Annotated in this window: 80 protein-coding genes and 1 pseudogene (2 of these 81 running past the window's edge); 26 read left to right on the top strand and 55 right to left on the bottom strand. The window is 74.0% G+C overall.

The features are described 5' to 3' along the window. From AC3CHW_RS21145 to purN, 6 genes are all read right to left on the bottom strand, one after another. Positions 1–717 carry the 5' portion of a malate dehydrogenase gene (locus AC3CHW_RS21145; RefSeq protein ID WP_176162112.1) on the bottom strand. 273 nt of this gene lie to the left of the window's left edge, so 717 of the gene's 990 nt are visible here — the first part of the coding sequence; the start codon lies at positions 715–717; the stop codon falls past the left edge of the window. A gap of 866 nt (positions 718–1,583) precedes the next feature. After that, entirely contained in the window at positions 1,584–3,881 is a 2,298-nt protein-coding gene (locus AC3CHW_RS21140) for a helix-turn-helix domain-containing protein (RefSeq protein WP_488467507.1), read from the bottom strand. Positions 3,882–4,577: 696 nt separating this feature from the next. After that, a complete protein-coding gene (locus AC3CHW_RS21135) occupies positions 4,578–5,075 on the bottom strand; it encodes a DUF3017 domain-containing protein (RefSeq protein WP_187060860.1) in 498 nt (165 codons plus the stop codon). A gap of 85 nt (positions 5,076–5,160) precedes the next feature. After that, positions 5,161–6,024: a bifunctional methylenetetrahydrofolate dehydrogenase/methenyltetrahydrofolate cyclohydrolase gene (locus AC3CHW_RS21130; RefSeq protein ID WP_398612127.1), complete on the bottom strand. Its 864-nt coding sequence runs from the start codon at positions 6,022–6,024 to the stop codon at positions 5,161–5,163. A 160-nt stretch (positions 6,025–6,184) separates the two neighbouring features. Further along, positions 6,185–7,750, bottom strand: a complete 1,566-nt coding sequence (gene purH, locus AC3CHW_RS21125; protein WP_488467506.1) for a bifunctional phosphoribosylaminoimidazolecarboxamide formyltransferase/IMP cyclohydrolase — start codon at positions 7,748–7,750, stop codon at positions 6,185–6,187. Beyond that, positions 7,747–8,397: a phosphoribosylglycinamide formyltransferase gene (gene purN, locus AC3CHW_RS21120; protein WP_488471125.1), complete on the bottom strand. Its 651-nt coding sequence runs from the start codon at positions 8,395–8,397 to the stop codon at positions 7,747–7,749. The genes purH and purN overlap by 4 nt, the downstream gene beginning before the upstream one ends. A gap of 880 nt (positions 8,398–9,277) precedes the next feature. On the opposite strand from purN, the gene AC3CHW_RS21115 reads away from it, so the two are divergent. Beyond that, positions 9,278–10,675, top strand: coding sequence for a hypothetical protein (locus AC3CHW_RS21115; RefSeq protein WP_488467505.1), 1,398 nt, complete (start codon positions 9,278–9,280; stop codon positions 10,673–10,675). Between the two features lie 150 nt (positions 10,676–10,825). Here AC3CHW_RS21115 and AC3CHW_RS21110 read toward each other — a convergent pair whose 3' ends face one another. Further along, positions 10,826–12,955 (bottom strand): cell division protein PerM, encoded by a 2,130-nt coding sequence (locus AC3CHW_RS21110; protein ID WP_488467504.1) that lies wholly within the window; start codon positions 12,953–12,955, stop codon positions 10,826–10,828. A 1,088-nt stretch (positions 12,956–14,043) separates the two neighbouring features. Between AC3CHW_RS21110 and AC3CHW_RS21105 the strand changes: the two genes are divergently transcribed. Then, positions 14,044–15,333, top strand: a complete 1,290-nt coding sequence (locus AC3CHW_RS21105) for a hypothetical protein (RefSeq protein WP_488467503.1) — start codon at positions 14,044–14,046, stop codon at positions 15,331–15,333. 181 nt (positions 15,334–15,514) lie between these two features. Here the strand turns inward: AC3CHW_RS21105 and sucD are convergent, their stop codons facing one another. From sucD to AC3CHW_RS21080, 5 genes and pseudogenes are all read right to left on the bottom strand, one after another. Beyond that, positions 15,515–16,399, bottom strand: coding sequence for a succinate--CoA ligase subunit alpha (sucD, locus tag AC3CHW_RS21100; RefSeq protein WP_176162120.1), 885 nt, complete (start codon positions 16,397–16,399; stop codon positions 15,515–15,517). Positions 16,400–16,420: 21 nt separating this feature from the next. Beyond that, positions 16,421–17,593: an ADP-forming succinate--CoA ligase subunit beta gene (sucC, locus tag AC3CHW_RS21095; protein ID WP_176162121.1), complete on the bottom strand. Its 1,173-nt coding sequence runs from the start codon at positions 17,591–17,593 to the stop codon at positions 16,421–16,423. A gap of 1,115 nt (positions 17,594–18,708) precedes the next feature. Beyond that, positions 18,709–19,497, bottom strand: coding sequence for a VWA domain-containing protein (locus AC3CHW_RS21090; protein ID WP_466307381.1), 789 nt, complete (start codon positions 19,495–19,497; stop codon positions 18,709–18,711). A gap of 729 nt (positions 19,498–20,226) precedes the next feature. After that, positions 20,227–23,022, bottom strand: a pseudogene (locus tag AC3CHW_RS21085) (DUF5682 family protein); the annotation flags it as partial. Positions 23,023–23,498: 476 nt separating this feature from the next. Beyond that, positions 23,499–24,593: an ATP-binding protein gene (locus AC3CHW_RS21080; RefSeq protein WP_488471124.1), complete on the bottom strand. Its 1,095-nt coding sequence runs from the start codon at positions 24,591–24,593 to the stop codon at positions 23,499–23,501. Between the two features lie 225 nt (positions 24,594–24,818). Between AC3CHW_RS21080 and AC3CHW_RS21075 the strand changes: the two genes are divergently transcribed. Together AC3CHW_RS21075 and AC3CHW_RS21070 are read left to right on the top strand one after the other, a co-directional pair. Beyond that, positions 24,819–26,444 (top strand): SWIM zinc finger family protein, encoded by a 1,626-nt coding sequence (locus AC3CHW_RS21075; RefSeq protein ID WP_488467502.1) that lies wholly within the window; start codon positions 24,819–24,821, stop codon positions 26,442–26,444. A 278-nt stretch (positions 26,445–26,722) separates the two neighbouring features. Then, complete coding sequence (locus AC3CHW_RS21070; RefSeq protein WP_488471123.1) at positions 26,723–28,585, top strand: DUF5691 domain-containing protein; 1,863 nt, start codon at positions 26,723–26,725, stop codon at positions 28,583–28,585. A gap of 244 nt (positions 28,586–28,829) precedes the next feature. Here the strand turns inward: AC3CHW_RS21070 and icmB are convergent, their stop codons facing one another. After that, positions 28,830–29,243 carry a coenzyme B12-dependent isobutyryl CoA mutase small subunit gene (gene icmB / locus AC3CHW_RS21065; protein ID WP_176162124.1) on the bottom strand — a complete coding sequence of 138 codons (414 nt, stop codon included), beginning with the start codon at positions 29,241–29,243 and terminating at the stop codon, positions 28,830–28,832. 974 nt (positions 29,244–30,217) lie between these two features. Between icmB and AC3CHW_RS21060 the strand changes: the two genes are divergently transcribed. Then, positions 30,218–32,254, top strand: a complete 2,037-nt coding sequence (locus AC3CHW_RS21060; RefSeq protein ID WP_488471122.1) for a M23 family metallopeptidase — start codon at positions 30,218–30,220, stop codon at positions 32,252–32,254. Between the two features lie 267 nt (positions 32,255–32,521). Here the strand turns inward: AC3CHW_RS21060 and AC3CHW_RS21055 are convergent, their stop codons facing one another. After that, positions 32,522–35,386 carry an ATP-dependent DNA helicase gene (locus AC3CHW_RS21055; RefSeq protein ID WP_488467501.1) on the bottom strand — a complete coding sequence of 955 codons (2,865 nt, stop codon included), beginning with the start codon at positions 35,384–35,386 and terminating at the stop codon, positions 32,522–32,524. A gap of 408 nt (positions 35,387–35,794) precedes the next feature. Here AC3CHW_RS21055 and AC3CHW_RS21050 point away from each other — a divergent pair, with 408 nt between their 5' ends. The 4 genes from AC3CHW_RS21050 to AC3CHW_RS21035 all read left to right on the top strand — a co-directional run bounded on the left by AC3CHW_RS21050 (position 35,795) and on the right by AC3CHW_RS21035 (position 40,314). Continuing rightward, entirely contained in the window at positions 35,795–37,045 is a 1,251-nt protein-coding gene (locus AC3CHW_RS21050) for a C40 family peptidase (RefSeq protein ID WP_488467500.1), read from the top strand. A gap of 291 nt (positions 37,046–37,336) precedes the next feature. Next, the gene (locus AC3CHW_RS21045; RefSeq protein ID WP_359330257.1) at positions 37,337–37,777 is read left to right on the top strand and encodes an RrF2 family transcriptional regulator; all 441 of its coding nucleotides are present in this window, start codon (positions 37,337–37,339) and stop codon (positions 37,775–37,777) included. Between the two features lie 211 nt (positions 37,778–37,988). After that, positions 37,989–39,197 (top strand): globin domain-containing protein, encoded by a 1,209-nt coding sequence (locus AC3CHW_RS21040; protein WP_488467499.1) that lies wholly within the window; start codon positions 37,989–37,991, stop codon positions 39,195–39,197. Positions 39,198–39,426: 229 nt separating this feature from the next. After that, entirely contained in the window at positions 39,427–40,314 is an 888-nt protein-coding gene (locus tag AC3CHW_RS21035; protein ID WP_488467498.1) for a polysaccharide deacetylase family protein, read from the top strand. A gap of 278 nt (positions 40,315–40,592) precedes the next feature. Here AC3CHW_RS21035 and AC3CHW_RS21030 read toward each other — a convergent pair whose 3' ends face one another. The 3 genes from AC3CHW_RS21030 to AC3CHW_RS21020 all read right to left on the bottom strand — a co-directional run bounded on the left by AC3CHW_RS21030 (position 40,593) and on the right by AC3CHW_RS21020 (position 45,131). After that, entirely contained in the window at positions 40,593–41,315 is a 723-nt protein-coding gene (locus AC3CHW_RS21030; protein WP_398612116.1) for a LuxR C-terminal-related transcriptional regulator, read from the bottom strand. Next, positions 41,312–42,574 carry a PspC domain-containing protein gene (locus AC3CHW_RS21025; RefSeq protein WP_488467497.1) on the bottom strand — a complete coding sequence of 421 codons (1,263 nt, stop codon included), beginning with the start codon at positions 42,572–42,574 and terminating at the stop codon, positions 41,312–41,314. Before AC3CHW_RS21025 ends, AC3CHW_RS21030 begins: the two co-directional genes overlap by 4 nt. Before the next feature lie 244 nt (positions 42,575–42,818). After that, the gene (locus AC3CHW_RS21020; RefSeq protein ID WP_488471121.1) at positions 42,819–45,131 is read right to left on the bottom strand and encodes a serine/threonine-protein kinase; all 2,313 of its coding nucleotides are present in this window, start codon (positions 45,129–45,131) and stop codon (positions 42,819–42,821) included. Positions 45,132–45,431: 300 nt separating this feature from the next. Here AC3CHW_RS21020 and AC3CHW_RS21015 point away from each other — a divergent pair, with 300 nt between their 5' ends. Both AC3CHW_RS21015 and AC3CHW_RS21010 read left to right on the top strand, forming a co-directional pair. Beyond that, the gene (locus AC3CHW_RS21015) at positions 45,432–46,781 is read left to right on the top strand and encodes a PspC domain-containing protein (RefSeq protein ID WP_488467496.1); all 1,350 of its coding nucleotides are present in this window, start codon (positions 45,432–45,434) and stop codon (positions 46,779–46,781) included. Beyond that, positions 46,778–47,383, top strand: coding sequence for a hypothetical protein (locus AC3CHW_RS21010; protein WP_488467495.1), 606 nt, complete (start codon positions 46,778–46,780; stop codon positions 47,381–47,383). Before AC3CHW_RS21015 ends, AC3CHW_RS21010 begins: the two co-directional genes overlap by 4 nt. A gap of 401 nt (positions 47,384–47,784) precedes the next feature. On the opposite strand, the gene AC3CHW_RS21005 is transcribed toward AC3CHW_RS21010, so the two are convergent. The 5 genes from AC3CHW_RS21005 to guaA form a co-directional block, all read right to left on the bottom strand. Further along, on the bottom strand, positions 47,785–48,498 hold the full coding sequence (locus tag AC3CHW_RS21005; protein ID WP_488467494.1) for a L,D-transpeptidase: 714 nt from the start codon (positions 48,496–48,498) through the stop codon (positions 47,785–47,787). Between the two features lie 93 nt (positions 48,499–48,591). Further along, positions 48,592–53,103 (bottom strand): SpaA isopeptide-forming pilin-related protein, encoded by a 4,512-nt coding sequence (locus tag AC3CHW_RS21000; RefSeq protein ID WP_488467493.1) that lies wholly within the window; start codon positions 53,101–53,103, stop codon positions 48,592–48,594. 774 nt (positions 53,104–53,877) lie between these two features. Beyond that, entirely contained in the window at positions 53,878–54,489 is a 612-nt protein-coding gene (locus AC3CHW_RS20995; protein WP_488467492.1) for a DoxX family protein, read from the bottom strand. 249 nt (positions 54,490–54,738) lie between these two features. Then, complete coding sequence (locus tag AC3CHW_RS20990) at positions 54,739–55,191, bottom strand: MarR family winged helix-turn-helix transcriptional regulator (protein WP_488467491.1); 453 nt, start codon at positions 55,189–55,191, stop codon at positions 54,739–54,741. A gap of 405 nt (positions 55,192–55,596) precedes the next feature. Continuing rightward, positions 55,597–57,195 carry a glutamine-hydrolyzing GMP synthase gene (guaA, locus tag AC3CHW_RS20985; protein ID WP_488467490.1) on the bottom strand — a complete coding sequence of 533 codons (1,599 nt, stop codon included), beginning with the start codon at positions 57,193–57,195 and terminating at the stop codon, positions 55,597–55,599. Between the two features lie 254 nt (positions 57,196–57,449). Between guaA and AC3CHW_RS20980 the strand changes: the two genes are divergently transcribed. Beyond that, on the top strand, positions 57,450–57,902 hold the full coding sequence (locus tag AC3CHW_RS20980; protein WP_488467489.1) for a chorismate mutase: 453 nt from the start codon (positions 57,450–57,452) through the stop codon (positions 57,900–57,902). Between the two features lie 1,516 nt (positions 57,903–59,418). Continuing rightward, entirely contained in the window at positions 59,419–60,537 is a 1,119-nt protein-coding gene (locus tag AC3CHW_RS20975) for an LAETG motif-containing sortase-dependent surface protein (protein ID WP_488467488.1), read from the top strand. A gap of 147 nt (positions 60,538–60,684) precedes the next feature. Here the strand turns inward: AC3CHW_RS20975 and AC3CHW_RS20970 are convergent, their stop codons facing one another. The 10 genes from AC3CHW_RS20970 to AC3CHW_RS20925 form a co-directional block, all read right to left on the bottom strand. Continuing rightward, positions 60,685–62,601: a GMC oxidoreductase gene (locus tag AC3CHW_RS20970; protein ID WP_488467487.1), complete on the bottom strand. Its 1,917-nt coding sequence runs from the start codon at positions 62,599–62,601 to the stop codon at positions 60,685–60,687. Positions 62,602–62,628: 27 nt separating this feature from the next. Next, the gene (locus AC3CHW_RS20965) at positions 62,629–64,266 is read right to left on the bottom strand and encodes a succinic semialdehyde dehydrogenase (protein ID WP_488467486.1); all 1,638 of its coding nucleotides are present in this window, start codon (positions 64,264–64,266) and stop codon (positions 62,629–62,631) included. Positions 64,267–64,547: 281 nt separating this feature from the next. Continuing rightward, complete coding sequence (locus AC3CHW_RS20960) at positions 64,548–66,452, bottom strand: serine/threonine-protein kinase (protein WP_488467485.1); 1,905 nt, start codon at positions 66,450–66,452, stop codon at positions 64,548–64,550. Between the two features lie 87 nt (positions 66,453–66,539). Further along, on the bottom strand, positions 66,540–68,192 hold the full coding sequence (locus tag AC3CHW_RS20955) for a serine/threonine-protein kinase (RefSeq protein ID WP_488467484.1): 1,653 nt from the start codon (positions 68,190–68,192) through the stop codon (positions 66,540–66,542). 51 nt (positions 68,193–68,243) lie between these two features. Further along, entirely contained in the window at positions 68,244–69,317 is a 1,074-nt protein-coding gene (locus AC3CHW_RS20950) for a serine hydrolase domain-containing protein (RefSeq protein ID WP_488467483.1), read from the bottom strand. Between the two features lie 125 nt (positions 69,318–69,442). Continuing rightward, positions 69,443–70,384, bottom strand: a complete 942-nt coding sequence (locus AC3CHW_RS20945; protein ID WP_488467482.1) for a DUF6895 family protein — start codon at positions 70,382–70,384, stop codon at positions 69,443–69,445. Then, positions 70,381–71,337 carry a hypothetical protein gene (locus AC3CHW_RS20940; protein WP_488467481.1) on the bottom strand — a complete coding sequence of 319 codons (957 nt, stop codon included), beginning with the start codon at positions 71,335–71,337 and terminating at the stop codon, positions 70,381–70,383. The genes AC3CHW_RS20945 and AC3CHW_RS20940 overlap by 4 nt, the downstream gene beginning before the upstream one ends. Further along, a complete protein-coding gene (locus tag AC3CHW_RS20935; protein WP_468062119.1) occupies positions 71,334–71,510 on the bottom strand; it encodes a hypothetical protein in 177 nt (58 codons plus the stop codon). Before AC3CHW_RS20935 ends, AC3CHW_RS20940 begins: the two co-directional genes overlap by 4 nt. A gap of 442 nt (positions 71,511–71,952) precedes the next feature. Further along, positions 71,953–73,293 carry a M64 family metallopeptidase gene (locus AC3CHW_RS20930; protein WP_488467480.1) on the bottom strand — a complete coding sequence of 447 codons (1,341 nt, stop codon included), beginning with the start codon at positions 73,291–73,293 and terminating at the stop codon, positions 71,953–71,955. A 224-nt stretch (positions 73,294–73,517) separates the two neighbouring features. Further along, a complete protein-coding gene (locus tag AC3CHW_RS20925; RefSeq protein ID WP_488467479.1) occupies positions 73,518–74,837 on the bottom strand; it encodes an alpha/beta fold hydrolase in 1,320 nt (439 codons plus the stop codon). A gap of 210 nt (positions 74,838–75,047) precedes the next feature. On the opposite strand from AC3CHW_RS20925, the gene AC3CHW_RS20920 reads away from it, so the two are divergent. Then, positions 75,048–76,439 (top strand): helix-turn-helix domain-containing protein, encoded by a 1,392-nt coding sequence (locus tag AC3CHW_RS20920; RefSeq protein ID WP_488471120.1) that lies wholly within the window; start codon positions 75,048–75,050, stop codon positions 76,437–76,439. Between the two features lie 323 nt (positions 76,440–76,762). Here the strand turns inward: AC3CHW_RS20920 and AC3CHW_RS20915 are convergent, their stop codons facing one another. Continuing rightward, positions 76,763–77,137 carry an STAS domain-containing protein gene (locus AC3CHW_RS20915; RefSeq protein ID WP_176166141.1) on the bottom strand — a complete coding sequence of 125 codons (375 nt, stop codon included), beginning with the start codon at positions 77,135–77,137 and terminating at the stop codon, positions 76,763–76,765. A gap of 395 nt (positions 77,138–77,532) precedes the next feature. Between AC3CHW_RS20915 and AC3CHW_RS20910 the strand changes: the two genes are divergently transcribed. Further along, positions 77,533–78,117 (top strand): sigma-70 family RNA polymerase sigma factor, encoded by a 585-nt coding sequence (locus tag AC3CHW_RS20910; protein WP_488467478.1) that lies wholly within the window; start codon positions 77,533–77,535, stop codon positions 78,115–78,117. Next, on the top strand, positions 78,114–79,658 hold the full coding sequence (locus AC3CHW_RS20905; RefSeq protein ID WP_488467477.1) for an immediate early protein: 1,545 nt from the start codon (positions 78,114–78,116) through the stop codon (positions 79,656–79,658). Before AC3CHW_RS20910 ends, AC3CHW_RS20905 begins: the two co-directional genes overlap by 4 nt. Positions 79,659–79,732: 74 nt before the next feature. Here AC3CHW_RS20905 and purU read toward each other — a convergent pair whose 3' ends face one another. After that, entirely contained in the window at positions 79,733–80,677 is a 945-nt protein-coding gene (purU, locus tag AC3CHW_RS20900; protein ID WP_398607453.1) for a formyltetrahydrofolate deformylase, read from the bottom strand. A 32-nt stretch (positions 80,678–80,709) separates the two neighbouring features. Further along, positions 80,710–81,210, bottom strand: a complete 501-nt coding sequence (locus AC3CHW_RS20895) for an SCO4402 family protein (protein ID WP_176166143.1) — start codon at positions 81,208–81,210, stop codon at positions 80,710–80,712. A gap of 117 nt (positions 81,211–81,327) precedes the next feature. Here AC3CHW_RS20895 and AC3CHW_RS20890 point away from each other — a divergent pair, with 117 nt between their 5' ends. Then, complete coding sequence (locus tag AC3CHW_RS20890) at positions 81,328–82,701, top strand: ABC transporter substrate-binding protein (protein WP_488467476.1); 1,374 nt, start codon at positions 81,328–81,330, stop codon at positions 82,699–82,701. Positions 82,702–82,858: 157 nt separating this feature from the next. On the opposite strand, the gene AC3CHW_RS20885 is transcribed toward AC3CHW_RS20890, so the two are convergent. Both AC3CHW_RS20885 and AC3CHW_RS20880 read right to left on the bottom strand, forming a co-directional pair. Further along, entirely contained in the window at positions 82,859–85,051 is a 2,193-nt protein-coding gene (locus AC3CHW_RS20885) for a hypothetical protein (protein WP_488467475.1), read from the bottom strand. Positions 85,052–85,633: 582 nt separating this feature from the next. Next, positions 85,634–87,022: an NsdA family TPR-like regulatory protein gene (locus tag AC3CHW_RS20880; protein ID WP_398607456.1), complete on the bottom strand. Its 1,389-nt coding sequence runs from the start codon at positions 87,020–87,022 to the stop codon at positions 85,634–85,636. Between the two features lie 313 nt (positions 87,023–87,335). On the opposite strand from AC3CHW_RS20880, the gene AC3CHW_RS20875 reads away from it, so the two are divergent. The 3 genes from AC3CHW_RS20875 (at position 87,336) to AC3CHW_RS20865 (ending at position 90,837) form a co-directional block, all read left to right on the top strand. Beyond that, entirely contained in the window at positions 87,336–88,013 is a 678-nt protein-coding gene (locus AC3CHW_RS20875) for a bifunctional DNA primase/polymerase (protein WP_372454589.1), read from the top strand. Between the two features lie 206 nt (positions 88,014–88,219). Further along, a complete protein-coding gene (locus tag AC3CHW_RS20870) occupies positions 88,220–89,074 on the top strand; it encodes an ABC transporter ATP-binding protein (RefSeq protein ID WP_372456051.1) in 855 nt (284 codons plus the stop codon). 179 nt (positions 89,075–89,253) lie between these two features. Continuing rightward, a complete protein-coding gene (locus tag AC3CHW_RS20865; protein WP_488467474.1) occupies positions 89,254–90,837 on the top strand; it encodes a transporter in 1,584 nt (527 codons plus the stop codon). Between the two features lie 149 nt (positions 90,838–90,986). Here the strand turns inward: AC3CHW_RS20865 and AC3CHW_RS20860 are convergent, their stop codons facing one another. From AC3CHW_RS20860 to AC3CHW_RS20790, 15 genes are all read right to left on the bottom strand, one after another. Further along, the gene (locus tag AC3CHW_RS20860; protein ID WP_488467473.1) at positions 90,987–91,715 is read right to left on the bottom strand and encodes a hypothetical protein; all 729 of its coding nucleotides are present in this window, start codon (positions 91,713–91,715) and stop codon (positions 90,987–90,989) included. 111 nt (positions 91,716–91,826) lie between these two features. Next, positions 91,827–92,087 carry a hypothetical protein gene (locus AC3CHW_RS20855; RefSeq protein ID WP_398607461.1) on the bottom strand — a complete coding sequence of 87 codons (261 nt, stop codon included), beginning with the start codon at positions 92,085–92,087 and terminating at the stop codon, positions 91,827–91,829. A 30-nt stretch (positions 92,088–92,117) separates the two neighbouring features. After that, the gene (locus AC3CHW_RS20850; RefSeq protein WP_488467472.1) at positions 92,118–92,999 is read right to left on the bottom strand and encodes a hypothetical protein; all 882 of its coding nucleotides are present in this window, start codon (positions 92,997–92,999) and stop codon (positions 92,118–92,120) included. 80 nt (positions 93,000–93,079) lie between these two features. Next, on the bottom strand, positions 93,080–93,796 hold the full coding sequence (locus AC3CHW_RS20845) for a hypothetical protein (protein ID WP_488467471.1): 717 nt from the start codon (positions 93,794–93,796) through the stop codon (positions 93,080–93,082). A 75-nt stretch (positions 93,797–93,871) separates the two neighbouring features. Then, positions 93,872–94,864 (bottom strand): hypothetical protein, encoded by a 993-nt coding sequence (locus AC3CHW_RS20840; protein WP_398607464.1) that lies wholly within the window; start codon positions 94,862–94,864, stop codon positions 93,872–93,874. 213 nt (positions 94,865–95,077) lie between these two features. Then, positions 95,078–98,095 carry a LysM peptidoglycan-binding domain-containing protein gene (locus AC3CHW_RS20835; protein WP_488467470.1) on the bottom strand — a complete coding sequence of 1,006 codons (3,018 nt, stop codon included), beginning with the start codon at positions 98,093–98,095 and terminating at the stop codon, positions 95,078–95,080. A gap of 469 nt (positions 98,096–98,564) precedes the next feature. Next, the gene (locus tag AC3CHW_RS20830; RefSeq protein WP_459247200.1) at positions 98,565–99,089 is read right to left on the bottom strand and encodes a pilus assembly protein TadG-related protein; all 525 of its coding nucleotides are present in this window, start codon (positions 99,087–99,089) and stop codon (positions 98,565–98,567) included. Beyond that, positions 99,086–99,499 (bottom strand): TadE/TadG family type IV pilus assembly protein, encoded by a 414-nt coding sequence (locus AC3CHW_RS20825; RefSeq protein ID WP_308117903.1) that lies wholly within the window; start codon positions 99,497–99,499, stop codon positions 99,086–99,088. Before AC3CHW_RS20825 ends, AC3CHW_RS20830 begins: the two co-directional genes overlap by 4 nt. A gap of 95 nt (positions 99,500–99,594) precedes the next feature. After that, complete coding sequence (locus AC3CHW_RS20820; RefSeq protein WP_488467469.1) at positions 99,595–100,110, bottom strand: TadE family protein; 516 nt, start codon at positions 100,108–100,110, stop codon at positions 99,595–99,597. A 329-nt stretch (positions 100,111–100,439) separates the two neighbouring features. Continuing rightward, positions 100,440–100,688, bottom strand: coding sequence for a hypothetical protein (locus tag AC3CHW_RS20815; RefSeq protein ID WP_176162165.1), 249 nt, complete (start codon positions 100,686–100,688; stop codon positions 100,440–100,442). 88 nt (positions 100,689–100,776) lie between these two features. Next, positions 100,777–101,727: a type II secretion system F family protein gene (locus tag AC3CHW_RS20810; RefSeq protein ID WP_488467468.1), complete on the bottom strand. Its 951-nt coding sequence runs from the start codon at positions 101,725–101,727 to the stop codon at positions 100,777–100,779. Next, complete coding sequence (locus AC3CHW_RS20805) at positions 101,724–102,716, bottom strand: type II secretion system F family protein (RefSeq protein ID WP_398607469.1); 993 nt, start codon at positions 102,714–102,716, stop codon at positions 101,724–101,726. Before AC3CHW_RS20805 ends, AC3CHW_RS20810 begins: the two co-directional genes overlap by 4 nt. 6 nt (positions 102,717–102,722) lie before the next feature. Beyond that, entirely contained in the window at positions 102,723–104,030 is a 1,308-nt protein-coding gene (locus AC3CHW_RS20800; RefSeq protein WP_176162167.1) for a TadA family conjugal transfer-associated ATPase, read from the bottom strand. Next, positions 104,027–105,664, bottom strand: coding sequence for a hypothetical protein (locus AC3CHW_RS20795; RefSeq protein WP_488467467.1), 1,638 nt, complete (start codon positions 105,662–105,664; stop codon positions 104,027–104,029). Before AC3CHW_RS20795 ends, AC3CHW_RS20800 begins: the two co-directional genes overlap by 4 nt. A 34-nt stretch (positions 105,665–105,698) precedes the next feature. Next, positions 105,699–106,421: a hypothetical protein gene (locus AC3CHW_RS20790; protein WP_488467466.1), complete on the bottom strand. Its 723-nt coding sequence runs from the start codon at positions 106,419–106,421 to the stop codon at positions 105,699–105,701. A gap of 220 nt (positions 106,422–106,641) precedes the next feature. Here AC3CHW_RS20790 and AC3CHW_RS20785 point away from each other — a divergent pair, with 220 nt between their 5' ends. Both AC3CHW_RS20785 and AC3CHW_RS20780 read left to right on the top strand, forming a co-directional pair. After that, positions 106,642–107,352: a hypothetical protein gene (locus tag AC3CHW_RS20785; protein ID WP_488467465.1), complete on the top strand. Its 711-nt coding sequence runs from the start codon at positions 106,642–106,644 to the stop codon at positions 107,350–107,352. Beyond that, positions 107,340–108,383, top strand: a complete 1,044-nt coding sequence (locus AC3CHW_RS20780) for a hypothetical protein (RefSeq protein WP_488467464.1) — start codon at positions 107,340–107,342, stop codon at positions 108,381–108,383. The genes AC3CHW_RS20785 and AC3CHW_RS20780 overlap by 13 nt, the downstream gene beginning before the upstream one ends. A gap of 101 nt (positions 108,384–108,484) precedes the next feature. Here AC3CHW_RS20780 and AC3CHW_RS20775 read toward each other — a convergent pair whose 3' ends face one another. Further along, positions 108,485–109,321: a hypothetical protein gene (locus AC3CHW_RS20775; protein ID WP_459247193.1), complete on the bottom strand. Its 837-nt coding sequence runs from the start codon at positions 109,319–109,321 to the stop codon at positions 108,485–108,487. 197 nt (positions 109,322–109,518) lie between these two features. Next, complete coding sequence (locus AC3CHW_RS20770; protein ID WP_176162170.1) at positions 109,519–109,818, bottom strand: hypothetical protein; 300 nt, start codon at positions 109,816–109,818, stop codon at positions 109,519–109,521. A 115-nt stretch (positions 109,819–109,933) separates the two neighbouring features. Between AC3CHW_RS20770 and AC3CHW_RS20765 the strand changes: the two genes are divergently transcribed. The 4 genes from AC3CHW_RS20765 (at position 109,934) to AC3CHW_RS20750 (ending at position 113,509) form a co-directional block, all read left to right on the top strand. Further along, positions 109,934–110,263, top strand: coding sequence for an SAV_915 family protein (locus AC3CHW_RS20765; RefSeq protein WP_488467463.1), 330 nt, complete (start codon positions 109,934–109,936; stop codon positions 110,261–110,263). Continuing rightward, positions 110,256–111,740: a hypothetical protein gene (locus AC3CHW_RS20760; protein WP_488467462.1), complete on the top strand. Its 1,485-nt coding sequence runs from the start codon at positions 110,256–110,258 to the stop codon at positions 111,738–111,740. Before AC3CHW_RS20765 ends, AC3CHW_RS20760 begins: the two co-directional genes overlap by 8 nt. Before the next feature lie 54 nt (positions 111,741–111,794). After that, complete coding sequence (locus AC3CHW_RS20755) at positions 111,795–112,376, top strand: DUF3592 domain-containing protein (protein ID WP_488467461.1); 582 nt, start codon at positions 111,795–111,797, stop codon at positions 112,374–112,376. 869 nt (positions 112,377–113,245) lie between these two features. Beyond that, complete coding sequence (locus AC3CHW_RS20750; RefSeq protein WP_232109983.1) at positions 113,246–113,509, top strand: WXG100 family type VII secretion target; 264 nt, start codon at positions 113,246–113,248, stop codon at positions 113,507–113,509. A 232-nt stretch (positions 113,510–113,741) separates the two neighbouring features. On the opposite strand, the gene AC3CHW_RS20745 is transcribed toward AC3CHW_RS20750, so the two are convergent. Further along, positions 113,742–115,343, bottom strand: the 3' portion of a protein-coding gene (locus AC3CHW_RS20745) for a type VII secretion EssC family protein (protein WP_488467460.1). 2,859 nt of this gene lie beyond the right edge of the window; 1,602 of the gene's 4,461 nt are visible here — the last part of the coding sequence; its start codon lies off the right edge, out of view — the gene reads right to left on this strand; its stop codon occupies positions 113,742–113,744.

The following is a 115,343-nucleotide window of genomic DNA, read 5'->3' as shown; positions in this document are numbered from 1 at the left end:
CGAGGACGCGCCGCGGGCCTCGATGATCGCGGCGCCGCGCTTGGCGACGGTCGGGATGAAGGTGTCCGCCAGCCACTTCTCGTCGTTGACGACCTCGGCGGCGTTCTTGCCCGCGATCTCGGCGTGGAAGATGTCGGGGTACTGGGTGGCCGAGTGGTTGCCCCAGATCGTGAGCTTGCGGATCTCGCTGACCGGGGTGCCGGTCTTCTGCGCGAGCTGCGAGACGGCGCGGTTGTGGTCCAGGCGGGTCATCGCGGTGAAGCGCTCGCGGGGCACGTCCGGCGCCGCGGCCTGCGCGATGAGCGCGTTGGTGTTGGCCGGGTTGCCCACGACCAGGACCTTGATGTCGTCCGCGGCGTGCGCGTTGATCGCCGCGCCCTGCGGCTTGAAGATGCCGCCGTTGGCCTCCAGCAGGTCGCCACGCTCCATGCCCTTGGTCCGCGGGCGGGCGCCCACGAGCAGGGCGACGTTGGCGCCGTCGAAGGCCACGTTCGGGTCGTCCGTGATGTCGATGCCGCGCAGCAGCGGGAACGCGCAGTCGTCGAGCTCCATGGCCGTGCCCTCGGCGGCCTTGAGGCCCTGCGGGATCTCCAGGAGGCGGAGCTTGACCGGCACGTCCGCGCCGAGGAGGTGGCCGGAGGCGATGCGGAAGAGCAGCGCGTAGCCGATCTGGCCGGCCGCGCCGGTAACGGTGACATTGACGGGAGTGCGGGTCATGGCGATCTCCTGCTGCGAGCTAGCGGTGGGTGTCCCTGCCCATTTTCCGAGGTCTCTTGGTATCGAGAGACGCGGCGTCAGGCTATCCGACGCGGCGAACGCCCACTCCGCTGCCCGGTGTGTCCCACCTCACCGGCCGTGCGACGGCGACTGAGCCCGCTGTGCGGCAGCGGCTGAGCCTGCTGTATCGCGGCGGCCATGCCGGCCGTGGCCACTCCGCTACGCGCGGCGTTACGAGCCTGCCGGCGCGGTGGCCTGCGGGTCGTCGTGCGGGGCGCCGCGCCCTGTCCCGCCCCCCCCCCCCGCCACACGCCGTGCGCCTTCGCCGCACGGGGTGGGGTGCGGGTCGACGGACGATTCGGCCACGCGTCCCGAAGGGTCGGGCGCGGGGCGGCCCGCGCGGCTCCGGGAGTAGCGCCGGCGGGCCGGGCGGGGCCGGCCCGGACAAGCCAGCGGCGGCCGTTCGCGCTCAGGAGGAAACGCGAACGACCGCCAGCGGCCTTGCCGTACCCGTGGGGGGTTACTAGTCGCTTGCCCCGCATTGGCGTGCGCATGCCCCCGGAATGCGTACCATCACCGAAAGGTCACGCCCCCTACGCAATTCACCAACAGAACAGGGCAAAGCAGGCCACCCCGCGTGACGCTCCGTCAAGAGCGCCGCCGACTCCCCTCGCGCCGGGCGACTGGCCCGCTGCCGCACCGCCGCCGCCACCCCCGCCTCACCGCCGGCGCGCGCGCCGTGCCGGCGGCGTCCTCGCACCGCTTGGGCGCGCCCCGCGTACGGCCGGCCGCTTCTCGACCACCCGGCCGACGAAGCCGCAATGCCCGCACCGGCACCAGCACCGGCACCGGCCGCTCACGGCCCATCACGAACTGGTGCACCCGGTCTCGCCCGTCGTCCGCGTGACGCACGCCGTGGCCAGCTTCGCCGACCGCACGGGCACCATGGCGGTGTACGCGTCGCCGTCGGCGTCCGCCGTCCGGCGCCGTTCCTGGCCCCGTTCCGCGCCGGCGGCCCCGCCCCGTACGCGCACCTCGTCGCCGGGTGCCGCCTGGGCGATGCGGGCCCAGGCGGCGCCGCACACCTTGCTGTAGCGGACCTCCACGTACACGCCGCCCACCATGGCGTCGGTGGTGGTCTTCGCGTGCGTCCCGCCGCAGCCCATCGCCTCGGGGTCCTTGCCGCCGCAGGCCGCGCCGGTGCACCGGACCCCGTCCGGCAGGGGCGCGCTGGGCGTCGTCGTCGGGGCGGACCGGTTCGACTCGTCGTCACCGAACCGGACGTCGAAGACGAGCATCGCCGCCGCGACCACGAGCAGGGTGCCCACGACGCCCGCCGCGAACATGCCCAGCCGGTGCCAGCGCCCGCCCGGCGCGCCGGGCGCGGCCGGTTCGCCGTCCACGGCAGGCTTCGGCGGCGCGTCGGACCCGCCCCGTGGCGCGGGCTCCGCACCGGTGCGGGCGCCGGTGCCGGTGCCGCCGGTGGCGCCGGTGGCGGCGGCCGGGATCGGGACCGGGGCCGCCGGCACCAGGCTCCGCGCCGGCGCCCCGGGCTCGTCGGCCTCCGCCGGCCCGTGCGCCCACGACTGGCGCGCCGGGCGCGCGCCGGCGGCGGCCCGGGGTGCGGGGCCCGTGGGCGTGCGCGGCGGCGCGCCCTGACCCGGCGTCGGCGTCGGCGTCGCGAGCGCCCGTGGCCAGGCCAACCGGGGCGCGGGGCGCGCGGCATCGTCCGCCGCGTCCCCCGGCTCGGTCGCCTCGGTCGCCTCGGCCGCATCGGTCGCCGGCCGTGCCTCGGCGGAGCCCTTCGCCCGCCCCGCGTCGGCGCCGGCCTTCGGCTTCACCGCGCCAGCCCGAGCGGCGGGCTCTGGTGGTGGCGCCGTTTCAGTGGCCGCCCCTGACGGCGACGCGTCGTCAGGCTCGGCCGCCGGCCCCGACTCCGCCGCGTCCGACTCCTGCGAAGCCGTCGCCGGCTCCGCCTCCGCCTGGCCCGCCTCCGCCTGGTCCGCCACCTCCTGGTTCGTCGCCGCCGTCTCGTCAGGCGTGGCAGCGGACGGTCCGGCCTCCTCGTCGGCCGTGCTCTTCGCGCGCGCCGCGTCCCGTGCCTTGAGCATCGCCGCGAGGAGGTCGGCCGCCCGCCGCGCCTCAAGCGTGTCCGCCGGCAGCGCCGGCTCGTTCGCGCCCGCGCCCGGGCGCCGCGTCGCCTTCGGCGCGGCGGCTGCGGGGGCCGGGTTGGCCGGGATGGCCGTGGCGTCCGCGTCGGCCGCGAACGGCGCTGCGGGCAGGTCCGGTCCCTCGGGCGTCGGTCCGCTCGCGGTGGGGTCCGCGTTCGACGCCGCCTTGCGGGTCAGCGCCTTGCGGGCCGTCAGGAGCGAACGCTTGGCGGCCGGTCGGCGGGGCTCGGAGCGCGGCGCCCGCGGCTGTGGCAGGGCCCGCTGGCCCCGGTCGGGCAGCGGTCGGCCGGTGGTCTGCTGGCCGGCCGCCGGCCTGGCGTCGGCCGTGGCCTCGTCGCCGGTGGCCGCCTGCCGACCCGCGACGGCCCGTTCCCCCGCCGGCGCACGCCGCGCCGTGGGGCGGCGGACCAACGCGGCGGTGGGACCACTGCCGAGCGCACGCTCCCGGTCAAGGACCGGCCAAGACCGTGGCGGGGTGCGCCCGTTCGACGCGGCCGGTGCCGCCGCCGTACGCCGCCCGGCGCCCGGGCCGCCGTCGGCCATGGCGGCCGGTTCGCTCGCGTCCGTACGCGCCGAGCCGCCCGCCTCTCCGACGTCGCGCACCCCCGACTCGGCCCGCGCCGGGGCCGTGGCGCTCGCGCCGTCGCGCCGTGCGGCCTGCGCGAGCGCGGGGCGCACGGGGGCGCCACGGGGTGGTGTCGTCGCGCGGTCGTGCCGCGCCTCCGCGCCGCGCGACGCGCGCTCCGCCGCGTCCCGCAGCGCGTCCAACTCGTCCGCGTCGGCTCCGGTCGCCTCGGCCAGCGCCGCCACGGCGTCGCGCGGCGGCAGCGCCCTGCCGCCGAGGAAGCGCCCCCACGCGGCGCGCTCGTAGCCGGTGCGTTCCGCGACCGCGCTCGCGCTCAGCCCGGCGCGTTCGACCAGTTCGCGCAGCCGCTCGGTGAAGTCCCGCACGCGCGGATCGAGTTCCACCGGAAGCTCTCTCCAGCGAGGCATCGTCCCCCGCCCCCCTACTTCCTCATTCGCTTCGTACGACGTCGTCATCGGGCCCGCCCCGTACGCCCGGCTCCGGCGAGCGCCCAACGCCCGCGGCCCGGCCGACACCACACCGACCGTGCGACCTGCCGACCGTGCGTCCATCCGACCGTCAGATCCGCTGACCGCAGGCCGTACCCAAGGATGACAGTTTCCCGCATACGGGACGCACCACGGGACCCCGTTCCGCCGCGCCGTCCGCTGCCGGTGCCGGCGGCGACCGTCTCGCCCGCCGCGCCGCACCGTCGATCCGCTCGCCACCGGCCGGGCGGGCGCGGCGCAGGTCAGAGGGGACGCGTTCGCAGCGGTCCCGTTGCGTAACTGCGACGCGGTACCGGAACAGTCACTTCCGCGCCACAGGCCACACCCTGCGCTTGATCCGCAGCGGCCCCCGCGGCGATGCTCGTACACAGTTCGAAACGCGAGCCGGGAAACAATCCGCGCTCCAGTGCGACACCAGCGTGATACCACGACACCAGCGCGACACTGCAATACCGCGCGACAGTGGCCGTCACTTCTGCAGCACCGGATGCACCGGAGGACGTGCCCCGGACGCAGCGAGCGGCGGCTCGTCCTCCCACGGGGGTGGAGGACGAGCCGCCGTCATGTCGTACCCGCCCCGCCGCCAAGCCGACCGGCCGGCGCGCGGAACCCGGCTCAGCGGACCGTGAACTCCATCAGGTCCTCCAGGAACGGGATCTCCAGCCACGGGTCCGGCTGCGTCATCATCGACAGCACCACGATCAGGGACCCGAGCAGCCCGTACGTCACCATGTCGGTGAAGCGCGAGCGGACCGCCAGCATCCCCACGGACGGCAACAACCAGCGCAGCAGCGCCCCGAGGAGCAGCGAGAAGCCGATCACCAGGGTGCCGGCGCGGTGCGCGTCGAGGGCGACGACCAGCAGCCCGGCGGCGACGCCGCTCATCACCGTGAGCAGCGGCCACTGGCGCGCCGGCGCGGGCGCCTGTCCGCTCGCCGCCCGGCCGCCGCCCTCCGGGCGCGCCGTGTCCCGGGTGATCCGCGGGAATCTGCGCGAGCCGCGGCCGGGTCCGGAGTGGCGCTGGGCCCGCGTTCCCGGTCGCGGCCCGTGCTGTGCCGCGGCTCCGGCCGCTGCGGCGGCCAGGCCGCCCTCGCCGCTCGCGTGCGCACTCATGGCTGGCTCATGGCTGGTCGCCCCCTTGCTCTGGTTTCTCGTGACCCGCTGGCCGCGCGGGTGCCGGCGGCACCCGGGCCCAGGGTCAGTCCTGCGCCCGCGCCGCGCGCTCGGCGGCCTCGACGACGTTGACGAGGAGTTGCGCCCGGGTCATCGGGCCGACGCCGCCGGGGTTGGGCGAGAGCCAGCCGGCGACCTCGGCGACGCCGGGGTCCACATCGCCGACGATCTTGCCTTCGCCGTCCCTGCTGACGCCCACGTCGAGCACCGCGGCGCCCGGCTTGACGTACTCCGGCTTGATCAGGTGCCCCACGCCCGCGGCGGCCACGATGATGTCGGCCTGGCGCAGGGCCGCGGGCAGGTCGCGGGTGCCGGTGTGGCACAGGGTGACGGTCGCGTTCTCCGACTTGCGGGTCAGCAGCAGGCCGATCGAGCGGCCGACGGTGATGCCGCGGCCCACGACGACGACGTGCGCCCCGTCGATGGCCACGTCGTGGTGGCGCAGGAGCTGGATGATGCCGTACGGGGTGCACGGCAGCGGCCCCGGCTCGCCGAGGACGAGGCGGCCCAGGCTCATCGGGTGCAGCCCGTCGGCGTCCTTGGCCGGGTCCATCAGCTCCAGGACCCGGTTGGTGTCGATGCCCTTGGGGAGCGGCAACTGCACGATGTACCCCGTGCACTCGGGGTCCTCGTTCAGCTCGCGGACGACCGCCTCGATCTCCTCCTGCGTCGCGGTGTCCGGCAGTTCGCGCCGGATGGAGGCGATGCCCACCTGCGCGCAGTCGCGGTGCTTGCCCGCCACGTACCACGTGCTGCCCGGGTCGTCGCCCACCAACAGGGTGCCGAGACCGGGCTGCACGCCCTTGGCCTGGAGCGCCTCCACGCGGGTTTTGAGAGCGGACTTGATCGCGGCGGCGGTGGCCTTGCCATCGAGAATCTGGGCGGTCATGGACCCATCCTCCTGGATAAGCGGAGATCGGCGCGCCCCCGGGCCGGTCGGCGCTGACCTGGCCCCGGGGTGCGGCCCCGTACGGGCTGGGGGAACGGCTGGGCCACCGGCCCCGCCGGGATGGCGGGGCCGGTGGACTCAGGGTGAGCTCAGAGTGGGCTCAGTGGAAGAAGTGGCGCGTGCCCGTGAAGTACATGGTCACGCCGGCCGCCTTCGCGGCCTCGACGACCTGCTCGTCGCGGACCGAACCGCCGGGCTGCACCACGGCCCTGACGCCGGCCTCGGTCAGCACCTCAAGGCCGTCGGGGAAGGGGAAGAACGCGTCGGAGGCGGCGTACGCGCCCCGCGCCCGCTCCTCGCCCGCGCGCCGCACCGCGAGGCGCGCCGAGTCGACCCGGTTGACCTGGCCCATGCCGACGCCGACCGTGGCGCCGTCCTTGGCCAGCAGGATCGCGTTGGACTTGACCGCGCGGCAGGCGCGCCAGGCGAACGCCAACTCGGCGATCCCGGCAGCGTCCAGCGCCTCGCCGGTGGCCAGGGTCCAGTTCGCCGGGTCGTCGCCGTCGGCCTGGAAGGCGTCCTTGGCCTGGGCCAGGCCGCCGCCGTCGATCGGGCGGAACTCCACCTGGGCGGCGGGGGCCTGCGGGCAGCGCAGCACCCGGATGTTCTTCTTCTTGGCGAGCGCCTCGACGGCGCCCTCCTCGTAGTCCGGGGCCACGATGACCTCGGTGAAGATGTCGGCGACCTGCTCGGCCATGGCGCGCGAGACCGGCTGGTTGACCGCGATGACGCCGCCGAAGGCGGACAGCGGGTCGCAGGCGTGCGCCTTGCGGTGCGCCTCGGCGACGTCCGCGCCAACCGCGATGCCGCACGGGTTGGCGTGCTTGATGATGGCCACGCACGCCTGGTCAGCGCCGTGGTCGTAGGCGGCGCGGCGGGCCGCGTCGGTGTCCACGTAGTTGTTGTACGACATGTCCTTGCCGTGCAACTGCTCGGCCTCGGCCAGGCCGCCGCGGCCGGCGGTGTAGAGGGCGGCGCCCTGGTGCGGGTTCTCGCCGTAGCGCAGCACGTTCTTGCGCTCGTAGGTGGCGCCGACGAAGCCGGGGAACTCCTCGCCGCCCCCGACGTAGTCGGCGGCGAACCAGGAGGCGACGGCCGTGTCGTACGCGGCGGTGTGGTGGAACGCCTCGGCGGCCAGCCGCTTGCGGTGGTCGAGGTCGAAACCACCGTCAGCCACGGCGGTGAGCACCTGCGGGTAGCGGTCGGGGTTGACGACCACGGCCACCGACGGGTGGTTCTTGGCGGCGGCCCGGACCATGGACGGCCCGCCGATGTCGATCTGCTCCACGCACGCGTCCGGGTCCGCGCCGGAGGCCACGGTCTCCTCGAACGGGTACAGGTTCACGATCACCAGCTCGAACGGCTCCACGCCCAGCTCGGTGAGCTGCTCGCGGTGGTCGGCCAAGCGCTGGTCGGCGAGGATGCCCGCGTGCACACGCGGGTGCAGCGTCTTGACCCGGCCGTCCAGGCACTCCGGGAACCCGGTCAGCTCCTCGACCCTGGTCACCGGCACCCCGGCCGCGGCGATCTTCCCGGCCGTCGAGCCGGTCGAGACGAGCTGGACGCCCGCGGCGTGCAGGCCGAGCGCCAGCTCCTCCAGCCCACTCTTGTCGTAGACGCTGACCAGCGCGCGGCGAATGGGCCGCTTCGTACCTTCGACGGTCACGGGATTCTTACCTTTCGTCCCTCAATGCGGTAGCCGTGTCGGGCCAGACGCCCCACGACATCGACGAGCAGCCTGCGCTCGACTTCCTTGATCCGCTCGTGCAGAGCGGTCCCCCCGTCTTCCTCGTCCTCGTCCCGGACCTCGACCACGCCCTGGGCGATGATCGGACCGGTGTCGACCCCGTCGTCGACGAAGTGGACGGTGCAGCCGGTGACCTTCGCGCCGTACGCGAGCGCGTCCCGCACGCCGTGGGCGCCCGGGAAGCTCGGCAGCAGCGCGGGGTGCGTGTTGACGATCCGCCCCCCGAAGCGGGCCAGGAACTCCGGGCCCACGATCTTCATGAACCCTGCCGAGACGACGAGGTCGGGCTCGTACGCGGCGGTCGCCTCGGTCAGCGCCCGGTCCCACTCGGCGCGCGTCCCGTACGCCCCGACCCGGCACACGAACGTCTCGATCCCGGCCCGCTCGGCCCGCTCCAGGCCGACGATGCCGGTGCGGTCGGCGCCGACGGCGACCACGGTGGCCCCGTACCCGTCCGGGTCGGCGGCGATGGCGTCGAGCAGGGCCTGCAGGTTCGTCCCCGACCCCGAGACCAGCACGACCAGCCGGGCGGGGGGCTCACCGGGCCCGCGCGGGGCGACGGCCATGGCGGCGGGGCGCTCGCCGGGAGCTGCGGTGCCGCCCGCCCGGGGCGGGTCGGCGGGAGCGGGCGCGCGCTCGGCACCCGCCGATGCGGAGGGGGGCGCGGAGGGGGGCGGGGAGGCCACGGCGGTCTCTTTCTCGTGGTGCGCGCACGGGCGCCGCACGCGCATGCGGGGTTCCTCACGCGGGTGGTGCGGGTGGTGCGGGACGTGCGGGGTGGTGCGCTGGTCGTACGGGTGGTGCGGTCCGACGCCACGGCGAGCGGCGCGCTCCCCCGGCCCGGGTCGGGCGGTGGGATCGAACGGTGTCGGCGGGTGACGGACGGGGCGAGGGGAGGGGCGGGACGGACGGGGCGGCCGGAGCGGGCGCGCCGGACGCGGTGGAGCGATATGCGGTTGCCTGGTGCCGGCACGGCGGTTGACCTGGACATTCCGCCGCGGCCGGGCTTTGTACGGTCGTACGAGATCGCGGAACGCGGAATTCCAGGGAACTCTACGAAGCGGCCGACCGTCGGCAACGATACCGGCACACGCAACGGCCCCCACGGGACGGGGGCGCGCACGGGAGGTAGCGTCTGGACTGCGAATCCGCTGGGAAAGCCGGAGAAACCGCCCCGGAGGCCCGGGAAACCACCGGGACTCCACCGGGGGACCGCCAGGAAGAAGGGTCGCCAGGGGGCGGGGTCGAGCGGACCGACCCGGAGGATTTGCTGATGACGTGGGAACCACAGTCCCGTCTGCGCCCAGGCCGGACGGCGCCAGCCGGGCCACCAGGCCCGGCCCGCGGGACGACGACACAAGGGGAAGACACACTCCACATGCCGGACCCATACCGCCGCGCGGCGCTCCACTTCCCACCGTCTTCCCTCCGTGCCGGGGGGTCGCGATGAGGTACGCCGACACGCCACGCGTGCTGCCGCTGCTGCGCGACGGGCGGCCCTCGTCGCCCGCTTCCCCCGGTGACGGCCCCAGCGACCCCACCACCCCGCCCGCGTCGGGCCCGCAGGGCGACCCGTCGGGCCCGCAGGGCACGCCCGACCCACAGGGCTCACGGGAGCCGCGGGAGTCTCAGGACACACAAGGCTCGCAGGAGCCTCGGGACGCGCAGGGGTCGCAGGACGCGCACGGCTCGCAGGGGACCCAGGACTCACCGGGTGCGCGGGAGTCGGGCGCCGGCGACGCGCGCCCCGGCACCGACGGGGAGCGTGGCGGCGGCTCCGGCGCGGCCGACGCGCCCGCGGCCCCGAACGCCGCGCCCACCACGCCGGGCGCACCCGCCAACGGGCAGAGCGCGGCCGGCGAGCCACACGCCCCGGCGCAGCCGCCCGCGCAGCCGGGCCAGCAGCCGCCGGCCTGGCCCGCCGCGCCCAGCGGCCCGCCCGCGCCGGGCGGGGCGAGCGCCGGCGCGGGACAGCGCGGCAAGCGCGACCGCTGGGCCCGCTGGGGACCGGCGGCCAGCGACCAGCCCACCGGCCAGGGGCAGCAGGGCGGCGGCCAGCAGCCCCCCGCCGGCCCGGGCGCGACCCAGGGTTGGGGCCCGCGCCCCGGCGACCAGGGCGGCGCGCCGCCCCAGGGGCAGGGGCAGGGCCACGGTCAGGGTCACGGCCAGCAGTCCGGCCAGAGCCAGGGGTCCCAGCAGGGGCAGGGCCAGGGCCAGGGGCAGGACGAGGAGGAGCAGCCGCCGGCGTGGGGCAGCCAGTGGAGCAGCCGGCAGCCGGGCCGCAGCAGCGGTGGCGGCTTCGGCGCGAGTCCGAGCGGCGGCCGACCCAACGCCCAGCGTGGACAGAGCGACCAGGGCAACCAGAACGGCCAGAAGGGCAAGGGCGGCTCCCGCTGGGATCCCACCGACCCGGCCCAGCGGCGTGCCCGCTACTCGCTGCTGTCCGGCATGTGGGCGTTCTTCTTCGCCTTGTTCAGCCTGCCGGAGATCGCCCTGCTGCTCGGCGCGCTCGCGCTGTACTGGGGGATCAGCGCGCTGCGGGCCAAGCAGCGCCGGCCGGAGCCCGCGGCGGCGGCCGTGGACGCCCCGCCGCCCGCGCCCGACGCCACCTCGGCGCCGCTGCCCGCCCCGAAGAACGGCAACGGTTCGCGGCAGCAGTCGACGGCGGCCATCAGCGGCGTGGTGACCGGCGGCATCGCGCTGGCCATCGTCATCGCGACGTACACCTTCCAGCTCGTGTACAGCGACTACTACACGTGCACGGACGACGCGCTGACCAAGTCCTCGCGCCAGACGTGCGACCGGCACCTGCCGGAGCCGCTCCGGCCGATCCTGGACGACTGAGGACGGCTGGGGACGTCTGAGCGGACCATCGGGCTTCCCGTAGCGGCCCGACGCGAGCGACCCGTGGGGGCCGGCCGATCGACGGCCGGCCCCCACGGCCATGTGCCGAGCCGCGCGGCGGCCAGCCCGCGCCGTCGCTCCGCGCCGTGGTCACGGGCCCTCGACCGGACCCCGGGCCTCCGAGCCCGGCTGGCTCTCCGGGCCGGGCCGGCTCGGGTCGAGGTTGGGGTCGGGCGACCGGCGCGGGTCGCGGGCGGGGGCGCGCGGCTCGGTGTCTGCCCCGCCGGTGCCCGCCTGATCCGGCTCGTCCGGTTCGCCGTCGCCCGTGGCCGGGGCGGTGCCGGCGGTGGCCGCGAGCGACGGGGCGTGCCGCTCGACAACGGGGTGTGGCTGCGGGGCGTAGGAGGGCGGTGGGGTGGAGGCGGCCAGCGAGGTGGGTGAGACAGGCGGCGCGTACGAGGTCGGCGCGTCAGGTGAAGTCCGGGGGGCGGGCGAGTCCGGTGGCGCGGGCTCAGTCGATAGCGCGGGCTCGGTGGTGTCGTCGCTCGGCGGGATGGTGGGCTCGAAGTCGGCCATCAGCCCGCCCGATGACTTTCGCAGCGCCGCCCAGCGCGCCCGCCGGGCGCCCGTCGCGTGCCACGCGTCCTGCGCGGGGTCGGCGCCCGCGACGCCGCTGACCTCGTAGGCCCGTTCCACCGCGGCCTCGTACGCGCTCCACTGCGCCGCGTACGCCCGCGCGCTGCGCCACCGGTCGTACCACGCCGGTCGCAGGCGCCACACTCGCCGGTGCCACGTAGGCCGACGCCACGTAAGCCGGCGCCACCAGCGCACGAGCAGCGCGCTCGGTACGCCGAACACCACCGTCCAGACCAGCGCGGCCAGCCCGGCCCACCACGGGTCGGGGCCGAACTCCGCCAGCGTGCCCGTGCCGAGCGGGCCGCCCGCGGCCCAGGCGAGCAGGGCCGTCGCGGCGCCACAGACCAGGCCGGCCAGCGCGGTCGCGCGGGCGGTGCGCGCCCAGCCCCACCCCCGGGCCCGGCCGGCGCGCCCGCGCTCCGGGCTCGCGGCCACGGCGACCGCGCGCCCCAGCGCGAGCCCGGCGACCGCCGGCACCACCCCGACGAGCCCCCACAGCACGAGATCGCCCCGCCCGGTCTCGGGCAACGCGGCGAACAGCGGGAAGTGCGGCAACACGGGGTACGCCGTCGTCTCCACCGGCCCCACGAGGCTGCCCGCGCCCACCGTGAAGCCGCTTCCGAGGCCGTAGGAGGCGCCCCACACCATCGCGTTGGGAAACAGCGCCAGGCAGAGCGCGAGGACCGCGAACCGTCCCGACCAGTCGCGCGCCAGGTACGGAAAGGCGCCCTCCACCGCCCCGGCGTTGGTCACCAGCGACACGGTCGTCAGCACCGCGCCCCCGGCGACCAGCACGAGCGTGGCCCAGCCGCCGGCGCGCAGCGCGGCCACCACCACGGGTGGCGGCAGGTTGCGGCGTACAGCCGACGGGACGAGGTCGAGCGCGAGGCGGGCGGGGGCGGGCAGCGGCCAGGCGGGGCGCCCACTGGCCAACCAGGCGCCGGCGGTCACCGCCACCAGGGCCAGGGCCGCCATCCGCAACAGGGCGCCGCCGGGTTCGACGGGCAGCGCGCCGGAGTCGGCGTACACCAGCGCCGCGACGCCGACCAGCAGGTACCCGCCGACCACCAGACCGATCACGGAGCGCGCCATCTGTCCGGGGTGGTCCGCGCGGTCCGAACCGAGCAGCGACGGCCGGGCGGTGGGCTGGGCGGCCGGGGCTGCCTCGCGGTGATCGTCGGCACCGGCGTCGGCTTCCGACGGGGCCGCGCGCTCGGCGGGTCCCGTGAGGGGCACGCTCTCCCACCGCCCGGGCCGGCGCCCCGACCGCGCACCGGCGGCCTCGGCCGCCGCCTCGGCCTCCTCGACGGCGTGTCGCCCGGCGCGGTAGAGGAGCCAGCACGGCAGCGCGGTGAGCAGCAGCGGGGTGAGGCCCATCGTGGTCTGGCCGCCGGTCACCGTGTGCGTGCGGACGAGCTCGGCGCCGTGGGCCAGCAGCCACAGGCCCGCGGCGACCCGCAGGGTGCCGTCGGGGCTGCCGTCGGGGAACGGCGAGGTGATCCACAGCAGCAGGACGACGACGGCGAGCGCGCCGAGCCCCAGCCCGGCGGCCACCGCGCCGCTCAGCAACGCCTGCCCGGCGGCAGGCGAGCGCCGGGCGGCAACGAGGCCCCGCGAGGACGACGAAAGGCTCAGATCGGTCATGTGGGTCACCCGGCCATGCTCCCAATAACACCCGTTTTGTCCCCGTAGCAGGCACATGGTCGCCGTGTCGCTCAACATATTCATATGCGAGCTTTGATCCGTTTTGCCCGTACCGACTCGCCCACCACGGCCGCCCCCACGGCCGAGCCCCCCGCATGAGACGCCGCAAGGCCGCGCCGCCTGACGCCGCGCCGCCTGACGCCACGTCGAACGCGGCCTCTCCCCGCGCGCATTCGCCGTCACCGTCGCCGTCGCCATCGCCGTCGCGGGGCGGGGGTGCTGGCCGACGGCGGGAGGCGGGGGCGCGTACGAGCGGTTCGTCAGCCCGCGAGGGCGGCCCCGCGCCGAGCGGGGGCGCGGCGGCCGAACCGGGTTCGGCCCCCGCCGACACGCAACCGGCCCCGACGGGTGAGGGCGGCGCCACGGCGGGCGGGAACGCCACTACGGGTGACGCACGAGCGAAGATATCCGGCCACCGTCGACGCTCGGCCGGGGCGGACCCATCGGGGCGTACGCCGCAGCCGCCGGCCCGTACGGCTTCCCAGAACCACTCGGATCGGCCAGTTCGACGGGACCGGTTGGGGCAACCGAAGCCGTCGCGGCGACCGCCACGGGGCCAGCGCAACCGCGGCGCCCCGCCGGGCCGCTCGCGCGGGTGGGAGCGGCCGGGCGGGCCGGTCCGCTGGAAGCACCCGGAACGAGGGGTTCAGCCGAACGCCGTCGGCCCGACCCACCAGCCGGCCGACCCGGACAGCAAGCCGAATCTCAGGAACGAGCCAGACCCCGGCGGCCGACCTGACTCCAGGCAGGAGCCGGGCTCCAGCACGGAGCCGAACCCCCGGCGGGAACGGGGCTCCCGGCAGGAACCGGGCCGAGCGCGCGGGTCGCGGCCGAGGAAGTCCGCGAAGTCCGCGGGCCGTGGTGGCGCGAAGCCCCGGCCGAAGGCCGCGAACGGCCACGGCGTACGGAGCCGCGGAACCTCCGATTCCGCGCCGCGCCGCACCGCGGCCGACGCACCGCCACGCCCCACGGACAGCGACGCGCGGCCGACGGCAGCGCCGGCCACCGCCGCCCTGCCGGCTGCTGCGGTGGCCGGGCCCGGCGGCGGCCCCGCGCCCGGCGAGCCGGAGTCGGCTGCCGGCGAGGCCCCTGGGCACGGCGTCCCGGCCAGCCCCGCCGCCGCGTTCGACGCCCTGTACGCCCGGCACGCGCCGGCGCTCACCCGACAGGCGTACCTACTCACCGGGCGGTCCCAGCTCGCCGAGGAGGCCGTGGAGTACGCGTTCCGACTCGCCTGGCAGCAGTGGCCGAAAGTCGCCGTCGACCGCGATCCGGCCGGCTGGGTGCGGGCAGCGGTGTACGAGTTCGCGCTCTCCCCGTGGCACCAGTTGCGCCCGGAACGCAAGAAGCCGCCCCGCGCCCCCGTCGACTCCCCCACCACCAACTCGACGCCCCCCGCCCCGGCGGAGGGGGAGCCCGAGAAGCGCGGGCGGCTGCTCGCCCCGCGCCGGCTCCGCCCGCGCCTGCCCCGGCGCAGGCCGGTCGCCGTCGCGCCCGCAACCAAGGACGCACCGGTCCGCGCCACCAACCAGACCAGCGCTCACACCACCACCGAGGCCACCGAGGCCACCGAGGCCCGCCCCCACGCGGCCGAGCCGCGCACCGACGCGGGCGCCCACGCCGACGAGCCGCCCGTTCGTGCCATCCGGCGCCGCCGCTGGGCCCGTGGCCGGGGGCTGGCCGCGCTGCGGCGGGCGGTGCGGCGGGCCGCCATCGAGGCGGGCCCCGGCACCGTACCGCCCAGCGACCCGGCACTGCTCGACGCGCTGCTGAGCCTGCCGCGCTCGTACCGCCGCACCCTGCTCCTCTACGACGGCGTGGGGCTCGACCTGCCCGAAACGGCGGCCGAGACCGAGGCCAGCACCCCCGCGACCGCCGGTCGGCTCATGCACGCCCGGCAGGCGCTGGTCGAGCGGCTGCCGGAGTTGCGCCGGGTCCCCCGGGACCGGCTGGGCGCGGCCCTGCACCAGCGCCTGGGCGCGCTGGCCGTGGCGCAGCCGGTACGCGTGCGCGCGGCGGAGGCCGTCCGTACCGGCAGCGAGCACACGACGACCCTCATGGTCCGCGCGTCCGTGGGGCTCACCGCGCTGATCGCCGCCGCCACGGCGCTGACCCTGGTGACCAGTGCGGAGTCCGACGCGCCCACCACCGGCCCGACCCGCCCCGCCGCGACGTCCCCGGGCCCCGCCTCCTCAGCGCCCCCGTCCTCCTCGACCTCGCCCTCTCCCGACGCCACGTCCCCCACGGACGTGACGGCCACGGGAGAGACCGCCACCACCGGGCCCACCGCGCCCAGCGGCCCCAGCGGCCACCCCTGACAGTCAGAACCGCGACCGGCCGGCGGGCAGGGGCCACGTGGGCGCCGCATACGACAACGGGCGCGGGTCCACGCCCCCTGGGGGAGTGGACCCGCGCCCGTCGCGCGGTTCAGTCAGCCCACGCGGTCGTCCCGGCGGCCTGGTCGGCCGGTCCGGCGGGACCGCGTGCGGAGCGACCGTGTCAGCCGGCGAGGACCTCGCGGGCCAGGCGGGCCGTCTCGGACGGCGTCTTGCCGACCTTCACGCCCGCGGCCTCCAGGGCCTCCTGCTTGGCCTGCGCCGTGCCGGAGGAGCCGGAGACGATGGCGCCGGCGTGGCCCATGGTCTTGCCCTCGGGCGCGGTGAAGCCCGCCACGTAGCCGACGACCGGCTTGGTGACGTTGGCCTTGATGAAGTCCGCGGCCCGCTCCTCGGCGTCGCCACCGATCTCGCCGATCATGACGATCAGGTCGGTGTCGGGGTCGGCCTCGAACGCGGCGAGCGCGTCGATGTGCGTGGTGCCGATGATCGGGTCACCGCCGATGCCGACGCAGGACGAGAAGCCGATGTCGCGCAGCTCGTACATCATCTGGTACGTCAGCGTGCCGGACTTGGACACGAGGCCGATGCGGCCCGGCTTGGTGATGTCGGCCGGGATGATGCCGGCGTTCGACTGACCGGGGGTGATCAGGCCGGGGCAGTTCGGGCCGATGATGCGCGTCTTGTTGCCCTTGCTGCCCGCGTACGCCCAGAAGTTGGCGGTGTCGTGGACGGCGATGCCCTCGGTGATCACGACGGCCAGCGGGATCTCGGCGTCGATCGCCTCGATGACCGCGTCCTTGGTGAACTTCTCCGGGACGAAGATGACCGTGACGTCGGCGCCGGTGGCCTCGATGGCCTCCTTCACGCCGCCGAACACCGGTACCTCGGTGCCGTCGAAGTCAACGGTGGTGCCGGCCTTGCGCGGGTTCACGCCGCCGACGATGTTCGTGCCCGAGGCAAGCATCCGCTTGGTGTGCTTCTGGCCCTCGGAGCCGGTCATCCCCTGGACGATGACCTTGCTTTCCTTGGTGAGAAAGATAGCCATGGTTACTGGTGACCTCGTCCCTTACTTCGCAGCCAGCTCGGCGGCCCGCTCCGCGGCACCGTCCATCGTGTCCACCTGCTGCACCAGCGGGTGGTTCGCGTCGGTCAGGATCTTGCGACCCAGCTCCGCGTTGTTGCCGTCGAGGCGCACGACCAGCGGCTTCGTGACGTCCTCGCCCTTGGTCTTGAGGAGCTCCAGCGCCTGCACGATGCCGTTGGCCACCGCGTCACAGGCGGTGATGCCGCCGAAGACGTTGACGAAGACGGACTTCACGTCCGGGTCGCCGAGGATGATCTCCAGGCCGTTGGCCATGACCTCGGCGGACGCGCCACCACCGATGTCGAGGAAGTTGGCGGGCTTCACGTTGCCGTGGTTCTCACCCGCGTACGCGACGACGTCCAGCGTGCTCATGACGAGGCCCGCGCCGTTGCCGATGATGCCGACCTGGCCGTCGAGCTTGACGTAGTTCAGGCCCTTGGCCTTGGCCGCCGCCTCCAGCGGGTTGGCCGCGGCCTTGTCCTCAAGGGCGGCGTGGTCGGGCTGGCGGAACTCGGCGTTGGCGTCGAGCGACACCTTGCCGTCCAGCGCGATGACCTTGCCGTCACCCGTCTTGACCAGCGGGTTCACCTCGACGAGGAGCGCGTCCTCCTCGATGAAGACCTTCCACAGCGTCTTCAGGACCTCGACCACCTGGTCGGCGATCTCGGCCGGGAACTTCGCCGCGGCGACGATCTCGCGGGCCTTCTCGTCGGTCACACCCTCGATGGCGTCCACCGCGATCTTGGCGAGCGCCTCGGGGTTCTGCTCCGCGACGACCTCGATCTCCACGCCGCCCTCGACGGAGGCCATGGCGAGGAAGGTGCGGTTGGTGCGGTCGAGAAGGAAGGAGACGTAGTACTCCTCCGCGATGTCCGCGGTCTCCGCCAGCATGACCTTGTGGACCGTGTGGCCCTTGATGTCCATGCCCAGGATCTGGTTGGCCTTCTCGACCGCGTCGGCCGGGTCGGCGGCGAGCTTCACGCCACCGGCCTTACCGCGGCCACCCACCTTCACCTGCGCCTTGACGACCGCCCGGCCGCCGAGACGCTCGGTCACCTCGCGCGCCGCCTCAGGCGTGTCGATGACTTCACCGGCCAGCACCGGTACACCGTGCTTGGCGAAGAGGTCCCTCGCCTGGTACTCGAACAGGTCCACGCGCGTCCGTCCCTTTGCTTCTCAACTACACCGGCGGTCTGAGTGATCGCGGTTCTTGTCTGCGCGGGCGTGCCGCGAAGGGCAGCGTGACGACGCGGTCACCAAGGTCGCTACAGGGTGGCTTCGAGGTTGTACGCGTCAGCCGGGTACGCGGCATGTCCGCCTGGCAGGTTATCCCCGCATGCCGGGGCTCCCTAAATCACAGATCACACTTGGGCGGTGATAACAGTCACAGATCGCTACGCAAGGGTGGCTGACCACCACAGGGATCACCCGCTCGGCCGATGTGGGCCTTGAGTCGCCCGATGACCTTCCTATGCCAGGCGCGGGCCGTTCATGCCGTCGAAACCCTTCCCTCCCCGCGTCTCCATCTCCGGGTCTCCGTCCCCGACGACTCGCGCCGCCCGGAACGCCCCGCGACGCCGTTCCGTAGTCCCCTCTCGCTCGCGCCTCCTCCGTGGTGCCGCCTCCGTGGTGCCGCCTCCGGTCGGTGGCGGGGTGCGTCCGCCGGCGGCGGACCGCCGTGGCGGAGGGCTCGTGCGCCGGGAGGGCGTGCGCCCGGGCTCGGGGTCGGACTCGGGTGGCGGGCGGTGCCGCGCGGCACCCGGGCCCGCGCGGCGAGGGCGGGGCGGGCGCGGGCCTGGCTCGCGGTGGGCGTCCGGTACGGCGCCCGCCGGGGCTCCCCGCGGCGGGCGGTGAGGTGCCGGAGAGCCGGGCCTGGCGGAGCCCGGCTCTCCGGCGGCTTGGGAGCGGTGCGCCCGGCGGGCCGGAGCCGCCCGGCCGGCGCGACCGCCGCGCTCCGCCGTGGGAGTGCCACACCGTGGGAGTGCCACCACCGCGTACGAACCCGCTCGCCGCCGTGCCCGGGCCCACCGCCCACCGACCCCGACTGTCGCGCCCCCGGGCCCCGCCTCCCCGAGGCGGACGAGCGGCACGAGGAGAGCTGATGGGAGCCGAGACGAGCGAGGCGTGCGGGAGGGGCGTGCGGAGGGAGCGGAGAAGAGAACAGCGGACTACGGGATACGGACCATGCGGCGGACGAGGCGGTGAACGTCTCGGTGCGGGGCGATCCTTGCACGCTGCACAGGGGGCCGCGCAAGCCCTCGGTCGTCGGCTTATCGATGTGACTCCCCATCTGGTATGGGGAGTTGGCGTCGCTCGATAGCCGCCGCCATCACGTCGGGAAACAGATCGGGCGTGCAGGCGAAGGCCGGCGCGCCCAGCGCCGCGAGCGCCCCCGCGTGCTCCCGGTCATACGACGGCGCGCCCTCGTCGGACAGCGCCAGCAGCGTCACGAACTGCACGCCCGACGCCTTCATCGCGGCCACCCGCCCGAGCATCTCGTCACGTATGCCGCCCTCGTACAGGTCGCTGATCAACACGACGACGGTGTCGGCTGGCCGGGTGATCTGGGACTGGCAGTAGGCCAGCGCGCGGTTGATGTCCGTGCCGCCGCCCAGTTGGGTGCCGAAGAGCACGTCCACCGGGTCGTCGAGTTCGTCCGTGAGGTCCACGACCGCCGTGTCGAAGACGACCAGGCGGGTGGCGAGCGAGCGCATCGAGGCCAGCACGGCGCCGAACACCGAGGCGTAGACGACGGAGGCCGCCATCGACCCCGACTGGTCGATGCAGAGGATGACGTCCTTCTTCACCCCGCGCGCGGCCCGCCCGTACCCGATCAGCCGCTCGGGTATCACCGTGCGGTACTCGGGCAGGTAGTTCTTGAGGTTGGCACGGATGGTGCGGTTCCAGTCGATGTCCTGGTGGCGGGGGCGGCTCACGCGCGCGGAGCGGTCGAGCGCGCCGTTGAGCGTGGCGCGCGTGCGGCTGGACAGCCGCTTCTCGAGGTCCTCCACCACCTTGCGCACCACGGCCCGCGCAGTTTCCTTGGTCGTCTCCGGCATCGCCTTGTTGAGCGAGAGCAGCGTGCCCACCAGGTGCACGTCGGCCTCCACCGCCGCCAGCATCTCCGGCTCCAGGAGCAGCGTGGAAAGGCCGAGCCGGTCGATCGCGTCGCGCTGCATGACCTGCACGACGGAGGTGGGGAAGTACGTACGGATGTCGCCGAGCCAACGGGCCACGCGCGGCGCCGAGTCGCCGAGCCCCGCGGAGCGCTGGCCCGCCGCCGACCCGCCCTTGCCGCGCCCGGCCGCCCCGCCCGCGCCGCTCCCCCCGTACAGCGCCTCCAACGTCCGGTCCATCGCGGCGTCCCGTCCGTCGAGCGCGCAGCCCGTACCGTCGGCGCCGTCCCCGCCGCCGAGCACCAGGCGCCACCGGCGCAGCCGTTCCGCGTCCGGTACGCGCGGCGCCGGCGCGGCGGCATCGCCGTCCTCCTCGGGCGCCTTGGCCCGGCCGGTCCCGCCGTCGGTGGTCGTCGTGGTCGCGGCGGCCCCGGCCGGCCCGGCGGCGGGCCGACCCGCCGCCGGGGCCCCGGCCGACTCCCCGGTCCCGGCCGACTCACCGGCCCCGGCCGCGGCCCGCTGCCCGGTCGTGACCCGCTGCTCGGTCGTGGCCTGTCCCCCGGGCGTGGCCTGTTCGCCCGTCGTGACCTGGTCCCCGGGCGTGGCCCGCGGCTTGGCCGCTGCCTCCGCCACCGGCGCGGGCTGTGGCCCCGCCGGGGCCGGGCCCTCGAATCCGAGGAGGGCCCACAGCGTCGGCAGCACGGCGCGCGCCCGCTCGGGGTCGGTCTCCGGGCCGAAGCCCGCCGCCGGGCCGGCGGCGGTGGCACCGGCGCGGGCGCCACCGCCGGGTCCGCGCCGCACGAGTTCGCCGAGCGTGCGGCGCACCCCCTCCTCGTACGCGGAGAAGGTGCGCCGCAGCAGCGGCAGGACGTCGGTGAACGCCTCGGGTGCCACGCCGCACAACCAGTCGTCCACCAGGGCGAGCAGCCGTTCGTCGTGAACGAGAAGCATGCCGCCGCCCGCTCCTCCGCCGACGAACCCCTCGATCCAGGCGGCTGCCGCGACCGGCGGCGTGCCGGGCGACAGGGCGAGCCCCATCAGACGGGCGGCCTCGTCGTCGGCCAACTGCCCGTCGTCGAGCAGGAGTCGGGCGGCCCGGCCCCGGATGAGGCCGGGCGTGCCGTCCCGTTCCGCCAGCACGCGCAGCACGGCGGTCCAGCGGGCGCGCAGGCCCGGCTCGCTGGGGGTGGCGGGGATGGCTGGGGCGACGGCTGCTCGTGGGCAGTCGTCCCCGGCGGAGCCGGGGGCGGCGTCGGGGTGGTTGTCGTCGTCGGTGACGGCGACGCGGTCGGTGGACCGCCCCGGAGCCGCGGGGCCGGCGGAGTCGGCGGTTGCCCGCGGGCTCTCGTCGCCGGCCGGCCCGGGGGCGGCGTCGGCGTGGTTGTCGTCGTCGGTGGCGGCGACGGGGTCGGTGGACCGTGGGGTGTTCGGAGCCGCCGGGGCCGCGGGCCCGGCTTCGGTGGCCGGGCGGCGGGTCTCGGCCAGCAGGCCGATGGCCCGGTGGGCCGCGTCCAAGTGGCCACGCATCTCCTCGGCGCCGTCCGCGTCCAGGCCCACGCAGGCGGGCGGCAGGCCGACGCAGACCCGCTCGGCGAGGCCGACGGCGACCTCGCCGAGCGCCGCCGCGTCCGTGCCCCGCACGTCGCCGTAGCGCACGGAGCGCACCAGCGCGGGCAGCGCCTGGGCGAGGTGGCCCACGTCGGCGGCGAGCGCGGCCCTGTCCGCGAGCACCCGCATCACGACCGGGAGCGCGTCGGGCAGCCCGGCGAGCAGGCAGCGCTCGGCCAGTTCGGTGACGTCGGCCAGCCCCTCCGCGTCGACGGCCAGGGCCGCCGCCCGCGCGGTCGCGGCCGAGCGCACCGTGGTCCCCCAGACGCCGGCCTCGGCGACCCGCACCGCCAGCTCGGGCTCCCACCGCAGCCGCCATGTCTCGCGGAACGTGCCGGCGTTGGCGCGGGCGTTGCGCGACGGCACGCCCCACGCGATGCCGAGCAGCCCCAGCCGGTGCAGCAGCGCGCTGCGCTCCGCGTCGGTCTCCTTCCGCAGGTCCAGCTCCATCTCGCGGTCGGTCGCCGTCGGCTTCAGGCGCAGGGCGCGCTGGGCCCGGGCCAGGTCGCGCTGCAACGGCGTGGCGGGCGCCGCGTCGGGGACCTCGCCGATGTCGTCGCCGACCACCAGCCGCTCGCGGACCAGGGACAGCGGCACGTCCGATCCCTCACAGAGCACGGACCGGATGGCGTCGGTGGTCTCGGTGAGCCCCGCCAACGGGCGGCCCCGCAGGATGGCGAGGGTGTCCGCGAGCCGTACGGCCTCGATGACGTGCGCCGTCGACACGGGGTAGTCCTCCTCCCGCAGCAGCCCCGCGACCTTCGTCAGCCAGCGCTCCACGGGGCGGTCGGGCGCCCCGAACAGGTGCCCGTACCAGCCCGGCGAGGTGATGCCCGCGCCGTACCCACTGGCCCGGGACAGCCTGCGGTGGGTCCACGGCACCCAGCTCAGCTCCACCTTGGCCTTCGGCAGGCCGCGCAGCAGCCCGCGGTCGGCGGCCACCGTCGTCTTGGTGGTCAGCGCCGGTACGTGCCAGGCGCCGCAGACGACCGCGACGTCGTCGCCGAACTCGCGCCGCGCCTCGCGCAGCCGCAGCCGCATGTGCGCCTCGCGCACCGCGTCCCGGTCCCGGTCGTCCGCGCCGCCCTGGTCGCCGGGCTCGCCTCGGCCGGCGGGCTCGCCTCGGCCGGCGGGCTCGGCCCGCGCGGCGGATCCGTCCGACTCGGTGGGCTCGTGCTCGGCGCGCAGGGCGGCCATGGCCTCGCCGATGGCCGCGAACGGGGCCAGCGCCCGGGCCCGGGCCGTCGCGTGCCCGTCGCGCCCGTCGTCCTGGGCGAGCGCGCGCGCCGGCCCGACGACGCGGTCGGCGTCGTCCCGGTCGGTGTCGTCGCCTGGCGCGGCCTCGCCGCGGTGCTCGACGACGTCCTCCCACCACCGCTCGGGGTCGTCGTACCCCGCCGCTGCCGCGAGCGCCGCCAGCGGGTCGACCCGCACCGGCGCGCCCCCGGCCCGCGGCGCGTCGCCCTCGCCGTCCGGGGCGTCGCCGTCGCCCCCCGCGTCGGGACCCCCGCGCCCCGGCGCGTCGGCGGCGGCCTCGTCGGCCGCGCCGGTGAGCGCCAGCGTGTGCGCCGCCGGCAGGTCGATGAAGCGCACCGGAACGCCGTGCCGCAGGGCCCAGCGGATCGCCACCCACTCCGGCGAGAACTCCGCGAGCGGCCAGAACGCCGCCCGGCCCGGCTCGTTCGCGACGTGCGCGAGCAGCGCGACCGGGGGCCGCATCTGCGGGTCGGCGGCCAGCGGCAGCAGCGCGTCCCCCTCCGGCGGGCCCTCGATCAGCACGGCCTTCGGCGCGCACCGCTCCAGCGCGGCCAGTACGGCGCGGGCCGAGCCCGGCCCGTGGTGCCGGACGCCGAGGAGCAGCGGCCCCGCGCCGCCGTCGGTCGCGGCGGTGGGCCCGGCCGGCCGCGCGGCCCGCTCGCCGATCGCCCTGGCCGCCCGCGCCAGGGCCCGTGCCTCCCCCGTGGACGGTCCGCCGTCGGCGTCGTCCGCTACGGCGACGACTCCCGCCTCGGCGGGACCGTCCGCCGCACTCCCCCACGAAGCGTCCACCGCGTTCTCCTCGCACGTAACCGATCCCTGCCGGAACATCGCCACCCCCGCGGCCGTGAACGGCGCCCCGGGAGCGACCACGGCTCGCGCCGCGTCCGCGCCCGACGGCGCACTCGAACCTGCATCCGTGCCGGCACGCGCGCTGCACCGCGTGCCTCGTGCTGGGTCGCCGGCCCCCGTATCGGCCCCGGCGCCCGGGCCGGTGCGCGCGCCCCCACGCGCACCGGCCGCCTCGGGGAGCGCCCGCGCCGCGTCGGCCACGGGCGCTTCCCGTTCGTGCGCGTGCGTCACGCGCTCACCTCGCGGCAGGCGCGGTAGAAGTCCTTCCAGCCGTCGCGTTCGCGGACGACGGTTTCCACGTACTCCTGCCAGATCACCCGGTCGGCGGCCGGATCGCGGACGACGGCGCCCTGGATGCCCGCCGCCACGTCGTCCGCGCGCAGCACGCCGTCGCCGAAGTGCGCGGCCAGCGCCAGGCCCCCGGTGACGACCGAGATCGCCTCGGCCGTGGACAACGTGCCCGACGGCGACTTGAGCTTGGTCCGGCCGTCGCTGGTCATCCCGGAGCGCAGCTCGCGGAAGACCGTGACCACGCGCCTGATCTCCGCTATGGCCTCGGGCGTGGACGGCAGGTCCAGTGACGTGCCGAGCTGGTCGACGCGGCGCGCGACGATCTCGACCTCCGCCTCGGGCGTGGCGGGCAGCGGCAGCACCACGGTGTTGAACCGGCGGCGCAGCGCGCTGGACAGCTCGTTGACGCCCCGGTCCCGGTCGTTGGCCGTGGCGATCAGGTTGAACCCGCGCACCGCCTGCACCTCGGCGCCCAGCTCCGGGATGGGCAGCGTCTTCTCCGACAGGACGGTGATCAGCGTGTCCTGCACGTCGGCCGGGATGCGGGTCAGCTCCTCCACGCGCGCGGTCATGCCGTCGGCCATGGCCCGCATCACCGGGCTGGGCACGAGGGCGTCCCGACTCGGCCCGTGGGCCAGGAGTTGGGCGTAGTTCCAGCCGTACCTGATGGCCTCCTCCGAGGTGCCCGCCGTGCCCTGCACCAGCAGGGTCGAGTCGCCGCTCACCGCCGCCGCCAGGTGCTCCGACACCCAGGTCTTGGCGGTGCCCGGCACGCCGAGCAGCAGCAGTGCCCGGTCCGTGGCCAGCGTCGTCACGGCGACCTCGACGATGCGGCGCGGTCCCACGTACTTCGGGGTGATCACGGTGCCGTCCGGCAGGGTGCCGCCCAGCAGGTACGTGGCCGCGGCCCAGGGTGAGAGCCGCCAGTTGGTCGGTCGCGGCCGGTCGTCGGCCGCGGCGAGGGCGGCCAGCTCCTCGGCGAACGCGTCCTCGGCGTGCGGTCGGAGCGCCTCCGGGCGCTCCTCGCTCAGCGGTGCGGCATCGGCGGTCGCGGTGGCTTCCGACGCGGCCCGCGCGGTGTCCGACACGGTGTTCGTGGTTCCAGACACGGTCACAAATCCCCCTCTTCACCTGCCCGTCCGGCTGCCTCAGCCGGGGACGTCAACCACCATGCACCACCCCTCTGACAATCCCGCTCGGGCTGGGGAAACAGCAGGTCAGGGCGATTGTCAGTGGGGTGGCCTAGCGTCGTGGACATGAATTGGCAGGGGGAACGATGGACGGCGGAACAGGTGCTCGCGCTGGCTCCTGACGCCGCGTCACAGAAGGCGGGCGGCAAGCTGTCGTCGCCCGCGCCGTGGTCGGGCACCGGCGTGCGCGACGGGGCGTTGTGGGGGCTGTGCTCGGGCAGCGGCAGCAAGCCGTACCAGACCGTGATCGACCTCTCGGGCCCGGCGTACCGGTGCAGTTGCCCGAGCCGCAAGTTTCCGTGCAAGCACGCGCTGGGCCTGCTGTTGCTCTGGGCCACGGGGGAGCCGATGCCCGACGCCGAGGCGCCGCCGTGGGCCGCGGAGTGGCTGACCGGCCGACGCGAGCGCGCGGAGCGCGAGGCGGCCTCGTACGCCGGCGCGCAGGGGGCGGACGCCGGCGAGGGGGCGGCCGGGGCCGGCGACGGTGACGACGGGGCCGCGGCGCGCCGCCGCGCGGACCGGATCGAGCAGCGTGAGCGTCGCATCGCCGCGGGCGCGACGGAGTTGGAGCAGCGGCTGACCGACCTCGTCCGGGACGGCCTGGCCGGCGCCGACCGGTCCGGGTACGCGCAGTGGGACGAGACGGCCGCCCGCATGGTCGACGCCCAGGCCCCGGGCCTTGCGGCGCGGGTGCGGGAGCTGGGGGCGATCACCACGTCGGGGGCCGGCTGGCCGTCCCGCCTGCTGGAGGAGTGCGCCCTCCTGCACCTGCTCAGCGAGGGTTTCCAGCGCGTGGCCGACCTCCCCGCCCCGCTGGCCGCCACGGCCCGCACGCGGGTCGGGCTGACCACGGACACGGCGGAGCTGCTGGCCACGGCGGAGCCGGTCCGCGACGACTGGTTGGTGCTCGGCCGGCAGGACAGCGACGACGGCAAGCTGACCACCCGGCGGGTGTGGCTGCGCGGCGAGCGCACGGGCCGGATGGCCCTGCTGCTCTCCTTCGGCGCCGCCGGCCGCGCCCCCGAACTGGCCCTCCCGGTCGGCCTGGTGCTCGACGCGGACCTCGCGTACTACCCGGCCGCCCGCCCCCTGCGCGCCGCCCTCGGCCGGCGTTACGGGACGACAAACGGCGGTGCCACGCCCGCCCCCGCCGTCGCCTCGGCACCCGAACCGGCGGCTGCCGTCGCCCCGGCCCGGTCAGCCGGCGCGGACGCGGCCTCCTCGGCGCACGCCGGCGCCACGCGTGCGGCCGGCGCGGACGCGCAGGCCCCGCCCGGCGTGGACGTTTCCTCCGCCCTGGCCGCGTACGGCACCGCGCTGCGGGACGATCCCTGGCTCGACGCCTGGCCCGTGGTCCTCTCCCGGGTCGTCCCCGTGCCGGACGCGGCGGCCCTGGAGGCGCTCGCCGGCGCGGGCGCCCCACGCGGCGGACAGCAGGGCGGCGGTCCGGGCGCCACCGGATCAGCACCCCAGGCCGGCGGCGACGGCTGGCAACTGGCCGACGCGGGCGGTGAGTTCGCCCTGCCCATCGACCCGCGCTGTACGAGCAACCTGTGGCAGCTCACCGCGATATCCGGCGGCGCCCCCCTCACGGTCTTCGGCGAGTGCGGGCACCGCGGCTTCGTACCACTGACCGCCTGGAACGGCGCGCCGGTCGCGCTCACCTACGGCACCCACCGCACCGGACCGTGACGCCACGGGCCGCGCCGCACCCTCGGCACGCGCGCCTCGTTACGCGCGCACGCGCACCGGTACGCGGCCAGGCCACACCGCCATCACCCCATCCACACGCCCGCCGTGGCCGACGCGCCCGGGCGGTGCCACACCAGGGCGACGCCGTACGCCGACGCCCGGCCCACCGACAGACGGCCGGGCCCCCGGACGGACGCACGGCCAGCACCTCGCCCCGCCGAGCCCCTGCCGCACCCGCCGACCCGCCGCCCCACCTTTCCTGGAGGCACACCGTGACGTTGACCGACACTTCGGCTGCCCCACCGGCGCCCGACGGCGTACGCCCCGTGGCCGACTGGGGCGACCTGCTGGCCGCCGCGCTCCTCGGCACCGACCGGCGCACGCCGCCGGTGGCCACGCGGCCGGGCCAGGACCCCGCGGCGGCGCTCCTGGAGGCCGCCGCGATCAGTACCGTGCAGCGCCGGGCGGGACTGCGCCCCGCCGCCGCGCGGCGCGGCCCCGCCCGCGCGCCCGCCGACCCACGGCCGGACCTGCCGCCCGCGGCCCGCGTACGGCTCGCCATGCTGCTCACCGAGCGCGCCGGTTCCGGGGGCGGCGGCTCGCGCACCGCCCCCGACCTGGCGGAACTGCTGCCACAGTGGCTGTCCGCCGCCAACCGGCACGGCTACCGAGCACCCTCGGCCCTGCTCCCCGCCCTGCTCGACGCGGCCCGCGCGCGCACCGACCTGCGCCCGGCCGCGCTCACCCTGGCGGGCCCGCGCGCGCTGTGGCTGGCGCGGCTCAACCCGGACTGGAAGTTCGCCCTGCGCGGCGGCCCGCCGGCCGGCGCGTCCGACCCCGCCGCCCCCGGCGCCGCGCTGGACGCGGCGGCGACACAGCGCGTCTGGGAGGAGGGGTTGTTCGCGGAGCGAGTGGCCCTGCTGGCCTCGCTGCGCCGCCGGGACCCGGCCGCGGCGCTGGCCCTCCTCGCCCGCACGTGGAGCACGGAGCGGGCCGAGGACCGACTGATGTTCCTCGACTCGTTGCGCGAGGGCCTCTCGCAGGCCGACGAGCCCTTCGTGGAGCAGGCCCTGTCCGACCGCAGCCGCAACGTGCGCTCCACCGCGGCCGAGCTGCTCTCGGCCCTGCCCGGCTCAGCGCTCGCCGCGCGGATGGCCGCCCGCTCGACAGCTTGCGTCACCCTGCGCGCGGACGCCGGCCGCCCCGTGCTGACCGTGGCGCCGCCCGCGAGTTGCGACAGCGAGATGGAGCGCGACGGCGTCATCGCCAAGCCGCCGTCGGGGCGCGGGGAACGGGCCTGGTGGCTGGGCCAGTTGGTGGAGGCGACCCCGCTCGACGCCTGGGTCGAACGGTTCGGCGGGCGCACGCCCGCGCAGATCCTCGCCCTGCCCGTCACCGACGACTGGCAGGCCGAGTTGCACGCGGCATGGGGCCGCGCCGCCGTGCGACAGCGGAACGCCGACTGGGCGCGCGCCCTGCTCAACACCCCGGAGGGCGACCCGTCGGCGCCGCTCACCGACCCGCCCGCCACCGCGCCCCAGGGCGTCGGGCACCCGGGCGGCGGACAGGGGGGCGCCGGCGCGCATCCGGGAGGCGCGCCCGCAGGTGGCGCGTCCGCGGCGCGGGCGGCGCTGGGCGGACACCTGTCCCCGACGGCCGCCGGCCCGTCCTGGCGCGATCCGGCCAAGTTGCTCGCGGTGTTGCCGGCGGCGGAGCGGGCCGCGTGGGTGGCGGAGTTCATCGCGACGCACGGTTTGTCCGACGCGTTCCGGCTGCTCGGCGTCTGTACGGTGCCGTGGGCCGAGCCGCTGGGTCGCGCGGTGGTGGACGCCCTCGACATCGCCCGCGACGCGGGCAGTTACCCCTGGAGCTTCAGCGGGGTGATGGGCCTGGCCGAGCGGTGCCTCGACCCGGCGCTCGCCGATCGGCTCGAGGTGCTGACCGCGATAGCGGAGGAGCCCCGCGACGGTGCGCCGGGAGCGGTCGGCTACTGGTCGGAGGCGTTCCAACGGCTGGTCGGCACGTTGCGACTGCGCGCCACCATGCAGGCGGAACTGGCCGCCGCACCGGACCAGCCGGCCGGCGCACCAGACCCAGGAGAGACGGAGGAGACGGGAGGGGCGGAGGCCAGCGGGGGCTAGGCGGGAGCGGGGCGCTGAGTCCGCGACATCCGCGCCCCACCGAGCCCCCCGCGGGCGGTCGCGGGCGGCTGCGTACCGCGCCGGCGGACCGGCCCTCGCGGCACCGTACGGACGGACGCCGGGGCCTCCGCCACCACCGCCGCCTACGGCGATGCCCCGTGCGCCCCCGCCCCCGTGCCGCACGCCGCGGACGGGCGGCTGCCGGCCACCGGCCGCCGCGGGGGGCGGGGCCGGTGGGCGGGGGTTACGCCTCTGCGGGGTGCCGCACGTTGGCGCGCACCCATGCCACGACGTCCGTGGTCGGGGCGCCGGGGGTGAAGATCGCGGCCACGCCCTGTTCCTTCAGCGGGGCGATGTCTGCCTCGGGGATGATGCCGCCGCCGAACACCTTGATGTCCTCGGCCTCGCGCTCGCGCAGCAGTTCAAGAACCTTGGCGAAGAGCGTCATGTGCGCGCCGGAGAGGATGGACAGGCCGATGGCGTCGGCGTCCTCCTGGATCGCGGTGTCCACGACCTGCTCCGGAGTCTGGTGCAGCCCGGTGTAGATGACCTCCATACCGGCGTCCCGCAGCGCACGCGCGATGACCTTCGCCCCGCGATCATGGCCGTCGAGCCCCGGCTTGGCCACCACCACGCGGATCGGACCGGTCACTCCCATCACTGCCTCCATGCCTTTATGGATTCCTGGCCGTCTGCTCCCGCAGGCGGCCAGCACGTGCCACGCACGACTGCCGTTACTGGCCATAGGTGTGAACGAACGTTATCGCCAGCATCCCGCACCCGGTCGTTTCCCGGTGAAGAGGGAGGGGGAAATCACACGTGGACACCACGTACGCTACGCGCCGCCTCCGCGGCCAGCTCGCGGGACGACCGGGAAAGCCATCGTGAAGTCGCCGTACCCTGCGCCGTCAGCCGCCCGGCGCAGGGTACGGCCCACACCGGCCACACCCGCCTCCCCGGCCCTCGCCTCCCCGCACGCGACCGCGCAGCCGACCCCGCCACCACCCAGCGCACCCGGCACCCGCCACGGCCACCACCCAGCGCACCACGCACTGCACACCCGGCACCCGGCACCCGGCACCCGGCACCCGGCACCCGGCACCCGGCACAAGAGTGGCCCCATACGCGGCAATTGCGACTTACGCGACACCAGCCACTCGCCCGCCACGCCCCGCCACCCCACCCGACCGCCCAGCAAGCGGCACGCCACACGCGGCACGCGGCAGCCCAGCGCAACCGGCGCGACCCGGCGCGACACCAGAGGCGACAACGCAACACACCGCGCCACCTCGCGACCCACCGCCGACACCGGCGCCGCCGCCATCACCACGACCACTCGACGGGCGCCTCGACGGGTGCCACCCCTCAGAGTCGGCACACACAGCACTCCCCCAGAGCCCCCTCACAAAGGGGCCGTAGACGCTCGGGAAGGGGATTCGGTTGCGCGATCATGGCGAAATTTATCGAACAGATATCGAACACACGGCCAAGTAATGCCACTCGACGCGCCGAAAGGCGACCAAATGCCCGTTCTCGGCGAGCCAGAAACCTGTGGAAGATTGTCGGCGTCGCATACCGCCGGGTACAGTCGCCGCTAATTCTCCTGCTGTCGAGGCGAAAGAGAAGTTGGTGGTGAACAACCGTCACCCGTCGGGGAACCCAGACCCGGCGGCCCATATTCCCGATGCCTCATCAGCGCATTACGGGTCGTATGACCAGCAGAGCGCACAGCACGGCTATTCCGGGTACGACGGTTACGCCACCGGTACCTTCGACCAGTTCGCCACCGGTTACGGCGAAGCCGACGGAGCCAGCGACCCCTCGTACGGCGCGCTCCCCGACGGCTCGGACGGCGGACGCCAGCAGCACGCCGCGCACGACTCCTACGACGCCGGCTACGACGGGCAGTCGTCCGGCTCCTACGACGCCGGGCAGTGGAACGCCGCGTACGACGATCAGTCGAACGGCTATGACACCGGCAGCTACGACACCACGGCCAACTGGGCCGCCGCAACGGGTTATCCGCAGCCTGCCGCAGCGCCGTTCACCGGCGCGGACGCCGACTCCTCCGGTCAGTGGGACGCCAGCGCCTGGGGGGGCGCGGGGCAGTCCGACGCGGGGCAGGTGGACACCGGCCAGTTCGAGGCTGGTGCGTACGACACCGGACAGTTCGCGACCGGGCCGTTCGTCGCCGGGCCCGCGGATACCGGTCAGTTGGACGGCGGGCCCTTCGCCACCGGCACTTTCGACGTCGGTCCCTTCGCGGACCAGCCGTACGACACCGGACAGTTCGACTCCGGGCAGTTCGACTCCGGGCAGTTCGACGCCGCGCAGTGGAACACCGGCACCCTGGACGGTGTCCCGCGCCAGGCCGGGCAGCACGAGAGCGGCCAGTGGGACACCGGGCAGTGGGAGACCGGAGGGCCCGAGTCCGGCCCGTACGGCAGCATCCAGTGGGACACCGGCTCCTTCCAGGTTCCGGACACCGCCGGCGACGTGACCCGTGGCGCGGCGACGGACCTGCCGGGCGAGGCGCACGCCGGCGCGCCGGGGCGGTACGACGAGAACGGCGGCTGGGACACCGGCTCCTTCGCGACGGCCCCCGCCGGGGGGCCCGGCTACGAGCAGCCCTACTCGCAAGCGGAGTCGGGCGACGAGGAGCACACCAGGGCGCGCGAGCGGGCGTACGACCCGGCGCCCGAGGCGGAACCTGAACGTACGGCCGCCTTCCCAGCCTTGTCCGAGGCCGATCTCGACGCCCCGTACGACCTCGACGCCGCCTCCGGCGACGCGTCTTCCCCCCACCTCTCCGGCCCCTCGGCCCCCTCCCTCGCAGAGCCCGGCACCCGCGCCGCACGACGTCGGCAGCAGCCCGAGGCCGCGGTCGCCACCGCCCCGCCCGCGCGTCGGGACGGCGGCCGTGGCCGGCGTCGGCCGGCCTCGCGCCCGCGACGTTCCGCGCTGCTGACCGTCGCCGTACCGTCCGTCGCCGTCATGGGCGTCGCGGCGGTGGCCGCCGCGTCCGTCAGCGGCGTGGGCAGCGACGGCGACAAGAAGGACGAGTCGACCACACAGGCCGCGCCCGACCGCCCGACGGTGCAGCCCACCGCGGCCAACAGCAAGCTGGACACCCAGCTCGCCGGGCTCACCGAGAAGGCCGACAACTTCGCCAACCGCGCCAGCCGCACCCAGGAGCGCATCGACCTCAAGGCGCGGCAGGCCGCCGAGAAGAGGCGCAAGGCGGAGGAGGCCGCGCGCAAGGAGGCCATGCGCCCCAAGTACGCGCTCCCGGTGCAGCAGCACGGACTGAGCGCGCAGTACGGGCAGGCGGGCATCAACTGGATGTCGGTGCACACCGGCATCGACTTCCCGGTCGACTACGGCACGCCCGTCATGGCCGCCACCGACGGCACGGTGCGGACGCAGTTCAACGTCGCCTACGGGAACATGGCGATAGTGACGTCGCCCGATGGCACCGAGACCTGGTACTGCCACCTGGGCAGCACGAAGGTGCGTACCGGATCGGTGCAGGCAGGCGACACCATTGGTTACTCGGGCGACTCCGGCAACTCCACCGGCCCGCACCTGCACTTCGAGGTGCGCCCCGGCGGCGGTTCGGCCATCGACCCGCTGCCCTGGCTGCGCGGGCACGGACTCGACCCCACCTGACAGCGCACCGCCGGCCGCGCCTCGCTCGCGCGCCGGCCGGCGGTGACACAGCGGACCACGACAGGCCAGCGGCCGACCCCGGGCGCGCCCTATTCCTAGCGCACGCCCCTTGCGCCCGCCGCGCCGGGCGCTCGCCTCGCGGCGCGAGCGCCCCACGTCCGCGCGAACACCCCGCCCCGCCCGCCCATCGGGCCAGCCGCGCCGGCCGCACCGGCCGTGCAAGCGTCGAGCCCGGCGCACGGTGGGCCCGCGCGCCGGGGCGTACGGCTAGAGCTTTTCCACCGGCGCGTACCGCAACAGCAGCCGCTTGGGCTTCTCCTCGCCGAAGTCGATCGTCGCCTCGGCCGCGTCGCCGCTGCCCTTGACCCCCACGACCGTGCCCAGGCCGAACGAGTCGTGCGTGACCCGGTCACCCACGGTCAGCGAGACCACGGGGCGGTCCTTGACCCGGCGGGTGGCGAAGGCATTGCTGGTGCCCCGGCCGCCGCCGGAGCGTGACGAGGCGGACAGCGACGAGGAGAGCGAGGAGGCCACCGAACCCATCGAGGCGGACGGCGTCGCGGAGCCCGTGCGCTTCCAGGTCAGGTACTGGTCGGGGATCTCGTCGAGGAAGCGGGACGGCGGGTTGTACGCCGGCTGGCCCCAGGCGCTGCGCATGGTGGAGCGGGTGAGGTAGAGCCGCTCGCGGGCGCGCGTGATGCCCACGTACGCCAGGCGGCGCTCCTCCTCCAACTCCTTGACCTGACCGAGCGCCCGCATGTGCGGGAAGACCCCGTCCTCCAGGCCGGTCAGGAAGACCACCGGGAACTCCAGGCCCTTCGCGGTGTGCAGGGTCATCAGCGTGATCACGCCGGAGCCCTCCGCGTCCTCGTCGGGGATCTGGTCGGAGTCGGCGACCAGCGCCACCTTCTCCAGGAAGTCGGCCAGCGTGCCAGTCGTGGCCCCGGCGCCGGCAGCCGCCGCGTCCTCAGGCCCCGCGACAGCGGGCCGCGTCGCGCCCGGCACCGCCACGGCGTCCCGCTCGGCCGGTCCGCCACCGGCCCCGGCGTTCGCGCCCGCCCCGGCCTCGGCGCCCTGGGCCACCACGCCCTGGGCCACCGCGGCGGCAGCCGCCTCCTCGACCGCGGCCACGGTCGCCGCGGCCTCGCCCGCGCCGGCGCCGCCCGCGTCCGCGGCCGGCTGCGCCTCGGCGTCCACCGGCTCGCCCGGGGTCACGCCGCGCTCCTGCTCGAACTCCAGCGCCACCGCCGCGAGTTCCTGGAGGTTCTCCACCCGGGTCTCGTCCTGCGGGTCGGTGGACGCCTGGAGCTCGGCGAGGTAGCCCGTGCGCTCGAGGACCGCCTCCAGGACCGTGGCCGGCCCGACGCCGGACTCCACGATGGTCCGCAGGTCCTCAAGGAGCACGTTGAAGCGCTTGACCGCGTTGACGGAGCGCGCGGCCATGCCGTACGCCTCGTCGACCCGGCGCAGCGCCTGCGCGAAGGAGATGCGCTCGCGCTGCGCCAGCGCGTCGATCATCGCCTCGGCGCGCTCACCGATGCCGCGCTTGGGGACGTTGAGGATGCGCCGCAGCGGCACCGTGTCCTCGGGGTTCGCGAGCACGCGCAGGTACGCGAGGATGTCGCGGACCTCCTTGCGCTCGTAGAAGCGGACGCCGCCGACGACCTTGTACGGCAGGCCGACGCGGATGAAGACCTCTTCGAAGACGCGGGACTGGGCGTTGGTCCGGTAGAAGACGGCCACGTCGCCGGCGCGGGCGTCGCCCGCGTCGGTGAGCCGGTCGATCTCGTCCGCGACGAACTGCGCCTCGTCGTGCTCGGTGTCGGCCACGTACCCGGTGATGGTGGCGCCGGCGCCGGCGTCCGTCCACAGGTTCTTCGGGCGGCGGTTCTCGTTGCGCTCGATGACGGCGTTGGCGGCGCTGAGGATGGTCTGCGTGGAGCGGTAGTTCTGCTCCAGCAGGATCGTCGTCGCGTTCGGGTAGTCCTCCTCGAACTGGAGGATGTTGCGGATGGTCGCGCCGCGGAACGCGTAGATCGACTGGTCCGCGTCGCCCACCACACACAGTTCGGCGGCGGACTCGGCCGGCCCGACCAGCTCGCGCACCAGCGTGTACTGCGCGTGGTTGGTGTCCTGGTACTCGTCCACCAGCACGTGCCGGAACCGGCGGCGGTAGTGCTCCGAGACGTCCGGGAACGCCTGGAGCAGGTGCACCGTGGTCATGATGATGTCGTCGAAGTCGAGGGCGTTGGCCTCGCGCAGCCGGGCCTGGTACATCGTGTACGCCTCGGCCAGCGTCTTCTCGAAGCCGCCGCCGGAGCCCGCGCTGTCGCCGCCGACCTGCGCGGCGTAGGTCTCCTCGTCGATGAGCTCGTTCTTGAGGTTGGAGATCTTGGCGCTGAAGGACTTGGGCGGGAACCGCTTCGGGTCCAGGTCCAGGTCGCGGCAGACGAGGGCCATCAACCGCTTCGAGTCGGCCGCGTCGTAGATCGAGAACGAGGACGTGAAGCCGAGCTTCTTGGACTCGCGGCGCAGGATGCGCACGCAGGCGCTGTGGAAGGTGGACACCCACATGGCGTTCGCGCGCTGGCCCACCAGGTCCGTGACGCGCTCCTTCATCTCGCCCGCGGCCTTGTTCGTGAACGTGATCGCCAGGATCTCGCCGGGGTGCGCGCGGCGGGCGCCCAGCAGGTGCGCGATGCGGTGGGTGAGCACCCGGGTCTTGCCCGAGCCGGCGCCGGCGACGATGAGCAGCGGCGATCCGGCGTGCACGACGGCGGCCCGCTGCTGCTCGTTCATCCCCTCAAGCAGCGCGGCCGGGTCCACGGCCGGGCGCGGCGCGCCGTTGCGGTAGTACGCCTCGCGCTCGCCGTACGGCTCCGGCTCCTCGCCGTACGCCTCGGGCCCCGCGCGGCCGGCGCGCTCGCCGAAGCCGGCGGCCGGCCCCGGGCCCGCGCTCGGGGCGAGGTCCCAGCCCTCGAACAGGTCGTGCGGGACCTGCTCCGGGGCCTGGCCCGCGGGCACCGTCGGGTCGCCCGGGGCGTCCTCGGGGATCTCCTGCTCCTCGGGCGGGGGCTCGCCGCCCGCCCGAGCAAGATCCGCCAGGAAGTCGTCGTCAAAGAGGCTGCTCATCGCGAACCGAGTCTAGGCGGCACCACTGACAACCCGCACCGCCCTTCCCCGGACCCCTTGCCGACATGCCGAACACCAGCCTTCCCAGCCACCCGCGCCATTGGCTACGGTGCCTGGTCATGGCGGCCCGTACCCTCGTCGGCGACAGCGTCGGCAACGGGCGGCCTGCGCCGAGTTCGGCCCCGACAGGTGGCCGGAGCCGGGGACCCACCGTCCCCCGCGCCCTACGGGAGTTCCCCAGGGGCGGGGGAAGCACCACCGGGGTGAATCGGACCGCATCCCCACGTGCGGACCGTAGGGCAATCCCTTCCCTCCCCGTGCGCTCGGCGACGCCCGTCCCCGAGCCGCGCGGAGCGCCCGAACCCGACAGCTAACCCGGTAGGCGGTCCACGGAAGGAGTCGCCTCCCTTGGCGTCACACCGCAGGTCGCGGCCCCGGCTGGGCGTGCCGTCCGGTCGTCGCACCGCCGCCGGCCTCACCACGGCCGCGCTCACCTCCCTCGCCCTCCTCGTCCAGGTCGCGCCGTCGGCCACCGCCGTACCGCGCGAGCCGCGCCCCTCGATCGAGGAGGTGCGGCAGCGGGTCGACACGCTGTACCGCGAGGCCGGCAGCGCCACCCAGGCGTACAACGGGGCCAAGGAGCGCACGGACGCGCAACAGGCCCGGGTGGACGAACTGCTCGGGGACGTCGCCGAGCACACCGAGCGGGTCAACGAGGCACGCCGCAAGCTGGGGTCCTTCGCCGCGGCCCAGTACCGCAGCGGCAGCGCCCACTCGACCGCGACGCTCCTCCTGGCCGCCAACTCCAAGAGCCTCTTCGACCAGTCGCACCTGCTGGCCCGGCTGACCAGTCGGCAGCAACGGGCGCTGACGGAGTACGAGGCCCGGCGGTCGGCGGCGGCCACCCAGCGCGGCAAGGCGACGCAGAGCCTGGCCTCCCTCACGGCCGCGCAGGAGGACCTGCGGGCCAAGAAGAAGTCCGTGCGGGCCAAGCTGGCCGAGGCCCGCACGGTGCTGTCCAGGCTGACCGCCGAGGAGAAGGCCAGGCTGGCGGAGCTGGAGCGCAAGAAGCAGGCCGAGGCCGAACGCAAGGCCAAGGAGTTGGCCCGCGAACAGGCCGCGAAGGAGCGCGAGGAACGGGAGCAGCGCGAGCGGGAACAGCGCGAGCGGGAGCGGGAGGAGCGCGAGAACGACGGCGACACGAGCGACGGCGGTGGTACCGGCGACGGGAGTGGCCAGGGCGAGGACGCGGGCCGCGGCGACGGCTCGGGGGACACCCTCCCGAGCGACCCCGCTCTCCCGGCCGACACGGCGAAGGCGCAGCAGGCGATCGACTTCGCGCGGGCACAGCTCGGCAAGCCGTACGTGTGGGGCGCCACCGGCCCGGACTCGTACGACTGCTCGGGACTCACGCAGGGCGCGTGGAAGGCCGCCGGGGTGACCCTGCCGCGCACCACCTGGGACCAGGTCAAGGTGGGCAAGCGCATAGCCACCACCGACCTCGCCCCCGGTGACCTGGTCTTCTTCTACGACGACAGCAGCCATGTGGGCCTCTACATCGGCCAGGGCCAGATGATCCACGCGCCGAAGCCCGGTGCCAACGTGCGGATCGAGTCGATCTTCACGATGCCGCTGTACGGGAACGTGCGGCCGGCCTGAACCGCCGGATCTCCGTCCACGGAGCGGGCCCGTCTCCCACGCGGGGGCGGGCCCGCTCACCCGTGGGGGCGGGCCCGCTCACCCGTAGGAGGGCAGGGTGTGGCGCCCGTCGTCGGGCTGCTGGGTGGGGAGGCCGCCGAGGCGCTGGGCGGGGTGGCCGCTGGGGCCGCTGGGCGGGGTTGGCCACCAGGCTGCTTGAAGGGGAGGCGCCGGGCCGCTGAGCGAGCGGGGACGAGGCGAGGGGGCACCCCCAAAGACGAATCCAAAATACGTATTCCATAGAATCGCGGCGTGCGACTGACCAAGGCCACCGATCTGGCGCTCCGCGTCGCCATGCGCCTCGCTGTGCTCGACGCGGAGAGCGCGCCGACCACCCGCGAGGTGGCCGACGCCGTCGCCGTGCCGTACAGCCATGCCGCGAAGGTCGTCACCCGACTGCGTCACCTCGGCGTGGTCGAGGCCCGGCGCGGCCGGGGCGGCGGGCTGGCGCTGACCTCGACCGGGCGGGCCGCGTCGCTCGGCTGGCTGGTGCGCGAGCTTGAGGGGGCGGGCGACGTGGTGGGGTGCGAGGACGACCCGCCGTGCCCGCTGCGCACGGCGTGCCGGCTGCGCAGCGCGCTACGCCAGGCGCAGGAGTCCTTCTACGCCACACTCGACCCGATTACCATCGCCGACCTCGTCTCCGCCCCGACCGGCCCCGTCCTCCTTGGCCTCTCCCCCCGCCCCACGTAGCACCCGACCACACCAGCGTCACCCGCCACTCGACCACCACCCGCCGCGTCCACCGCGCGTCGCGTGGGCCACTACTGGGCTCGCCCATGCCCACGTCGCCCCACTTCCCCCGCCCTCACCAACCGGCCCCCACGCCGGACTCCCCGCAAGCCTCTTCCGTGAAAAACCCCCGACACAAAAGACGAATCCCAGAATCCGATTTGGAGTAGCCATGCTGTCCGAGAAGTCGGCCGTCGCGGTCCGTGCCACGCTGCCCGCCGTGCACGGCGCGCTCGACGAGATCGCCGCACGCTTCTACGACCGGCTGTTCGCGGCCCACCCCGCGCTGTTGCGCGACCTGTTCAACCGTGGCAACCAGGCCAACGGGACGCAGCGGCAGGCGCTCGCCGGCGCGCTCGCGGCGTTCGCGACGACGCTGGTCGGACCCTCGCCCACCGCGCCCGACGAACTGCTCGGCCGGATCGCCCACAAGCACGCCTCACTCGGCGTCACCCGCGACCAGTACGACGTCGTGCACACCCACCTGTTCGCGGCCATCGCCGAGGTGCTCGGCGACGCCGTCACGGAGGAGGTGGCCGCGGCCTGGGACGAGGTCTACTGGCTGCTCGCCGACTCGCTGATCGCCGCGGAGGGCCGGTTGTACGCGGCGGCCGGCGTGGCCGAGGGCGACGTGTGGCGGGAGTACCGGGTGGTGGAGCGCACGCCGGAGGCGGACGGCGTGGTGAGCTTCCTGGTCCGGCCCGCCGACGGCACGCCGCCCCCGCCGTCCCGGCCCGGCCAGTACGTCTCCGTCCAGGTCGAACTGGACGACGGGGCCCGCCAGATACGCCAGTACAGCGTGAGCGCGGCGCGCCCCGAGGGTCTGCGCCTCACGGTCAAGGCCGCCGCCGGCGAGGGCGAAGGCGCGCCGGACGGCGCGGTCTCCACACATCTGCACGCCCGCGTACGCGCCGGCGGCACGCTGCGCGTCAGCCTGCCGTTCGGTGACGTCACGCTCGACACGTGCGACGACGGCCCTCTCCTGCTGGTCTCCGCCGGCATCGGCTGCACGCCGCTGATCGGCATGCTCGACCACCTGCTGACCACCGGCGCGGCGCGGCCCGTGGTCGCCGTGCACGGCGACCGGACCGAACACACCCACGCCTTCCGCGGGGAACTCGACGCCCTGGTACGGAAGTTGCCGGACGCCGTCGCCCACGTCTGGTACGAGGAGCCGATCGGCCCCTGGCCGCCCGACCGCACCGGACGCGTCGACCTGTCCGCTCTCCCGCTGCCCGGCCTCCCCCACACCACCGCCTACCTGTGCGGCCCCGTCCCCTTCCTCCGCGCGACCCGCGCCCAACTCCGCACCCTCGGCCTGCCCGCGAACCGCATCCACTACGAGGTCTTCGGCCCCGACCTGTGGCGGGGCGAGGAGTAGGGGGGAGGAGGGAGGAGCGGAGTCGGGTGCGGCGGAAGGGAGCGGGGCGGGGCACGTGGGGTGCGGGCCGGCGCGCGGGGTGCATCCGTTGGGGCGGGCGTGCCGCCACGGCCGCACGTACCCGTAGCGACCCGCCGGCCCACCGCCCGCGAGCCACGCTCCCCGGACGCATAACGCCAGGAGGGGGGTGTATGAACTTCGTGTATACACGGCTTGTACAGTGCTCGGCATGCTCTCTGAACCTCCCATATCCGGCACGCCCGACATCGTTGCCTCCGCCTCCCCCCAGGACTCCGTCGCGCCGGCCTCCGACGCGTCAGCCGCCGGCGGACAGCGCTCGCGGAGCCGGCTGCGGCTGCGGGCCTCGGGCACGGCCGTGGCTGCGGCCGGCGCGCTGTCGCTCGCGCTCGTGCTGAGCGGCTGCTCGTCGGAGCAGACCGATACGACATCGCCGGCTTCCGCGCGGTCCAAGACCGGCGACGACGCCAAGGGGAAGCAGGGCACGGTGGACTGCGCGAAGGCCAAGTGCATCGCGCTGACCTTCGACGCCGGCCCCGGCAAGGACACCGGGCAACTCCTGGACACGCTCAAGGACAAGAAGGTTCCCGCGACCTTCTTCCTGCTCGGCAAGAACCACGTGAAGAAGCACCCCGACCTCGTACGCCGGATCGCGGCGGAGGGTCACGAGGTGGCCAACCACACCTGGTCGCACCCCCGGCTGACCGACCTCGAACCCGACGAGGCCCGCAAGGAACTGGCCCTCACCCAGGACGCGATAGAGGAGATAACGGGGCGCAAGCCGACCCTCATGCGCCCGCCGCAGGGCCGCACCAACAAGGACGTCTCCAAGGTCAGCAAGGAACTCGGCCTCTCCCAGGTGCTGTGGAGCGTGACCGCCAAGGACTACTCCACGACGGACTCCGCGCTGATCAAGAAGCGGGTCCTGGACCAGGCCGACCGGGACGGCATCATCCTGCTGCACGACATCTACGACGGCACGGTGCCCGCCGTACCCGGCATCATCGACGCCCTGCACAAGCGCGGCTTCACCTTCGTGACGGTGCCCCAACTCATGGCCCCGGCCGTGCCCGAGCCCGGCGAGGTCTACCGCCCCTGAGCGGAGTTCAGCGCTCCTGAGAGCACCCGTGAGGGCACCCGCCCACGCCGGCCCCGGGTCTGACCTCGGGCGCCTCACCGCCGGGCCGCACCCCGGGCCCCGCTGCGGCGGACTCCCGCGCCGGGCGCACCCGGCGCGGGGTCCCCGGGTGCTGTTCCCCGGGCGGAGCCCCGCAGACGGGTTGCGTCCGTGGTGGGCCGACGACCGGGCCGACGTCTCGGCGGTGGGGCCGAGGCCGGAGGAGTCGGGGCAGAGCCCGACGAGCGGGGCCGGCTCGCTCAGACCAGTCGGCGCGCGGTGGCCCAGCGGGTCAGCTCGTGCCGGTTGGAGAGCTGGAGCTTGCGCAGCACCGCGGAGACGTGGGACTCGACCGTCTTCACGGAGATGAACAACTGCTTGGCTATCTCCTTGTACGCGTAACCGCGCGCGATCAGCCGCAGCACCTCGCGCTCGCGCTGGGTCAGCCGGTCCAGGTCCTCGTCCACCGGCGGCGCGTCCGTGGAGGCGAAGGCGTCGAGGACGAAGCCCGCGAGGCGCGGCGAGAACACCGCGTCGCCGTCCCGCACCCGGAAGATCGCGGCGACCAGGTCGGTGCCGGTGATGGTCTTGGTGACGTACCCGCGGGCGCCGCCCCTGATGACGCCGATGACGTCGTCGGCCGCGTCGGAGACCGACAGGGCCAGGAAGCGCACCGGGTTCGCCGCGTCGCCCATCAGCGCGGCGCTGCGGCGCAGCACCTCGACGCCGCCGCCCCCGGGCAGGTGCACGTCGAGCAGCACCACCTCGGGGCGGGTGGCGGCGATGACGCTGACGGCCTGGTCCACGTCGGCCGCCTCGCCCACCACCTCCACGCCCGTACGCTCGGTCGCGCCGATCTCGGCCTGCACGCCCGTACGGAACATCCGGTGGTCGTCCACCAGCACGACCCGGACGTGCCGCTCGGCCCCCGCCGTGCCTTCCGCGCCGCCACTGCCTCCGGTGCCCGTCACGCCTTCGGTCATGTCGCGACCCTCTCCATCTCAAGTTCCACTTCGGTGCCCCCGTCCGGCGCGGAGCGCAGCCGCGCCGTGCCGCCGTTGCGCTGCATTCTGCCGATGATCGACTCGCGTACGCCCATCCGGTCGTCCGGCACCGCGTCCAGATCGAAGCCCGGGCCCCGGTCCCGCACGGACACGAAGACCGTACGCCCCTCCACTTCGGCGAAGACCTGCACGGCACCGCCCTCGCCACCGTACTTGGCCGCGTTGACCATCGCCTCGCGCGCGGCCTGCATCTGCGCGGCCAGTCGGTCGTCCAGCGGGCAGTCGCCGACGCACACCACCTCGACGGGCACGCCGTGGTAGTCCTCGACCTCCGCCGCCGTGCTCTTCACCGCGTCCGCGAGCGTCGCCGGCTCGTCGTCCTCCTCCTTCCCCCGGCCCTCGGGCCGGTTCAGCCAGGCGCGTAGCTCGCGCTCCTGGGCCCGGGCCAGCCGGGTGACCTCGCGCGCGTCCTCGGCGTTGCGCTGGATCAGGGTGAGCGTGTGCAGCACCGAGTCGTGCACGTGGGCGGCGACCTCGGCGCGCTCCTGGGCCCGGATGCGCATCAGCCGCTCCTCGGACAGGTCCTGGGCCATGCGCACCAGGTAGGGCCCCGCGAGCAGGGCTATGCCCACGAGGACGGCCAGCGCCGCCTGGAGCACGGCACCCAGGTGGCGGGCCGAGCCCTGCATCACGACGATGCCCGTCACCCCGGCACTGACCAGCACGACACCGGCCGCGCCGCGCGCGATCGGCAGCAACCGCTTGCGGCGGCTCAGCTCCACCCACTGCGCTCGCCGCGCGTTGTCCGCCTGCCGCCACACCAGCGCCACACCCGCGCCGATCAGCAGCAGCGGCCAGACGTAGGCGTTGGCCCGGCCGAGTTGGAAGCTGCTGACGAAGATGGCCATCCCCGCCACGACCGCGACCAGGGCGAATATCTGGCCCTTGTCCGGCTTGCGGGCCAGCAACCTGCGCTTGCCGTCCCGGCCCGTGACGGCCGCGGGCCGCGGGGCCTCCACGCCGCCGACGCCGAGCGGCACGACGAACCAGAACAGGGCGTAGAGCAGGACGCCGAACCCCTCGGCCATGAGGAGCGCGAGAAACACGATGCGGACCCAGGAGACCGGCAGCCCGAGGTGGCCCGCCAGTCCCCGGGCGACGCCACCCAGCATCCGCCCCTCGGCGCTGCGGTACAGCTTGCGCAGGGGTGGCTCGGTGGGGGGTGCTGCGGCGGTCATGCCCCGATCGTCACACGAGGGCCGCTGCCCGGACATCAGGGCTGACCCTGATCCCGTACGCCGGAACCCGGAGGCTCACCTAGGGGCGCTCGTCAGGGCCTCCCGCACGCCCCCTCTGACCTGCCCCGAAAGGGGCCCGCTCAGGCCGCCGCCGACCGCCACGGCCCCGCCCACCGCCGGCCAGCGGCCAGCCAGCAGCCAGCAGCCAGCAGAACGGTGATGGCGGTAGCGGTGGCGGTGATGGTCAGGAGCCGGTGCCGGCCGCCGCGCCCTCCGCCTTCTTGACGTCGTCGGCCGTGTGGAAGCTGTCCTTGATGACGTCGAAGATGGGCCGGTACTCCGACCACTGGTCGCTCGGCCCCGACACGTAGATGGCGTACTCCTCCTTGCCCACCTCGCCGAAGCCGAGGTCGATGCCGCGGAACTCCCTGGCCTTACCACGGAAGGAGAACTCCCAGATGGCGGCGGGGTCGCCGCGGAACGTCGTGCGCTGCATGCGCAGCCGCTTGAGCGTGGGCTCGCGCTCGCGCCACTGCGCCTCGATGTCCTCGAAGTGCTCCAGGTGGTCGGAGCTGGCGAAGTCCAGCACGTTGATCTTTATGCCGACCTTGCCGGTGGGGTCCACGTAGTCGACCTGCTCGCCGGTGCCCGACTTGCGCGTCCAGCCGTCCGGAACCGGGAACGAGACGCCCAGGTCCTTCTCGTGCACCAGGTGGTAACCAGCCGGCACCGGGGACGGCTTGGGCTTCGGCGCGCCGGGCTTCGCCGGGCCCGCTCCGTCGCTGCCGGGCAGCTGCGACGCGCTCTGCCGCGCGCTGGGCCGCGCCCCGCCGTCGTCCTTGTCGCTCGACGCCAGGTAGACGACCACGGCGCCGGCGCCGGCCGCGATCACTCCCACGGCCACCGCCCCCCACAGCGTCGCCCGCCCGCGCCGCCGCCCGCCCGCCCCGCCCGTCCCGTCCGGCACACCGATCGAGGTGGGTGCGGTGAGCGAGGACGAGCGGCCCGCCGACGCGTGACCTGCCTGGGGGCGCGCCACCGACGCCTGCCCCACGGACGCGTGCCCCAGGGGCGTGGAACGGCTCTGCGCGTGGGGGTGGGGCTGCTGCGGGGACGGCGCGTGCTGGAGGGATTGCGCGGGCTGCTGCGGCTGAACAGTTTGGTGCGACTGATTCGGCTGATGCGGCTGGTGGGACTGAGGCGACCGGCTGGACTGCTGCGGTTGCTGTGCGTGCGGTGGCTGTTGGGACTGGTTCGGCTGCTGCGGTGAGTGAGTCTGGTGACGGTCGGCCCGCAAGCGGGTGGGAACGGTACCGACGTCCGAGTGCGGCCCGCCCGGGGTGGGCGTGTGGGGGTGGGCCGGGTCGGGAGTGTCGCGTGCGGCGTGTGGGACGGTGCCCGGCGTCGTCCCGGAGGCCGCGTTCCCGGTGGCGGCCGGCGTGGCCTCGGGGGGCGGAGCCGTCCCGGCGGCCACCACGCCATCGTTGATACGCGTCGGCGCCGTGACCGGCGCGAGGTTCGCGGTGGCCTCTGGGGCGGCCGGTGCCACGGCGTCGGGTGCGGTACGCGCTGCTGCCGCGTCAGGTGTGGCGCGTGCGGCGTCCCGCTCCGGCAGCAGCGATGACCGCATCAGCTCCGTCTCGGCCTCGGCGGCGGCGGCCCGTAGCGTCCACTCCACCGTCTCCGCCGACGGCCGCGCGTCCGGGTCCTTGTCGAGTAGAGCCTCCACGAGCGGGGCGAGGACGCCGGCGTGGCGCAGCGGCGGCAGCTCGTCCACGGCGATCGCGTACGCCGTCTCGAACGCGGTGTCCTTGCGGAACGGAGGCCGCCCCTCCACCGCCTGGTACAGCGTCGCGCCCAGCGCCCACAGGTCGGACGCGGGGCCGGGCTTGCCGCCCTTGACGCGCTCGGGGGCCACGTAGTCGATGGAGCCGACGAGTTCGCCGGTCTTGGTCAGGGTGGAGGTGCCGGAGGCGACGGCTATGCCGAAGTCGGTGAGCACCACCCGGCCGTCGCCGAGCGGCCCGTGGCCCACGGCGCGGTGCCCGCCGCTGGTCGCGCGGTCGCCGGGGTCACCGTCGGTGTGGTGGCCGGGGCCGTGGCTGCCGCCGGTGCCCAGGAGGACGTTGCCCGGCTTGACGTCCCGGTGCAGCACGCCCGCCGCGTGCGCGGCCCGCAGGGCGGCGATCATGCCGCGGCCGATCCTGGCGGCCTCCTCGGGCTCGATGCGGCCCTTGCGCTTGAGCACGTCGGCGAGGGTCGTGGAGGGCACGTACTCCATCACGATGCACGGCACGCCGCGGTCGTCCACGACGTCGTGCACCACGACCACGTTGGGGTGGGCGATGCGCGCGGCGCTCTGCGCCTCGCGCCGCGTCCGCTCGTACAGCGTGGCCAGTTCGTCGTCGGCCAGGTGCGGCGAGATGTGCAACTGCTTGATGGCGACCTGACGGCCCAGCAGTTCGTCGGCGGCTCTCCACACGGTGCCCATACCGCCCCGGCCGATCCGCTCCACCAGCCGGTACCGCTCGGCGACCAACCGCCCCTCGTCCGACACCGCACACCCCTCTACTTCCCCCGGCACCGTTCGAACGGCCACGATAGCCGCCTCCTTGCCGTATCCCCGCCTTGCGTTGCACGTCGTGCCCCCTGGGAGTGCTCCCCAGGCTGCGGGAAACAACGCGGAATCGAGCCCTCCGCCTCGCCCGGGCCGCCTCCCGGCTTCGCGTCCCCATCGATCGACGGGGGGGCGCGCGGTGCGCACGAGCGCCCCTTGGGGGTGGGTCGGGGGGATCTCAGGGAACGGCCAGGGTCATGGCGGCTGCCATCTGGCGAGCCGGGTTGACACCATGGACGCATGACCGACGCACCCACCGCCGAGGACGGCGCCGCGGGTACCCCGGCGACGCCCGGCGGCGCCACGGCCACCGAGCCAGGGCCGCCCGCGCGCGAGCCCCTGCGGCGCAGCCGTGAGCACAAGGTGATCGCGGGCGTGTGCGGGGGCCTCGGCCGGTACTGCGACCTGGACCCGGTCATCTTCCGCGTGGTGCTCGCCGTGCTCGGCGCGGCGGGCGGCCTCGGCCTGGTCGCGTACGGCTTCGCCTGGCTGCTCATCCCGAGCTACGGGGAGGATGAGAACGAGGGCAGGCGGCTGCTGTCCGGCCGCGTCGAGGGGCCGGCGCTGACCGCTGTGCTGGCCGCCCTGGTCGGCTGCGGCCTGTTCCTCTCGATGCTCAACAACGGCAGCGTCGTGGGCTTCGCGATGATGGTCTCGCTGGCCGCGGTCGGCGCGGGGTACTGGTCGCGGCACCGGCGCCACGCGGAGGGCGACGGCCCGGTGGACCCGGCGACGGCGCAGGCGGTCGCCGACGCCCCACCCGAGACGCGGGCACCGCCCGTGCCCGGCTCCCCGTCCTGGTGGCGCGACCCGATCGTCAAGGACGGCACGACGGGGCTGCCGGGCGCCATCCGCCCCGTGGCGGTCACGGCCTACCTGTGGGGCCCCGACGACACCCCGTACGAGCGGCGCACGGGCTCCTCCGCCAGCCCGCCGCCCGCCCCGCGCGGCGAGGGGATCGGCGGCCGGACGTTCCTGCTGGCCACGTGCGCCGCCGTGATCGGCGTCAGCACCACGTGGAGCACCCAGCCGCTCGGCACCAGCCTGGAGATAGGGCTGGCGTGCGCGCTGGCGGTGTTCGGCGTCGGGCTCGCTGTCAGCAGTCTGTACGGGCGCACCAGCGGCGGCACGATGGTCTCCGTGGTGCTGACGGCCGCGCTGCTCGCGGGCGCCGCGGCGCTGCCGAAGTCGGTGACCGCCGACTGGCGCGAGCGCACCTGGCAGGCCACCGAGCCGGCCGAGCTGCGCGATCGGTACGAGCTGGGCACCGGGTACGCCACGCTCGACCTGACCACACTGCGCCCGGGCCGCGGCCGCACGCTCGGCACACATGCCTCGGTCGGCGCGGGCAAGTTGCGGGTCGCGGTGCCCGCCGACGTGAAGCTACGGCTCACGGTGGCGGTGGGCTTCGGCGACATCCAACTCCCGGGTGAGCGCGGGGACGACGTGGACGTGGCGCCCCGACGCTCGCGCGAGGTGACGGTCCAGCCGCAGGCCGGTGGCAAGCCGCTGCCGGCAGCGAAGACGCGCGGCACGCTGGTGCTCGACCTCGACGTGGGCGTGGGACAGGTGGCGGTGGTACGGCAATGAAACGGCACACCTTCGAACCAGGCCGACTCATCGCCGGCGCCGCGGCGCTCGCGGTCGGCGTCGGGTACGCGTTGGACGCGGCCGGCACCTGGGACCCACCGCCCTTCGCGCTGCTGCCGGCGCTCGGGGTCGGGCTGGTGCTCGCGGCGTTGATCACAGCGGTGACCCACGCGATGCGCCGCCGCCGTAACCGCGCCCGGCGCATCGAGGCCGCGGCGAGCCCGCCGTCGCCCGAGGAACTCGCCATGGCCTGGCACCGCAGGGCACACGCCGCTGCCTACGCGCCCCGGGCGGACGGGGCGGAACGCAGCCCGCACAGTACGGGGAGCACGGCGGAGGCGGTGAGCACGGCGAGGCCAGCGAGCACCGCGCAGCCGAAGCCGACCCTCCGAGCCGACGATACGGACCCCACAACCACGGATCGCCCGGTCACCGGCCCCGCGAACACCCGCTCCACGGACACGGGCCCCACCGGCACAGGCCCCACCGTCGCAGACTCCACCAGTCCCGACCTCACCACCAGCCGTACCGACATACGCCCGGACCGGGACCTGGACCGGGACCCGGACCCGGATTCAGGCCAGGGCTCCGACGGCGGGTAGGGCGCCACGGGCGGGCGGCACCTGACAGGCCGCCCAACGTCCCAGCACCCGGTCCGCCCGACGCCCGCCCCAGCCGCCGACGGCCCGACACGATCCCAACCACCCCACACCCAGCGGCGGGAGACCCCGCGCCTACCACCCGCACCCGCCGCCCCCGCGCCGGCACGCGCACCCGTGAAGCGGTCATCCCGCGTGGGTGACGCGGGCCTCCGATCCGAGCGAAGCAGGCACTCGAAGGAGGCGAAACAGGCACCTGCTGGACGCGAATCGGGCACCGCGCGGAAGGTGAGCGGCCGACCCGAGCGGGGCCGGGGGGAGCCGGCGTGTGGCGGGTCGACGCGTGGCAGCCCGGCGCGAGGGGCGGCGCGGGGGCGGCCGAGAGCTGGCCGGGCCGGGGCGGGTCAGCCGGCGGTGCCGGGCTTGGTGCCCCAGACGTAGACGCGGTCCTTGAGATGGAGGAGGTCCCAGAGCGTCGCCGCGTCCTTGACGGTCAGGTTCACGCAGCCGGCTGAGCCGCCGCCGTCGAAGAGGTCGCCGGGCCTGCCGTGCAGCGCCTGGCCTCCGTCGAAGAACTGGGCGTACGGCATGGGGGCGTTGGCGTAGAGGGTGGAGACGTGGTCCTTGCTGCGGGAGTAGATCGCGTGCCAGCCGGGCCGGGTCTCCTGGGCGTCCCGGCCGGTGCGGATCGGCACGGGGCCGAAGTCCAGCCGGTCGCCGGTCTGCACCCACAGCAACTGTCGGTCCATGTCAACGCAGGTGACTCGGAAGGAGCGAACCGGGCAGTGGCCAGCGGCATTCGGGCGGTGCGCGGCCTGCACCGCGACCAGCGTGCGATACGTGCCGAGGTCGGCATAGCCGTCCGTGCGGGCGGTGCCGTGCTCGGCCTGGAAGGCGCGGATGGCCCGGCAGTCCGCAGCGGACTGCCGGCCGTCGACGGGCCGACCCAGATGCTTCTCCAGCGGGCGCTGGTAGGGCCCGGTGGGGGCGGTGCACGCGGCGCCGGCTGAGGCTGAGACAGCGGAGGCGGGTGCGGCGCCGGCCAGTGCCGTCGCCGCACCGAGAAGTGCCGTGGCCGCGACAGCGGCCACGGCACGGGGAAGACGGACAGGGCGCACGTCACAACCTCCTGGGAGAACGTTCCGGGGCCCTGTCAGTGCACCACCGGGCCGGTTCGGCCGCCCAGTCATGGACGGCCGAACCGGTGAGCGTCAGGAGCGCGAGTCGGCGTGCGGCTGGTGCTCGCCGCCCTTGCCGTGCTCGCCGCCCTTGCGGTGCTCGTCGGCCTTGCGGTGCTCGTCGGCCTTGCGGTGCTCGTCGGCCTTGTGGTGGTCGCCGTTCTTGTGGTTCTTGTCGTGCTTCTTGTTCTTGTTGGGGGTGCTGTGGTGGTCGTGACCGTGGTTGTTGTCGCCGTTGCGGCGGCCGTCCTCGCCGTGCTGGCCGTTCTTGTCGTGCTGGCCGTTCTTGCCGTGGTGGCCGTTCTTGTCGTGGTGGTGACCGTTGTTGTGGTGGTGGCAGTTCTTGCCGTGGTCACCGTGGTTGCCGTGCTCGCCGTGGCGGCAGTCGCGGCCGTGCTCGCCGTCGCGGCCGTGGTCACAGCACTTGCAGTGGTCGCAGCACTCGCACGGCGGCTGGGGCTTGCAGTCCTTGCCCTTGCACGGCTCGCCGCGCTTGTTGGCCAGTTCCACGGTGACGCCCTCGGAGCTGTTCTCCTTCGTCACCTCGTACGGGCCGGAGACGGGGTTGTCCGGCAGTTCGTACCCCTCGGGGACGGCCGTCTCGCGGAGGTAGTACTCCCCGACCGGAAGGCCGTCGAAGGTGCACACGCCGGCCTCGTCGGTCGAGCAGCCCCGGTCCTGACGGGTGTCGGGGTTGTCGCCCCTGGTCTGCAAGCCCGCGACGCCGTTGGTCTCCCGCCACAGTTCGAAGACGGCGCCAGCGAGCGGCTGCCCGTGCTTGGCGTCCTTCTTCAGCAGCTTGATCGAGCCCTTGCCGGGAGGCGTGGCCTTGCGCGTGTTCTTCGCTTCGACCCGTACGCCGGCCTCGGCGTTCTCCTCGGTCAGCGTGAGCGGACCGAAGGTGGTGTCGTCCGGCAGCTCGTAGCCGTCGGGGGCCTCGTTCTCGACCCAGTAGTACGTACCGAGGCTGGTGGCGTCGGCGCACACACCGCTGGCCGGGGTGGTGCAGGTGGAGACCCTGGTGTCCGGGTCGCCGCCCGTGGTCTGCAAGCCCTCGGTGCCGTTGCTCTCCCGCCACAGCGTGAACTCCGCACCCGCCAGCGCGTCGCCGGTCTCGGCGTCGGTCTTGAGCACGCTCACCTCGCCGGTGGTGGGCTCCGGCTCGGACGAGCGGTGGTTCGCCGCCTCGATGCGGACCCCGGTGTCGGCGTTGTCCTCGGTCAGCGTCAGCGGTCCGAAGACGTTCGGGTCGGGCAGGTCGTACCCGTCGGGTGCGGCCGTCTCCTCCCAGTAGTACGTACCGAGTTCGCTCGTGTCGGCACACACGCCGCTGGCAGGCGTCGTGCACGCCGAGACCCGGGTGTCCGGGTCGGCGCCCGTGGTCTGGAGCCCGGGCGTGCCGTTGCTCTCCCGCCACAGCACGAACTCGGCGCCGGCGAGCGGGTCGCCCGAGTCCGAGTCCGCCTTCAGCACGCTGACCTCACCGGTACCGGGGGGCACGGTCGAAGCGGTGTTCGCCGCCTCGACCCGCACGCCGGCCTCGGCGTTCTCCTCGGTCAGCGTCAGCGGACCGAACACGTTCGGGTCGGGCAGCTCGTACCCGTCGGGAGCGTCGGTCTCCTCCCAGTAGTACGTACCGAGGCCCGTCGTGTCGGCGCAGACGCCGCTAGCGGGGGTGGTGCAGGTGGAGACCCGGGTGTCCGGGTCGGCGCCCGTGGTCTGCAACCCCTCGGTGCCGTTGCTCTCCCGCCACAGCGTGAACCCGGCGCCGGCGAGCGGGTCACCGGTCTCGGCGTCGGTCTTGAGCACGCTCACCTCACCGGTGGTCGGCTCCGGTTCGGACGAGGAACTGTTCGCCGCCTCGATCCGCACGCCGGTGTCGGCGTTGTCCTCGGTCAGCGTGAGCGGACCGAAGACGTTCGGGTCGGGCAGGTCGTACCCGTCGGGAGCAGCGGTCTCCTCCCAGTAGTACGTACCGAGTTCGCTCGTGTCGGCGCAGACGCCGCTGGCGGGGGTGGTGCAGGTGGAGACCCGGGTGTCCGGGTCGGCGCCCGTGGTCTGGAGCCCGGGCGTGCCATTGCTCTCGCGCCACAGCGTGAACTCGGCACCCGTCAACGGGTCACCCGTCGCCGCGTCCGTCTTCAACACGCTGACCTCACCGGTGCCGGGCGGCACGGTCGTCGCGGTGTTCGACGCCTCGACGCGTACGCCGGCGCCGGCGTTCTCCTCGGTCAGCGTCAGCGGACCGAAGACGTTCGGGTCGGGCAGGTCGTACCCGTCGGGAGCGGCCGTCTCCTCCCAGTAGTACGTGCCAAGGCCGGTCGTCTCGGTGCATTCGCCGCTGGCCGGAGTGGTACACGCCGAAACCCGGGTGTCCGGGTCGGCGCCGGTGGTCTGGAGCCCAGCCACGCCGTTGCTCTCGCGCCACAGCACGAACTCAGCACCCGCCAACGGGTCACCCGAGCCCGCATCCGTCTTGAGCACGCTCACGTCACCGGTCACCGGCGGCTCAGGCGAATCCGTGTTCTCCGCCACAACCCGCACACCCGTATCAGCGTTCTCCTCCGTCAACGTCACCGGACCAAACACCGGATCAGCGGGCAGCTCGTAACCATCCGGAGCCGCCGTCTCCTCCCAGTAGTACGTACCGAGACTGGTGGTGTCCGCGCACACACCACTGGCAGGAGTCGTACACGTGGAAACCCGGGTGTCCGGGTCGTCACCCGTGGTCTGCAACCCCTCGGTGCCGTTCGTCTCACGCCACAACGTGAACTCCGCACCCGCCAACGCGTCACCCGACGCCGCGTCCGTCTTCAGGACGCTGACCTCACCGGTCGTCGGCGGCACCGGGGTGGAGCTGTTCGCCGCCTCGACGCGTACGCCTTCGGCGGCGTTCTCCTCGGTCAGCGTGAGCGGGCCGAAGATGTTCGGGGTGGGCAGGTCGTACCCCGGAGGTGCCGCGGTCTCTTCCCAGTAGTAGGTGCCGAGTTCGGCGGTGTCGGTGCATTCGCCGCTGGCCGGGGTCGTGCATTCCGAAACCCGGGTGTCCGGGTCATCGCCGGTGGTCTGGAGCCCAGCCACGCCGTTGCTCTCGCGCCACAGCACGAACTCAGCACCCGCCAACGGGTCACCCGAGCCCGCGTCCGTCTTGAGCACGCTCACATCACCGGTCACCGGCGGCTCAGGCGAATCCGTGTTCTCCGCCACAACCCGCACACCCGTATCAGCGTTCTCCTCCGTCAACGTCAACGGACCAAACACCGGATCGGCAGGCAGCTCGTAACCATCCGGAGCCGCCGTCTCCTCCCAGTAGTACGTACCGAGACTGGTGATGTCCGCGCACACACCACTGGCAGGAGTCGTACACGTGGAAACCCGGGTGTCCGGGTCATCGCCCGTGGTCTGCAACCCCTCGGTACCGTTCGTCTCACGCCACAACGTGAACTCCGCACCCGCCAACGCGTCACCCGACGCCGCGTCCGTCTTCAGGACGCTGACCTCACCGGTCGTCGGGCCGGGGCCGGTACCGCAGTCCGGCAGGTCACCGTTGAACGGGTACGCGTGGAACTCCTGGCCGCCGCCACCGGTCGCCGAGCTCGTGTGGGTCAGCGAGCCGGTGGTGAACATGCGGCCGTTGACGCCGGGGAGCGTCACCGTGGTCGTCGACGTCTGCTCGCCCACCAGGACGCTGCCCTGGAACTGGCCGCTGCCGACCAGGTCCACCGACGTGGCGTCGGGGAAGTTCCACAGCAACCGCTCGCGGTAGGCGTTCAGCGGGTCGTCGTCGGTGATGCCACCGCTGTAGGTGTTGATGGTGCGGTCCGCGCCGACGATGTTGACGAGGATCGTGGCGTCGGCCGGGATGCCCGCGAAGGCGATGCCCTGCGCGCCACCGCCCGCCCCCACCATGTCGAAGTCCACGTTGAACACCTGGAGCGAGGAGGTGCCGTCGCCGGTGAACAGCGTCTGGTAGCCCTGGTTGACCGCGGTGCCCGTGGCGGGTCGCGGCGCGCCGTCCACCCGCGCGTAGCAGCGGCTGGCCGCCGTGAGCTCGTCCCGCAGGGCGGTGTACGGCGCGACCGCGTCACTGTCCTGGATGGTCGTGCCCCGGACGGTGCCGGTGAGCGTCCCGGCGTGCCGGACGATGCCCTGCTCGCCGACGACGCCGCCGGTCGTGTCCAGGACCTGCCCGGGCGCGATGGTCACGTCGCCACCGGTGCTCAGGAAGTCCGAGCCGTCCGGCGGCGGGACGCGCGAGCCGACCCCGACGATGCCGAGGTTGTAGAGGCCGCCGGTGACGGCGTCCTTGTTCTGGTCGAAGTTGTCGAGCACGACCACGCGGCCCTCGGCCTCGGCCGCCCGGCCGCGCACCAGGAAGTCGTCGCCGACGAAGATGTTGATCGCGTCGTCCCGGCCGTGGAAGGCGTCGTTGTTGACCGGCGGGAACGGGTCGGGGCATGACCCCGGCACACACGGGCCGAGGCCGCCCGGCAGGGGCGCCGCCGCCGCTGGCGGTGCGCTCAGGCCGAACGTCAGGATAGGCACGGCCGTGGCGACCACGGCACATGCGACGCCGGCGGCGCCGGCGCGTGATCGGAGCGCGGCTAGGCGCTCGGAGATGGGTCTCATGCGCGGCATCGTGCGTAGCCGCACGGGGTGCGGCGGCCAGTGACACGGGCGCTTGCGCCGGTCACCTGGACGATCCCACCCATACGGGCTGATTAACGCCAGCCGCGCTTAGGCCGTTCGTGCCCCGCTGGCCGCGCTTGTGCGCCCCGGAGCGCACGAGTGCGCGCGAGGCCGGTCACGGGCGGCCGGCCACCGCTCCGATGCGCCGTCGGCCCGGCCCACCAGCGCCCCGGCCCGTCCCGGGCCGGCCCCGCCGTACCGGTGCCGGCCACCACGCCGCCCGCCCCATCGCGCCGCGCCACGAGGGGCCCGCGATGGTACGAGCGGATCGCGGCGCCCGCGCGGCGAAGCTCCGCCGCTGCCGGGTCCGCGTGGTGCGTTCTGGCGGGCCGTGGTAGGGCCTCGGCCGGGGCCCGGAGCGGGACCGGCCGAAGGCGCGACGGCCCCCAGCCCGCCGGGGCGCGTAACGGCCGACGCCTGGCAGCACGTACCAGCGACACGCCTCAGCGGCAGAGACAGCGGCGGGACGCGGCGACAGCAACCCACCAGCGCACGAGCCGGCCACCGGGGCACGGCCGGGACCGCGACCGGGGCCACGCCCGGAGGACCGCAAGCGGCCCACGCTCGGAAGGGCGGCGGACGAAGCTCGCCCGGAAGGTCAGGACGAGCGGCGCCCCCCGGACGCGTCGCTCAGCCGAAGACGCGGCCACCGCGACGCCCGCGACCGAGACCGCCACCGCCACCGCCACCGCCACCGCGACGCCAACGTCCAGCCCCACGACGCCAGTGGTTGCGGGCGAGCGCGGCGTCCACGGACAGGTACGGGGCGCCCGCCAGGACGAGCGGCAGCCAGGCCATCAGATAGGCCAGGTCATTGCCGTAGTAGTACGGCTCCGTCGACCAGCTCACCGTCAGCCACAGACTCAGCGAGATCAGCACCCCACCGAGCGCCGCCAGCCGGGCCAGCAGGCCGAACAGCGTGCCGAGGCCGACCGCGAGTTCGCCGCAGGCGATGGCGTAACCGAAGCCGGTGGGCGCCTTCAGTGCCAGGTCGACCAGGTCGGGGAAGGCCGCCGACGGGCGCGCGAAGCGCATCGTCTCGCCGATCGAGTCCGGCCCGCTGTCGGACAGGAACGACGCGTCGGTCAGCTTGTCGAGGCCGGCGTAGACGAAGGTCACGCCCAGGAAGACGCGCAGCGGCAGCAGGGCGTACGGGGCGAGCGCGGAGCGCCAGCCGCGCTGTCGCCCGCCGGGCGGACCGCCGGTCGCGCCGCCGCCCGCCGTCCACCGTCCCTGGGTCATGGCCTCGCCTCTCGGTCGCCGGGCCCCCAGTGTCCCCGCGGGGCCGGCCGCGCGCCTGTGCTGGAGCCCCCTCCGGCACACCGGCCGCGGCCGGTTCGCAGCCGCACCCGCCCGGACCTGCCGGCCCCACTCAAGCGACCGGCGGTCAGCCCGGATCAGCCCCCGGTCAGCACCGGTCAATACAGGCCAGCCCCGGACAGGCCGGGCCAGGTCAGGGCCAGGTCAGGGCCAGGTCAGGGCCGGCGCTGGTCAGTCAAGGTCGCTGTGGCCGTCGAGGTTGTCCACGACCCGCCGCAGCAGGTTGATGAGCTGGACGTATTCGGCGTCCGAGAAGCCGGCGCGAATCCGGGCCAGCGTCTGCGGCACGCGTTCCCACAGCGTGGCGAGCGCGGCGGACCCCTCCTCCGTCAGCCGCAGCCGCTGGTCCCGCCCCTCGGCGAGCCAGCCGCGCCCGGTGAGGTCGTCGGCGACCGAGTCCGTGACGGACGAGTCCACGTGGTGCCGCAGCCCCGCGGGCAGCTCCGCGCGCGTCAGCCCGTCGTCGGAGCGGTTGATCAGGTTGAGCACCCACCACTGCGGCTGCCGGATACCCATGGTGCTCAGGGTGTCGTTGATGCTGCCAACGACCAGTTCCTGGGCGACGCCGGTCCAGTAGCCGACCGGCTGCTTCAGCAGTTCCTCGTCCGAGTACGTCTTGAGCACGGTCCCTCTCCTCACGGTCGGGGCCACCTCGCACGGACCGCCGCGAAGGCGGTCGCCCCGCGACAGCGGGTTCGGGAACGCGTGGTGACTTGCGCTGATGTACGCATCCGCGGAGCGGTGCGGCCTCCCGACAACGAGATCACCGTAAAAGTTGAACCATTATTCAAGTCAACCGCTCGCGGCCGGCCCACCCCAGCCCCGCCGACCGGCCCGCGCACCAGCCCGACCCGACCGACCCACCCCGCCCACCACCACGAACGACCGTCCCGCCCCACGCGCCAGCCCGACCCGACCGGCCCGCCCCACACACCACCACGACCCGCCCACCACCACGAACGGCCGCGCCGCCCCCGGGGGATCGGGGGCGGCGCGGCCGTTACGCGGGGCACGGTGAGGCGGGAGGGGTCACTCCCACTCGATGGTGCCGGGGGGCTTGCTGGTGACGTCCAGGACCACCCGGTTGACCTCGTCGACCTCGTTGGTGATGCGGGTGGAGATGCGCGAGAGCACGTCGTACGGGAGGCGCGACCAGTCGGCCGTCATCGCGTCCTCGGAGGAGACCGGGCGCAGCACGATCGGGTGGCCGTAGGTGCGGCCGTCGCCCTGCACGCCGACCGAGCGAACGTCGGCGAGCAGCACCACCGGGCACTGCCAGATGTCGCGGTCGAGGCCGGCCGCGGTCAGCTCCTCGCGGGCGATGGCGTCGGCCTCGCGGAGCAGGTCGAGCCGCTCCTTGGTGACCTCGCCGACGATGCGGATGCCGAGCCCCGGGCCCGGGAAGGGCTGCCGCTGGACGATCTCCTCGGGCAGGCCCAGCTCCTGGCCGACCATCCGGACCTCGTCCTTGAACAGCTTGCGCAGCGGCTCCACCAGCTCGAACTCGATGTCCTCGGGGAGGCCGCCGACGTTGTGGTGCGACTTGATGTTGGCGGTGCCGGTGCCGCCGCCGGACTCGACGACGTCGGGGTAGAGGGTGCCCTGTACGAGGAAGGCGACGTCCTCGCCGGCCTCGCCCGCCTCGGCGACCAGTTCGGCCTGGGCCTGCTCGAAGACCCGGATGAACTCCCGGCCGATGATCTTGCGCTTCTGCTCCGGGTCGGACACGCCGGCCAGCGCGGTCAGGAACCGCTCCTCTGCGTCGACCACCTTGAGCTGCACGCCGGTGGCGGCCACGAAGTCCTTCTCGACCTGCTCGGACTCGCCCTTGCGCATCAGGCCGTGGTCCACGTAGACGCAGGTGAGCTGCGAGCCGATGGCCTTCTGCACCAGGGCCGCGGCCACGGCCGAGTCCACGCCGCCGGAGAGCCCGCAGATCGCGCGCTTGCTGCCGACCTGCTGACGGATGGCCGCGACGGCCTCCTCGACCACGTTGCTCGTGGTCCAGGTGGGCTCGATGCCGGCGCCGCGGTACAGGAAGTGCTCCAGGACCTGCTGGCCGTGCGTGGTGTGCATGACCTCGGGGTGGTACTGCACGCCGTAGAGCTTCTGCTCGTCGTTCTCGAAGGCGGCGACCGGGACCACGTCGGTGGAGGCGGTGACGGTGAAGCCCTCGGGCGCGGCGGAGCACGCGTCACCGTGCGACATCCACACGGTCTGCTGGTCCGGGGTGCCCTCGAAGAGCGTGGAGCCGGACTTGGCGACCGCCAGCGGCGTCCGCCCGTACTCCCTGGCACCGTTGTCGTCGACGGTGCCGCCCAGCGACTCGGCCATCAACTGGAACCCGTAGCACATGCCGAAGACGGGGACCCCGGCTTCGAACAGGGCGCGGTCGACGCGCGGTGCGCCCTCCTCGTACACCGACGAGGGGCCGCCGGAGAGGATTATCGCCCGCGGGTTCTTGGCGAGCATCTCGGCCACCGGCATGGTGGACGGCACGATCTCGCTGTACACCCGCGCCTCGCGCACGCGACGGGCGATGAGCTGTGCGTACTGCGCGCCGAAGTCGACGACGAGGACGGGGTCCGGCTCGTGCGCTTCGGTGGCGGAGGGAGTCGCTGATGGCACTGGGGCGGCCTTCCGGCGGTGGTACGGGGGGTTGGACTTTCTATCCTAACGGGCCCATACTCTGCTCCATGTCCACGCACATGACCTTCGTCTTTACCTATGGCACCGGCCCGTCCGGCTGCCATGGTCGTGCTGCTTGATCACTTAAGCGACTTCCCAGGCGCCCCGGGCCAGCCAAGGCCCGGGGCGTCCTGCGTTGTGCCGGGTCTGTGGTCGACCCGGGGGCCGGTGAACCCCCGGACCAGGAGAGACCCATGAACACCGCCAACACCGCGACCCCCGCCCCCCTCGCCCCCTCGGCCACCCCGCCCGCCGATCCGGCCCGCCCGACCCGCCCGGCCGCCACGACCGATCCCGCCACCACCGGCACGCCCCGGCCCGCGGCGACCTCCACCGCTCGGCCCGCCGCCCCGCGACCCGCCCGGCCATCGGACGCCGAGGCCACCGGGGCCCGTACGGAGGCCGCGGCGGGCGCCATCCACGACGCCCGGCAGCGCATCGACGACCTCGACGGCCGGATCATCGGCCTCGTCCAGGAGCGCGCCGCCGTCTCGGCCGCGATCCAGCGCGAGCGGATCGCGTCGGGCGGGCGCCGCGTGAACCTCGCCCGCGAGCTGGAGATCCTGAACCACTACCGCGACCAGCTCGGCAAGCCCGGCACGGCCCTGGCCATGACCCTCCTCGAACTGTGCCGGGGCCGCGCCTGAGCGGACCACGGCCGGAGCCGTCGACGCCCGGCCCCGAGGACCGGCCCCCGACGGCCGGGGCAACCCGCGGCCTGACCCACCCAACCCACCCGGTCAGCCCGACCCGCCCAACCCGACTCGTCCAACCCACCCGGTCAGCCCGACCCGCCCAACCCGACTCGTCCTACCCACCCGGTCAGCCCGACCCACCCAACCCGACCCGGCCGGCCGGGGTCGGGCTGACCGGCGTACCCGGACGGCGGGCGGCTGGCGCGGGCGGGCGCGCCCGGGCGCGGCGTACGAGGCGTACGGAGCGGGGCGCGGACGGGGCGGCCGGGCGGGGGTGGGGGCGTACGCCAATGCCCCGGCGGGCCGGTACGGCGCGCTCGGGTCCCGGTCGTACGCCGGAGCGCCGGCGGGGGCGCGGTGGGGCGGGCCGAGTGTCGGGAAGGGCATTCGGCGGGCGATTTGCGGCGTGTGCGGAATCGTTTAGTCGCCCGGCACGTCGAGCCGTCACCCGTACGGCGCGTGACCGGCTCGCGCGGCCTGTCGTTGGGCCACGTGTCCGCGCCAGCCAGGAGCGGCCCCATTCCACGCGTGGCTTCCGTACCTGTTCATCGGGCGCCCAGCAGCGGCAGGACGGATACCCGAAGCGATGAGACGCGCTCCCCGTGGTGACGCAAGCGGAGCACGTCGTGGGACCTCGCTTCGGTCAGGCGACCGGACGGCAGGGGACAGCAGCCCGGTCGCCACACCAACGGTCGGTCCCGGGGACGCCTGGGGCCGACCGCATCCGGTCGAAACGGTTGCGCCGGATGTGGCATATCCACCACGATGCAGAGCGAGGCCCCCCGCACCGCACCACCCTCCTTCCGGGTGGCGCTCCCGCCGTCGACGGCCCGACCAGCCGCGATGGGCAGACCCGCGACCGGTGCGCGCGGGCCGCGACACCGAGACCTTCCCGGCCAGCGGCGCGACCCCCCGGCGCCGCCTCTCAGCACCGGCGCTGCCCTGACGCCGATGCTGACCGCCGAGAGCCCCGTGGACGCCATCCCCCCGCGGCGTCCGCGGGGCTCTCGCACATCGGCGCCCGCCCGCACCTCCCCCGGCCCGGGCGGGCGCCCCCCAACTTCGCGTAAGGCAGCGGCAGTTGGACTCACCCGGGCCACCCACGGCACCGCCGGAGGCCACGCCCGGGGCCCGTGGCCGCACCCCGAGCCCGCGCCCCAGAGCCGTACCCACGGGCCGTACGCAAGCCGTACGCCAGCCATCCGCCGCCGAGCGGAGGGCGGCGCTCCGTCACACCGAAGGCACCGACCGGGCCGGGCCCGTGAGCGGATTCCCCAGGTCACCACGGACGGTCCAGAGCACACGTGAGCTAGATCACCGCGAGTTGTGATCATTCTGTGTGCAACCTTTGGCCAGGACTGCTGGTCATGTACGTGCAAACGCACGGCCATGACGCGCCCCGCCGCGACGGCCAACCCCGCGGACGCCGCTCCCCTTGGCGGCTCCTTTGGACCCCGAAGAGGTCTTCATGAAGCTTCGCCGCACCCTCACGGCCGCCGCGGCCACGGCGGCCCTCCTGCCCGCGACGCTGCTCGCCGCGCCCGGTGCGTACGCCGAGGAGCCGTCACCGACGCAGACGCCGACGGGTACGCCGGACCCGACACCGACGGGCGACCCGACCGGGAACCCCACCGGCACGCCGACGGGCACGCCGACCGGGGACCCGACCGGCAACCCCACGGGCACGCCGACCGGCGACCCCACCGGGAACCCGACGGGCAACCCGACCGGGAACCCCACCGGCAACCCGACCGGCGAGCCCACGGGCAAGCCGACCGGGAAGCCCACGGGCGAGCCCACCGGGAAGCCGACCAGCACCCCCACCGACGGGCCGAGCCCGACGCCCACCGACTCCGAGCCGCCCGCGCTCTGCGAGGACAGCGACGAGTACGCCGAGGACCCCGACCTGAGCACCACGCTGGTCGGGCTGCCGTCCAAGGTCGTGGCCGGCAGCGGCTACCACGGCTTCACGTTCCGCGTGAAGAACACCTCGGACCGCTCCTTCCAGCGCGTCGACCTCGGCATCCTGGCGGGCACCGCGCACGCCGAACACCCGGAGGGCACCGGCAAGTACCTGACCCTCCAGTTCAAGAACCCCGACACCGGGGCCTGGGAGAGCATCTCCACCGACCAGGACGACGACGCCCACGGCTACGTCGGCTACACCTCGGTACGGGCGCACGAGACGATCCGCCTCGACCTGCGGCTGAGCGTCGCCAAGGGCGCCCCCGACGGCTTCGGGTACGCCATCTCCATCGGCGCCTTCGCCGACGAGGAGGGCAACTGCGTCTACTCCAGCGGTGACTACTACGACTTCGAGGTCGTGAAGTCGGCCGCGCAGCTCCCGGGCGGCGACGAGTCCCAGGTGCCGGACGCCAAGCCGCAGGGGGGCAAGAAGCCGCTGCCGGCGCCGATCCAGAAGCGGCCCGTCGGCAACAAGGCGATCCACCCCGTCGGCGAACTCGCCAACACCGGTTCGGACTCGAACCTGCCGACGATCGCGATGATCGGCGGCGTGGCGATGGTCGCCGGTGCCGGCGCCATCCTCGTCGTGCGCCGCCGCAAGGCCGGGGCGACGCCCGCGTAACGCGGACACCTCACCGGGTACCACCGGCCGCGCCGCCGGAGCGAGAGCGGCGGGCGGTCGAGCGGGGGCCGGGTCGGCTGGACCACCAACCAGTCGACCCGGCCCCCGCGTCGTGGGCCCCGGCGCGGGGCGCGACCCGGCGCGCGGTTACGCCTCGGCCATGGGTTCCGGCGCCCCGTCCGGGACGGGTCGTGGCGGGATGGTCGGCATCGGCAGGAACGGCAGGTTCAGGGCGCCGAACGCGCCCTCGGGCACCGCGGGACGGCGCGGAGCCACGGGTGCGAGGCGCCGGTAGGGCTCACCCTGCGCGGGCCGCGGGTCGGGCTCGCCCTTGTTGGGCCACAGCGACATCGCCCGCTCGGCCTGCGCCGTGATGGTCAGCGACGGGTTGACGCCCAGGTTGGCGGTGATGGCCGCGCCGTCCACGACGTGGATGCCGGGGTGGCCGAAGAGCCGGTGGTACGGGTCGATCACGCCGTGCTCGGCGTTGGTGCCGATCGGGCAGCCACCGAGGAAGTGCGCCGTGAGCGGGGTGCCCATGAGTTCGCCGACGTTGGTGCCGGCGAAGCCGTTGATGGACTCCGCGACCAGGCGTGCCGCCTCCTCGCCCTCCGGGATGCGGTCCGGGTTGGGCGCGCCGTGCCCCTGCCGCGCGGTGAGCAGGCCCTTGCCGAGCCCCTTGGCCTTGCGGTAGGTGGTCAGCGAGTTGTCGTGGGTCTGCATGACGAGGCCGATGATGGTCTTCTCGGACCAGCGCCAGTTGGACAGCGCGCGCCCGGCGAGCACCGGGTGGCGCAGGTTGGTCGCGAGGAAGCTGATCCAGTTGGGCACCCGCTCGCGGTGGGTGAACTGGAGGATGGACAGCGAGCCCATGGCGTTGGAGCCCTTGCCGTAGCGCACCGGCTCGATGTGCGTGGTGGCGTTGGGGTGGATGGACGAGGTGATGGCCACGCCCTTGGTGAAGTCGGCCCGCCGCTCGCCGCTGATCTTCCGGTAGCGCCGGTCGGTGGTCTGCGAGCCGAGGATGGCCTCGGAGTTGGTGCGGGTCAGCGAGCCGAGCCGAGGCGAGAGGCGCGGCAACTCGCCCCGGTCGCGCATCGCGTGCAGCAGGGTCTGGCTGCCGTACGTGCCGGCGGCGACCACCACCTGGCGGGCGCGCAGCGTCCTCGGCCGGGCGCCGCGGCGCCGGTCGGTGGGGACGGTGGCGACCCGGTAGCCGCCGTCGGGGTGTTCGCCCAGGCCCACGACGGTGGTCATGGGGTGGATGGTGGCCCCGGCGCGCTCGGCGAGGTGGAGGTAGTTCTCGTTCAGGGTGTTCTTGGCGCCGTGCCGGCAACCGGTCATGCACTCGCCGCACTCGGTGCAGGCCCGCCGCGCGGGGCCGACACCGCCGAAGTACGGGTCGGGCACGGTCTCGCCGGGCGCGGCCCGTACGCCCTCCCCGGTGCCCTCCGGCGCGGCGTCGTCGCCGTCGCCGAAGAAGACGCCGACGGGGGCCATGTGGAAGGAGTCCCCCACGCCCATCTTCTCGGCCGCGTCCCTGAGGTGGACGTCGGAGGGGGTGAGCGTCTTGTTCAGGCGTACGCCGAGCATGCGCCTGGCCTGGTCGTAGTAGGGGCGCAACTCCTCCTGCCAGTCGGTGATGTGTCCCCACTGCGCGTCCTGGAAGAAGGCGGGCGGCGGCACGTACAGCGTGTTGGCGTAGTTGAGCGAGCCGCCGCCGACGCCGGCGCCGGCCAGCACCATGACCTTGCCCAGGACGTGGATGCGCTGGATGCCGTAGAGGCCGAGCGCGGGCGCCCACAGGTAGTTGCGCACGTCCCAGGAGTTCTTCGGCAGTTCGGCGCGGGTGAAGCGGCGGCCGGCCTCCAGGACGCCGACCCGGTAGCCCTTCTCGCTCAGTCGCAGCGCGCTGACCGAGCCGCCGAAGCCGGAGCCGATGACGAGGACGTCGTAGTCGTACGCGGCGTCGTCGTGCTCGGAGGTGGGGTCGGCGGCGGGGCCGGGCGAGGCGTGGGCGGAACCGGGGGCGGAGCCGTTGTGGACAGAGTTGTCCCGTGACACTGGGGTACCTCCGTAGGAACGGGCGGGTCAGCGGAGCCGGAGGGCCTTCATGGCGCGCAGGCCGCGGGTCATGAGCTGGGCGTACTGCTCGTGCGAGAGGCCGAAGGAGGGGGCGAGCGGGACCAGCCGCTGCTGGGCGACGGTCTGCGCCTCGGTGTACTTGAGGATGCCCTCGCTGCCGTGCCGGCGTCCGAGCCCGGAGTCGCCCATGCCGCCCATCGGCGCCTGGGCGCTGCCGTAGGCGGCGGCGTAGCTCTCGTTGACGTTGACGGTGCCGGCGCGCAGCCTGGCGGCGACGGACCGGCCGCGGGCCCCGTCACGCGTCCAGACGCTGGCGTTGAGGCCGTACGGGGTGGCGTTGGCCCGCGCGACGGCGTCGTCCTCGTCGGTGAACCGGTAGATCGACACGACCGGCCCGAAGGTCTCCTCCTCGCAGACGGCCATCGCGGGCCGCACGCCGTCCAGGATGGTCGGCTCGTAGAAGTACGGGCCGATGTCGGGCCGCGCCCGCCCGCCCGTGACGACCTTGGCGCCCCGCTCGACGGCCTCGTCCACGTGCCGCCGTACGGTGGCCAGTTGGCGCTCGGAGACCAGTGAGCCCATGTCGGCGCCGTAGGCGAGGTCGCCGCCGAGCCGCATGGCGCGGGTGCGGGCCGCGAAGCGCTCCACGAACGCGTCGGCGACCGACTCGTGCACGAACAGCCGCTCGATGGAGATGCAGAGCTGGCCGGCCGACGAGAACGAGCCGCGCACCGCGCCGGCGGCGGCCTTGTCGAGGTCGGCGTCGCGCAGCACGAGCATGGCGTTCTTGCCGCCGAGTTCGAGCGAGCAGCCCACCAGGCGGGCCGCCGCGCCCTGGGCGACCTCGCGGCCGGTGCGGGTGGAGCCGGTGAAGGAGACGAAGTCGGCGTGTTGGACGACGGCGGGCCCGATCACCGGCCCGTCGCCGAGCACCACCTGCCACACGCCCGCCGGCAGCCCGGCCTCGATCAGCAGCTCGCGCGCCCACAGCGCGGTCAGCGCGGTCTCCGTGTCCGGCTTCATCACCACGGCGTTGCCCGCGACCAGGGCGGGCAGCGCGTCGCCGACCGACAGCTCGAAGGGGTAGTTCCACGGCGAGATCTGGCCGACGACGCCGCGCGGCTGGCGCAGCTCGGTGACCCTGGTGAGGGTCGGTGTCACGCCGGTGTGCCGCCTGGGGGCGAGGTAGCTGGGCGCCTTGCGGCCGTAGTGCCGGGCCGCGACGCTGACGGCCTGCACCTCCTCGTGCGCGTGCAGCCGGGCCTTGCCGGTCTCCGCCTGGATGAGGTCGAGCACCTCGGCCTGGCGGCGGAGCACCAGGTCGTGGAAGCGCAGCAGGACGGCGGCCCGCTGGCGCACCGGGGTCCGCGCCCACAGGTACTGCGCCTGGCGGGCCCGGTCGAAGGCGGTGGCCACGTCCTCGGGCGTGGACTCGGGCAGGTCGGCGAGCTTGGCGCCGGTGGCGGGCGCGTGGTTGCGGGTCTTGCCGCTGCCGACGACGTCCCGGGTGAGCCGGGCCACGAGCTCGGGGGTCACCACGTCGGCCGCCGTACGGGTGCCCGCCGGGGCGGCGAAGACCGGGTTGTCCGCGGCGGCGGGGAGCGTGCTGACAGTGGCCTGCGTGGTGCCCTTCGAGTCCGTCATGCGGGTGAGCGTATTCCCGCCGGAGCCGTTTGGGTACCCGACGGTAACCCCTTTTCACCGCATGGACACGACCGCGCTCCCCGCCCGCTTCACCGCGCCAGTAAACGCTGGCGACATCTGCCCTGGTCAGGGGCGTTGCACCCGGCGGCGGGACGGTCGAGTCGGGTCGGCGACCGGTTTCGGCGCCGGCCGCGAACCCGGCCGCCGCGTCCCGCCCCCGGGGCCGCGGAGCGCGCGGGCCGGACACCTCCGCGCCCGCTCCCGCGCGTCTCCCGCTGCGGCTACAGGTCCTTGATCCGCAGGTGCTTGACCAGGTCCTTGAAGAGTCGCTCGCCCTCGGCGCGCGGCTTGCCCTTGGCGGGCATCTCCACGACGAGCTGCCACTGCACCTTGGAGTCGTTCATGTAGTGGAACTCGCGGCGGCGCAGGTCCTCCGGGTTGTCGGAGTCGTTGGTGGTGTACGTGGCGGTCAGCTCCGCGGCCTTCTTGCCGTGGTACGTCGTCGCCCGCACCGAACCCTCCACGGAGTCCTCGGTCCAGCCGTACTCGTAGTAGTCCTCCTGGTAGTCGTCCAGGTAGGAGTTGGCCTCCTGGAGCGCGCTGGGCGCGTCGGACTCGTCGGTGACCGGGTCCCGGTTCAGGGTGATCCAGAAGACCTTGCCCGGGTCGAGCAGCGTGATCTCGTCGTCGTCCTCGCTGAGCGTGTAGTCCTCGGGCGCGGCGAGTTCGGCGCGTACGCGCTGCTCGGCGTCGACCGTCTTCCAGCCGGCCGGCGCGTCGTCACCGCCGCCACCGAACGGGTTGACCACCACCATGACCACCGCGACCGCGACCGCCAACACCCCGCCAGCGAGGCCGAGTTGACCCTTGCGGCCACGCAGCCAACCGGGGAGCCGGGACGGGCCGGCGGCCGGCGAGCCGGCGCCGGCGGCGGCGAGCATCGTCGGGAGCTGTGGCGCCGGGCGGGCCACCGACTCCAGCACCTGCCGGGCCTCGGCCGCCGTGGGCCGCGCCCCCGGCTCCTTGCGCAGCAACTGCATGATCAGGGTGCCCAGCGCGCCGGAGCCACGGGCGGGCGTCTGCGGCTCGGCCGACAGGACCGCCTGCAGGGTGGCGGGGTGGTTGGTGCGGCGGAACGGGGACATGCCCTCGACCGCCGCGTACAGCACGACGCCCAGCGACCACAGGTCGGACTCGGGCCCCGGCCGCTGGCCGAGCACCCGCTCGGGGGCGATGAACTCGGGCGAGCCGATGAACGCGCCGGTCTCGGTGAGCCCCTGCTCGCCCTCGACCTGGGCGATGCCGAAGTCGGTCAGCACCACCCGGCCACCGCCTGGCCCCTCGCCCTGGCCGGCGCCGACGCGGCCGAGCAGCACGTTGTCGGGCTTGACGTCACGGTGCAACACGCCCGCCTCGTGCGCGGCGGCCAGCGCGCCGAGCACCTCGACGCCGATCCGGGCCGCCTCGCGCGGGTCGAGGGTGCCGTCGGCGAGCACGTCGCCCAGCGACCGGCCGCGCACCAGCTCCATCACGATCCACGGGCGGCCGTCCTCGACCACCACGTCGTGCACGGTGACCACCGCCGGGTGGTCGATCCGGGCGGCGGCGCGCGCCTCGCGCTGCATCCGCTGGTAGACGGTCTGCCGCTCGCGCTCGGGCAGGCTGTCGGGGACGCGCGGCTCCTTGACGGCCACGTCGCGGTCCACGATCTGGTCGTGTGCCTTCCACACGGTGCCCATGCCGCCGTGCCCGAGCCGGGACACCAGCCGGTAGCGGCCACCGATCAGCCGGCCCGCGTCCGGATCGGCCGCCGCGGCCCAGGCCGCGTCCGCCCCGGCGGTGGTCGGCGAGCCGCCGCCCGCCGCGCCGGCGGGCCCGGCGAACTGGGTCGGCTCGTACGCCCGCTGCCGCCCCGCCGACGGCTGGTACTGATCGCGCTGTTGGCCCTGTCCCTGGTGCTGGCCCTGGTGCTGACCCTGCTGCTGCCCGGCGGCCGGTCCGTACGCCGGCTGGCCCTGGCCGTGGGGCCGCGCCGGGTCCTCGTGTGGCGGGTGCTGGCCCTGGCTCGCGACCGCCCCGGCACCCTGCCCGGGGGCCGGCTCCGGGGCGACCGGGGGCTGCGCGCCGCGCGGTGGCTGGAGCCCGTAACTCGTGGGCTCGTTCGCCCGTCCCCCATGGTTATTCATGGGTTAATCATTACCTCGCGCCAGTGGCGCGTTTCCACCGGCCTCGGGCGGGCGCGGCCGATGGTGACCAAGCCGTTGCCACCCGCGTCAGTTACCGCCGCCGGGGCGATCGAAGGTATCCACAGCGGTATCGAAATGTCGCCTACCTTCGTCTTTTTCCGCTACAGGGGCCGATACCCACACGTCGTACATCCGGCCCCCCTCGTCCCAACTGAGGTCGTACGTCCGCCGCGCCCCGCCGTCGTCCCGCGCCCCGTTCCAGGTGAACTCCCACAGCGCGGCCGGCCGGCCGTTGTGCGTGGTCTCGGTGACCCGCCCGTCGCGGTAGCCCTCGTAGCGCCGCGGGCCCTCGGCGTGCGCCTCGCGCATCACGCGCACCGCGCCGCGCGGGTCCAGGGTCTGCGGGTGGATGCCGATCCGGAACGCCTTGCCCGGCGAGTAGTAGTACACGCGCGGCGCCTCGTACGAGCGGGTGTACCCCTTGGGCACCGCGACCCGGAACCCGGCCGGGTCGGTGATCAGTTCGTACCCGTCGGGCGCGGCCGTGGGCACCGTGGTGGGACCGGTCGGCGGCTGGTCGGTGGGCGCGTCGTCCCGTTCCCCGGTTCGGTCGTCCGCACCGCCCGGAGTCTTGGTCCGCTCGCCCCGGTCGCCATTGTCGCCGTCCTTGTCGCCGTCCTGGGCGCTGTGTGACGCGCCGTCGTCGCCCCGCTCCAGCAGCACCACGGTGCCGGCGGCGAGCCCGGCCAGCGCGACGGCGGCGGCGACGGCCAGGGCCACGGTGCGCCCGCGCGACCGGCGCGCCGGTCGCCCCGGGCCGGCGCCACCGGGCGGTGCCCCGTCGGGCGCGGCCGGGCCCGGGGGCGGGGCGTGCGCGGCGGGGGCCAGTGGGAGGCCGTCGTCGGAGGTGGGGTGCGCGCCGTACGCGCCGAGCAGCGAGATCGCGCTGGCCGCGGTGAGCCGGCGCGCCGGGTCGCGCTCCAGCAGCCCGAGGACGATCGGCGTGAGGGGGCCGGCCTGCGCCGGCGCGCGGATCTCGTCGAAGACGACGGCGTGCAGCACCCCGCCCAACGAGTCGCGCCGGAACGGGGACTCGCCGCTGACCAGCGTGCACAGCAGCACGCCCAGCGACCACAGGTCGGACTCGGGTCCGGTCCTGCGGCCCGACATGCGCTCGGGCGCGGTGTACTCGGGCGAGCCGACGAAGGTGCCGGTCTCGGTGATGGTGGTGGCCCCGGCGACCTGGGCGATGCCGAAGTCGGTCAGCACGACGCGGCCGGTGTCCGCCTCCATCAGCACGTTGGCCGGCTTGATGTCGCGGTGCAGCACGCCGCGCGCGTGCGCCGCGCCCAGCGCGTCGAGCAGGGCGAGCACGATGCGGGCCGCCTCGCGCTGGCCGACCGGGCCGCTCTCGGCGATCTGGTCGGCCAGGGAGCGGCCGTCGACCAACTCCATGACGATCCACGGGCGTTCGTCCTGCTCCACCACGTCGTGCAGGACGATGACGTGCGGGTGCTTGAGCTGGGCCACGGTGCGCGCCTCGCGGAGCGTGCGCTCGCGCTGCACCGGGGCGTCGAGCGCGGACAGGCCCTCGTCCAGGTGCAGTTCCTTCACCGCGACCTGGCGGCCGAGCAGTTCGTCCTGGGCCCGCCACACGGTGCCCATGCCGCCGCGCCCCAACTGCCCCACCAACCGATAACGCCCGGCGATCAGCCGGGCGTTGCCCCCGTTACGTGCCATGCGGCCATCTTGCATCACGCGCCACGGCGGGCCCGTGGCCGGGGGCCGCCGCTACGCGCCCTCCACACACCCCGTCGCCAACCCCCGCAACGCGCTGTACGCCCGCTGGATGAAGGCCCCGTTCGGGGCCGGCGCCCGGTTGGCCAGGGCGACCAGCGAGACGCCCGCCTGGGGGCTGAAGCCGGCGAACGCCGTGAAGCCCCGGGTTCCGCCCGAGTGGTGGTAGAGGTCGAAACCGGGGCGCGGGCGGATGTTCCAGACCAGCGCCAGCCGGGCGGTGCCGCGCGGCACCACGAGCCGGGGCCGGGTCACGTCCGCGAGGGCCTCGGTCAGCCGCGCCGGCGCGGTGTCCGGTGTCGTGGTCGGGTCGGCGAGCGCGTCGAGCAGGTCGAGCAGGTCGCGGGTGCTGGACCGCAGGGCCCCGGCCCCGGGCAGCCCGGGGATCTCCCACGGGGGGCGGGCCCTGCCGTGCCAGTAGCCGGTGGCCTGCGGTAGCTCGGGCGTGCACGTCGTGCGGCGCAGTCCGAGCGGGCGCAGCACCCGGGCGGCCAGGAGTTCCCCGTAGTCGCCGTACGCGCCGCGCCCCGGCGACGCGGCGCGGGCCAGCAGGTGGCCGAGGAGCCCGACGCCGAAGTTGGAGTAGCGGAACCGGTGGCCGGGGCGGGCCCGGGTGCGGGTGTGGCCGAGGGCGGCGAGCAGGTCCTCGGTGCGGAAGGTGGCGTACGGGTTGGTGAACCACTCCGGGGCGGCGCGGGTGAGGAAGCCGGGGGGCAACCGGGGCAGCCCGGAGGTGTGGGTGGCCAGGTGCAGCAGCGTGATCGGGCCGCCGGGCACCCGGGGGGCCGCGACGCGCGGCAGGAAGCGGGTGATCGGGTCCTCGTACCGCACCTCGCCGCGCGCCACCGACTCGGCCAGCAGCAGCGCGGTGAACGTCTTGGTCAGCGAGCCGAGTTCGAAGCGCGTGTCGGCGTCCACGGGGCGGCCGTCGCCCCAGGCGGTGCGCCCGTCGGCGAGGAAGACCCGGTCCGTGCCGCGCCGGGCGGCGACCGCGACGCCGCTGGCGCCGGGCGCCGCGCGCAACAGCGGCACCAGCGCCTCGGTGGCCCACGCCGGCTCGGCCCCCATCGGCGCCGGCCGCGCGCCCCCGCGCGCTCCCCGGCCGGTACGCCGACCCCCGTCCGCCTGGCCCGTGTCCGCCTGTCCCGTGTCCGCGCGGCCGGCGACCGCCGGCTCCGCGTCCTTCCGGCCGCTCACCGGTCCGCCGGCGCGTGCTGGCCGCCGCCGAGCGTGCGGGAGACCGCGAGGGTGCCCGCGACGGCGGCGACCACGGCGGTGTGCTGGTGGTGCGCGAAGCGCTCGTCGGGGTCGTCGGAGACCGGATCGCCGTCGCGCGGCATCAGGCCGTCCGCGTGCTGCACCCGGGCCAGCAACTCCCAGTCGGCCGCGTCACAGTACGGGCGCTCCAGGCAGCACCCGACGATCATCAACTCGGCGACCAGGTCCCACTGTTCGATCTCGGCCCAGATGTCGATCCACACCGGCAGCCAGGTCGAGACGTACTCGGTCAGCTCGTGCGAGAGCTCGGTGGGGCGGGCACCCCAGTCGGTGAGGTGGAAGACCGCGTGGGTCAGCGAGTAGCCGGTCATCCAGTCGATGAGCCAGGGTTCGGGGGTGCCGCCGAGCCAGGTGGCGCGGACGAGTTCGTCCCAGTCGTAGGCGTGCGGACCCTGGTCGAGGCCGATGAGCCGAGCGGCGTTGGCTACCGCGATCTTCCGGTTGGGTTGCTGCTCCAGGCCGCGCACGGTCCGCAGCGCGGTCGTGTGCGCGAGCAGCCGCTCCAGCGGTTCGTGCCGGTAGCCGCCCACCGTGAAGTGGGCGTACGTCTCCAGTGGGTCGCTCATCATCGGGTAGCGCAGCAGCCGCTCGTAGAGCATGTCGCCCTCGCCGAACTGCCGCCAGCAGTAGTCGAGCAGGGCACGGGCGACTCGGAGTTCGCTGGTGCCGGCCGCGGCCTCGCGCAGAACGAGGGTGGCCGCCAGGGCGGTCTCGCCCAGCGGCTTGTACACGCTGTTCGGGTCGCCGAGGTCGGCCGTGGTGTCGTCGGGCAGCGCTCCGCGCTGGTGGTGGGTGTGCAGCCAGGCCAGCGCCTTGGAGCTGACCTGGTGGGCGGTCTGGGTGACGGACGCCGTCATGCGGGGGGCTCCAGTGCGAGCAGTCGGCGGGCGATGGCCAGGTCGAGAGCGAGTCGAGGTCCACCGCCGCCGAACAGTTCGAGGTGCTCGATCAGCGGGGGCAGCTCCAGCGGCAGCGGCACCCCGTCGGACCCGAGGAGGGCGAGCCAGCGCACGATGCGCGCGGCGGTGGGGTGGTCGCGGCGGAGCAGGGCGCGGCTGGCGCCACGGGCCAGGGCCAGTGGGGCGCCGCGCGCCGCGCGGTGCACGGGTCCGTCGAGGCCGGGCAGCGCCAGCGGCGAGAGCTGTCCCATCCGCACCGACCAGCGCTGCCAGTCCAGGCCCGCGGCTTCGGTGGCGGACGCGGGGGGGTCGGCCGTGTACCCGGCGTCGGTGGCGTGCAGCCGGTCGGCGGCGTACGACCCCTCGGGGACGCGGACCGCCTCGCGCGCGCGGGGTCCGCCCGCGCCGTACGCGGCCCGCAGCCGGTCGTCGGCCAGCAGCGGCGCGCCCTGCGGCTGCGGCGCCCGCACCCCGGTCACCTCGGCGGTGTCGATGCCGGTCAGCTCGGCCAGGCCGGCCGCGGCGGAGCCGGCCGCCGCGGGCCCTTCGGGCGCGGTGAACCGGCCGAGCAACTCGGCCATCGCCCAGTCGCGCCAGGCCACGACCCAGGGTTCGGCGGGGCCCGCCGGGGGCGGGGTGGGGGAGGTGACGGGGGGCGGGAAGATCGTGAAGGAGGTGGCGAAGGCCGCCGCGTCCTGGGGGTGGAAGACGCTGTCGCCCCACAGGAACGGGGCGAAGGTGTCCGCTCCCACGACCCGCAGGGCGGCCAGCGCGGCCTTGGGATCGTCCGCACGCTCCACGTGCTCGGCGACCAGGGCCGTGCCCCCGGCGCCCCGGAGGGCGCCGAGGACACGACGAGCCAGGTCGGCCGCCGATTCGGCGTAGGCCGTCTGCGACCGATCGGGGCTCACTTGTCCTTCGGCTCCTTCGGCGACAGGAGCAGCAGGAGCAGCAGCTTGCCCGCCGCCTGCGGCGTGTACATCGGGGCGTCGCTCAGCGGCGCCTCGGGCTCGGTCATCAGGTGACCGACGGCCGCTTGGTCGGTGGGAGTGGCGAGTAGGGATGCGGTGTTCTGAGCAAGCATCGATGCCTCCTCAATAGACGTAGCCATCGCTGTCGATGGCCGCTCACGATGTCCCAATTTACACCTATTCATCCTTATCCGTAGGGCCGTGCGGTCACCCCAGGCGCACCGGGCATACATCCACACCATCGGATCTACGCCAGAGCCAGCCGGAAGAGATGAGCCGTCAATTACTGACCCTTAAATAGAACGTCGTAAGAAATAGGCCGTACGAAGGGACTCCGACCGACCGAACGGACCGGGCCGCCGACAGCCCGACCGGCCCTCACCGATCCCCGCCCCACCCGCGCCCGACACGCCAGCGGCGGCCGGCACCGCCGGGCTCCCACCCGACGCACACCGACCGCCGCCGCACCTACCTCAACTCACCTGGCCAGTCGCCCACTTGATGCCACGCACGGCAACCTGCGGTGAGGGGGCGATCACCGCCCCGGGGCGCGGATCAGCCGCGCACGCGCCAACTGCGGGTGTCCGTCAGGAGCTTGCGCAGCTCCGGGTCGCGCACCGCGGTCGTGCCGTCGGTGGCCCGAACCGAGATCCGCTGGCCGTGGCCGCCCGGCCGGACGCCGAGCGAGGCGGGCGTGACCGTCTGCTTGTCGCGCGCCCGGCGCACCTCGCGCCCGTCCACGTACCAGCGCACCGACGCCGACGCCGGCACCCGCACGCTCACCCGCTGGCCTCGGGTCAGCGGCCGGTCCGTGGGGACGTCGCTGGCCAGCACGCTCGCGTGGCGGTAGAAGCCCGCGATCATCGCCTCGCGCCCGGGCAGGTTGAACGCCCGGCCGAGGGTGCGCATGATCGAGTTCTCGGTGGGGCGGTTCAGGCCGCGCGGGTAGTAGCCGCCGCCCTCGTACGCGCCGACCACGCCGCCGTCCGGGGACTGCTGACCCAGCCAGCGGTACCACTTGGTGCGCTGAGTGGCCATGGCGGACGCGCCGAGCGTGCTGATGTTGGCGTCGGTCGGCTCGGGGCCTGTATAGGTGCCGTACTCGTCGTAGACGTACTCGTCGGCGAGCTTGCCCAGCGAATGGCCCGTCTCGTGCACGGCGACCTGCGCGGAGTCGGGGTGGTCGGAGGAGACGGTGGCGATGCCGTCGTAACCGGGCCCCGACGACACGTCGTTGTAGCCGGCGCCACCGTACTTCGCGGCGTTGCTGACGACGATGACCAGGTCGGCGGCGGGCGCCTTGGCGGCGTACGACTCGACCTTGTCGGTGTCCACGCACAGCAGTCGCTCCAGGCCGTCGCACCAGAAGTACGAGCCGAGCGCGGTGTCCTTGACGACGGACTGCGTGGGGTCGCCGGAGACGCCGGAGTCGTTCGAGACGGCGTCCACGGCCCACACGTTGAACAGCCCCCGGTACGCGTCGTACGGGGCGACCGCCGAGACCTGCTGCCACTTGGCCCGGGCGTCGGCGTGGAAGTCGGCCTGCTCGGCCGCGGTGTAGCCGTCGCCGACGACGACCACGTCGAGCTTGTCGGCGGTCGACCCGTTCTCCACGATCGGCGTGACGTCGCCGTCCCCGGCGCGTTCCGCCGCGGCCAGCGGCTGTTGGGCGCGCGCGATGCGTTCGGGCGGCTCGGCCGACACCCGCACGTGCCGGCCGTGGCCGCCAGGGCCGGAGAAGTACTCGACCTCGTGCGTCCGCTCGCCGCCCGCGGCCCCCGGCCGCTGGCCCGCCGCGCCGCCGGCCGCGCTCGCGGTGCCGGTCAGCACCGCGACGGCGGTGACCCCCGCGGCTATCGCGGTGGTGCGGATGCGGGCTCGTGCGCGTCTGGGCATGGCAACTCTCCCGGGGGCCGGTTACATAAGTGGCTGATTAAGCCGAGTTAAGTTGCCGCTCAACGTAGGGGCGTGGGCGGCCCCGGGCAATGGGTCGGACGCGGGTTCGTGCGAAGACGCGGGTGGACGGGGCGTACGAAAAGGGGCCGGGAGGCACGAAACGGGGCGGGCCACCTCGGGCCCGCCCCGCTCCCGTCACCTTCCCGCCGCCGGGGCCGGTTCGGCTAGGCGTCGCGGGCCAGGCGCAGCAGGCGGTCGAGCACCACGCCGCCCGCGCGCACCCCGTCGTGCTCGTACTCGTTGGTGACCCAGGTGCGCAGGCCGCGGATCGCGCGGGCGGTGGCCAGCGAGTGGTCGGTGTCCACGAACAGGTCGTCGTGGTAGATCGCGGCGGCCACCGGCACCGTGTTGCGGGCCAGCCGCTCGGCGTCGTACAGCGGGCCCCAACCGGTGCGCGCGGCCAGGGCGTCGGCCGTCTCGCGCAGCGGGCGCAGCGCGGGCTGGGTCTCCAGCATCCACGGGTGCACGCTCTCGCCGGTGAGCAGCACGGGCGCGCCGGCGGCGACCGCGGCCGGCGCGTCGAAGCCGGGGAACTCGTCGCGCACCCGGTGCGCCGACCAGTTGGTGGCGCGGCCGTCCTGCGCGTAGATGGACTCGTGCAGCAGCGTGTAGAGCGGGCTGCCGGCGCGGCTGAGCACGGCGGCCACGCGCTCGCCGAACGCGTCGCTGAGCCGCGGCCCGTCGACGGTGTCCACGAAGGCGTCCTCCAGCAGGTAGTGCAGCCGGTGCGAGCCGTCGCCGGAGCCGAGCAGGATGCCGAGTTGCTGGAAGGCGGCGGGGGTGAGCGTGGAGCCGTCCGGCAGCACCTCCTCGTGCGCGTCCAGGTGCGCCACGACGCGCGCGGCGATCTCGGCGTCGCCGGGGTAACGGGCGTAGTGGGCGAGCGTCTTGCGCTCCATGCGCGGGTAGGCGGCGCGGTAGACCGCGTCGGCGTCCGCGTCCAGGCCCGGCAGCCCGCCGGTGATCAGGGCGGTGGCGATCCCCTCGGGCGCGTACGAGAGGTAGGTGACCGTGCAGAAGCCGCCGAAGCTCTGGCCCAGCACGGTCCACGGCCGGCCGCCGGTCAACTGGGCGCGGACCAGCTCGCAGTCGCGCACGATCGCGTCGGCCCGGAAGTGGCTGAGGTACGCGGCCTGTTCGGCGGGGGTGCCGCGGAGCGGGAGGGTCTGCCGGGTGGCGGGCGTGGAGCGCCCGGTGCCGCGCTGGTCGAGGAGGAGCACCCGGAACTCGTCCAGGGCCCGGCCGAGCCAGCCGCCGCGCCCGACCGGCCGGTCGGCGCCGAAGCCGGGTCCCCCCTGCAGGTACAGCAGCCAGGGCAGCCCGTCCCGGTCGGCGTGCCGGTCGGCGGCGACGACCTCGCGGGCGTAGAGGCGGATCCGCTCCCCGCCCGGCGCCGCGTGGTCCAGGGGGACGTCGAAGACGTGATCGGTCAGGACGAGACCGGGCTGGCGTACGGTCGCAGGGGGGTCGACCACGTTCGACATCTGTCCATCCTCCAGTAAATCGACTAGTTAAGTGAATTTATCGCCGAGATAAATCCCTCCGCGATAAACCTACCTGCGGGAGACGAGGGCACGGTGGCTGACAAGGGCACCCGGGCGGCGGCCCGAGCGGACGACTCGACGGGCACGGCCGGGCACGCGGCCGGCCCGGCGCCGGACGACCCGACGGGGCCGCGCGCCATCGGGCGCCGCGTGCTGCGGCTGCGCACCGAGCGCGGGCTCACCCAGCGCCAGCTCGCCGAGCCCGCGTACACCGCCGCCTACGTCTCCACCCTGGAGGCGGGCCGGGTGCGCCCGTCGGACGCGGCGCTGCGGCACCTCGCCGAGCGGCTCGGCACCAGCCCCGACGAGCTGGCCACCGGCCGCTCCCCACGGGCCGCGACCGAGCTGCGGATGGGGCTGACCGACGCCCGGCGCACACTGGCGACCGGCGCCGCCCGCGACGCGGCCGACGCGTTCGCCGCCCTGCTCGACCGGGCCAGGCACCTCGCGCTCCCCGCCGAGCAGGCCACGGCCCTGCTCGGGCTCGGCGACTGCGCCCTGGAGAGCGGCGAACTCGCCACCGCGCGACAGCGGTTCGAAGAGGCCGAGCGACTCCTGGCCGACGAGCCGCTGCCGCGCCGGGTACCGGCCATCCGGGGCCGGGCCACCGCGCACCTGCTCGCGGGCGAACTGCGCTACTCCTGCTACCTGCTGGAGAGCGCGCTGGACGAGCTGAACGCCGCCGGGCTGCACGACCCGGACGCGCTGCTGCTCCTGTACACCGCCGCCATCGCCCCGTACATGGACATGGGCGCGCACGCGCGGGCCGCCCAGGCCGCCGAGCTGGCGCTCGCGCTGGCCCCGCGCGTCGCCGACCCGGTGCTGGTCGCCGGCATGCACCGGGGCGTGGCCCGCACCCTCATCGCGGAGGGGCGCACGGCCGAGGCGGACGCCTCGCTCGCCAAGGCGCAGGAGCTGTACCAGCAGTTGCACATCCGCACCGAGCTGGCGCACTGCCACTGGATGCGCGGCTACGTACACGCCCAGGACGGCGACCTGCCGCGCGCCGAGGAGGAGTTGCGCACCGCGCGCTCGATGCTGGCGTCCAAGCGCGCCGCGCTGTTCACCGTGCAGGTGGAGGTGGAGCTGGCGGACGTGCTGCGGCGGCGCGGCAAGACGGACGAGGCGAGGGAGCTGCTACGCCCGCTGCTCGCCACCCCGGACCCGAGCCGCGCGGAGTCCGCGGCGGCCGGCCAGGACGGGGCGGCGGCCGGCCCGGCGCCCGAACCCGCCGGCGGGCTGACGGCGGAGCGCGGCGCCGTGCACGCGGGCGGCGCGCACCGACTGCTCGGGCTGATCGCGGAGGAGCGCGGGGACCTGGAGGCGGCCGAGGAGCACTACTGCGCCGCGCTGTCCCTGCTTGAGCGCTCCGGGGCGGCCGGCGACCTGGCCGACCTGTGCCGACTCCTCGGCGACCTGCTGCGCCGCACGGGCCGGGTGGAGGCGGCGCTCGACGCGTACCGCACCGGCCTCGGCCACCGGGCCGCCCCCGGCACCACCACCCTCGGCCCCGCCCCCGCCGGCCCCCCGACGCCCCACTGACCGCCCGCGCGGCCGTCGGGCACGGCGGACGCGGGACACGGGGCGTACGGGACATGCGGGACGCGGGCACAGGCGGGTGCCGGGCCGGGCTGGCCACCGGGTGGCCGCGCCGGGCGGCGGCCGACGGACGGGGAACGGCGAGCAGGCCGACGAGCCGGGAGCGGGTCAGCGGGCGGGGAGCAGGGCCGGCGGGCGACGGTGGCGGCGGGCGGCCCGGGGGCGTGAGGGGCGCGGGAGACGTTCGGGGCGGGCGTACAGAGCGTACGGAGCGGGGTCGGACCCCGGCGTACGCGCGGCCCGGGGGTACCCCGGGCGGGGAGCCGTTACGCGGAGAGCGGTTCGGCGGTCTCGTCGGTCGCGGTGTGCAGGTCCGGGTAGACCTCGAAGAGGCGACGCACGCCGAGGGCGGCGAGCACGCGGTTCACGTGGGAGCCGTCGACCGCTCCCTGGGCGGGGAGTATCAGCCGCAGCCGCCCGGAGCACGAGCGCATCAGGCGGCGGGCCGCGATGAGCACGCCCACGCCGCTGGAGTCGCAGAACCGCACCTCGCCCAGGTCAAGGACGAGACTTCGGCGCCCCTCGGCGACGGCGTCGTGCACGTGCTGCCGGACGGCGGGCGAGGTCACCAGGTCCATCTCGCCGGCGACCCGCAGCACGGCCCACTCCCCTTGCTCGACCTCCAACACCTTCAACGTCACGCGCCCGAAGCCCTTCGCTCGTCCGCCCACCGGAAATCCGTGAACCGGAATTGGCTGCTTCTGGAGCGGCTGCCCGAGCGCCACGCCACGAAACCCAGAACCCACGCCAAACCGGCCAACCCTCCCGACCCTATGCCCCGCTGGAGCGCATCAGCCCCCAAGATCCGGTCACACGCCCATAACACATCGACACATCCGGACGTGAGCGTTCGACATCGCTCACAGTCCCCCGACTTTTGTTGGCCCAAAGTGACCGCCCCCATACCATCCGCCACCACCCGGCCGACGAAGCTTGCGGCAAACCCCCGTTGCCGCCGAAGCTCCGGACTACATTCGAGTAAGCAGTGACACACGACCGGAAGACCGGGACGGGAACGGGGACGTTGGGGGCCCGCATGACGCAGCAAGCACCGCTTCGCTGGGACCGCAAGATGCAACAGCGGCTGGCCCGAGGAGAGGCAGCCGCGCTCGGCGAGCTGTACGACCGCTTCGCGTCGCTGGTGCACCACCTCGCCTACCGCGTGCTCGGCGAGGAGGAGGCCGCGGACCGCGTCACCCGCGACGTGTTCGCCCACGTCTGGGAGAACCCGGGTTCCTTCAACCCGAAGCAGAGTTCGCTGCGGTCCTGGATCGCCGCCCTCACCCACCGGCAGGCGGTGCACCGGCTGCGCCAGTCCACGGCGGCCAGCGCGGACGAGGGCGCCGACGAGGCCAGCCCGGCGGACGTCGAGCTGAAGATCCAAAACGCCTCCGCCGCCGCCCGCGCGGACTACATCGTGACCGCCATGCCCGCGCCGCTGCGCGACGCCCTCGAACTGGCCTACCGCGAGCGGCGGAACTACCGCGAGGCCGCCGCCGCGCTCGGGGTCACCGAGGACGAGGCCAGACGGCGACTCCGGCTCGGCCTGCAACTGCTCTCCACGGCGCACGACGCCGCCCCACGGGCCAGCTCGCCCCCGGGACCCGGGCGCGCCCGGTGAGCGGGCCCGGCGACCCGGGCCGCACCGGCCCCGACGACAGCGGCGCCCCCGGCCCCGCCCGACGGCCGCGCATACCCGCGCCGCGCCCGCCCGCCGAGGACGGCGGGCACTGGCCCAGGTCGGCCCCGGTCCGGCCGCGCGGGGTGCCGGCGCAGGGCGGGTCGCCCGAGGCCGCGGAGGCCGAGACACGACACACGGAGTCCGAGACGGATGCACTCAACCCCACGACAGCGCGACCAGACGAGGAGCCGGCGGCGGCCGACGCGCCCCCCGAACCCGGCGCGCGAGGGGAGGCCGGCGGCGTGAGCGCGGCCTCCGACCTGACCGGCACGCCCGCCCCGTCGCACCACGTCCTCAAGTCGATGCTCGGCGCCTGGGCGCTGGCCGCCTGCTCGGCCGAGGAGATCGCGGTCGTCGACCACCACCTGAACCAGTGCCCGACCTGCGCCGAGGAGGCCGTCCGGTTGCGCAGGGCGGTCGGCCTGCTGCACGTCGAGGAGAACCTCGACCTCAACCCACAGCTCAGGTCCCGCGTCCTGGCCGGCTGCCTCGGCCGCCGCCCGGCCCGCATCCCGGTGCCCGAGTGGGCCGCGCCGTACGACGCGGAGGCCGCCCGGCTCGACGCGCTGATCGGCGACATGGGCGAGGCCGAGTGGCGCGCCCCGGTGGCGCTGCGGTGGTTCGACGGCGAGCGGGCCCGGCTGCGCGACACCACCGTGGCCGGCGTCATCGGCCACCTGCTGACCGTGGACGGCATCGTCGCCACCGCCGTCGGGCTGCCCGACCCGCTCGGCCCCGGAGCGCCCACCGGGCCGCTGGCGCGCACCGAGGCGTACTGGCGCGCCGAGCCCGCCCACGTCGCCCAGCTCACCCGCCACGGCGAGCGCCCGCACGGCGTCCGGCCGCCGCGCGCCGCCTCCCGGCCGGCCACCCCACGGCCGCCGGAGTCCTCGCGGGCCGGGCCGCGGCCGGACGCGATCCGCGGGCCGTGGCGGGAGCAGGGGCACGCGCTGCTGCGGACCGTGTCGTTCGCCGGCCGTGGCATCAGCCAACTCTCCGTACCGTACGGCGAGTTCGCGCTGCCGCTGCGCGACGCGCTGCTCGACCGGGCCTTCGAGTGCTGGGTGCACGGCGTGGACATCGCGGAGGCGGTCAGCTACCCGTACCGGCCGCCCGCCGCCGCGCACCTCAACCTGATGATCGACCTGTGCGCGCGGCTGCTGCCCCGGGCGCTCGCCGAGCGGCGGCAGGCCGGGCTCGCCAGCCCGCCGCGCCACCTCGGGCGGGCCGGGGTGCCGAGCCGCTCGCTGCACCTGGAGGTCGAAGGGCACGGCGGCGGCCACTGGTACATCGCGCTCGACTCGCCCACCGCGACGGCGTCCCCCGACGAACAGGTGGCGCACCTCGTGCTGGACCGGGAGGAGTTCTGCCGGTTGGTGGCCGGCCACGTGCCGCCGCTGGACGTGGTGGCCGGGCAGCTCGGCGACCCCGAGGCCATTCGCGACGTGCTCTACGCGACCGCCTCGCTCTCCCGGCTGTGACCGGCCGGCGCCCGGGCCGCCCGCGACTCGATCGCCGCGAGCCGCGACCGACCAACCCGTCAACCCGCCGCCGGCTACGCGAAGACGACCGTGCGCCGCCCGTTGAGCAGGACGCGGTGCTCGCTGTGCCACTTCACCGCGCGGGCCAGCGCCTGGCACTCCACGTCCCGGCCCACCGCCACCAACTGGTCCGGGGTGACCTCGTGGCCGACCCGCTCGACCTCCTGCTCGATGATCGGGCCCTCGTCGAGGTCGGCCGTGACGTAGTGCGCCGTCGCGCCGATCAGCTTCACGCCGCGCGCGTGCGCCTGGTGGTAGGGCTTGGCGCCCTTGAAGCTCGGCAGGAAGGAGTGGTGGATGTTGATGATCCGCCCGGAGAGCCGCTTGCACAGGTCGTCCGAGAGCACCTGCATGTACCGGGCGAGCACCACGAGTTCGACGTCCTCGTCCCGGACGAGTTCGAGGAGACGCGCCTCCGCCTCGGCCTTGGTGTCGGCGGTGACCGGGATGTGGTGGAAGGGGACCCCGTACGAGGCGGCGAGTTCGGCGAAGGTGGGGTGGTTGGAGACGACGGCCGCGATCTCGATCGGCAGGGCGCCGATGCTGGAGCGGAAGAGCAGGTCGTTCAGGCAGTGCCCGAAGCGGCTCACCATCAGCACGACGCGCATCTTCTCGTCGGCCCGGTGGATCTGCCAGTCCATCGCGAACGAGTCCCCCACGGCGGCGAAGCTCGCCCGCAGCTTCTCCACCGTGACCGGCGGCTGCGCCGGCGCGGCCCCGACGGCGCCCTCGCCGCGACGCCCGCCGGTGAAGTGCACCCGCATGAAGAACAGGCCCGTGTCGCGGTCGCCGAACTGCTGGCTGTCCTCGATGTTGCAACCGGTCATGAAGAGGAAGCTGGAGACGGCGTGCACGATGCCCTGTTTGTCGGGGCACGACAGCGTGAGGACGAACTGCTCGGGGGCGGGCTCGGGGACGTTCTCAGGAGCGGGCGGCGGCGCGGGCTGCGAGGCGTTCATAACCCAATAGCGTCGCACACCGCCGGCGGGGCTCAGGCCGTCTGCGTGAGCCGCGCCAGCGCCTGGAGCGAGTGGGGCGGCACGTCCGGGTCCTCGCCGTCGGCCGCGGCCAGGTGGACGTGGGCCTCGCGCGCCGCGTGCACCGCCTCGGGCCAGCCGGGGTGGCCCATATACGTGGAGACCGGCGCGTCCGCCCCGACCTCGTGCATGATCCGCAGCACCCGGAGGACGGCCGCGTCCACGAGCGCGGCCTCCTGAGCGTCCCGGAAGATCGTCCCGACGTACTTCTCGGCCGACCAGTTGTCCAGCCAGGTGTCCTCGACGAGTCGGTACACGGCGTCGGTCACGTCCCCGTAACCGTCCTGGCCCGCGAGCCAGCAGTCCCGCTGGAACGCGGGGTCGGAAAGCATGTGCAGCGCCGAGCGCACGTTGCTGCGCCAACGCCACCACGGCATGTCAGTGAGCGGCATAGCGCCCATGGTGGTCGAGCGGCGACCGCGACGGGAAGTCTTCTCCGAACCTTGCACAGTAATCGATCATACGTTCCGCACATCGAGCCCTCCTCACACCCCCGTAATTCACCTCCAATACACCTTTCGTTACGCAGACAACTCTCAGGCGTTCCGGGCGGGACGCAAGGGTCTCTTCCTATGAACGGTCGGCGACGTCCCTTCCTCCGTCCTACCCCTACCGCGCGAGTGGCGGCTTGTGCGGCGGCCGGCACGCTGCTGATCAGCGGCTGCGGCATCCTCTCCGGGTCCTCGAACGGCTCCCGCGACGAACCCATCACCATCATGACCTGGGCCCCCGACGACACCAACGCCACCAACATGCCGGGCATGCCGGCCATGGCGCAGGCGTACGCCCGCTGGGTCAACGACAAGGGCGGCATCCACGGCCGCGAGCTGCGCGTCCTCACCTGCAACGAACGCAACGACGCCATCGCTGCCGCCCAGTGCGCGCGGCGCGCCGCCGACGAGAAGGCCGTGGCCGTCGTCGGCTCCTACAGCCAGCACGGCCGCTCCTTCATGTCGCCCCTGGAGGCGGCCGGCATCCCCTACATCGGCGGCTACGGCCTCTCCGAGGAGGAGTTCACCAGCCCCTTCTCGTACCCGGTCAACGGCGGCCAGGCCGCCCTCCTCGCGGGCAACGGCCGCCAGTTGGCGAGCGTGTGCGGCGCGGTGTCGCTGGTACGCCCCGACACCATCGCCGGCGACGAACTGCCCGAACTCCTCGACGCCGGCCTCGCCGAGGGCCACCGCAGCCCGGCCGCCGACATCCGCGCCCCGGAGGACGCGAGCGACTACACGCGCCAGGCCCAGCAGGCCCTGACCGGTGCCGGCAGCGGCGGGGACTCGACCCCTGACGCGAGCACCGGGACCGGCACCGGCACCGACTCCGGCACCGGCGTGAGCGACGGCACGGTCGCGGACACGACGGGCAGCGGCCCGGGGTGCGTGACCGCGGCCCTCGGGAAGCGCACCAACACCTTCTTCGACTCCTTCCGCCGCGTGCAGGAGGACGACTCGCGGGTGCGCATCGCCTCGATCCTGGGCAGCGTGCGGCAGTCGCTGGTGGACAGCACCGGCGGACGCGACAGCGCCCTGGAGGGGACGTACGCCACCGGCTGGTACCCGGTCGCCGACGATCCGCGCTGGAAGCCGATGCACAAGATCGTTCACGACTACGCCTTCGACGACAACCGCATCGACATCGCCGACCCCGGCGTGCAGACCACGTGGATCGCGTACACCGTGCTCAGGTCCGTGCTCACCTCGCTCGACCCGGGCAAGATCAGCGCGCACGCGGTGCGCACCACGCTCGACCGTGGCCACGCCACGGACACCGGCGGCCTGACCCCCAAGCTCCGCTGGCGCTTCCAGGACCTGCTGCCGATCCGCGACTACCCGCGCATCGTCAACGCCAACGTGACCTACCAGGTGGTCAAGGACGGCAAGTTGGTGGCCGTCCGGCAGGGCTTCGTCGACGTGGGCCAGACGCTGGTCAACCGCAAGGCGGCGTAGCCACCGCGCCCACGGGCGCCCGCGCCCGGCCGCCGCACCCGAACACCGTGCCCCGCCCGCCACCGTGGCGGACGGGGCACGTCGCGCGGCCCGCGCCGGAGCACGCGCCGACGGCTCGCGCACCGGCCGGGTCCCGTCACCGGGGTCGGAGCCGGGGTCAGAGCTGCGCGGCCTGGCGCTCCGTCAGCTTGAACTTGCGCGCGACCGGGTTCCACAGGTCGGCCGCCTGCTTCTTGGCCGCGCTCGCCTCGCCGCTGGCCCGGTTGCCGGAGGCCGTGTGGCCGGTGACGCGGGCCTTGCCCTTGACGCAGCCCTTCTTCTTGGCGGCCTGGTCGGCCCAGGCCGCGTAGTGGTTGTCCGCCGACGCGGACGACCGCCACGCCTTGGTCAACGCCCGGGTGAGTTCGGCGTTCTGCGGGATCTTGTCCAGCTTGAGTTCGCCGAGCCGGGTCACCAGGGCGTTGCGCTGCTGCGCCGCCGACCGCAGATCGGCGGCGGCCTTCGGGAGCGCCTTGCAGGTCTTGATGTTGTTGACCGAGGCGATCACGCTGGCGCGGCTGTTGCCGCTGTCCTTGAGCAGCGCGTCGAGCGCCTTGGCCTGCGGCTCGGCGGGATCCGTGGTCTTGGTCGGCGTCGGGGACGGGGACGCCGACGGCGCGGCCGACTCGCTGGCCACGACCTCCTTGCCGGGGTCGGTGGACTTGTCGCCCTTGTCCTTCTTGTCGTCGTCGCCCATGCTCATCGCGGCACCCGCCGCGAGCCCGGCCACGGCGCAGGCCGCGACCACGGCGCCGATCACCACGCCGCGACGCGAGCGTCGCCGGCCCCCGCCGTCACCGGAGTAGCCGACGGCACCGGGCCCGTCGTAGCCGGCCGGACCGTCGTGGCCCGGGCCGTGACCGTGGCCGTACGCACCGTGCGGCGGGCCCTGCCGCGGGGGCTGCGGGCCCGGGTCCTGCTGGTACAGCGGCATCTGCTGGGTGGAGTCCGGGCCGTCGGCCGCCCCGTCCGCCCGGAAGAGACCGTCGAACTCCGCGGGCGGCTGCCGGTCGCCGGGCGCCCCGGGGCGCACCCCGTACGGCGCGCCGCCCGGGTGCGGCGGCTGGCCCGTGGCCGGGATCGGCCCCGGCAGCACCTGGGTCTCCTCGCCCGCGCCGGGCCGCGGCGGGCCGCCGTCGTAGTTCGGCCGGCGCAGCATCGTGGTGGACTCGGCCGGCGACTCGGGGGGCTTGCGCGGCTCGGGCTGCGGCTGCCGGTGGCCCGACCGAGGCTGCTGCCCCGGGGCCGGCGGCTGTGGGCGCAGGATCTGGGTGTGGCCGCCCTGGTCGGCCGCGGGGGCCGGCGGCTGCGGGCGCAGGATCTGGGTGTGGCCACCCTGCCCGGCCTCGGGCGGCGCCGGCTGCGCGCGCAGGATCTGCGTCTGCGGCTGCGCCTCGGGCTGCTGGTACGGCGCGGGTTGACCGCTCTGGCCGCTCTGGCCGTTCCCGCCCGGCTGGCCCGGCTGGCCGCCGTACGGGCTGAACTGCCCCGACTGGGCCGGGTAGCCGGGGGCCTGGCCGGATTGCTGGGGCTGCCCGGGGTACGGGCCCGGGTGGCCGGGCTGCTGCGGGGCCTGTCCCTGGTCGGCCTGCTGGGCGTGGCCGGAGGGCTGGCCGGACGGCTGCGGATAGCCGTAGCCCTGCTGGGGATAGCCGTAGCCCTGTTGCTGGGCCGGGTAGCCGGGGGCCTGGCCGGGCTGCGGGTAGCCGTAGCCCTGCTGCGGCTGCGGGTAGCCGTAGCCCCGCTGCTGGCCCGGCTGGTGGGCCTGGTGCGGCGGGAGGGCCGGGAAGGGCCCGCCCTCGGCCGGCAGCGGGGCCCCGGGGCCGCCGTAACCCGGTGCCGGCGCGGGGCCGGGCGCTCCCTCGGGGGGCAGCGGCTGCGCGCCACCGGGCAGCGGGGCGCCCGGCATCGGCCCGGGCAGCGCGCCGGGCGGGGGCCCGCCCGGTATGGAGCCGCCGACCGGCGGGATGAGCTGGGTCGCGTCGGAGTCGTGGCCGGGGGCCTGCCCGTACCCCACGGGTGCGGCGGGCGGCAGCGGCTGGCCCGGCCCCGGCTCCCGTGGCATCAGCGTCCCGGCCTGCCCGGCGGGGGCGCCGGGCGGCGGGCCCTGCGGCGGGCGCGGCGCGTCGGGGCCCCAGGGGTCACCCCACGGCTGGCCTTCGGCCGGGGCCGCCTGCTCGGGCGAGGGCCAGTCGTACGGAGCGCCCTGCCCCCCACCGTGGCGGAGGCCAGCGGAGGGCAGGACCACGCCCTCGTGCGCGGGCGGGACCGCAGGAGGCTGCGGCTCATTTCCCTGTCCGCTCTGCGTCACCGGGACTCCTATGCGTTATGCGGAAGTACGGAACCGCCCGTCACGCTACCGGGTCCCCGCACCCCGCGGACCGCGGGCAGCGCTCCCGGGCCCGCCCCGTAGGGGGCCTCTGGGGGCGCGGACCGGTACGGATGGGGCGGGCCGCGACAGCCCACGCAGCCCGTCACAAGCTCCCGCACAACGCCCACGCCGCCAGGGCCGACCGCGGCTCCCGGGCGACCTCCGCGACGGGACGGTCACCGAGGTCGCGGGCGTCTCCGTGCGCGCCGACGGACGTCGGCGGGGGCCCGCACGCGCGCGGTGCCGGGCCCCCGCCGGCCCCGTGCCGGCGGCGCCATCCCCCGCCTCCCCCCGGTGCGGCGCCGCGCCCTCCCCGCACGGGTCCGGGCCCCTCCGCCCCGGCTCATCACCCCCGTCCACCGCTCGCGCGGCTGCTGGTCCCGCTGTCACCGCCGCTTCCGCTGTTCCTGGCCGTGTCGCGCCGCCCGCCGGGGGCCGCTCCCCCTGCTCCCCCTGCTCCCCTTGTCCGGTCGCTCCCGGGCGCGCGCCGGGGCGCGGGGCGGCGGCCGGTCGCCGGGTCCGTTACGCCGCCGCCACCTCGAGCCGGGCGCTGAACTCACGGACCACGGGCTCGTCCCGGAAGGGTTCGAGCCGCTGTTGGAGGTCGTCCAGGTACTCCGCGCCGCGGTGTGACCGCAGTTGGCCGAGGAGTTCCAGGGCGCGGGTCCCGGTCTGGCACGCCTCCTCGACCTCGCGCTGTTGCACGTGCGCCGCGGCCATCAGCAGCAGGCCGATCGCGCGCCGCCTGGCGCGCGCGTCGGGGTGCCCCTCGACCGCCTCCCTGGCGCGCTGCCCGGCCGCCTCGCCCTGGCCCAGGTCGCGGTGGCAGTGGGCGAGTTCGTCGGCGAGGTAGGCATGGTCGAAGTACTGGATCCAGGGCGGGTCGTCGCCGGAGTCGGGGGCGGCATCGGCCTGTTCCAGGGCGGTGATGGCCTGGTGGGCGGAGGTCTGGCAGGCTCTGGCGTCGCCGAGCAGCGCGTGCCCGCGGGCCTCCGCCGCGTGGAACATCGCCCGGGCCCGCGGCGTGACCTGCCCCCGCGCCCCCTCCTGCGCGGCCCGCGCCAACTGGGCGATCTCGCGCGGGTTGCCCAGCGCCGCGGCGAGGTGGCTCATGCTCGCGGCCAGCACGTACCCGCCGTAGGCCCGGTCGCCCGCGGCCTGGGCAAGCCGCAGCGCCTGGATGTAGTAGCGCTGCGCGAGCCCGGGTTGGCCGGTGTCCACGGCCATGTAGCCGGCGAGTTCGGTGAGCCGGGCGACGGCGGCGAACAGGTCGCGGCCCACCGACTCCCGGTACGAGCCGGCCAGCAACCCGGAGACCACGCTGTTCAGATAGTGGACGACGACCGGGCGCACGTGGCCGCTGCCGTACTGGTGGTCGAGGGCGACGAGCGCGTCCGTGGTGGCCCGGACGGCCGCCACGTCGGCCTTGCCGACCCGGGCCCCCGCCGTGCGCGCCACCTGTGGGTCGGCGCTGGTGATCAGCCAGTCCCGGCTGGGTTCGACCAGCGCCGACGCGGCCACCGTCGAGCCGCTCAGGAAGTCGCGCCGGCCCACGTCGCTCCGCCACAACTCGCAGACCTGCTCGATCGCGCCGACCACGGTGGGCGAGAACTGGAGGCCCACGCCGGAGGCGAGGTTCTTGCCGCCCGCCATGCCGATCTCGTCGATGGTGACCGTGCGCCCCAGCTTGCGCCCCAGCGCCTCGGCGATGACGGCGGGCGCGCGCCCGCGCGGCTGCTGGCCCCGCAGCCAACGGGCCACGGACGTCTTGTCGTAGCGCAGGTCGAGGCCGTGCTCGGCGCCGCACATGTTGACGCGGCGCGCCAGGCCCGCGTTGGAGCAGGCCGCTTCCTGGATGAGCGCCTGCAACCGTTCGTTCGGTTGCCGCGCCACGAGTGGCCTAGCGGCCATGGTGTACCCCCTGTTACTGCGGTGCGTTCACCTCGTGAACGCCGGTCTTTCGCGATCGCTGCCCGCCCGCGGAGCGGGAGACGCAGCACGTGCCCGCGTGGCGCACGCACGACGGCCACCGGCTGCTTCGGGTCCGTCGGCCGTGCGGCCTTCGGGGTCCGAACCGTGTCCCGTCACGGAAGGTGGCTACCCGCACACGGGCCGAGTCCTCGTACGCGCCCCCACCCGTGCATCCATGCGCCCCGCGTGCCGTAGTGATGCTCCCCTCCCCGGCTTCGGCCCAGCCGTAACCCTTGGTGACAGCGGTAGTTGAGTGAGCGTGGAGAAGACCTTGGACGTCACAGCAAGTGCGCAGATCCCCCAGCAGCGCGGCGAGTCGCTGCTCGACGCGGCGGTGCGGTACGCGGAAGAGCGGCATTGGGATGTCCACCCCGGCACCTGGCTCCAGGTGGTCGAGGGCGGCGAACGGTGCTCGTGCCAGCGGGCCGACTGCCCGGCGCCCGGGGCGCACCCGGCGCGGGCGGACTGGGCGGGCGCGGCCAGCGGCAGCCCCGCCGCCGCGCGTCGGATGTGGGAGAAGACCCCGCGGGCGTCGATCCTGCTGCCCACCGGGCGCACCTTCGACGTGCTCGACGTGTCCGAGTCGGCCGGTTGCCTGGCGCTGGCCCGCATGGAGCGGATGGGCGTGCCGCTCGGCCCCATCGCCTGCACGCCGGGGCGTCGGATGCTGTTCTGGGTGCTGCCCGGCGGCGCGCTCAAGGTCCTCGACCTGGTCCGGAGGATCGGATGGCCGCCCGCCGCGCTCGACCTGGTCCCGCGCGGCGAGGGGGACTACGTGGTGGCGCCGCCCTCGCGGGTCGGCTCGCGGGGCCCGGTGCTGTGGGCGCGGCAGCCCACGTCGGCCAACCGCTGGCTGCCGGACGTCGAGGAGTTGGCGAGCGCCCTGGCGTACGCGTGCGGACGCGAGGCCAGCGTGGCCCGGCGCCGCTAGCCGACACCGCGCCTGACCTGCGGGTCGGGGCATTCCGTCAGCGCGCCCGGGTGCGGCCCCCGCCCCCGGGCGCGCGGCCTTAGGGTGGACGCTGCGCGGGGGCGACACGGACCTCCGGGCGACGGCGGAGGGCGAGATCAGTGGCATCGGAGGCAGCGCACACCAGCTCGGGGGCGGCGAAGCAGTCGCTTACCGACACCACGGCGGTGACCGGCGGCACGGCGGCGACCGGAGCGCCGACAGGCGCCGAGGCCGACGGCCGGCAACGGCCGGCCCCGGGGGGCGCGGGCGCCGAGCGGCCACCCGCGGTGCGCGTGTCCGGGCTCTGGAAGCGGTTCGGGGAGCAGGTGGCCGTCGCCGGCATCGACCTCGAACTCCCCGCCGGGCAGTTCGTCGGCCTCGTCGGCCCGAACGGCGCCGGCAAGACCACCACGCTGTCGATGATCACCGGCCTGCTGCGGCCCGACCTCGGCCAGGTGGAGATCGCCGGGCACGACGTGTGGCGCGACCCGGTCGCCGTCAAGGCCCGGATCGGGGTGCTCCCCGAGGGGTTGCGGCTGTTCGAGCGGCTGTCGGGGCGCGAACTCCTCGCCTACACCGGTCGGCTGCGCGGCCTGGACGGCGACGAGGTCGACAGCCGGGCCACCCAGCTCCTGGGCGTGCTCGACCTGGCCGGGGCGCAGCACAAGCTGGTGGTCGACTACTCGACCGGCATGCGCAAGAAAATCGGGCTCGCGGCGGCGCTGCTGCACAACCCCGAGGTGCTCTTCCTGGACGAGCCGTTCGAGGGCGTGGACCCGGTCTCCGCGCAGACCATCCGGGGCGTCCTGGAGCGCTACACGGCCTCGGGCGCCACCGTCGTCTTCTCCAGCCACGTGATGGAGCTCGTGGAGTCGCTGTGCGACTGGGTCGCGGTGATGGCCGGCGCGACCATCCGCGCCCACGGCCCGCTGGCCGAGGTACGGGGCGCCGCGCCCACGTTGCAGGACGCGTTCCTGGAGCTGGTGGGCGCGAACCGCCAGCAGGGCCACGACCTCGACTGGCTGGGCGGCGCCCGATGAGCCACCCATCGCCGCAGCAGCCGGGACAGCCTGCCCTCCCACGCCCTTCCGTGGCGCGGCCCGCCGCGCCACAGCCCGCCGCCGCCCCGCGACCCTCCTTCCCTCCGGCGGGCGGTGAAGGAACGCAGGGCCCGCTCGCCGGGTCCGGTTTCGCGGCCCCCGCGCCGGCCTCGGTCGCCGTGCTCGTCCAGGTCTTCGCCGCGCTCAAGCTGTCGCTGCTACGCAACGGGCTACGGCAGTCCAGCGGCCGACGCGCCGCGTACATCGCCTCGGTCGTCCTCGTCGGCCTGTTCGCCGTGCTCCAACTCCTCGGCCTCATCGCGCTGCGCGGCCACGAGCACGCCGCGACCCTCGTCGTCACGCTCACCGGGGTGCTCGCTCTCGGCTGGGCCGTGATGCCGCTGTTCTTCCCCGGCGGCGACGAGACGCTGGACGCCACCCGGTTGGTGATGCTGCCGCTGCGGCCCCGCACGCTGATCGTGGCGCTCCTGACGTCCTCGCTGATCGGCATCGGCCCGCTGTTCACCCTGGCGCTGGCGGTCGGCTCGGTGGTGGCCGTGGCGCACGGCGCCGCCGCGGCGGCTGTCGCCGTGCTCGCGGTGGCGCTGACGATGCTGGTGTGCGTGGCGCTGGCGCGCATGGTCGCGACCGCCAACATCCGGCTGCTGACCAGCCGCAAGGGCCGCGACCTGGCGCTGCTGAGCGGTCTGTTCATCGCGGTGGGCGCGCAGGCCGTCAACCTCGGCACGCAGAAGCTCTCCGACGCGGGCGGCCTCGGCACCCTGGAGCCGGCGGCGGACGTGCTGCGCTGGGTGCCGCCGGCCGCCGCGGTGGACGCGGTGTGGTCGGTCGGCGACGGGTCGTACGGGACGGCCGCCGCGCAACTCGGGCTCACCGTCGCGGCCCTGGCCGGCATCCTGTGGTTCTGGCAGCGCTCCCTGAGCACGCTCATGACCTCGCCCGACTCCTCCACGATCCAGGTCGCCCGGGAACGCACGCGCCCCACGGACGCGCGCGGCCCGGCCCGCTGGCTGCCCGCCGGCCGCACCGGCACCGTCATGCTGCGGACGCTGCGCTACGCCTGGCGCGACCCGAAGACCAAGGCCGGCTGGGCCACCGCCCTGGGCATCGGGCTGCTGCTGCCGGTGGTCATGGTGGCGCAGGGGGACGGCAGCGTGTACTCGGCGTGCTGGGCGGCCGGGCTGCTCGGCATGCAGATGTACAACCAGTTCGGGCAGGACTCGTCGGCCTTCTGGATGGTCGCCCAGACCATCGGCACCCCGCGCGACGCCTACCTCGAACTCCGCGGCCGAGCCCTGGCCCTGGTCCTGGTGGCACTGCCGTACGTCACGCTGGTGGTCATCGGCGCGGCGGCCCTGCTCGGCGACTGGGCGGCCTTCCCGGAGACCCTCGGCCTCTCGCTGGCCCTGCTCGGCGCGCTGCTGGCCACGGGCGCCCTCGCCTCGGCCCGCTACCCGTACTCCATCCCCCAGGACAGCGGCTACAAGAACGTCGTCCCCGGCCAGGCCGGCCTGGCCTGGATCTCCATCCTCGGCGGCATGCTGGTCGGCGCCCTGCTCTGCGCCCCGGTCCTGGGCCTGACCATCTGGCTCCACGTCGCCGACCACCACGGCCTCCTGTGGCTCATCCTCCCCGTCGGCGCGGCCTACGCCTACGCCATCACCCACATCGGCCTCCGCCTGGCCGCTCCCCGGACGGCCGACCGGTTGCCGGAGATCCTGGCGGCGGTGAGCAAGGGGTGAGCGGCGGGCCGGTGCCGTCCCGGTCGGCAGGAGGTCCGGTGCCGTCCGGCTCGGTGGGGGCCCGGTGCCGTCCGCGTGGTGGGGGCGGTACCGGTTGGGCGGGGCGGCACCGGTTGGGGGGCAGCGTGGTGTGCCGGCGCTGTCCTGACCTATCGCCGTAGCGCGTAGCCCTCCGGGTTGCCTCTCGGCAGTTCACGCTCCAACAGGGCGTGGATCTCGCTCGGCGTGTCGGACCGCAGGACGACCCAGGTGTCGTCCGCGAAGCGGACGCGCACCATGCCCGCCGCCCGAAGCCCGGCCGGCGGGGCTTCGACCACCGCCTGGTCTGCCGTCAGCACCTGGAGCACCTGCATCTCCTTGGCCTTGCCGAACCCCACCCGCTCCGTCGGGCCGAGAAAGGCAATCGCCCCCGGCACCAGGACCACCAGCCGCTTGGAGTGCGTGGAGAGCGTGTAGTACCCCAGCAGGAACTGCCCCGCCGCCCCGCCCCAGTCGCCGTCGAAGACGCGGTCCAGGCCGTGTTCGGCCACGGCCTTCCGTTCCGCTCTCGACTTCTGCCACGACCCGCGCGCGCGTTTCAGGTTCTTCCACGGGCGGAAGGCCGCGACCAGCAGCGTCAGCGCGCCTTCCACCAGCGCGTAGACGAGGACCGCGGCCCACAGGGGAGCGGCCAGGACCATCAGCAGCGCGAAGCCCAAGGGCACGTGGCCTGGCCGCAGTCGGCCGTTGCCCGCCGCCGCGTGGACGTCAGGCGGCGGCTTCGGAAGGGAACCCAGTTCGCACCACTCGCCCACGACCTGGCTCGGTTCCAACTCCTGTGTGAAACGCCCGTACCGCAGGAGATCCCTCGCCCGCGTGCGGTGTTCCTCGTCCAGCATGTTCCCCCCGATTCCCGCCCCCGCGCCTGGTGCCCTCCGCCGGGCTTCCGTTCCCGTCCGGGAGTGCCGCGCCCTCCGCGAGCGTGACCGTACGGAATCCGGTCAGGCGGGTCAGTCGTCGTCCTTCTTCTTCTCCGCCTCCTCCTTCTCCAGCTTCTTCTTGACGCGCTCCATCTCCTCCTTGGCGTACTGCAGGGCGGCTCGGATTTCCTTGGACCGCTTTCCCCAGTCCGCCCGGAAACGGTCACCGGCAGGGCCGCGCCATACGGTGTCGCCGGAATACCTCTGCACGGCGTCGAGCGCGCGCTCCAGTTCATCCGCGTATCGCTTGAGATCGCGAATGTCCTTCTCGCAGTCAGAGACCTTACTCATGGCTCCCACCCCCGTGTGCAAGCACGTGTCTTACGCCTTGGGCAATTTCAGCAGTTTGACGATCTTCCGGCGCAGCGCCTTGGTGCTCAGGGTCTGGGCCACGATTCCCTTCGGCGAGTGCGGCTCGTCCACCGTCACCGTCATGACTTCCTTGCCGGTGGCGTAGGTCGTCACCAGGGCGCCCTCGGTGTCCGAGAGGACCATGAGCTGCCCGACCACCAACGCGGTGTCGATGACTCGGCGCACCGACCGGGGCACGCTGTCCCGGTCCAACGCGTCGGGGGATAGCCGCTGCTCCGGGCCTTCGGTTTCCGCGACGCCGAACGGGTCCACGAGCGCCTGCACCAGTTCGGCGGCCGGTTCGGGCGCGTTGGTGAGCGTGAACAGGTGCATGCCGCCGCTGGTCACGCGCTCCACCAGGAACAGGTCGGCCGCGTGGATGTAGACGAAGGCGTGCGAGGTGTCGTCGCTCGCCGTCAGGTCCGCCGCGAGCACCCGTTCCGCACTGCCGCGGAGACTGAGCACCAGGGCGGCTTCCTCGGCCAACCTGATGTCGATGGGCGCCCGTTCGTTCACCGTCTCGCCGCGCGCCTCGGCGGCCTCCTGCTGGCGGATGAGCTCGTCGATCTCCTCGATGTTCGCGACCTCGATGAGTTCGCGCGAGACGAGTGAGCGCAGGGCGGTGGCCACCGCCGTGTCCCGCTGGTCCTCGGGCATCTTCGCCAGGTGTGGCGATGGCACCAGCCGCTCGTCCATCGGCTCCGTGTCGATGACGGCCAACTCCTCGTCCGTCAGGCGCAGGATGGCCCGATTGCCGCCACCCGCCTCGGCGATGCCCTCGGCCAGTGTCGTCCGTGCTTGCGCGAGGAGGTCGACGGCATCGCGCTCTTCCTCCTCCTGTGAGAGAGCCATGAGAACTCGTTCTTCCTTTCCTGCGGCCCTTTTCACGGGCCTTGTTACGGGCCTTTTCACGTGCCTTTTCGCGGGCTTTCTTACGGGGCCGGGCGGGGCCCCACGACGACCGGCAAGCCGTCGGGGTTCTCCCCGCCCTCCTTCGCCATGGCTTCGAGTAGAGCGTGGATGTCACTCGGTTTGTCCGTGACCGTCAGCACGATCCACGAGCCGTCGGAGAAACGGATGCGGAACTTGTCGGTGTCCAGCCGGCCGTTCAACGGGTCCTCGATGACGGCCTGGTCGCCCGGAATCTCGTACAGGACGTCCGACTCGTCGAGTGCTCCGAGCGTCACCCGCTTGGGCGGGCCCGCCAGTACGATGCGCCCCGGGGCGATCAGCACCAGGCGTTTCGGGTGCGACGACTGGCTGTACCAGCGCAGCAGCAACTGGCCCGCCGCGGCGTTCCAGTCGCCGTCGAAAACGTCGTTCAGCCCGTGCGCCGCGATCTCGGCCTTCCGTTGCTCGGCCTCCCTGTTCAGCCTTCGGTTCTTCTTGATGGTGAAGACCCCGAAGACCAGCTCGAACAACGCCTCTATGGCGCCCCAGGCTGCGACGACGAGCCAGAACGGGGCGGCCAGTACGTATCCCGCGATGCCGAGGGGACGCACGAAGGCCGGCCGCAGGGGTCCGTTTCCGGCCGCCGCGTGGACGTCTGGCGGCGGCTTGGGCAGCGAGCCGACCTTGCACCAGTCCCCGGCTGCCAGCCCGCCGCCGATGAGCCCGGACAGGTGCTGCTCGTCCTCGAACTTCAACATGCGCTACCCCTTGCTCCGTCACTGCCGGCGTGCTGCTCCCAATGGCGCCCGACGTGGCGGGGCGCGTTGGGCCCGCTACCAGAATTTGAGTTTCTTCAGTTTCTTCACCGGGCCAGGGGCCACCCGTTCGGCGAAATTGACCGCGCCCTTGACCGTCTGGGTGACTTTCTTCTTGGCGTACGACTTGATGTCCCCGCCCCACTTGTCCCAGGCCCAACTGCCCAGGAAGTAGGCGCCCGCCACGCCGAGCCCCACCCAGCCGACGACGGGGATCGCCGATCCGGCGATCGCGGCACTGGTCCAGCCGGCCATGACGGCACCGGCGCTGACCGCCTGCACGCCGCCCATCACCCGGTCGGCGGTGCCGTACGCGCCCTTGTGGCTGGGGAGAAACACCTCTTTGACGCCCGTGGCGAAGGAGAGCGGCACCAGCGCCTTGTCCAGGATGCCGGCGCCCGGTGCCTTGTTGAGCCAGCTCAGGCCCTTCAGCTTCGACAGGACCTCCAGCGGCTTCCACGCGGCCGTGTAGCCCTTCCGGGCCTTGTCGAACGCCGCCAGTGCCTTTCCGTGTTCCTTGCCGAACGCCTCGCTGATCTCCAGCAGTGCCTTGGTGTTCTTGACGCGGTCCTTCGCGTCCCACACGGTCTTCAGGCGACGGTAGGCCGCCACGCCCTTGACGATGGCGAGGCCCTTCGCGGCGGCCCCGGTGTCCGCCGCGTACTGGTCGGCCAGCTTCTCGCCCTCTTTGCCGAGCTTCCGGGCGCCTTCGATGACCTCTTTGTCGAACTTCTCCTTGTTCTTCTCGGCCCATTCCCACGTCTTGATGAGGCCCAGGTGAGCGGCCATCGCCAACTGGTACTCCGGGTCGCCGTTGAGTAGCCCGAGGCGGTGGCGCACATCCGTCGCCTGGCCCCGGCCCCAACTGGCCTGAACGGGGAATTTCGCGACGGCTCCCGCCTGTGCTCCCCATTTGGTGAGAATTCCGCGGACCAGACCGCCCTGAATGGCGAGTGCGCCGCCACCGAGGTCGAGCGCGGAGGCGAGGCTCCGCGCCATATCGTCCTTCATGCCTCGAAAACCCATGTTTCTCCCCCTGAAACGTGCGGCCGGCCCAGTGGCGCCCTCGCGGAAAGCCACTTTCGCCCAACTCGCCGGCCACGTGATGTTGTTGTCGCACCGCTGTGACATGCCATCAAACCGGCCGCCGACGACATGCGCTCACCATATTCCGCGTGTCCCGCCGCCCACCGACCGGTGTGGGCGCGCCGGGCGGGCACGTGTCTAGTTCGCCGTAGCCCGCCGCACATCCCCCCGCCACGTCGGCAGCAGCTCGTCCAACAGGGCCTCCGTGCGGGGTGGGAGGCCGCGGGCGCCGCCGCTGAGGGCGGCGTTGCGGTCCAGCAGGGCGGTGGCGGTCGTGGTGAGCTGGGCCGTGTCGCCGGTGGCGTGGGCGGCGCGGAGTAGCTCGTTCCACAGGCGCTCGTCCGCGGGGGCCGAGGCCAGCGCCGCCTCCAGCGCGGCCATGGCCTGGTGTGGCCGCTCCGCCGCGCCGTGGTGGGCGGCCAGCGCGAGGGCCACGTCCGCGACCAGGAGCGGCAGTTGGGCCTCGATGATCTCGTGGGCCAGCCAGCCGTAGCGGCCCTGCGGGCGGCCCGCCAGGAGGGGGCCGCGGGCCAGGGCGAGGGCGTCGGTGAGGAGGCGTTCGCGGGTCCGGGGGTCGTTCGCGCCCCGGCCCTGGGTGGCCTCGTGGTGCAGGGTGCGGAGGACGTCGAGGTCGGAGACGACCGACGAGGCGAGGATGAGTCGGCCGGTGGCGTCGCTCCGCAGTCGGGGCGCGCTCGCGCCGGCCGCGCCGCCGCCGGGCCCCGGCTCGGGGCCGCGGTCGTCGCCGAGCCACTCCCGTAGCCGCTCGATCAGCGCGTCGCGTACGTCCTCGGTGGCGCCCCGCGGCCACAGCGCGGAGGCCAGGACGCGCGGGTGGACGCCCTCGCGGTGCAGCAACAGCAGGGCCAGCGCCTCGTGCAGCAGCGCGCCGCGTTCGTCGTCCGGGGTCTCCAGGCCCATGATCTCGTAGTCGCCGAGCAGCCTCGCGTACACCGCCGGGCGGCCCGCCTCGCTGATGTCGACCAGGAACGGGGCCCGCTGCCCGTCGGCGCGGCCGGGCGTGGTGACGCCGTCCGGGTCGGCGGCGGCGAAGAGTTCGACCACGGCCCGGTGCTGCTCCGCCGGCAGTCGCTGGGCGGTGAGTTCGAGGCCGAGCAGCGGGGCGCGCAGCGTGCCGTCGGGGGTGACGTCCAGTTCCCAGGTCGCGCCGGGGAACTGCTGCTGGGTGGTGCCGATGAGGTAGCCGATGCCCAGCCGGCCGGAGTCGGCGGCGAGTTCGGCCAGCCGTGTCGCCTGCTCGCCGTCCGGCTCGGCCGCGAGCAGGACCAGGTGCGGGGCGCGCTGGGTGTGTTGGGCCTGGCCGGTGCGGCCGGTGAGCACCGAGTCGTGGCCGGCGACGCTGAGCGCGGCGCGCCGCTGCTCGGTCTCGGCCGTCATGGTCTCCACCAGCGCGGCGACCCCGTCCAGGTGCCGGATGCGGGTGGGGGCCAGCGCCCCGAGTTCGGCGCCGAAGCCGACCAGGGTCAGCGTCAGCCGGTCGGACCAGCCGCTGGTGGCGAGTTCGGCGGCGATCGAGGCGAAGACCGCCGTGCGGTCCGCCTCCGCGCCGGTCAGCGAGACGATGCCGGGCACGGCCTCCAGGTTGAGCAGCAGGCGCGCCTCGTCCAGCGTGCCGAGGCTGACCAGGCCCGGGTAGGGGGCTGCGGTCCCGTCGTCCGCGTGCTCGGTGATGGCCGAGCGGCGCAGCCGCCAGAACGTCTCGTCCTGGCCGAGCTGCCACGGCCGCGGCGGCTCTCCGGAGGCCGCGGAGAGTTGGAGGTGCAGTTCGGTGCCGGTCAGCCACGCGGCGTAGACGACGGGCAGCTCGCGCCCGTCGGCGGCCAGCGCCGTCGACAGGCCGCGCAGCGCCCGGTCCAGGTCGCGTACGGCCGCGGGGTCGGCGCCGACCAGCAGCGCCTCCTCGGCGCGGGCGGCCGGGCCGGTCGGCGTGAGGTCGATGCCGAGGCCGAGCGCCGACATGGCCGACTGCCACAGCGCGGCCCTGCGCCGCCGGCCCAGCGCGGCCAGCAGCCCGGCGGCCAGCAGCGGCGCGCCGATCAGCGCCTCGGAGAGGCCGAACGCCGACTCGTCGGCGGACGTGGCGGAGTCGGCGGATTGCCTGTCGTCCGGGGTGGCCGGGGCCGGGGCCGGGTCGGGGACGCTGGGCCGGGCCGGCTGGTCGACGGAGACGTCCCGCGCCTGGTCGGCGCGGCCGGGGTCGTCGTCGCGGTGCGGGGTGCGGCTGGACCTGTCGTACTCGCGGATCTGCTCCCGCAGGCCCTTGGTGATCTCCGGCGAGTCCTCGGGCATCTCGACCAGTTCGCCGCCGTGCGCGTCGGCGGGCATCTCCATGATCCAGCCGGGGCGGATCAGGCTGGCCTGGGAGAGCCTGGAGCCGTCGGGTTGCACCCGGTCCTTGTTGAGCTGGTAGATCTCCTTGTAGCGGCGGCCGTCGTCCAGGTGCCGTTCGGCGATCTCCCACAGCGAGTCGTGGTGTCGGCCCTCGGGTGGCTGGATGCGGTAGAACTTCGTCTGCCGCCGCTCCTCGCCCACGTGCGCGCTGCCCGTGCCGGGCCGCGTGGGGTCCACCATCCGCTGCTGGTGCGGCTCCAGGTGGCGCTGGCCCTCGCCGACCCGCTCGCCGCCCGGGGTCTGCTGGGCGGAGGCGACGGTGCCGCGCGCGTTGTCCTCGTACGCGGTGCCGATCTGGGACAGCCCGGGGGTCAGGCTCGCGGCGGACGCGCCGACCAGCAGCAGCGCGGCCACCAGTTGCCGCGCCAGCAACTGGGTCGGCCCGGCGCCCGGCACCCGCGACGGCATGCCGATGCCGGAGATCTCCGCCTTGCCCTCGACGATCACGCACGCGGCGAACTGCGCCCAGGCCAGCCACACCACGACGGTCAGCACGTCGACGAAGACGCTCGCGGTGATCGGCTGCCGCACCGTCTCCAGCGTCGGCGCCTCGTGGGGCAGCGGCCAGCCGACGAAGTAGGCGAGCGCGCCGGGTACGCCGATGAGCAGCGCGGACAGCGCGATGAACGCGAAGAACGCCTTGACGAAGTCGCCCGCCGTACGGGTACGCACGGGCAGCGGCTGCGGCTGCCGTCGCGGCTGCGAGCCGGACGGGCCTGGGGTGGGGCGGGCGGTGCGCGCCATGGGCGGTATTCCTCAGCCTCGGGTGGGGTCGTCAAACGGGTCGGCGTGGCGTGTGCGGCGAGCGACGCGGGGCGACGCGTACGGACGGGGGCTCAGTACCGGGGCGCCCCGGCGGCGGACGCCCCCCGGGGGCCTCGCCGCCCGGCCGGCCGCGAGGCCCCCGGGGTGCTCGGGCGGTACGGGCGGTTCGGGCGATACAGGCGGTACGGGCGCCTCCGCCGGCCCGGCTGGGGCCCGGTGGCCCGGTCGTACGGCGCGCGCCGCGCGTACGGGCTCACCCGGGTGCGCGGGCCGCGCCGGGCGTACGAGTCGGGTCACGCGTACGGGCTCCGCCGGGTGCGCGGGCCGCGCCGGGCGCACAGGCCGCGCCGGGCGTACGGGTCGGGTCGCGCGTGCGGGCTCCGCCGGGTGCGTGGCCCGCGCCGGGCGCACAGGCCGGGGCGCGCGTACGGGTCGGGTCGCGCGGGGGTCAGCCGACATGGGACTCCGCCTTGGACGAGCCCCGCACCGTGAAGGAGCCGTTGTAGAACAGGCCGGTCAGCACGGGTTCGTAGGTGAGTTGGATCTCGACCTCGACCTGTTCGGCGTTGGCCGACACGCAGCGCGACGCGGCGACGTCCGGGCCCGAGAGCCCGGCCTCGCGGGCGAACTGGCGCACGCGGGCGCCGCAGTTCTCGTAGTTGATGGGCGCGCTCGTGCCGCCGCTGGCGCGCAGCGCCGCCTCGTCGATGTCCTGCGCGGCGTACCGGGCGGCCTGCTCGGCGATGTCGGCGGCCCGCTCGCGCTGCGAGATGGACATGCCGCCGTCCACGACGAACGCGGCCAGCGCCAGGAAGAGGAACGCGAAGAGGATGACGGCCGCCGCGCCCGCGCCTCGGTCGGCCAGGCGCCCGGCGTACCGGCGCTCGACGGCCCGCGCCCAGCGCGCCGCGAGCCGGGCGCGCGCCGGCTGTCGCCTCGCGCGCGCGGTCGGCCGGGTGGGCGGGGCGCTCATGAGGCCCTCCGGTAGGGGTCGATGGGCGAGCTGCCGGTGGCCTTGACGGTGCTGCCGATGTCGAGGCCGATCATGCGCAGGCCGCGCACCTCGCAGCTCACCTCGACCTTGAAGAAGCCGCCGGGTTCGAAGCGGGAGCCGGTCATCCGGACGTTCACCGAGCCCACGCACACGTCCTTGAGGTCCGCCGCGGCGGCCTTGCGGGCCTCGCGCATGGCGACGTCGTAGTCGTGCTGGATGGAGCCGGCGCGCGCGGCGTCGCGCGCGGCACCGTCCACCGCGCCCCGGCCCTCCACGAGTTGCCCGAAGCCGACCAGTACCAGGATGAACAGGATCATCACCGGCGCGAGGATGACCACCTCGATGGTCGAGAGCCCGGCGTCGCCGGCGCGGGCCTCGCCGCCGGGCACGCCGGTGGCGCCGCCGGGCGCGCGCCCGCTCGGGTCGGGCGTACGCCGGGCGCGGGCCCGGGCCGTCGTGCGTCGCTCAGCACGCCACACCGCGCTCAGCCCCTGTCCACGACGAACCGCTCGACGGGCCCCTGCGACCGCGCGTGCACGGTGAACCGCATGCCGGGGAACACGGTGGGCACGTCGGCCTCGACCTGCACCCCCACCGTGTCGGCGCGCGGCGTGAGCAGCGTCACCTCCGGCCTGATGAGCAGGTTCGGGCCCAGTTGCTGGATGTAGCTGTCGGCCGTGGAGCGCGCCTTGCCGCCCCAGCCGCCGGGGTTCTCGTCCGCCTCGGCGCGCGCCTTGCGCGCGCCGGCCTGCGCCGCCGCCTGGGCGACGTGGTCGGCGAAGAAGTACAGCGCGAACTGCACGGTCGCGAAGATCAGGAAGAACAGGACCGGCGTGAGCAGCACGAACTCGATGGCGGTCATCCCGCTGTCGCTCGTCCGGCCGCCGCTGCCGCGCGCCCGGCCCGGCGCCGCGCCCGCCCGGTCGCGGCCGTCGCCGCGCATGGCGTCCACCCTGCGCCGCACCGCGCGGCGCGGCGCACCGCCCCCGGTTCGTCTCATGCCGTCATCCCCGTTGTCTACTCGGTCCCCTGGCGCCGTCGCCCCGCGGGGCGGCCCGGTGGGGCCGGCGCCGCGGCGCTCGTCGCCCCGTACGGGCTCCGCCTCGGCACACCCCCGGCCGGTCGCCCGCCGGCCTCCCGGCCAGCCAACCGGCGGCCACCCAGCGGGCCGGCGCGGTGGGCCGCCCGGCCCCCGGCTGGCTCCGGACGCTCGGGCCCGTGGCCCGGGTGCTGGTGCGTCAGCGGGTGGTGGCGTCAGTGGGTCTACTGGCGTCGGCAGGTCGTGCTGGCCCCAGCAGGTTGTGCTGGCGTCGGCAGATCGTGCTGGCCTCAGCAGGTCTTGCTGGCGTCCGCGCCCTTGATGCAGTCGCCGACCTTGTCCGCGCCGTCGCTGAGGGCGGCGTTGATGATCGCGGCGACCACGCCGACGATCGCGACCACGACGGCCGAGATGATGACCCACTCCACGGCGGAGGCGCCGCGGTCGAGTTCGCCGGAGCGGGCGCGTTCCACTCGGCCGCGCACGAAGGCGAGCAGGAAGTCGAGCGCCGGGTGGCTGATGCGAGGGCCTGTGTTCATGGTGATGGAGTGTCCTCTCAGGTGGTGGGGGGAGTAGCGAGGGAACGGTGACCGTTGGAGAAGGGCTGTGTCGGCGGTGTCGGCATGGTCAGACCTCGAAGACGCGCATCGCGGCCGGAAAGATGAGGAAGACCAGGAACCCCGCACACAGCAGCAGTTGCGCCACCAGCATCGACTGCGACTTTTCTCCAGCGCTCCCTTCGATCTCCGCGAGCTCTCGGTGCCGCATCGTTTCCGCGCGCGACCCGAGTGATTCACGTACCTTCGCTCCGTCGTCCGCGACGAGCGCGAGGGACGACGAGAGGTCCTTGAGTTCATCGACGCCAAGTTCCTCGCCGAGGTTCCCGAGCGCCTGCCACTGACTGGTCCCGGTGATCCGGGCGTCCGCGAGCGCGTTCTTGATCCGCCGCAGCGCCCAGCCGTCGCTGACGTCGGCCGCGGCCATCAGCGACTCGGGCAGGCCGCGCCCGCCGGCGAGGTTCATCGCGACCAGGTCCAGGTACGCGCCGATCACCCGGCGCAGGTCGCGCCGCTTGTCCGCGGCGTCCCGGCGTACCTCCAGGTCCGGCAGCATGAAGAAGACCGCGCCGAACAGCAGCGCCATCCACACCGGGATGATCGGGCTGCTGCCGAAGCCGAGCGTCCAGACGATGACGAAGACGAACGGGCCGAAGACCAGCCCTGCCGCGCCCAGCAGCACCTTGGTCGCCAGGAACGACTCCCAGCTCCGCTCCAGGACCGCCAGGTCGGCCCGCAGCGACCGCTGCTCCCAGCCCTGTTGCAGGTAGAGGTCGGCGACCCGCTGGCCGATCCGGACGCGGGCGGCCTCCAGCCGGCTCTCCTGGACCGCGCCACCGGCCTGGCCTCGGTCGGCCTCGTACCGGCCGGCGTGCGCCGAGCCGCGTGCCCGCAGCGCGTCGATCTGCGCGACCCGCGCCACCGCCCCGCGCCGGCCGGGCATCAGGGCGCGGACCAGGGTGTAGATGCCGAGCCCGAAGACGGCACCGACCAGGACCGGCATCGTGATTCCGCTGTTCATCGGGGGGTCACCTCATCGCCGTAGACGGGGGCCTGCACGGTGCCCGCGCCGGGCTGCCGCGCCGCGTGGGCGCCGGCGCGCGCCGGTGCGAACCGCTCCGGCGTCGCGTCGCGGGTCAGGAACCGGTCCGGCGTGTCGATGCTGGACAGTTTGCGCAGCCACCAGAAGCCCATCGCGAACAGGGCGCACACACAGGCCAGTACGAGCTGCCCGACCGGTGTCCCGTACGGCTCGACGAAGTCCCGGTTGAAGATCGACAGGCCGAGCACGAACGCGATCGAGACGCCGACCACGATCTGCACGCTGCGCCGGGTGCTGGCGCGCTGTGCCATGACCCGCTGCCGCATGTCGACCTCCTCGCGCGCCGACTTGGCCAGCGCGCCCAGCACCTCGCGCAGGCCGGGGCCGCGCAGTCGGGAGTTGAGGATGAGGGCGGCGATGATGATGTCGGCCGACGCGTCGTCGATCTCGTCGGCGAGTTGTTGCAGCGCGTCCGGCAGCGGCGTACGCGCCCGCAACCGGTCCACCAGCGCGTCCAGGTGCGGGCGCAGCGCCGGCGCGGCGGCCCGCGCGGAGGACGGGATCGCCTGCTCCAGGCCGACCGCGCCGGCGATGGTGTCGCGCAGCGACTCGGTCCACGCGGCCAGCGCCTCGACCCGGCGCATCGCGGAGCGCTCCTCGGCCGCGCCGCCGAACAGCCGGTCCCAGACGAAGACCAGCACGCCGGCCGCCAGGCCCGCCACGATCCAGCGGGTCAGCAACAGCACGGCCAGGCCGACGCCGATCGCCAGCGAGCCGCGTCGGCTGGCGAACCGGGCCAGTTCGGCGGCGCGCTGGCCGGCCTTGGCCTTCTCGTGTTCCGGCTTGGGCGGCAGCCCTCGGATGGCGACGATCAGCAGCGCGACGCCGCCGCCGACGACCACGCCGGACAACAGCGCGAACAGCGTGGGCAGCGAGAAGAACCCACCCATCGACGTGATTTCGTTCATACGGCCCTACCCCCAGGCCCCGGACGGGCGGTAGCCGAACGCGGCCAACTCGTCCAGGCAGGTGACCGGCGCGTGCGGCACGACGCGGCCGTCGGCCGTCTCGATGAACACCTCGCTGGAGAGCACCCGGCCGTCGACCCCGTTGACCTCGCGCACGGATGTGACGCGGCGGCTGAGCGTGCCGCCGCTGGCGTAGTCGTTGCGGCGCTCGACGAAGACCACGAAGTTGACCGCGCCCGCGACCAGCATGTGGCTGGCCTCGATGGGCAGTCGTTCGTTCGCCTGGAGCGCGTAGGTGGAGATGCGGTTGAACACCTCGCTGGAACTGTTGGCGTGGATGGTGGAGAGCGAGCCGTCGTTGCCCTGCGACATCGCGTTGAGCATGGTGACGATCTCGTCGCCGAGCACCTCGCCGACGATGACGCGGGAGGGGTTCATGCGCAGCGAGCGGCGCACCAGCTCGGCCATGCTGATCGTGCCCTGCCCCTCGGAGTTGGGCAGCCGCTCCTCGAACGCCACGACGTTGGGGTGCAGATCGGGGAACTGGTCGAGGCCCAGTTCGAGCGCTCGTTCCACGGTGATCAGCCGCTCGCTGGGCGGGATCTCGTTGGCCAGCGCCCGCAGCAGCGTGGTCTTGCCGGCGTTGGTGGCCCCGGCGATCATGATGTTCTTCCGCGCCCGCACCGCGCAGGCCAGGAAGTTGCCCAGCTCCGGGGTGAGTGTGCCGTTGCGCACCAGGTCGGCCATGAAGACCTTGCCGAGCCGCGCCCGCCGGATGGACAGCGCCGGCCGCCGGGTGACGTCCATGACGGCGGAGAGCCGGGAGCCGTCGGGCAGCCGCAGGTCGAGCTGCGGGTTGGCGGTGTCGAACGGTCGCGACGACAGGCCGGAGTACGCGCCGAGCACCTGGATCAGCTCGATCAGTTCCTCGTCGCTCTCGGCGACCGGCTCGCCCTGTTCCTCGCGGCCGTCCGCGTAACCGATGAAGACCCGGTCGCAGCCGTTGATGTCGATGTTCTCGACCTCGGGGTCGTCGAGCAGCGGTTGCAGCCGGCCGACGCCGAACAGCGCGGCGTGCACGGCCGCCGCGTAGCTCTCCTCGGTTTCCGCGTCCAACGGCGTGCGCCCGAGGTTGATCTCGGCGCGCGCGTAGTCCTCCAGGATCTGCGCGATGACGGCGCGCGCGTACTGCCGCTCGTCCTCGGGCGTCATCGGCGCGGCACCGGCGACCTGGTCGATCCGACGCTGCTCGGCGATCCGGTCGCCGGCCTCCTGCCGGAAGCGCTTGACGAGCTGGTGGTCGACGGTACTCACCAGCCCGCTCCCCCTCCGGCCCCACCCGCACTACCGGCCGCACCGGGCCGGTGCTCGGGCCGCGCGGCACCGCCGTCGTACGGGGCGGGGGTGTCGTATGGGGCGTGGGTGTCGTACGAGGTCTGCGGGTCGTACGCGCTGCCGCCGTCGGGCGCGGCCTGGCGGTCATACGCGCTGCCGCCGTCGTACGGGCTTCCGCCGTCGTGCGCGGCGGGCGGCTGGGGCTCGGGCTGCGGCTGGGCCCGGCCGGGGCGCGGCATCTGGTGGATCTGCTGGGTGCGCTCGTTCTCGCGCGTCTGGTCGCGCGGCGGGCGGGCCTGGTCGGGCTGGCTGCGCTGCTCGCGCGGCGGTTGGGCGTGCCGCGCGGAGGGTTGCTCGGCGTGGTCGCCCGACGCGTGCTGCGGCGGGGGCTGGGCGCCCGGTATCGGCTGGGCGCCGGAGGCCGGCTGCTGGGCCGTCGCCTCCGGGCCGCCGGGGCGACGGTGCGCGCCCGCGCCGGGCCGCGACGCCGGGCCGTCGTGCGGCGGCATCGATCCGGTGGGGGCGACCCCGTCGGGACCCGGGGCGCCGGGGGCCGGCTGGCCGCCGTGGCTCGGCTGGCCGCCGTGGCTTGGCTGGCCGCCGTGGCTTGGCTGGGCCGGGGGGCCCGCGGAGCCCGGCTGGCCCGGCTGCGGCTGGGCCTGGTGGCCGGCCTGGCCGGCCTGCCCGGTCTGGCCCGCCTGCCCGACCTGGCCGGGCAGCGGCTGGCCGGCCGGCCGCGCGCCGGGCACGCGGCCGGCGCCGCCGACGCCACCGCGCGCCCCGCCGGGGGTGGACGCGCCGGCGGGCGCGCCGGCGAACGCCGCGCCGAACTGCTGGTGCAGGTCGCCGACGACCTTCCGCGCCGAGCGGATGAGCAGCGACTTGTCCAGCCGACCGCGCTTGCGCCCGGCCAACTGGTCCGCGCCGGAGGCGTCCCGCGCGATGACGCCCACCACGCGCGCCCCAGCCTGCGCCGCCACCAACATGTCGTTGACCTGCCCGACGAGCCGGCTCGCGCTCCCCACGTCGGCCACCAGGAGCACGCCGATCAGTGGCGTTCCCAACTGCGCCGCGCCGCGCTGCCCGCCGTGCAGCCGGGCCGACAGCGCCGCGGCCCGGTCCCTGACCCGCGCGAGCTGCTCCGGCTCCGTACCCGCGACCAGCAACACGATCGAGGCGTACGAGAACATCTCCACGGCCACCGCGTCCGCCCCGACCCGGCCGCAGTCGGCTATGACGTCGGCGGGGCCGTGCGGCGAGTCGCCAAGCCCGGCGAACGCGCGGCCCAGCATCGGCCACAGCCCGGCGAGCCCGGCCGACTGCTCGGAGCTGCCGAGCCCCACGAGCACGTCGAGGCCGCCCAGCATGGGCTGCGCGTGGTCCCACAACTGGTCGGGCACCAGGCCGCGGCGGGCGGTGGCGCCGATCGAGAGCATGCCGGTGTTCGGGTCAAGCGGCCCGCCGTGCGCCGCCGAACCGCGGTAGACGAGGTCCCCGCCGGCCGGGTCCACCTCGGCCAGGAGCACGCGCCGTGGCCAGACCGCCGCCATCGCGACGGCGGCCGTGGTGACCCCCGGCGAGCCCTTGTCCGCGGCGAGAGCGATGAGCGCCATATCCCCTACGTTCCCTGTCCCCTGGCCCCGCGGCTCAGTTGCCGCTGTTGGTGGACAGCCGCACGACGGAGACCGCGCCGTTGGCCGCCGCCTGGGTGAGCGCGGGCGCCTCGTCCTGGTTCACCACGACCGCGACCGGCAGGTCCCCGCCGCCGATCCCGTCGTTGGTGCCGGTCACCGTGTCCACGGTCGCGCTGCGCACCAGCAGGGCGTCGCCGCCCCCCGACTCGCCGCCGTCCCCCGAGGAACCACCGGAGCCGCCCTTGGCGTCTCCCACCCGGTACGCGGCGACCACGTCGCCGGCCTTGAGGCCGCGCGGGTACTGCCCGTCCTTGAGCGAGAGCCCGACCACGACCTTGCCCTCGGGCAGGCCCTTCTTGTCAGTCAGCATCGAACCGACGAGAAGCGAGCCTTTCGTCAGGTCGGCGGCGGCCCGGTAATTGGACAGCGCATTCCGCTGTTCCCACTTCACGTAATCGATGCCGGAATCCTCAGCGACCATCACGGATTCAATAGCGGAGTCCGGGATCGGCTTGCCCGCACTCACCTTCTCCGTAATCTTCACCACTTCAATACGGTCACCGGCGCGCAACACCAGGACGGTCGCCCCCAACGCGCCCACCAGGATGAGGAGTACGGCGAGCGCGGCGAGCGCCGGTTTCCGTTCACGAGGCGCGGAGGGGAGCCTCTCCCCCGCTGGCTGACCGGGTGCGGTACCCCGGCCACCGCCCGCGCCCGTGCGCTCCTGAATCTTCACGCCACTGCCCCCGAAGTTATGTCCGTATTCAGGCATTTGCCCGCTACAGCCACTGTCGCACGCTTAAACCGCAGACTAAGAAGCTGTCAAGTCATCGCACCGTATCAGCAGCCTATAGCGGCCTCAAGGCGCGCCAGTGGCACTCACCACTCCCCGGTTCCACCGTTATCCACACGCAAGGGAACCGTCGCCATTGCCGCACGCATCCATGTCATCATCGGTGGCGTTTCTCATCGAACACCCACGGGAGATACGTACGTTGAACACACAGACACGCTTCGGCGCAGGCATCGTGCTGCTCGTGGCCGCCTCGATGACGCTGACGGCATGCGGAGGTGACTCCGACTCAGGTTCCGACAGCAAGGACAAGATCAAGGGCGCCGAGAGCTCCTCGACACCCCCGCCCGCCACGTCCACCCCAAGCTCAACCCCCATGGACGACGGGATCGACCGCCCGGAGATCAAGCTGCCGGCGGACGTGAACCATGTCTTCGAGGACCGGACCACCGGCGACCCGAAGAAGGACGCCGTCCTCGCCGACAACGAGCGCAACATCCTCGCCGAGGACGACGCGATTCTGCGCGCCGATCCGAAGTCACCGGCTCTGCAGTTCTACAACACGGGTGAGGGTCTGGTCAGCGCGGTCAACTGGGTGAAGGAATTCGTTGACGCGGACCTTTCCTTCACGGGAACGGTGCGTTATTTCAATCGACGCGTCGTGCTGGACGGTGATGACAAGGCCGCGCTCTCCTACTGCGGAGACGAGAGCAAGGCACACAACAAGGACCGGAAGACCGGCAAGGTCACGAAGTCGGCGCCGTCCGCGCAGAGTTACGTCTTCTACAACAGTCACCTGTCCAAGAATGAGAAGGGTGTCTGGCAGGTCACGAAGTTGATTTCAGAGCGAGGTGCCAAGGCATGCCAACCGTGATACGTCCCAAAGCCCGTACGTGCGTGGTGCTGGCGATCACCACTCTCTCGGCGATGTTGACCGCGTCGAATGCACAGGCATGCGTCGGCCCCAGTTGCGAGAAAGGAGGCAGCGCGCGCGGGTCGGGCAACAACCAGAAGGTCGCGGCCGAGGTCCAGACTTCCGGTGTACGGGTTCAGGTGAACGGAAAGCCGACAGGCAAGACGGGCGCGCTCACGCCCAGGAACACCAACTGGAAGCCGCCGGCATGCTGGTACGAACCCCGGTACTCCCCCAAAGAACTCAAGAGCATGATCGAGAACTGGGAGGACTTCAAGTTCATGAGCATCGGCCCGATGATCGCCGAGGCGTACAAGGGCATCTTCCAGACCGACAAGTACGACGACTACAACATGAAGAAGCAGGGGAAGGGCAAGTTCTGGGTCGCGGTCATCAACGAGAAGCGCAAGGACGAGCCCGAGGCGATGTCCTGTGACAAGCCACCCTTCTGGGTCGATGAGGGCGAGACGCCGGACGAGCCGCTCGCCATCTCGTCGAAGATCCTCGCCGAGTACGCCTACGACGAGCTCCCCGTCCCCGACACGGACATCACCATGAATCCGTCCGGCAAGCAGACGGTCAACCTGGACACCTGGATCTGGCTCGACAAGGCGCGGTTCAAGCCCGTCTCCGTGACCGCCAGCCTGCCCAGCATCGGCCTCTCGGCCACCACCACCGCCAAGCCGGTCTCCCTCACCATCGAGCCCGGCACCCAGGACGCCACGGTCCACCCCGCCTCGGGCGAATGCCGCATCGCCGCCGACGGCAGCATCGGCACCCCGTACAGCGACGACAAGAAGAACCAGGCCCCGCCGTGCGGCGTGACCTACCTCCGGGCCACCAACCAGACCGGGCCGCACCCGCTCAAGGCCACCGTCACCTGGGAGATCTCCTGGACCAGCTCCGACGGCGACGGCGGCACCCTCCCCACCGGTACGTACGGGGACACCACGGACGTCACCGTCGGCGAAGTGCAGTCCATCAACCGATGACGCCGCGCCGCGAGCCGGTTGCCGCAGCGCGGACGGCAACCGGCTTCGAGTTGGCCGCACGTGAGCGCCTCGCAAGCCGCGAGGCAGCCCCGTCCTCGACGCTACGAGGCGGGCGTCCGCGACGGCGATGGCCCGTCCGCGTCGGCGGACGCGTCATCGTCGCCCTGCGCGCGCAACTCGGCGGCCATCGCGTCCGTACGCTCCCGCAGCGCGCGAACCCGCTCCAGCGCCTTGTCGTCCAGCGCCGCGGGGTCGGCCGGGATGACCGGCACGCCGGCCGCCTGCGCCGTGACCACCAGGCTGTAGGCCACGTCCGTCTGGTGCGCCAGGAGCGCCGTCGTGAACAGGTTGGCCCGCAGCGTCTTCTCCCGGCCGAGGGCTCCCCGGTACGTCACCTCACAGGCGACGTTGACGCTGTCGAGCCGCTGCTCGCTGGCCTGCTCCAGGGCCGCGAGCACGACGGTGGCCAGTCCCTCGACCACCTTCGTCACCGCCCACTTGCGCCCGGGCAGCGGCGGCAGCACCTCGCGGATGCGGTCCACCTCGGCGTCGAGGCCCTCCGTGGTCATGGCGCCGAACGCGTTGTGCAGCCGCAGCCCCGTGACCTTCTTCCACGGGATGTCCTCGCCGTCGAAGCCCACGGACTCCGGCCCGAAGCGCAACGCCCCGAGGCTGTCCAGGGCGCGCAGCGCCTTGGCGGTGATGGCGGGCACGCGCGGGTGCTGGCAGATGAGGGTGCCCAGCGAGAACTCCCACTCCCGCTCGGCCGGCGCGGCCGGCGGCGGAAGCGCGCCGAGCACGCCGAGCACCCACTCACCGGATGCGTTCGCCCCGGTCCTGCGGGCATCGACGCCCCGCCCGATGACCTCGCGCCCCACGTTCGCCGCAGCGGAGGTCACCGCCTCGCCCATGCCGCGTATCCGACCACGAACCCCCATGTGTGTCCTCCCCCTGCCAGGTCTCTTCCGCCCGCGTCGCCGCCACCGCGCCACGCGCGCGGGCGCGCGTGGCGGGGTCGACAGTCGGGCACGTCAAACCGTCACCTTACGCAAGGTCCGACACGATCAGGCCACGCCGGAGGCTCCCCTTCCATGGGGGTTCACATCGCGCGCGCGACACGCCGCCGATGGAGGGTTCAGGACGCGTTGTACGCCCGCGCGTCGCTGGCCGACACCTTGTCCGGCTCCGCCGCTATCGCGGCGTCGATGAGCGGCAACAGCTTCTCGACGTGCGTGCCGACCTTCTCGTGGCGGCCCTTGAGTTCGGTGTGCCAGGCCCGGGCGTTCTTGCCCACCCAGACCGTGTCTCCCCCGATGTCCTCGGTGGGCGTCTTGAGCGCCTTCTTGAGCCCCTCCGCCTCCCTGGCCACGTCACGGCGGAGTTTTTCGAGGTCCGCCTTACGCGGATTTGCCACCTTGTCCTCTGACTCGCCCACCGGCTGCTCCCCCTTGCTGCGTCGGTATCCCGGATCGGGCCACCCTACAAACGCGTGCCCGTCGCGGGCGAGCGACAGGTTGCCCCATACAACGGTTGGCTCATAGCCTGCCTCGATGGAATCACCAGAAACCCAAGAGACGCCCGACGTGCTGGTTCTCCCCACCATGGCGGACATCGCCCGTGACGACGCCGGTACGCCCCTTCTGGATGGTTCCATCGAGGTGATGCTCATCCCGCTGGAGGCCGAGTCCGGGGGCGTACAACGGGTCGCCCTCGCTTTCACCACGGTGCCGCTCCTCGTCGAGGCCATGGGTGAGGAACAGCCGTGGGTGGCCATCCCGGTGGACGAACTGGAGAAGGCGCTGGAGGGGTCGGGGGCACAAGCCGTGCTCGTTGACCCGGAGTTGGCGGACGAGGGAGCGGTAGGTGTGGCAGGTGGTTGACAAGAACTTCTCCGGAATCAACCCGGACAACCTCCAGACGACCATCGGCAAACTTGTTTCCGGTAGCAAGACGTTGCGCGGCGGCAAAACCGCGTACTTCTCCCGGTTCGAGAAGCACGGCATCGACACGCACCACCTCACCGAACTCGGCAAGATCGCGTCGTGGGTGGATGACGAACTGCCCATGTTGCGCAGGCGGCAGGCGCTCGCGGCGGCGATGGAGTTCAAGGGGGTGGGGCCCAAGCCCACCATGGTGCAGGTCCCCGAACCGGTACTCACCGTGCAGCAGGCGCGGGAGGCGGGCAAGAAGCTCGCGGCCGACGCTAACAAGGCGGAGAAACTCGGCCCCGGTGAGGCCGGCGCGGAGTTCCACCGCATCGCGGCGGAGCTGAACAAGCATCGCGGAGACCCGGACTACGCCTCCGCCTTTTACGCCGCCATGGACCCGAACCTGGTCAAGACCCTGCCCACCGCTCTCGCCATGGCCGGCGCGCCCACGGCGAAGGAGGACGTCAAGGCGTTCGGTGCCGCGTTCACCGCCGCTGTCAACGCGGAGTATCCCGCACCCGGATTCGCCAAGACACTGGAACTCTTCCACGGCGACATTCCCAAGGACGACCCCGGGGCGGTGTTCAACCGGGCCCTGATGCAGGGGGAAGACCCCGATCTGTGGGAGACGGCCTGGAAACACCTGACAAAGGCCGTGACGGACCTGGGCGATCCCAAGGCGACCTGGACGGTGCATTCCGGTCTCGTCGCGGGTGTCATCGGCGCCCAGTCCAAATACGCGGACATCTTCTGGAACCAGGCGTCCAGTTTCTCGGCGGCGGCCAAGGAGGCGTACGAGAAGCGCCTGAACGCCATGACGCCGAAGGAGCGGGCCGCTTTCAAGAAGGAGACCCGGGCCAACGCCAAGGCCGCCAAGGGGGCCAGCCGCCAGGCGGAGCGGACCTTCGCCAAATACGGTCTCGGCCCCATGTCCCGGCTGATGGAATCCACCCTCGGCGACAGCGCGCGCTGGTTCATGGACAAGGTCCCCGGCATAACGCCACGCCCCACCCCCACCGGCAATGTCGGCCGGCTGGGCAAGGCGCTGCGCTTCGGCTCGAAGGTACCCCTGGTCGGCTCGCTGCTGACCATCGGCGGCATCGGCTACGACATCAAGGTCAACGGCGCCGAGAAGGACGTCGCCATCGCCTCCAACACGGCCTCCCTGGGGGCCGGCATGGCGGGCACGTGGATGGGTGTCGCGGGCGTCGCGGCCATGGGCGGCCCCGTCGGCTGGGGCGTGGCCGCGGGCATCGTCGTGGGCGCCGGGCTCGGCTACGCCGCGTACTACGCCCTGAACACCGACACCGGCAAGAAGGTGGTCAACGCCGCCAGCGGGGCGATCAAGGATGCCGGGAAGAAGATCGGTGGCGCGGCCAAGAAGGTGGGTGGGGCAGCCAAGAAAGTCGGCGGCTGGCTCGGGTTGTAGCGCCGACCCGAGCCGGACACGACAGCACCCGAATCGACGGCGGGACACAAGCGCATGGGACGGAAGAAGCAGAAGCGCGGTGGGGCGGAGTGGCGACAGCCGCCCAAGTCCGCTCACTGGTTGGCGGTGGACGCGGCGAGCCGCGAGCGCCGCGCCCTCGGTAAGCGTCCCGTGCTACCGCAGCGCAGACTCATCTACAGCGTCTTCGCCGCTTTCCTGCTGACCTGCTCCGCGTTTCTGTTCTTCTTCTGGATTCCCTCCCACGCGCTGGTCGATGACCTACGGTCGCGCGGCATTGCCACGACGGCCGAGGTCACCGACTCACCCAGGGACCGGTTCGGCAGCGCGGGCAACATCAAGGTGCGTTTCGACGGACCCGACGGTCCCGTGCACAAGACCCTGAGCGAATGGGGCGGCAAACGCCCCGAGGGCCTACCCCAGGGCTCCTTCGTCCGCATCGTCTACGACCCGAACGACCCGGGTCGCGTCCTCACCCAGAAATGGGTCAACGATCCCCCCACGCTAACACTTCCCATGGCCGCCTGCCTTGTCGTGGCCCCGCTGCTCCTGGCCGGCGGCGTCGCTCTCGTGGTACGGCGACGCAAGGTGCTGGCTCTGCTGGGCGACAAGGCATAGGGGCCAATGCCGAGCCGTAACGGACGGCAGCGGCCTTACTTTCGCCAGTCACGATGGCGCTGGCAGTCGGTGACGAGCTGGGCGTGAATGATCGGGACCTTGTCGCCCGAGGTCACTTTGAAACGCTCGGTGGTGAGTTCCACGCTTCCGGGCACACACCTTCCTTCGTTCTCCTCTGACGGCTTCTCATTCTTGCCGCCGGACGACAGCGCACAACCACAAAAGCGTCCTCACCGCACTTGCCCCAGTCGCCAACAGACACGACATCAGAGAGGCCCGACTCCATAACGGGTAAACGGCTCCGAACAACTACGAACGCCGGCAAGCGACATCCGTGAAACGTGCGGCAATACCGAGGAAATCGCGGCAAGCGAAACGGAGTAGGCGGGCCAGCGCTGACAAGGGCCCGTACGTCCCCCGGGCGTGAGGCGGGGCCTTCACGCGAAAATGGGCACCTGCGCACCATAGTGGACGAGTGAGACAAACAGCCGACACACCGCAAGAACAAGGAGAAAGGGGAAGAGCGGTGTCGACGAGGACCACCAGCCACGGTCAGTCAGCGGTACGCGAAACGACGATGAGAGCCATGAACGAACGCGCGCTACCGTCAGCCACCGCGCAAACGTAAGTAAGGCAGGAGAGTCGACCGTTGCCTACTCAGCGCACTTGATGACTCACCCTCCGATAGACATTCCAACGACGCAGGGATTGCTTGTCGTTCACCCCACTTGCCATCGTGAGGAGGCCAGTGTGACACGCTTGTACCAGAGTACTGACGTTGTAACACACCGAGGCCCATTCCCGGTGCGGTAACGTCAGTTGCGGCTTGCAGGCAGTCTGTTTGCCGCCATAACGAGGGGAGTAGCCGCATGTCAATGCGCGGCGCTGATGTCGAGCTGCTGAGGAAGCTGTCGCGGGACTTCGGCAAGAAGGAATCGGACGTCCGGAGCCTTATCTCGTTCCTGGACACCCAGACCAGTAGCAGCGAGAGCTACTGGAAGGGTGGCAAGGCGGACAAGTTCCGTAGCGACTGGACGGACTTCAAGCCGACCATGGTGAAGATGGCGGAGGCCCTGAAGTCCGCCAAGGAATCGGCCAACACCAACGCCGACAACATCGAGCGTGCGACCTGATCCATCTCGCCGGTGAGCGAGTTCCGCACGTACGTGGTGGATGAGGCCGGGGTTGCCCACCTTGCGAGGTGGTGGCGACCCCGGCCTCACGCGTGTCACCGGTTGGTGCGGCGCGTCGCTCGCTCCGGCTGAGCGGAGCGGGTGCGCCGCCTCGCGCGCCCCGGACCGCGCGCCACCCACGCGTACCGGTCGCCCCCGGCGGCACTGCGCATGGCCGATCAGGACCGGCGCATCACTCCGGCTGGGCGGCCTGGATCGGCATGGCGCTGCCGCCGAAGGCGAACAGTCCGCTGCCGACGGGCCCGCCGCCACTGTTGGACGCGATGCGGATGTTGAACAGCTCGCCGTCGGTGGAGCTCTGCGGCTGGAGCAGCAGTCCGTTGCGGGAGCGCCGGGCCTCGACCACGAAGCCTCGGTACTGTCCGGAGAGCGTGTCGGAGTTGCCGGCGGCTATCAGGCCGTGGTCGCCGTCCATGCCCTTTCGGATGACGGTCTCGAGCGCCTCGTCCAGCGGGGCCTCGTAGAGCAGCTCCGCGTCGTCGGCGACCACGACGTACGGGCCGTCGATGGTGTCGATCAGCTCCTCCAGGTCGTCCTCGGTGCTCTCCGCGTTCAACAGCCCGGCCACCAACGGCTCGTCCGCCAGATCACGCAGCGGCGACCTGCGCGGCGCCACGAGGATGAGCGACGTGCCGCGGGCGAGCAGCGAGCGTGCGGCCGTGACCAGCGTGCTGGACCGGCCGGACTTCGGCGGGCCGGCTATGACGAAGCCGGGGCCGGACTCGGCGAGGTCGATCCCGACGGGCCGTAGTTCGTCGCCGCCCACGCCGATGAGGGCCCACAGCGGCGGGGGCACGAGGGTGGGCTGGAGGGCCATCGCCTCGGCGGCGCTGATCCGCGCGGGCAGCGCGTCCACGCGCAGCGGGCGCAGGGCCTCGGGGGTGTCGGGGCCCAGCGGCTCCGCCGCCGCGCTGATCGCGCGGAACGCCTCGACCTGGGCCCGGCCGGACGGGTCGGCCGCGAGCAGGGCGACCTGGCTCTCCAGCACCCCGCCGTCGGTGAGGCTGAGGGCGCGCCCGGGAGGCATGTCGTGCGGGACGTCGCGCGCGTTGAGGCCGGCCACCGCGAAGTCGTTGGGGTCGGAGAGCCGCAGCACGTGCTTGCTGCCGAAGGACGAGGAGACCTGGCCCTGGAAGCCCGTGCGGTCCGCGGTCATCACGACCTTCAGCCCGACGGCTCCGCCCTCTCGGAAGATCCGGTTGGCGGACTCCATGAGGCGGCCGTAGTCATAGGTCTCGAAGTCCGCGACGAAGCCCTCCCAGCCGTCGAAGAAGACGACCATCAGGGGCAGCCGCTCCTCCGGCGGGGCGGACTCGCGCTGCTCCGCGGCGCTGGCCGCGCCCTGGGCCGCCAGGAACTGCTGGCGGCGGGATATCTCGACGAGCAGCCGGTCAAGCAGCCGGCGCACGCGCTCGGGCTGGTCGCGGCTGACGACCGCCCCGCAGTGCGGCAGGCCGGCCAGCGGGAGCAGGGCGTTGGCCCCGCAGTCGATGCCGTAGACGTGCACGTCGCGCGGGGACGAGGTCTGGGCGAGGCGACCGGCGAGCGTGCGCAGGGCGGTGGAGCGGCCGGAGCGGGGGCCACCGACGATCATGGTGTTCTCGCCGTGGACCAGGTCGACGGCGAGTGCCGTACGGGCCTGCTGGCTGGGCAGGTCGGTCATGCCGAAGGGGATCGCCGTCGCGCTCGTACCGCCGGAGGTGGACAACACGTCGAGGTGCGCCAACTCGTCCACCGTGACCTCTTGGGGCAGGGGCGGCAGCCAGGGGCTGCG

This window comes from Streptomyces sp. MGP-BFMKR1, from assembly GCF_057766585.1.
Note: the sequence above shows the minus strand (reverse complement) of the source record. Positions and strands in the feature narration are given on the sequence as shown.

Excerpts from the sequence above, each read along its gene's own strand:
- AC3CHW_RS21140 (WP_488467507.1), bottom strand. The coding sequence starts at position 3,881 with ATGCCTCGCTGGAGAGAGCTTCCGGTGGAACTCGATCCGCGCGTGCGG.
- AC3CHW_RS21135 (WP_187060860.1), bottom strand. The coding sequence starts at position 5,075 with ATGAGTGCGCACGCGAGCGGCGAGGGCGGCCTGGCCGCCGCAGCGGCC.
- AC3CHW_RS21130 (WP_398612127.1), bottom strand. The coding sequence starts at position 6,024 with ATGACCGCCCAGATTCTCGATGGCAAGGCCACCGCCGCCGCGATCAAG.
- purN (WP_488471125.1), bottom strand. The coding sequence starts at position 8,397 with ATGGCCGTCGCCCCGCGCGGGCCCGGTGAGCCCCCCGCCCGGCTGGTC.
- AC3CHW_RS21115 (WP_488467505.1), top strand. The coding sequence starts at position 9,278 with ATGAGGTACGCCGACACGCCACGCGTGCTGCCGCTGCTGCGCGACGGG.
- AC3CHW_RS21110 (WP_488467504.1), bottom strand. The coding sequence starts at position 12,955 with ATGACCGATCTGAGCCTTTCGTCGTCCTCGCGGGGCCTCGTTGCCGCC.
- sucD (WP_176162120.1), bottom strand. The coding sequence starts at position 16,399 with ATGGCTATCTTTCTCACCAAGGAAAGCAAGGTCATCGTCCAGGGGATG.
- AC3CHW_RS21090 (WP_466307381.1), bottom strand. The coding sequence starts at position 19,497 with ATGCCGGAGACGACCAAGGAAACTGCGCGGGCCGTGGTGCGCAAGGTG.
- AC3CHW_RS21075 (WP_488467502.1), top strand. The coding sequence starts at position 24,819 with ATGAATTGGCAGGGGGAACGATGGACGGCGGAACAGGTGCTCGCGCTG.
- icmB (WP_176162124.1), bottom strand. The coding sequence starts at position 29,243 with ATGGGAGTGACCGGTCCGATCCGCGTGGTGGTGGCCAAGCCGGGGCTC.
- AC3CHW_RS21055 (WP_488467501.1), bottom strand. The coding sequence starts at position 35,386 with ATGAGCAGCCTCTTTGACGACGACTTCCTGGCGGATCTTGCTCGGGCG.
- AC3CHW_RS21040 (WP_488467499.1), top strand. The coding sequence starts at position 37,989 with ATGCTGTCCGAGAAGTCGGCCGTCGCGGTCCGTGCCACGCTGCCCGCC.
- AC3CHW_RS21035 (WP_488467498.1), top strand. The coding sequence starts at position 39,427 with ATGCTCTCTGAACCTCCCATATCCGGCACGCCCGACATCGTTGCCTCC.
- AC3CHW_RS21030 (WP_398612116.1), bottom strand. The coding sequence starts at position 41,315 with ATGACCGAAGGCGTGACGGGCACCGGAGGCAGTGGCGGCGCGGAAGGC.
- AC3CHW_RS21025 (WP_488467497.1), bottom strand. The coding sequence starts at position 42,574 with ATGACCGCCGCAGCACCCCCCACCGAGCCACCCCTGCGCAAGCTGTAC.
- AC3CHW_RS21015 (WP_488467496.1), top strand. The coding sequence starts at position 45,432 with ATGACCGACGCACCCACCGCCGAGGACGGCGCCGCGGGTACCCCGGCG.
- AC3CHW_RS21010 (WP_488467495.1), top strand. The coding sequence starts at position 46,778 with ATGAAACGGCACACCTTCGAACCAGGCCGACTCATCGCCGGCGCCGCG.
- AC3CHW_RS20995 (WP_488467492.1), bottom strand. The coding sequence starts at position 54,489 with ATGACCCAGGGACGGTGGACGGCGGGCGGCGGCGCGACCGGCGGTCCG.
- AC3CHW_RS20980 (WP_488467489.1), top strand. The coding sequence starts at position 57,450 with ATGAACACCGCCAACACCGCGACCCCCGCCCCCCTCGCCCCCTCGGCC.
- AC3CHW_RS20975 (WP_488467488.1), top strand. The coding sequence starts at position 59,419 with ATGAAGCTTCGCCGCACCCTCACGGCCGCCGCGGCCACGGCGGCCCTC.
- AC3CHW_RS20965 (WP_488467486.1), bottom strand. The coding sequence starts at position 64,266 with ATGACGGACTCGAAGGGCACCACGCAGGCCACTGTCAGCACGCTCCCC.
- AC3CHW_RS20960 (WP_488467485.1), bottom strand. The coding sequence starts at position 66,452 with ATGAATAACCATGGGGGACGGGCGAACGAGCCCACGAGTTACGGGCTC.
- AC3CHW_RS20955 (WP_488467484.1), bottom strand. The coding sequence starts at position 68,192 with ATGGCACGTAACGGGGGCAACGCCCGGCTGATCGCCGGGCGTTATCGG.
- AC3CHW_RS20950 (WP_488467483.1), bottom strand. The coding sequence starts at position 69,317 with ATGGGGGCCGAGCCGGCGTGGGCCACCGAGGCGCTGGTGCCGCTGTTG.
- AC3CHW_RS20945 (WP_488467482.1), bottom strand. The coding sequence starts at position 70,384 with ATGACGGCGTCCGTCACCCAGACCGCCCACCAGGTCAGCTCCAAGGCG.
- AC3CHW_RS20935 (WP_468062119.1), bottom strand. The coding sequence starts at position 71,510 with ATGCTTGCTCAGAACACCGCATCCCTACTCGCCACTCCCACCGACCAA.
- AC3CHW_RS20930 (WP_488467480.1), bottom strand. The coding sequence starts at position 73,293 with ATGCCCAGACGCGCACGAGCCCGCATCCGCACCACCGCGATAGCCGCG.
- AC3CHW_RS20925 (WP_488467479.1), bottom strand. The coding sequence starts at position 74,837 with ATGTCGAACGTGGTCGACCCCCCTGCGACCGTACGCCAGCCCGGTCTC.
- AC3CHW_RS20910 (WP_488467478.1), top strand. The coding sequence starts at position 77,533 with ATGACGCAGCAAGCACCGCTTCGCTGGGACCGCAAGATGCAACAGCGG.
- purU (WP_398607453.1), bottom strand. The coding sequence starts at position 80,677 with ATGAACGCCTCGCAGCCCGCGCCGCCGCCCGCTCCTGAGAACGTCCCC.
- AC3CHW_RS20890 (WP_488467476.1), top strand. The coding sequence starts at position 81,328 with ATGAACGGTCGGCGACGTCCCTTCCTCCGTCCTACCCCTACCGCGCGA.
- AC3CHW_RS20880 (WP_398607456.1), bottom strand. The coding sequence starts at position 87,022 with ATGGCCGCTAGGCCACTCGTGGCGCGGCAACCGAACGAACGGTTGCAG.
- AC3CHW_RS20860 (WP_488467473.1), bottom strand. The coding sequence starts at position 91,715 with ATGCTGGACGAGGAACACCGCACGCGGGCGAGGGATCTCCTGCGGTAC.
- AC3CHW_RS20855 (WP_398607461.1), bottom strand. The coding sequence starts at position 92,087 with ATGAGTAAGGTCTCTGACTGCGAGAAGGACATTCGCGATCTCAAGCGA.
- AC3CHW_RS20850 (WP_488467472.1), bottom strand. The coding sequence starts at position 92,999 with ATGGCTCTCTCACAGGAGGAGGAAGAGCGCGATGCCGTCGACCTCCTC.
- AC3CHW_RS20845 (WP_488467471.1), bottom strand. The coding sequence starts at position 93,796 with ATGTTGAAGTTCGAGGACGAGCAGCACCTGTCCGGGCTCATCGGCGGC.
- AC3CHW_RS20840 (WP_398607464.1), bottom strand. The coding sequence starts at position 94,864 with ATGAAGGACGATATGGCGCGGAGCCTCGCCTCCGCGCTCGACCTCGGT.
- AC3CHW_RS20835 (WP_488467470.1), bottom strand. The coding sequence starts at position 98,095 with ATGGCGCGCACCGCCCGCCCCACCCCAGGCCCGTCCGGCTCGCAGCCG.
- AC3CHW_RS20830 (WP_459247200.1), bottom strand. The coding sequence starts at position 99,089 with ATGAGCGCCCCGCCCACCCGGCCGACCGCGCGCGCGAGGCGACAGCCG.
- AC3CHW_RS20820 (WP_488467469.1), bottom strand. The coding sequence starts at position 100,110 with ATGAGACGAACCGGGGGCGGTGCGCCGCGCCGCGCGGTGCGGCGCAGG.
- AC3CHW_RS20815 (WP_176162165.1), bottom strand. The coding sequence starts at position 100,688 with ATGAACACAGGCCCTCGCATCAGCCACCCGGCGCTCGACTTCCTGCTC.
- AC3CHW_RS20810 (WP_488467468.1), bottom strand. The coding sequence starts at position 101,727 with ATGAACAGCGGAATCACGATGCCGGTCCTGGTCGGTGCCGTCTTCGGG.
- AC3CHW_RS20805 (WP_398607469.1), bottom strand. The coding sequence starts at position 102,716 with ATGAACGAAATCACGTCGATGGGTGGGTTCTTCTCGCTGCCCACGCTG.
- AC3CHW_RS20795 (WP_488467467.1), bottom strand. The coding sequence starts at position 105,664 with ATGGCGCTCATCGCTCTCGCCGCGGACAAGGGCTCGCCGGGGGTCACC.
- AC3CHW_RS20780 (WP_488467464.1), top strand. The coding sequence starts at position 107,340 with ATGCCAACCGTGATACGTCCCAAAGCCCGTACGTGCGTGGTGCTGGCG.
- AC3CHW_RS20775 (WP_459247193.1), bottom strand. The coding sequence starts at position 109,321 with ATGGGGGTTCGTGGTCGGATACGCGGCATGGGCGAGGCGGTGACCTCC.
- AC3CHW_RS20765 (WP_488467463.1), top strand. The coding sequence starts at position 109,934 with ATGGAATCACCAGAAACCCAAGAGACGCCCGACGTGCTGGTTCTCCCC.
- AC3CHW_RS20755 (WP_488467461.1), top strand. The coding sequence starts at position 111,795 with ATGGGACGGAAGAAGCAGAAGCGCGGTGGGGCGGAGTGGCGACAGCCG.
- AC3CHW_RS20750 (WP_232109983.1), top strand. The coding sequence starts at position 113,246 with ATGTCAATGCGCGGCGCTGATGTCGAGCTGCTGAGGAAGCTGTCGCGG.